The 115,343-nt window shown below is 36.3% G+C and carries 106 protein-coding genes and 1 tRNA gene; 63 read left to right on the top strand and 44 right to left on the bottom strand.

The window, feature by feature from the left end; genetic code table 11:
• Positions 1-978 precede the first annotated feature (978 nt).
• The 4 genes from ptsN to lptC all read right to left on the bottom strand — a co-directional run bounded on the left by ptsN (position 979) and on the right by lptC (position 4,289).
• Entirely contained in the window at positions 979-1,443 is a 465-nt protein-coding gene (gene ptsN / locus V5N68_RS00535) for a PTS IIA-like nitrogen regulatory protein PtsN (RefSeq protein WP_332065247.1), read from the bottom strand.
• A gap of 723 nt (positions 1,444-2,166) precedes the next feature.
• Positions 2,167-2,961, bottom strand: a complete 795-nt coding sequence (gene lptB, locus V5N68_RS00530) for an LPS export ABC transporter ATP-binding protein (RefSeq protein WP_332065246.1) — start codon at positions 2,959-2,961, stop codon at positions 2,167-2,169.
• Between the two features lie 6 nt (positions 2,962-2,967).
• Positions 2,968-3,552: an LptA/OstA family protein gene (locus V5N68_RS00525; protein ID WP_442879676.1), complete on the bottom strand. Its 585-nt coding sequence runs from the start codon at positions 3,550-3,552 to the stop codon at positions 2,968-2,970.
• 92 nt (positions 3,553-3,644) lie between these two features.
• Positions 3,645-4,289, bottom strand: a complete 645-nt coding sequence (gene lptC / locus V5N68_RS00520; RefSeq protein ID WP_332065244.1) for an LPS export ABC transporter periplasmic protein LptC — start codon at positions 4,287-4,289, stop codon at positions 3,645-3,647.
• Positions 4,290-4,481: 192 nt separating this feature from the next.
• Here lptC and ihfB point away from each other — a divergent pair, with 192 nt between their 5' ends.
• The 7 genes from ihfB (at position 4,482) to V5N68_RS00485 (ending at position 9,794) form a co-directional block, all read left to right on the top strand.
• Positions 4,482-4,760: an integration host factor subunit beta gene (ihfB, locus tag V5N68_RS00515; protein WP_332065421.1), complete on the top strand. Its 279-nt coding sequence runs from the start codon at positions 4,482-4,484 to the stop codon at positions 4,758-4,760.
• An 8-nt stretch (positions 4,761-4,768) separates the two neighbouring features.
• Positions 4,769-5,071 carry a LapA family protein gene (locus V5N68_RS00510; RefSeq protein WP_332065243.1) on the top strand — a complete coding sequence of 101 codons (303 nt, stop codon included), beginning with the start codon at positions 4,769-4,771 and terminating at the stop codon, positions 5,069-5,071.
• Between the two features lie 191 nt (positions 5,072-5,262).
• Positions 5,263-6,159: an RsmD family RNA methyltransferase gene (locus tag V5N68_RS00505; RefSeq protein WP_332065242.1), complete on the top strand. Its 897-nt coding sequence runs from the start codon at positions 5,263-5,265 to the stop codon at positions 6,157-6,159.
• Positions 6,160-7,011, top strand: coding sequence for a TrmH family RNA methyltransferase (locus V5N68_RS00500; protein WP_332065241.1), 852 nt, complete (start codon positions 6,160-6,162; stop codon positions 7,009-7,011). It abuts the gene before it with no gap.
• Entirely contained in the window at positions 7,008-7,505 is a 498-nt protein-coding gene (gene lspA, locus V5N68_RS00495; RefSeq protein WP_332065240.1) for a signal peptidase II, read from the top strand. The genes V5N68_RS00500 and lspA overlap by 4 nt, the downstream gene beginning before the upstream one ends.
• 525 nt (positions 7,506-8,030) lie before the next feature.
• Positions 8,031-8,804, top strand: a complete 774-nt coding sequence (locus tag V5N68_RS00490; RefSeq protein ID WP_332065239.1) for a Bax inhibitor-1/YccA family protein — start codon at positions 8,031-8,033, stop codon at positions 8,802-8,804.
• A gap of 114 nt (positions 8,805-8,918) precedes the next feature.
• On the top strand, positions 8,919-9,794 hold the full coding sequence (locus tag V5N68_RS00485) for an endonuclease/exonuclease/phosphatase family protein (protein WP_332065238.1): 876 nt from the start codon (positions 8,919-8,921) through the stop codon (positions 9,792-9,794).
• Here the strand turns inward: V5N68_RS00485 and polA are convergent.
• From polA to V5N68_RS00455, 6 genes are all read right to left on the bottom strand, one after another.
• A complete protein-coding gene (gene polA / locus V5N68_RS00480) occupies positions 9,791-12,697 on the bottom strand; it encodes a DNA polymerase I (RefSeq protein ID WP_332065237.1) in 2,907 nt (968 codons plus the stop codon). The two genes, V5N68_RS00485 and polA, sit on opposite strands and share 4 nt — an antisense overlap.
• Before the next feature lie 275 nt (positions 12,698-12,972).
• A complete protein-coding gene (gene dnaQ, locus V5N68_RS00475; protein WP_332065236.1) occupies positions 12,973-13,668 on the bottom strand; it encodes a DNA polymerase III subunit epsilon in 696 nt (231 codons plus the stop codon).
• On the bottom strand, positions 13,661-14,260 hold the full coding sequence (gene coaE, locus V5N68_RS00470; RefSeq protein WP_332065235.1) for a dephospho-CoA kinase: 600 nt from the start codon (positions 14,258-14,260) through the stop codon (positions 13,661-13,663). The genes dnaQ and coaE overlap by 8 nt, the downstream gene beginning before the upstream one ends.
• Positions 14,257-15,138: a shikimate dehydrogenase gene (locus V5N68_RS00465; protein WP_332065234.1), complete on the bottom strand. Its 882-nt coding sequence runs from the start codon at positions 15,136-15,138 to the stop codon at positions 14,257-14,259. Before V5N68_RS00465 ends, coaE begins: the two co-directional genes overlap by 4 nt.
• A complete protein-coding gene (locus tag V5N68_RS00460) occupies positions 15,131-15,727 on the bottom strand; it encodes a Maf family nucleotide pyrophosphatase (protein ID WP_332065233.1) in 597 nt (198 codons plus the stop codon). The genes V5N68_RS00465 and V5N68_RS00460 overlap by 8 nt, the downstream gene beginning before the upstream one ends.
• A 12-nt stretch (positions 15,728-15,739) precedes the next feature.
• Entirely contained in the window at positions 15,740-16,564 is an 825-nt protein-coding gene (locus V5N68_RS00455) for a pyruvate, water dikinase regulatory protein (RefSeq protein WP_332065232.1), read from the bottom strand.
• A gap of 482 nt (positions 16,565-17,046) precedes the next feature.
• On the opposite strand from V5N68_RS00455, the gene rho reads away from it, so the two are divergent.
• Genes rho through V5N68_RS00425 form a run of 6 tightly spaced genes read left to right on the top strand, consistent with a single transcriptional unit; the run spans position 17,047 to position 23,949 of the window.
• On the top strand, positions 17,047-18,312 hold the full coding sequence (gene rho / locus V5N68_RS00450) for a transcription termination factor Rho (RefSeq protein WP_332065231.1): 1,266 nt from the start codon (positions 17,047-17,049) through the stop codon (positions 18,310-18,312).
• A gap of 21 nt (positions 18,313-18,333) precedes the next feature.
• Entirely contained in the window at positions 18,334-19,638 is a 1,305-nt protein-coding gene (gene mnmE, locus V5N68_RS00445; RefSeq protein ID WP_332065230.1) for a tRNA uridine-5-carboxymethylaminomethyl(34) synthesis GTPase MnmE, read from the top strand.
• A 43-nt stretch (positions 19,639-19,681) separates the two neighbouring features.
• Positions 19,682-21,550 (top strand): tRNA uridine-5-carboxymethylaminomethyl(34) synthesis enzyme MnmG, encoded by a 1,869-nt coding sequence (gene mnmG, locus V5N68_RS00440; RefSeq protein ID WP_332065229.1) that lies wholly within the window; start codon positions 19,682-19,684, stop codon positions 21,548-21,550.
• Positions 21,550-22,197 (top strand): 16S rRNA (guanine(527)-N(7))-methyltransferase RsmG, encoded by a 648-nt coding sequence (gene rsmG, locus V5N68_RS00435; protein WP_332065228.1) that lies wholly within the window; start codon positions 21,550-21,552, stop codon positions 22,195-22,197. The genes mnmG and rsmG overlap by 1 nt, the downstream gene beginning before the upstream one ends.
• Before the next feature lie 6 nt (positions 22,198-22,203).
• Positions 22,204-23,001, top strand: coding sequence for a ParA family protein (locus V5N68_RS00430; RefSeq protein WP_332065227.1), 798 nt, complete (start codon positions 22,204-22,206; stop codon positions 22,999-23,001).
• A 42-nt stretch (positions 23,002-23,043) separates the two neighbouring features.
• The gene (locus tag V5N68_RS00425; protein ID WP_332065226.1) at positions 23,044-23,949 is read left to right on the top strand and encodes a ParB/RepB/Spo0J family partition protein; all 906 of its coding nucleotides are present in this window, start codon (positions 23,044-23,046) and stop codon (positions 23,947-23,949) included.
• A gap of 409 nt (positions 23,950-24,358) precedes the next feature.
• On the opposite strand, the gene gloB is transcribed toward V5N68_RS00425, so the two are convergent.
• The 5 genes from gloB to dapF form a co-directional block, all read right to left on the bottom strand.
• Positions 24,359-25,120 carry a hydroxyacylglutathione hydrolase gene (gloB, locus tag V5N68_RS00420; RefSeq protein WP_332065225.1) on the bottom strand — a complete coding sequence of 254 codons (762 nt, stop codon included), beginning with the start codon at positions 25,118-25,120 and terminating at the stop codon, positions 24,359-24,361.
• Positions 25,121-25,186: 66 nt separating this feature from the next.
• Positions 25,187-25,876, bottom strand: coding sequence for a septation protein A (locus tag V5N68_RS00415; protein ID WP_332065224.1), 690 nt, complete (start codon positions 25,874-25,876; stop codon positions 25,187-25,189).
• Positions 25,873-27,102: a signal recognition particle-docking protein FtsY gene (gene ftsY, locus V5N68_RS00410; RefSeq protein ID WP_332065223.1), complete on the bottom strand. Its 1,230-nt coding sequence runs from the start codon at positions 27,100-27,102 to the stop codon at positions 25,873-25,875. The genes V5N68_RS00415 and ftsY overlap by 4 nt, the downstream gene beginning before the upstream one ends.
• 14 nt (positions 27,103-27,116) lie before the next feature.
• The gene (mtaB, locus tag V5N68_RS00405) at positions 27,117-28,400 is read right to left on the bottom strand and encodes a tRNA (N(6)-L-threonylcarbamoyladenosine(37)-C(2))-methylthiotransferase MtaB (protein WP_332065222.1); all 1,284 of its coding nucleotides are present in this window, start codon (positions 28,398-28,400) and stop codon (positions 27,117-27,119) included.
• Positions 28,400-29,254 (bottom strand): diaminopimelate epimerase, encoded by an 855-nt coding sequence (gene dapF, locus V5N68_RS00400; RefSeq protein ID WP_332065221.1) that lies wholly within the window; start codon positions 29,252-29,254, stop codon positions 28,400-28,402. The genes mtaB and dapF overlap by 1 nt, the downstream gene beginning before the upstream one ends.
• A gap of 232 nt (positions 29,255-29,486) precedes the next feature.
• On the opposite strand from dapF, the gene V5N68_RS00395 reads away from it, so the two are divergent.
• The 8 genes from V5N68_RS00395 to lpdA all read left to right on the top strand — a co-directional run bounded on the left by V5N68_RS00395 (position 29,487) and on the right by lpdA (position 40,595).
• Positions 29,487-30,032: an AprI/Inh family metalloprotease inhibitor gene (locus V5N68_RS00395; RefSeq protein ID WP_332065220.1), complete on the top strand. Its 546-nt coding sequence runs from the start codon at positions 29,487-29,489 to the stop codon at positions 30,030-30,032.
• A gap of 86 nt (positions 30,033-30,118) precedes the next feature.
• Positions 30,119-31,300, top strand: a complete 1,182-nt coding sequence (gene zapE, locus V5N68_RS00390; RefSeq protein WP_332065219.1) for a cell division protein ZapE — start codon at positions 30,119-30,121, stop codon at positions 31,298-31,300.
• A gap of 291 nt (positions 31,301-31,591) precedes the next feature.
• A complete protein-coding gene (mdh, locus tag V5N68_RS00385; RefSeq protein ID WP_332065218.1) occupies positions 31,592-32,554 on the top strand; it encodes a malate dehydrogenase in 963 nt (320 codons plus the stop codon).
• Between the two features lie 94 nt (positions 32,555-32,648).
• Positions 32,649-33,845 carry an ADP-forming succinate--CoA ligase subunit beta gene (gene sucC / locus V5N68_RS00380; RefSeq protein WP_332065217.1) on the top strand — a complete coding sequence of 399 codons (1,197 nt, stop codon included), beginning with the start codon at positions 32,649-32,651 and terminating at the stop codon, positions 33,843-33,845.
• Between the two features lie 3 nt (positions 33,846-33,848).
• Complete coding sequence (gene sucD, locus V5N68_RS00375; protein WP_332065216.1) at positions 33,849-34,751, top strand: succinate--CoA ligase subunit alpha; 903 nt, start codon at positions 33,849-33,851, stop codon at positions 34,749-34,751.
• A gap of 158 nt (positions 34,752-34,909) precedes the next feature.
• A complete protein-coding gene (locus V5N68_RS00370) occupies positions 34,910-37,909 on the top strand; it encodes a 2-oxoglutarate dehydrogenase E1 component (RefSeq protein WP_332065215.1) in 3,000 nt (999 codons plus the stop codon).
• A 32-nt stretch (positions 37,910-37,941) separates the two neighbouring features.
• A complete protein-coding gene (odhB, locus tag V5N68_RS00365; RefSeq protein ID WP_332065214.1) occupies positions 37,942-39,156 on the top strand; it encodes a 2-oxoglutarate dehydrogenase complex dihydrolipoyllysine-residue succinyltransferase in 1,215 nt (404 codons plus the stop codon).
• Between the two features lie 32 nt (positions 39,157-39,188).
• Positions 39,189-40,595, top strand: coding sequence for a dihydrolipoyl dehydrogenase (gene lpdA, locus V5N68_RS00360; protein ID WP_332065213.1), 1,407 nt, complete (start codon positions 39,189-39,191; stop codon positions 40,593-40,595).
• 128 nt (positions 40,596-40,723) lie between these two features.
• On the opposite strand, the gene V5N68_RS00355 is transcribed toward lpdA, so the two are convergent.
• Positions 40,724-41,962, bottom strand: a complete 1,239-nt coding sequence (locus V5N68_RS00355; RefSeq protein WP_332065212.1) for a saccharopine dehydrogenase family protein — start codon at positions 41,960-41,962, stop codon at positions 40,724-40,726.
• A gap of 57 nt (positions 41,963-42,019) precedes the next feature.
• A complete protein-coding gene (locus tag V5N68_RS00350) occupies positions 42,020-43,117 on the bottom strand; it encodes a carboxynorspermidine decarboxylase (RefSeq protein ID WP_332065211.1) in 1,098 nt (365 codons plus the stop codon).
• 169 nt (positions 43,118-43,286) lie between these two features.
• On the opposite strand from V5N68_RS00350, the gene V5N68_RS00345 reads away from it, so the two are divergent.
• The 7 genes from V5N68_RS00345 to mnhG all read left to right on the top strand — a co-directional run bounded on the left by V5N68_RS00345 (position 43,287) and on the right by mnhG (position 50,021).
• On the top strand, positions 43,287-43,772 hold the full coding sequence (locus V5N68_RS00345; RefSeq protein WP_332065210.1) for a BA14K family protein: 486 nt from the start codon (positions 43,287-43,289) through the stop codon (positions 43,770-43,772).
• Between the two features lie 200 nt (positions 43,773-43,972).
• Entirely contained in the window at positions 43,973-46,894 is a 2,922-nt protein-coding gene (locus tag V5N68_RS00340) for a monovalent cation/H+ antiporter subunit A (RefSeq protein ID WP_332065209.1), read from the top strand.
• Positions 46,894-47,235, top strand: a complete 342-nt coding sequence (locus V5N68_RS00335; RefSeq protein WP_332065208.1) for a Na+/H+ antiporter subunit C — start codon at positions 46,894-46,896, stop codon at positions 47,233-47,235. Before V5N68_RS00340 ends, V5N68_RS00335 begins: the two co-directional genes overlap by 1 nt.
• Positions 47,235-48,854 carry a monovalent cation/H+ antiporter subunit D gene (locus V5N68_RS00330; protein WP_332065207.1) on the top strand — a complete coding sequence of 540 codons (1,620 nt, stop codon included), beginning with the start codon at positions 47,235-47,237 and terminating at the stop codon, positions 48,852-48,854. Before V5N68_RS00335 ends, V5N68_RS00330 begins: the two co-directional genes overlap by 1 nt.
• Positions 48,851-49,333 (top strand): Na+/H+ antiporter subunit E, encoded by a 483-nt coding sequence (locus V5N68_RS00325; protein ID WP_332065206.1) that lies wholly within the window; start codon positions 48,851-48,853, stop codon positions 49,331-49,333. Before V5N68_RS00330 ends, V5N68_RS00325 begins: the two co-directional genes overlap by 4 nt.
• Complete coding sequence (locus tag V5N68_RS00320; protein WP_332065205.1) at positions 49,333-49,614, top strand: K+/H+ antiporter subunit F; 282 nt, start codon at positions 49,333-49,335, stop codon at positions 49,612-49,614. The genes V5N68_RS00325 and V5N68_RS00320 overlap by 1 nt, the downstream gene beginning before the upstream one ends.
• Positions 49,611-50,021 carry a monovalent cation/H(+) antiporter subunit G gene (gene mnhG / locus V5N68_RS00315; protein WP_332065204.1) on the top strand — a complete coding sequence of 137 codons (411 nt, stop codon included), beginning with the start codon at positions 49,611-49,613 and terminating at the stop codon, positions 50,019-50,021. Before V5N68_RS00320 ends, mnhG begins: the two co-directional genes overlap by 4 nt.
• Before the next feature lie 13 nt (positions 50,022-50,034).
• Here mnhG and V5N68_RS00310 read toward each other — a convergent pair whose 3' ends face one another.
• The 4 genes from V5N68_RS00310 to V5N68_RS00295 form a co-directional block, all read right to left on the bottom strand.
• A complete protein-coding gene (locus tag V5N68_RS00310; RefSeq protein WP_332065203.1) occupies positions 50,035-50,433 on the bottom strand; it encodes an MliC family protein in 399 nt (132 codons plus the stop codon).
• A gap of 16 nt (positions 50,434-50,449) precedes the next feature.
• Entirely contained in the window at positions 50,450-50,845 is a 396-nt protein-coding gene (locus V5N68_RS00305) for an MliC family protein (RefSeq protein ID WP_332065202.1), read from the bottom strand.
• Between the two features lie 407 nt (positions 50,846-51,252).
• On the bottom strand, positions 51,253-52,386 hold the full coding sequence (gene aroB / locus V5N68_RS00300; protein WP_332065201.1) for a 3-dehydroquinate synthase: 1,134 nt from the start codon (positions 52,384-52,386) through the stop codon (positions 51,253-51,255).
• On the bottom strand, positions 52,376-53,002 hold the full coding sequence (locus V5N68_RS00295; protein ID WP_332065420.1) for a shikimate kinase: 627 nt from the start codon (positions 53,000-53,002) through the stop codon (positions 52,376-52,378). The genes aroB and V5N68_RS00295 overlap by 11 nt, the downstream gene beginning before the upstream one ends.
• A 95-nt stretch (positions 53,003-53,097) precedes the next feature.
• Between V5N68_RS00295 and V5N68_RS00290 the strand changes: the two genes are divergently transcribed.
• From V5N68_RS00290 to V5N68_RS00275, 4 genes are all read left to right on the top strand, one after another.
• Positions 53,098-53,259 (top strand): hypothetical protein, encoded by a 162-nt coding sequence (locus V5N68_RS00290; protein WP_332065200.1) that lies wholly within the window; start codon positions 53,098-53,100, stop codon positions 53,257-53,259.
• Positions 53,256-54,194 carry a site-specific tyrosine recombinase XerD gene (locus V5N68_RS00285; RefSeq protein ID WP_332065199.1) on the top strand — a complete coding sequence of 313 codons (939 nt, stop codon included), beginning with the start codon at positions 53,256-53,258 and terminating at the stop codon, positions 54,192-54,194. The genes V5N68_RS00290 and V5N68_RS00285 overlap by 4 nt, the downstream gene beginning before the upstream one ends.
• 78 nt (positions 54,195-54,272) lie before the next feature.
• Positions 54,273-55,229 (top strand): acetyl-CoA carboxylase carboxyltransferase subunit alpha, encoded by a 957-nt coding sequence (locus V5N68_RS00280; RefSeq protein WP_332065198.1) that lies wholly within the window; start codon positions 54,273-54,275, stop codon positions 55,227-55,229.
• Positions 55,230-55,278: 49 nt separating this feature from the next.
• Positions 55,279-56,025 carry a L,D-transpeptidase family protein gene (locus V5N68_RS00275; RefSeq protein WP_332065197.1) on the top strand — a complete coding sequence of 249 codons (747 nt, stop codon included), beginning with the start codon at positions 55,279-55,281 and terminating at the stop codon, positions 56,023-56,025.
• A gap of 115 nt (positions 56,026-56,140) precedes the next feature.
• Here the strand turns inward: V5N68_RS00275 and V5N68_RS00270 are convergent, their stop codons facing one another.
• From V5N68_RS00270 to V5N68_RS00260, 3 genes are all read right to left on the bottom strand, one after another.
• Positions 56,141-57,202, bottom strand: a complete 1,062-nt coding sequence (locus tag V5N68_RS00270; RefSeq protein ID WP_332065196.1) for a CobW family GTP-binding protein — start codon at positions 57,200-57,202, stop codon at positions 56,141-56,143.
• 49 nt (positions 57,203-57,251) lie between these two features.
• On the bottom strand, positions 57,252-58,319 hold the full coding sequence (locus V5N68_RS00265) for a D-alanyl-D-alanine carboxypeptidase family protein (RefSeq protein WP_332065195.1): 1,068 nt from the start codon (positions 58,317-58,319) through the stop codon (positions 57,252-57,254).
• A gap of 112 nt (positions 58,320-58,431) precedes the next feature.
• Positions 58,432-59,220 (bottom strand): lysophospholipid acyltransferase family protein, encoded by a 789-nt coding sequence (locus V5N68_RS00260; RefSeq protein ID WP_332065194.1) that lies wholly within the window; start codon positions 59,218-59,220, stop codon positions 58,432-58,434.
• A 115-nt stretch (positions 59,221-59,335) separates the two neighbouring features.
• On the opposite strand from V5N68_RS00260, the gene thiD reads away from it, so the two are divergent.
• On the top strand, positions 59,336-60,196 hold the full coding sequence (thiD, locus tag V5N68_RS00255; RefSeq protein ID WP_332065193.1) for a bifunctional hydroxymethylpyrimidine kinase/phosphomethylpyrimidine kinase: 861 nt from the start codon (positions 59,336-59,338) through the stop codon (positions 60,194-60,196).
• Between the two features lie 840 nt (positions 60,197-61,036).
• Here thiD and V5N68_RS00250 read toward each other — a convergent pair.
• Positions 61,037-61,111: transfer RNA gene (locus V5N68_RS00250), tRNA-Gly, on the bottom strand.
• A 386-nt stretch (positions 61,112-61,497) separates the two neighbouring features.
• On the opposite strand from V5N68_RS00250, the gene holA reads away from it, so the two are divergent.
• From holA to V5N68_RS00230, 4 genes are all read left to right on the top strand, one after another.
• Positions 61,498-62,541: a DNA polymerase III subunit delta gene (gene holA, locus V5N68_RS00245; RefSeq protein ID WP_332065192.1), complete on the top strand. Its 1,044-nt coding sequence runs from the start codon at positions 61,498-61,500 to the stop codon at positions 62,539-62,541.
• Positions 62,542-62,910: 369 nt separating this feature from the next.
• Entirely contained in the window at positions 62,911-63,843 is a 933-nt protein-coding gene (locus V5N68_RS00240) for a prephenate/arogenate dehydrogenase family protein (RefSeq protein ID WP_332065191.1), read from the top strand.
• A 364-nt stretch (positions 63,844-64,207) separates the two neighbouring features.
• On the top strand, positions 64,208-65,062 hold the full coding sequence (locus V5N68_RS00235) for a YihY/virulence factor BrkB family protein (protein WP_332065190.1): 855 nt from the start codon (positions 64,208-64,210) through the stop codon (positions 65,060-65,062).
• 215 nt (positions 65,063-65,277) lie between these two features.
• Positions 65,278-65,559: a hypothetical protein gene (locus V5N68_RS00230; RefSeq protein WP_332065189.1), complete on the top strand. Its 282-nt coding sequence runs from the start codon at positions 65,278-65,280 to the stop codon at positions 65,557-65,559.
• On the opposite strand, the gene V5N68_RS00225 is transcribed toward V5N68_RS00230, so the two are convergent.
• Positions 65,540-66,241, bottom strand: coding sequence for a redoxin family protein (locus V5N68_RS00225; protein WP_332065188.1), 702 nt, complete (start codon positions 66,239-66,241; stop codon positions 65,540-65,542). The two genes, V5N68_RS00230 and V5N68_RS00225, sit on opposite strands and share 20 nt — an antisense overlap.
• Before the next feature lie 440 nt (positions 66,242-66,681).
• On the opposite strand from V5N68_RS00225, the gene V5N68_RS00220 reads away from it, so the two are divergent.
• From V5N68_RS00220 to V5N68_RS00205, 4 genes are all read left to right on the top strand, one after another.
• Entirely contained in the window at positions 66,682-66,861 is a 180-nt protein-coding gene (locus V5N68_RS00220; RefSeq protein WP_332065187.1) for a lipoprotein, read from the top strand.
• A gap of 8 nt (positions 66,862-66,869) precedes the next feature.
• Positions 66,870-68,144, top strand: coding sequence for a diaminopimelate decarboxylase (gene lysA / locus V5N68_RS00215; protein ID WP_332065186.1), 1,275 nt, complete (start codon positions 66,870-66,872; stop codon positions 68,142-68,144).
• A 117-nt stretch (positions 68,145-68,261) separates the two neighbouring features.
• Positions 68,262-70,676 carry a TIGR02302 family protein gene (locus tag V5N68_RS00210; RefSeq protein ID WP_332065185.1) on the top strand — a complete coding sequence of 805 codons (2,415 nt, stop codon included), beginning with the start codon at positions 68,262-68,264 and terminating at the stop codon, positions 70,674-70,676.
• A 269-nt stretch (positions 70,677-70,945) separates the two neighbouring features.
• On the top strand, positions 70,946-71,695 hold the full coding sequence (locus V5N68_RS00205; protein WP_332065184.1) for a class I SAM-dependent methyltransferase: 750 nt from the start codon (positions 70,946-70,948) through the stop codon (positions 71,693-71,695).
• Positions 71,696-71,743: 48 nt separating this feature from the next.
• Here the strand turns inward: V5N68_RS00205 and V5N68_RS00200 are convergent, their stop codons facing one another.
• Positions 71,744-72,424 carry a response regulator transcription factor gene (locus tag V5N68_RS00200; RefSeq protein WP_332065183.1) on the bottom strand — a complete coding sequence of 227 codons (681 nt, stop codon included), beginning with the start codon at positions 72,422-72,424 and terminating at the stop codon, positions 71,744-71,746.
• Between the two features lie 72 nt (positions 72,425-72,496).
• Here V5N68_RS00200 and V5N68_RS00195 point away from each other — a divergent pair, with 72 nt between their 5' ends.
• Positions 72,497-73,057 carry a L,D-transpeptidase family protein gene (locus tag V5N68_RS00195; RefSeq protein ID WP_332065182.1) on the top strand — a complete coding sequence of 187 codons (561 nt, stop codon included), beginning with the start codon at positions 72,497-72,499 and terminating at the stop codon, positions 73,055-73,057.
• Here the strand turns inward: V5N68_RS00195 and V5N68_RS00190 are convergent.
• Positions 73,049-73,480 (bottom strand): EVE domain-containing protein, encoded by a 432-nt coding sequence (locus V5N68_RS00190; RefSeq protein WP_332065181.1) that lies wholly within the window; start codon positions 73,478-73,480, stop codon positions 73,049-73,051. The two genes, V5N68_RS00195 and V5N68_RS00190, sit on opposite strands and share 9 nt — an antisense overlap.
• A gap of 223 nt (positions 73,481-73,703) precedes the next feature.
• The gene (gene tsaD / locus V5N68_RS00185; protein WP_332065180.1) at positions 73,704-74,798 is read right to left on the bottom strand and encodes a tRNA (adenosine(37)-N6)-threonylcarbamoyltransferase complex transferase subunit TsaD; all 1,095 of its coding nucleotides are present in this window, start codon (positions 74,796-74,798) and stop codon (positions 73,704-73,706) included.
• 381 nt (positions 74,799-75,179) lie between these two features.
• Here tsaD and V5N68_RS00180 point away from each other — a divergent pair, with 381 nt between their 5' ends.
• The 4 genes from V5N68_RS00180 to V5N68_RS00165 all read left to right on the top strand — a co-directional run bounded on the left by V5N68_RS00180 (position 75,180) and on the right by V5N68_RS00165 (position 80,011).
• Positions 75,180-76,379, top strand: a complete 1,200-nt coding sequence (locus V5N68_RS00180; RefSeq protein WP_332065419.1) for a COG4223 family protein — start codon at positions 75,180-75,182, stop codon at positions 76,377-76,379.
• An 11-nt stretch (positions 76,380-76,390) separates the two neighbouring features.
• Positions 76,391-77,965, top strand: coding sequence for a heme biosynthesis protein HemY (locus tag V5N68_RS00175; RefSeq protein ID WP_332065179.1), 1,575 nt, complete (start codon positions 76,391-76,393; stop codon positions 77,963-77,965).
• Positions 77,966-78,042: 77 nt separating this feature from the next.
• On the top strand, positions 78,043-78,786 hold the full coding sequence (locus tag V5N68_RS00170; RefSeq protein ID WP_332065178.1) for a glutamine amidotransferase: 744 nt from the start codon (positions 78,043-78,045) through the stop codon (positions 78,784-78,786).
• A gap of 226 nt (positions 78,787-79,012) precedes the next feature.
• On the top strand, positions 79,013-80,011 hold the full coding sequence (locus V5N68_RS00165; RefSeq protein WP_332065177.1) for a DUF2125 domain-containing protein: 999 nt from the start codon (positions 79,013-79,015) through the stop codon (positions 80,009-80,011).
• 12 nt (positions 80,012-80,023) lie between these two features.
• Here the strand turns inward: V5N68_RS00165 and V5N68_RS00160 are convergent, their stop codons facing one another.
• Positions 80,024-84,727 (bottom strand): NAD-glutamate dehydrogenase, encoded by a 4,704-nt coding sequence (locus V5N68_RS00160; protein ID WP_332065176.1) that lies wholly within the window; start codon positions 84,725-84,727, stop codon positions 80,024-80,026.
• A 247-nt stretch (positions 84,728-84,974) separates the two neighbouring features.
• Between V5N68_RS00160 and V5N68_RS00155 the strand changes: the two genes are divergently transcribed.
• The 4 genes from V5N68_RS00155 to rpsP all read left to right on the top strand — a co-directional run bounded on the left by V5N68_RS00155 (position 84,975) and on the right by rpsP (position 88,168).
• Positions 84,975-85,616 carry a carbonic anhydrase gene (locus tag V5N68_RS00155; protein WP_332065175.1) on the top strand — a complete coding sequence of 214 codons (642 nt, stop codon included), beginning with the start codon at positions 84,975-84,977 and terminating at the stop codon, positions 85,614-85,616.
• 250 nt (positions 85,617-85,866) lie between these two features.
• A complete protein-coding gene (gene ffh / locus V5N68_RS00150) occupies positions 85,867-87,432 on the top strand; it encodes a signal recognition particle protein (RefSeq protein WP_332065174.1) in 1,566 nt (521 codons plus the stop codon).
• Between the two features lie 24 nt (positions 87,433-87,456).
• Positions 87,457-87,789 carry a chorismate mutase gene (locus tag V5N68_RS00145; RefSeq protein WP_332065173.1) on the top strand — a complete coding sequence of 111 codons (333 nt, stop codon included), beginning with the start codon at positions 87,457-87,459 and terminating at the stop codon, positions 87,787-87,789.
• Positions 87,790-87,805: 16 nt separating this feature from the next.
• Complete coding sequence (rpsP, locus tag V5N68_RS00140; RefSeq protein WP_332065172.1) at positions 87,806-88,168, top strand: 30S ribosomal protein S16; 363 nt, start codon at positions 87,806-87,808, stop codon at positions 88,166-88,168.
• Positions 88,169-88,256: 88 nt separating this feature from the next.
• Here rpsP and V5N68_RS00135 read toward each other — a convergent pair whose 3' ends face one another.
• Positions 88,257-88,463, bottom strand: a complete 207-nt coding sequence (locus V5N68_RS00135) for a DUF1674 domain-containing protein (RefSeq protein ID WP_332065171.1) — start codon at positions 88,461-88,463, stop codon at positions 88,257-88,259.
• Positions 88,464-88,568: 105 nt separating this feature from the next.
• Here V5N68_RS00135 and htpX point away from each other — a divergent pair, with 105 nt between their 5' ends.
• The 4 genes from htpX to purH all read left to right on the top strand — a co-directional run bounded on the left by htpX (position 88,569) and on the right by purH (position 94,581).
• On the top strand, positions 88,569-89,615 hold the full coding sequence (gene htpX, locus V5N68_RS00130) for a zinc metalloprotease HtpX (RefSeq protein WP_332065170.1): 1,047 nt from the start codon (positions 88,569-88,571) through the stop codon (positions 89,613-89,615).
• Positions 89,616-89,684: 69 nt separating this feature from the next.
• Complete coding sequence (locus tag V5N68_RS00125) at positions 89,685-91,025, top strand: RsmB/NOP family class I SAM-dependent RNA methyltransferase (protein ID WP_332065169.1); 1,341 nt, start codon at positions 89,685-89,687, stop codon at positions 91,023-91,025.
• Between the two features lie 32 nt (positions 91,026-91,057).
• Complete coding sequence (locus V5N68_RS00120; protein WP_442879675.1) at positions 91,058-92,800, top strand: heparinase II/III family protein; 1,743 nt, start codon at positions 91,058-91,060, stop codon at positions 92,798-92,800.
• A 164-nt stretch (positions 92,801-92,964) separates the two neighbouring features.
• Complete coding sequence (gene purH / locus V5N68_RS00115) at positions 92,965-94,581, top strand: bifunctional phosphoribosylaminoimidazolecarboxamide formyltransferase/IMP cyclohydrolase (RefSeq protein WP_332065167.1); 1,617 nt, start codon at positions 92,965-92,967, stop codon at positions 94,579-94,581.
• A gap of 584 nt (positions 94,582-95,165) precedes the next feature.
• Here purH and V5N68_RS00110 read toward each other — a convergent pair.
• On the bottom strand, positions 95,166-95,930 hold the full coding sequence (locus V5N68_RS00110) for an SURF1 family protein (RefSeq protein ID WP_332065166.1): 765 nt from the start codon (positions 95,928-95,930) through the stop codon (positions 95,166-95,168).
• 274 nt (positions 95,931-96,204) lie between these two features.
• Between V5N68_RS00110 and rpmB the strand changes: the two genes are divergently transcribed.
• Positions 96,205-96,498: a 50S ribosomal protein L28 gene (gene rpmB, locus V5N68_RS00105; protein WP_332065165.1), complete on the top strand. Its 294-nt coding sequence runs from the start codon at positions 96,205-96,207 to the stop codon at positions 96,496-96,498.
• 630 nt (positions 96,499-97,128) lie between these two features.
• On the opposite strand, the gene cobT is transcribed toward rpmB, so the two are convergent.
• The 3 genes from cobT to V5N68_RS00090 all read right to left on the bottom strand — a co-directional run bounded on the left by cobT (position 97,129) and on the right by V5N68_RS00090 (position 100,870).
• A complete protein-coding gene (gene cobT / locus V5N68_RS00100) occupies positions 97,129-99,045 on the bottom strand; it encodes a cobaltochelatase subunit CobT (RefSeq protein WP_332065163.1) in 1,917 nt (638 codons plus the stop codon).
• 3 nt (positions 99,046-99,048) lie between these two features.
• Positions 99,049-100,047 carry a cobaltochelatase subunit CobS gene (cobS, locus tag V5N68_RS00095; protein WP_332065161.1) on the bottom strand — a complete coding sequence of 333 codons (999 nt, stop codon included), beginning with the start codon at positions 100,045-100,047 and terminating at the stop codon, positions 99,049-99,051.
• A 202-nt stretch (positions 100,048-100,249) separates the two neighbouring features.
• Positions 100,250-100,870, bottom strand: coding sequence for a J domain-containing protein (locus V5N68_RS00090; RefSeq protein WP_332065159.1), 621 nt, complete (start codon positions 100,868-100,870; stop codon positions 100,250-100,252).
• A 122-nt stretch (positions 100,871-100,992) separates the two neighbouring features.
• On the opposite strand from V5N68_RS00090, the gene V5N68_RS00085 reads away from it, so the two are divergent.
• Complete coding sequence (locus V5N68_RS00085; RefSeq protein ID WP_332065157.1) at positions 100,993-101,271, top strand: BolA family protein; 279 nt, start codon at positions 100,993-100,995, stop codon at positions 101,269-101,271.
• A 23-nt stretch (positions 101,272-101,294) separates the two neighbouring features.
• Here the strand turns inward: V5N68_RS00085 and V5N68_RS00080 are convergent, their stop codons facing one another.
• Positions 101,295-102,263, bottom strand: a complete 969-nt coding sequence (locus tag V5N68_RS00080; RefSeq protein ID WP_332065155.1) for a tyrosine recombinase XerC — start codon at positions 102,261-102,263, stop codon at positions 101,295-101,297.
• Positions 102,264-102,265: 2 nt separating this feature from the next.
• Positions 102,266-103,087, bottom strand: a complete 822-nt coding sequence (locus tag V5N68_RS00075) for a SapC family protein (RefSeq protein WP_332065152.1) — start codon at positions 103,085-103,087, stop codon at positions 102,266-102,268.
• Positions 103,088-103,232: 145 nt separating this feature from the next.
• On the opposite strand from V5N68_RS00075, the gene rimM reads away from it, so the two are divergent.
• The 7 genes from rimM (at position 103,233) to V5N68_RS00040 (ending at position 109,066) form a co-directional block, all read left to right on the top strand.
• The gene (gene rimM, locus V5N68_RS00070) at positions 103,233-103,769 is read left to right on the top strand and encodes a ribosome maturation factor RimM (protein ID WP_332065149.1); all 537 of its coding nucleotides are present in this window, start codon (positions 103,233-103,235) and stop codon (positions 103,767-103,769) included.
• A 72-nt stretch (positions 103,770-103,841) separates the two neighbouring features.
• The gene (gene trmD, locus V5N68_RS00065) at positions 103,842-104,537 is read left to right on the top strand and encodes a tRNA (guanosine(37)-N1)-methyltransferase TrmD (protein ID WP_442879678.1); all 696 of its coding nucleotides are present in this window, start codon (positions 103,842-103,844) and stop codon (positions 104,535-104,537) included.
• 215 nt (positions 104,538-104,752) lie between these two features.
• A complete protein-coding gene (gene rplS, locus V5N68_RS00060) occupies positions 104,753-105,184 on the top strand; it encodes a 50S ribosomal protein L19 (RefSeq protein ID WP_332065145.1) in 432 nt (143 codons plus the stop codon).
• 423 nt (positions 105,185-105,607) lie between these two features.
• Positions 105,608-106,009, top strand: coding sequence for a succinate dehydrogenase, cytochrome b556 subunit (gene sdhC, locus V5N68_RS00055; RefSeq protein ID WP_332065143.1), 402 nt, complete (start codon positions 105,608-105,610; stop codon positions 106,007-106,009).
• Positions 106,010-106,032: 23 nt separating this feature from the next.
• Positions 106,033-106,422, top strand: coding sequence for a succinate dehydrogenase, hydrophobic membrane anchor protein (gene sdhD / locus V5N68_RS00050; protein ID WP_332065140.1), 390 nt, complete (start codon positions 106,033-106,035; stop codon positions 106,420-106,422).
• A gap of 5 nt (positions 106,423-106,427) precedes the next feature.
• Positions 106,428-108,272 carry a succinate dehydrogenase flavoprotein subunit gene (gene sdhA / locus V5N68_RS00045; protein WP_332065138.1) on the top strand — a complete coding sequence of 615 codons (1,845 nt, stop codon included), beginning with the start codon at positions 106,428-106,430 and terminating at the stop codon, positions 108,270-108,272.
• Positions 108,273-108,286: 14 nt separating this feature from the next.
• A complete protein-coding gene (locus tag V5N68_RS00040; RefSeq protein ID WP_332065136.1) occupies positions 108,287-109,066 on the top strand; it encodes a succinate dehydrogenase iron-sulfur subunit in 780 nt (259 codons plus the stop codon).
• Between the two features lie 575 nt (positions 109,067-109,641).
• On the opposite strand, the gene virB11 is transcribed toward V5N68_RS00040, so the two are convergent.
• From virB11 to V5N68_RS00005, 7 genes are all read right to left on the bottom strand, one after another.
• Positions 109,642-110,703 carry a P-type DNA transfer ATPase VirB11 gene (gene virB11 / locus V5N68_RS00035; protein ID WP_332065134.1) on the bottom strand — a complete coding sequence of 354 codons (1,062 nt, stop codon included), beginning with the start codon at positions 110,701-110,703 and terminating at the stop codon, positions 109,642-109,644.
• The gene (gene virB10, locus V5N68_RS00030) at positions 110,678-111,859 is read right to left on the bottom strand and encodes a type IV secretion system protein VirB10 (protein WP_332065132.1); all 1,182 of its coding nucleotides are present in this window, start codon (positions 111,857-111,859) and stop codon (positions 110,678-110,680) included. The genes virB11 and virB10 overlap by 26 nt, the downstream gene beginning before the upstream one ends.
• Entirely contained in the window at positions 111,859-112,656 is a 798-nt protein-coding gene (gene virB9 / locus V5N68_RS00025; RefSeq protein ID WP_332065131.1) for a P-type conjugative transfer protein VirB9, read from the bottom strand. The genes virB10 and virB9 overlap by 1 nt, the downstream gene beginning before the upstream one ends.
• Before the next feature lie 13 nt (positions 112,657-112,669).
• Positions 112,670-113,368: a VirB8 family type IV secretion system protein gene (locus V5N68_RS00020; protein WP_332065129.1), complete on the bottom strand. Its 699-nt coding sequence runs from the start codon at positions 113,366-113,368 to the stop codon at positions 112,670-112,672.
• 8 nt (positions 113,369-113,376) lie between these two features.
• Positions 113,377-113,511 (bottom strand): TrwH protein, encoded by a 135-nt coding sequence (locus V5N68_RS00015; RefSeq protein WP_332065127.1) that lies wholly within the window; start codon positions 113,509-113,511, stop codon positions 113,377-113,379.
• A gap of 297 nt (positions 113,512-113,808) precedes the next feature.
• Positions 113,809-114,615 (bottom strand): TrbJ/VirB5 family protein, encoded by an 807-nt coding sequence (locus V5N68_RS00010; protein ID WP_332065125.1) that lies wholly within the window; start codon positions 114,613-114,615, stop codon positions 113,809-113,811.
• A gap of 324 nt (positions 114,616-114,939) precedes the next feature.
• A partial coding sequence (locus V5N68_RS00005; protein ID WP_332065123.1) for a type IV secretion system protein occupies positions 114,940-115,343 on the bottom strand: 404 nt, incomplete at its 5' end.

Here is a 115,343-nt window from a genome sequence, read left to right as displayed (position 1 = left end):
CCTAATAAAAACTTGTTTGATGCTTATCGTAGTTGTCCCAATTTTCCAACAAACAAAATATTTTTACCTAAATTAGAACAAATCGTTATGTCCTATTGTGGTCTTTCAGTTATTACTAAAAAGTGAATCATACGAACTTTTTATTCAGCAGATAGATTTTTCAAAAAAAAATATTCAATCCCTTTTTTAAAAAGGTGTAAATATAGCATATCATCAATCAATTTAGATAATTTAATTCATTTTTTGTAATTTTAAATCGCGCAAAAAATACAATTTAATCAACAGCTTCTTATTCAATCATCAATTTATAGTATGAAGTATTAAAAAAGAATATCTTCCCACTATTTCAAAACCATAAAAGTATTACAATATTATTCAATAATGATTTCATATAATTTACCCTGTTTAATATCATGTACTATTAGCTTATTTAATAAAATTACCAATTCCTCAGTTTATCCTAATAGCATAAATAAAAACCAGATATCTGGTTTTACTAAAAATTTATAAGATGAATATTACCTTTTGTTCTAGTATATTATAAATAAAAAATTGAATGTTTTTATAACTTTCCCATGATGGTGGGTACCATCCTCTCTCCATATTTCAAACGACTTTTCTGTCAATTAATTAAAGTTTAAAGTTTCACATACAAAAAATCACTGTTTAATTTTAAATTCATCTCTTTCAATGTTTACCATTAAAACTTGTTTTTTATTATGTATAGAAACAAATCATACCTCTTTTAAAATCATTATTGTTGTTATTCTCTGCAACTTCAGCATAAACATGGTCAAAAAATCAATAATTATTCTTATTTTAAAAGTTCGGATCACAAAAAATATATTTAAAGAAATAGGCTTAAAATCTCTAAATATAAAAGCAGTGTTAATATTATACTTTATATTCTTTCAAAAAGATATTTTATCATTCCGTTCTAAATTTAATATTTAATATAATGTGCATACCAACTATTTTTTAAGCTGCATTCGATTCTGAATTTTGAATCAATAAAGTATAAAGAGTATTGGCATCATGTGTATTACGTAATTTTTGAACGACATCAGAATGACCTAAGACACGCGCAATCTGAGACAATGCCTTTAAATGATCCGCACCAGCATTCTCAGGTGCTAGAAGTAAAAAAACAATATCTATTGGCTCATCATCAAGAGCTTCAAAATCAACAGGACTTTCAAGACGAGCAAAAATACCAATGATTTGACTAATATCAGGCAATTTTCCATGAGGAATAGCAATACCACAACCTAAACCTGTTGATCCCAATTTTTCACGTTGAAAAACAATATCAAAAATTACACGCTCATTAAGACCTGTTAACTCGGCGGCTTTTTCAGCTAAAATTTGCAAAACTTGTTTTTTGGAACTCGCCCTTAGAGCTGGCATCACTGCTTCTGGTGAAATTAACTCTCTTAAATTCATATTTAACTTTCCTTTTGCATGCTCAAATGACCATCTATAAACGAATAAAGAATATCAGGACTTAAATTCATTATATAATATCTACTAATTTATAATATGTGATGTGGTAAATTCACCTCATATCACTATCAACTCAATGGTAAATAGCACTTAGCTCTTAATTAACAGCATGAAAAAAGGAAGTTGTGTTACTCATAAATAATTCTACTATATAAGCTCATAGAAACACATTATTTTACTACAGCCCTTTCTATCATTCATCTTAAAACTCATTTCATGATATCTTTTCCATGATGCAATCAAAAGAAAACCAAACTGAAAAGACAACGAGTTCCCCTTCTCCTTATGGAACATATTTTAATAGTCAGCAAAAATTTATGTGTAAATATAAAAAAGTTCTAGCAAAAATAAAGAGTCTTCCAAAAATAACACAATAAAATGAATCACCATCAAAAATTTTTTATAAAGCTTGCAGACTCCTATTTTTCTTTATTTGTCTCCCCCAAAAAATGGTTATAGTCTCTAATATTTATTTTTTAATTTAATGGAATAGTAATAACTTCAATATTTTACTAGTTCATTATTCCTGAAAATAATAAGCGTATAAATAACGATTTTCTTGAAATGAAGTCGTATTACATACCAATTAACTGATCATTACGAAAACCTAAAGAGTAAATTGGTCCTTATCTTATTTTTATAAAGAATTGTAAAAGTTAAAAATCAAAGAGAAAACTGATTTCCTAAGTAAATTTGACGTACATCTGCATTGTTGATAATATCGTTAGGACAACCGTGACCTAACACTTTTCCTGCATGAATAATATAAGCACGATCGACAAGGCCTAATGTTTCACGCACATTATGATCGGTTATCAAAATACCGATCCCACGTTGAGTTAAATGGCGAATAAGCTGTTTTATGTCAGAAATAGCAATAGGATCAATTCCTGCAAATGGTTCATCAAGTAACATGAAACTAGGACGAGAAGCTAATGCACGAGCAATCTCAAGCCGCCGACGTTCACCTCCTGATAAGGAAATTGCAGGCATTTTTCGTAAATGATCAATTTTAAACTCATATAATAACTCATCTAACTCTTCACGTCGTTTAACACGATCTTTTTCAATAACCTCCAAAACAGCTTTAATGTTACTTTCTACTGAAAGGCCACGGAAAATAGATGCTTCCTGCGGGAGATACCCAATGCCTAAACGAGCACGACGATACATCGGCAAATGAGTAATATCAAATCCATTAATTTCTATTGAGCCCCCATCAGATTTAATGAGACCCGTAACCATATAAAAACACGTCGTTTTTCCAGCACCATTAGGACCTAAAATACCAACTGCTTCTCCTGTACGAATCCTGAATGAGACACCGTTAACAGCCTGTCTTCCTCGATAAAACTTAACTAAATTGTTTGCACTTAAACCTTCTTTACAAGGATTTATTAAAACTTCATTTTCAAAGTCATACCCAGCTTCTTGCTTTTTTCTGTTGATTCCAAACATGAAGTCTCAATGGCCATTCTTTTTATTTTGTTTCAACATGATCGAGACGCGGCTTTTTTTATCAGATGTATTACAACCTTCTAAAAAAAATTTTTCAGTTTTCATATTTGCTGTCAATTTACATCCTGTTGCCACATTATCACCATCGATGAATACAACATTGCTACCTGTTAAGGTCATCATATTTAATTTTTTATCAAAAATACCCTTATCACCCGTAGCAATTTGTTTAGATATTTTTATATAAACCTTTCCAGAAGCTTCCATTTTCTTAATGCCCGTTGAGCCAAGTCTCGTAAGCAATACTGTTTTCGCATTACCCTGATCATCAATTTCCTTGTACTCCTTATCATAATAAACGGCTAATTTTGACGTCCGTAAAAGGCGTTGTCCTTGCATCACTGTAACATTTCCCTTAAAGAGCGCCATTCCTTCTTTATCATCTATTTCTAAAGAATCTGCATAAAGTTCCACAACTTCTTTGTCATTTGATAGGTTAATTCCCTGTTGAGCTACTTCAGCGTATCCATATACAACTCCAAATCCAAAAATTTTTACAATCAAAGCAAAACAAAGACTTGCCCATTTCATGTATGATGCTTTCCGCTTCATCCCATCACTCTCAATTTTGCATATAATTATTTAAAAAAACTGTCCACTACGCTAGTCGTATTGATATTCTCTTATTGCTTGTCAAGCACCAAATGCACACCACCTTCAAAGTACATACTTTGTTTTTTTTCCTTTATTTTCAAAGCATTTGCAATAAGACACAAACCTGAACGCTGAATCTTGACACGTTTATTTGTGCTTAACTGCCTTTCAGATAGATTAATATCTGCATCCATAAACTGTGCAGTCATCCCACCATCTGTTGTAATAGTGAAGGGCTTATCCAACTGTAAATGACCATTTATATTATCATATACTCCCTTTTGTGCATCAAGGAAAACCCGACCTTGTTTTCCCGCAAACACTTCAGCTGTAATATTTTGTAGTTCAATTATCCCAGAGCGTGTATAATCTTGATATGCTTTTTCCGCTTTAAACCAATAGGGTTCATACAAACTCGTATAACCCTCCAATTTTGGATTTAGCATTATCGGTTTCATTATTCCGCCCTCTTCACTGTTCAAGATAACAAGATCAGAAGCAGAAGGAACAAAGAAAAATGTAAACCAATAAAAAACAAACACTGTAGTTAATGCACAGAAGGGCAACAAAAACTTTAACACACGTACGAGACATGAATGACGGTATGTTTTTTTAGAAATGTCGTTAAAAGATGATTTTGTTAAAAAGGTTTTGTAATGATTATGTACACTCATACTCTCATAATCTCTCAAATATTCCGTATTTTTTCGATCTCTACAGACTTTGTATAAAATGTATTTTCAAATTTTACTTATTGCAATTTGTTTTTTATTGGTTTTATTTTGATTTTACTCGTTTATTATGCAGCTTGCATGAATGAAGTACGCAATTGTAAAGAGTCTTTTTTACATGAAAGAGAGGTTATTTTGGTTAAATCAGAACTTGTGCAAATTATAGCTCGTCATAATCCGCACCTTTTTCAACGTGATGTGGAAAATATTATAAATGCTATCCTTGAAGAAATTGCAGTAGCACTTGCCAACGGCAACCGTGTTGAACTTCGCGGTTTTGGAGCTTTTTCTGTAAAAAGCCGCTCAGCCCGCAACGGTCGTAATCCACGAACCGGTGAATCAGTTATTGTCGAAGAAAAATGGATCCCTTTTTTTAAAACCGGTAAAGATTTGCGTGATCGACTCAATCAGTGAGAGAATATATGATAACCAAACGTATTCTTTTAGCAATCATCTTGGTTCCCTTAGCGATTCTCTTAATTGCTTTTATAATGGCTAACCGCCAAATGGTTATCTTAACTATCAACCCTTTTAGAATAAACTCTGAAAATTTTACTTATCAAGCCCCTTTATTCATATGGCTTTTTGTTTTTTTCAGTCTAGGTGTTTTATTAAGCGGCATCATCAGCTGGTTTACATGTATGAAATGTAAAAAAGCCCTTAAAGAAAGTAAAGCTGAACTAGAAAAATTAAAAAAATCAATTTCTAATATAAAAATACTTTGATGAAGCTTTTCCTTGCTTTATATTGAGCATAACATTAGAATTGATTTCTTCATTATGTACGTTTTAATCAACTTTAGACTTTAGGCATTTACGCTATTACGGAATTACGAAAATCCGATAAACTTTAATGTAGATTTTTTTAATACTTATATCGTAATGTCTGAATAATCTTTAAATCATATCATAGCAATATGGATATTCGAGAGAAATTACCTCTTATTTTAGAAACAAGTGTTAGTGCAGATTATGCTTTAATTGACTCTGGTAATGGGCAAAAATTGGAACGCTATGGTGCACGCCGTATCATCCGTCCAGAAGGTCAAGCGCTATGGAAAAAAACTTTATCGCAAAAATATTGGTCTAATGTTGATGCTATTTTTACAGGAAACCGAGATGAAGAAGGTGTTGGTCGTTGGTACTTTCCTAAAAAACAGCTCAGCGAAACATGGCCGCTGTCTTGGAATGGGTTATCCTTTTTAGGTCGTTTTACTTCCTTTCGTCATGTAGGTGTTTTTCCTGAACAAGATGCACACTGGCGCTCAATGGAAGAACAAATTTTAAAAGCCTCACGTCCAATAAAATTATTAAATCTCTTTGGTTACACAGGCATTGCTTCTTTGATTGGTGCACGTGCTGGAGCAAATGTGACTCACGTTGATGCTTCTAAAAAAGCTATAACTTGGGCAAAAGAAAACCAAGAAAGAGCAGGACTATTAAATTACCCTATTCGTTGGATTTGCGATGACGCAATAAAATTTGTTGAACGCGAATTGCGCCGTAAAAAAACTTATGATATGATTCTTCTTGATCCTCCTGCATATGGACGTGGGCCTCATGGTGAGGTGTGGCAACTATTTGATCATTTGCCAGCGATGATCATGAAATGTCGTAAACTTTTATCCAACCAACCTCTTGCAGTTGTACTCACAGCTTATTCTATTCGTGCTTCCTTTTATATGCTTCATGCTTTGATGCGTGATGAATTCATGAATCTTGGTGGCACAATCGAATCAGGAGAGCTTATCTTGCGTGCAGAATCTGCTGGACATGCTCTTTCTACCTCTCTTTTTAGCCGATGGATTGCCTAAATGACGTATATACCTAAAACTGGTAAAGTTAAAGAAATTACCTCCCTTAGTAATCCTATCATTAAAAATCTTAAAGCACTCAGCCAAAAGAAAAATCGTAACCGCGAAAGTCTCTTTATGGCAGAAGGACTTAAACTGGTAATTGATGCTTTAAACCTCGGGTGGACGATACAAACACTCATTTTTTTAAAAAGTAAAGTCGGTCACGATATTATAGAAAACATCGCCGCACGCACTGTAGCCAATGGTGGCCTTGTCATTAAAGCATCACAAAAAGTTATGGAATCTATAACTCGTCGTGATAATCCACAAACAGTTATTGGTATTTTTAAACAACAATGGCAATCAACTGAGATGATAAGAGGACAAGCTGATGATGTTTATGTTGCTCTTGATCGGGTACGTGACCCAGGAAATCTCGGGACTATCATCCGTACAGCTGATGCAGTAGGAGCTAAAGGAGTTATTTTGATAGGAGAAACAACAGACCCTTTTTCTCCTGAAACAGTACGGGCAACTATGGGCTCAATTTTTTCTATACCCCTTTATCACTTTGATGAAAGTACTTTTTTAAACTGGTCTAAATACTTTAAAGGCATGATTATTGGCACACATCTCAAAGGAACTACGGATTATCGTACAATTGATTTCAAAAACGGACCCATTATACTTTTAATGGGAAATGAAAAACAAGGTTTATCCGATATCCTTGCAAATCATTGTAATCAACTTGCACGTATCCCACAAAGTGGGCGTGCTGACTCGCTTAACTTAGCGGTAGCAGCAGCTATCATGCTTTACGAAATCCGTCGTTCTCACTTAACACTGGAATTATACGAGACCAAAACATGACATGTAGATCAACCTTTTTTTTTCTCTTTTGTTTGCTGGTTGTAATAGGACTTGATCAAGTAGTTAAATACTGGGTTATGAATAATATACTTTTAGGAACAGCAATACCAATTCTTCCTTTTCTTTCTCTCTACCATGTACACAACTATGGTATTGCATTTTCATTTTTTTCTTCCTTTTCTCATTGGGGTCTAATTGCCCTCACACTGACCGTTATTGTTTTTCTGCTATGGATACGAAAAAACACCGATCATGATAAAATTTTATCACGATTCGGTCTAACTCTTATCATTGGAGGAGCATTTGGTAATTTCATCGACCGCATACGTTTTCATTACGTAATTGATTATATATTATTTTATATCGATGATATCTTTTACTTTGCTGTATTTAATCTTGCAGATACTTTTATTACACTCGGTGCCATTACCATTATTATTGAAGAATTGCATATATGGATTAAAAAAAAATATCATTCTCATAATACATTGTAAAAACTTTATTTTTTCCCCTTTTTGTAATCATTTTGTTTTAAATGATTAAATTTTCTTATTTTTACCTACCCTTTTTAAATATCAATAAATATTCATCCCTTTGAAAGAGAGTATTTTATTCTAAAATATGTTTCTCTATATTTTATAATCAGCTAACATAGCAATTTGTAAGTCTTTTTTCTGAATTCATTTATATCTTTCTTTATGCATTTTTTGTCATATATTTAAAGAAGAGAAATTTTCTCATTTTAGCTTTTACTTCGTATAAGATATTTAAAAGGCTTAATATTTTTAACAAAACAATAGCTTTTATTTATAATTTAAAAGCTTTACTCCTTACAAAAGTCTCTTGTAATTTTAAAATAAATCTCCATAATAGAGAGAGGTATTTTGAAATTTCGGCAACAGTTCTAGAATCGCTTGTGTTTACCAAGTGAAGTATTATACGGAAGTGTTGTTGTGAGGGTGTGAATACTCTTTTTAATTTAGATACCTGATGGAACATATGCTAAAGGACTTTATATTATGGCTGACTTCAAAAACTTACGTTCGGCGTCTGTTTCTCATGCCGATGCATCGATCGATCAAGGATTGCGCAGTTATATGCTAGGCGTCTATAATACAATGGCAATAGGTTTGCTTATTACAGCCGCTGCAGCTTATGCAATTGCGTCTTTGGCAACAACAACAGATATGAGCCAAGCAGCTGCTCAAATCAATAGAAGTGTTTACTTAACCTCATTTGGAGTAACATTTTATACATCACCATTCTCATACATTATTATGTTTGCACCGCTTGTGGCAGTATTCTTTCTTAGCTTTAAGATTAATACTTTAAGTACAAATGCAGCTCGTAACCTTTTTTTTGGTTATGCTACCCTTGTTGGTCTCTCATTATCTTCGATTATTTTACGTTACACCGCAGAAAGTATTGTACAAACATTCGTTATTACTTCTGCAACTTTTGGTGCTCTTTCACTTTATGGTTACACAACAAAGCGTGACCTTACAGCAATGGGTTCATTCCTTTTTATAGGTTTAATTGGCTTGATGCTTTCAATGATTGTTAACATCTTTCTTGGATCAAATGCTTTGCAATTTGCTATTTCAGTAATTGGTGTTCTCATATTTGCTGGTTTAACAGCTTACAACACTCAGAATATCAAATTAATGTATTACGAAGGTGATGCAGATGACACTCGGGGTCGGAAAATTATTATGGGTGCTTTGAATCTCTATCTTGATTTCATTAATATGTTTGTATTTTTGTTGCAATTTCTTGGCTCAAATCGTGATTGATTTTTGGAATTATTATTTTTTAAAACCTTGCTTCTCCATAGAAGCAAGGTTTTAAAATTTTTTGTGCGAGTACTTATTTTTCTCCTTTAGCACAATATCTTTACTTTAATTAAAATGATAAAGAAGCCTCATAAAAAAAAATATCCATGGTTTACACCATCGATTCATAAAAATTTCAAAGCCTCTCTTTTAAAGACTATCAATAAATTTCCTAATCATCAGACAAAGACAATTAGCTTAAACAGTAATTATGATCTCACCATTGCTTCTTATAATATTCATAAGTGTGTCGGTATTGATAAAGTTTTTAATCCTGCCCGTACCGTGCGTGTTATTGCTGAACTACAAGTTGATATTTTAGCGCTGCAAGAAGCAGATAAGCGTTTTGGTGAGCGTATTGGTTTAATTGATCTCAAACTTTTAAAAACTGAAACAGGTTTAATTCCAATACCCTTGAAAACCATGTCTCCTAATGGTCATGGTTGGCATGGTAACGCTCTTTTTATAAAAAAAGGATTTGTATATGATACTTTACAAATTACTTTACCTGGTTTTGAACCACGTGGAGCTATAATAGTAGAATTAAAAATGGAAACAGGTTTCATTCGTGTTATTGCTGCTCATTTTGGCTTGCTGCGCCATTCTCGCAATAAACAAACGAAAATGCTTCTTACTCTTCTAAAAAAACGCCCTTCTATGCCTACAATACTTATTGGAGATTTTAATGAATGGCGATTAGGAAAAAGATCATCTTTAAACCATTTTTTTCCCTACTTCGATGACACATTGGGAACTGTACCGAGTTTTCCTTCTCGATTTCCCTTTCTCGCTCTTGATAGAATTTTTGCTTTTCCTCATCAATTAGTAACTGGTATTGAAAGCCATCACTCTCCACTTGCACGCATTGCTTCAGACCATTTACCTATTAAAGCGTATCTTGACCTTGCTAAAGCAATAACCATCCTCAACAACACAAGTGAAAATAACTAATGTGCCTCATCCCAATTTTGAGCAGCTTTTGCTTTTACTTCAAGTGGTACTGACAAAGATAACGCTGGCATTGCAGCATTTTCCATCACTTTTGTTACAACCTCTATAGTTTTTTCCTTCTCATTTTCTGGCACTTCAAAAATCAGTTCATCATGCACTTGCAACAACATTTTTGCTGATAATTTTTCTCTTTCCAAAATATCCTCCATTTGAATCATAGCACGGCGAATAATATCAGCTGCAGACCCTTGAATTGACGCATTAATAGCAGCCCGCTCATTAAAGGCACGAATTTGAAAATTAGCCGCTTTTATATCTGGATAATGTATACGACGTCCAAAAATGGTTTCTACATAACCATTTTGACGTGCAAATATCTTAGTTTTCTCTATATAATCTTTAATTCCCGGAAATCTTTTGAAATAAAGTTGAATATAATCGCTCGCTTCTTCCCGTGAAATACCTAATTGATTAGCTAACCCAAAAGCTGAAATACCATAAATAATGCCAAAATTAATCGCTTTTGCACGTCGTCGTATATCTGAATGCACTTCCTCTATAGCAACACCAAACATTTGCGATGCAGTTATTGCATGGATATCCTGACCTTTTGAAAAAGCTTCTTTTAAAGCCTTTATATCAGCAATATGAGCAAGAATACGCAATTCAATCTGGCTATAATCAGCTGATAAGAGAAGATGTCCTTTAGGGGCAACAAAAGCCGCTCGTATTTTTCTCCCTTCTTCAGTTCGTACTGGAATATTTTGCAAATTTGGTTCTGACGATGATAATCGTCCCGTTGATGTTGTTGCCAAAGAATAATTTGTATGAACGCGCCCTGTTTTAGGAAAAATATACGAGGGTAAAGCATCTGCATAGGTAGATTTTAATTTTGCAAGCTGACGCCAATCAATAATTTTGCGTGGTAAATCATAACCTTTAGATGCCAATTCCTCTAAAATTTGCACAGAAGTCGACCATTGCCCACCCTTGGTCTTAATGCTTCCAGGCAATTTCATTTTTTCAAAAAGAATATCACATAATTGTTTTGGGGAAGAAAGATTAAACTTCTCACCAGCCAACTGATAAATTTCCTCTTCCAAAATAAAAGCAGCTTGCTTTAACTCTTCTGAAAGACCTGATAAAATCTGCTTATCAATGAGAATTCCACGTTCTTCCATTTTCGCAAGAACTTCTACTAGCGGTCTATCAAGACGTTCATAAATTTTTGTCATCCCCCGAGCAACGAGTTGCGATTTTAAAACTTTCCATAAACGTAGCGTTATATCAGCATCTTCTGCAGCATAAAGGGTTGCCTGTTTTAAATCTACTTGTGCAAAAGATATAATTTTTTTTCCATTATGTTTCAAATCCTTATAGGAAATCGTTTTATGGTCAAGCCAACGTTCAGCAAGATCATCCATATTATGATTTAAAGTTCCAGCATCTAAGGCGTAAGATAAAAGCATTGTGTCATCAAATGAATGGATCACAATGTCGTATTTTTTCATCACCAACCAGTCATATTTTATATTCTGACCAATTTTTAGGACCGCTTGATTTTCTAATATAGGCTTTAAAAGTGCTAAAGCCTTTTGCGTTTCAATTTGCCCGACAATACGTCTTTCCCCAAAAAGATTATCTCCTCCTTCAAAATGTTCAAGTGGTATATAAGCTGCTTTTTCTGGCTGTAATGCTAGTGAAAAACCAACAAGCTTTGCTTGCATAGGATTAAGTGAAGTTGTTTCAGTATCAAAAGAAAAAAATCCTTGTTCTTGTGCTTCTGATAACCACTCCTTCAACAGTTTTTCATCAAGAATGGTCGTATAAACGTCTCTTTTAATTTGTTGACTTAAAGCTTGCTCTTTATGTTCTTGTGCCAATAATTGTGGAGAATTTTCAATAAAATCATGAGAAGAGGATGCATCAACTTCCTTAATGTCGGAACCAAATTTATATACAGAATTATCCCATTCAATATTTATATCAAGTGCATCGATAGCTGCTGCATCACAATCTGTTTCCTTTGCGACACGACGCGTTAATGTTGTAAATTCCATGGCTTTAAGAAAAGAAATTAAACGCGGCCCATCTTGTGGTTCTAAAATAAAATCATCTAAATTATTATCTACAGGAACATCTATTTTAAGCCTAACTAATTCACGAGAAATTTTAACCTGCTCACTATAAGCTTGAATGTTTTCACGCCGTTTTGTTTGCTTAATTTCTACAACGCGCTGTAACAAAGCCTCAAGAGAACCAAACTGTTCCAATAATTGAGCTGCTATTTTAGGACCGATTCCTGGAATACCTGGAACGTTATCTGCTGTATCTCCAGTCAAAGCTTGCAAATCAACCATTTTTTCAGGTGTTACACCCCATTTTTCTATAACTTCAGAAACACCTATATGTTTATCTTTCATATCATCATATAAAGATACATTATCATTTACCAATTGCATAAGATCTTTATCGGAAGAGATAATAGTTGTTTTTGCTCCAACTTTTGTTGCCAATTGCGTATAGGTAGCAATTAAATCATCAGCTTCAAATCCTTTTTTTTCAATACAAGGTAAATTAAAAGCCTTTGTTGCTTCACGTATCAAAGAAAATTGAGGAATAAGATCTTCAGGCGGAGCCATCCGATTAGCTTTATATTGAGGATATATTTTTTTACGAAATGTATCGGATGAATGATCAAATATAACAGCAAAATGTGTTGGGACCACACCAGAAACTGTACTGCGAGCATCGCAGAGTAATTTCCATAACATATTACAAAAACCAGCCACAGCTCCTACAGGAAGACCATCCTTTTTACGTTTTAAAGGTGGTAAAGCATAATAAGCACGAAAAACATAACCCGATCCATCAACTAAAAAAAGATGATCTTTTGCTTTCATGACAATTTCATTTCTCCATTTTTAATAAAAACAACTTACTATTTTATATATTTTTTATCTTATTCAAAAATTTATCAAAATGCCTCTAAAAAGCCATTTTTTTGGTTTTATAAATCATAATGTCGTTACGACTTATAAGTGAGTACCTAGAGCTTTTCTTTGCTGTTACAGGATATAATAGCTTTCATTTTGCTCCTCCTATGATAGCTGAGGTACGAGTGACGACAGGGTCGTTGTGGTGTTCCCCTCCCCACAACGACCGCTTTTTTTAGGATTTACTGAGGAATATTGAAGTAATTCCAAAGAGCTTTTTTGCCTATTTTTTTTATAAAATTAGTATGCATATCTATTTGCTGTGCATTTAGTCTTGCAGATAATTCTTGAGGGCGGCGTTTTATTGTATAAGAAGCATTGTTATTGTTATCGGCATTGGTTCTATCATCAAAATTTAATATCCCCTGCTTTCCACCAATTAATTCAATATAGACATCAGCAAGTATCTTCGCATCAAGCAAAGCACCGTGAAAAGTACGATGACTGTTATCAATTCCAAAACGTTTACATAAAATATCAAGAGAATTAGGACTCATAGGAAATTTACGCCGTGCCATAGCCAATGTATCAAGAACATAGTTAGAACTGATAAGTGGCTTATTTACACGTTTTAATTCTGCATTAAGAAAGCCAATATCAAAACTCGCATTATGTGCGACCATAGTTGCACCATCAATGAACTCTAAAAAATCATCAACAATATCGCTAAAACTTTTTTCATCCTTTAAACGTTCATTGGTTAATCCATGAATTTTTACAGCTTCATCAGAAATGATAATTCCTTGTGGATTTAAATAAACATGGAATACTTCTCCTGTAAGATAACGATCAACCATTTCAACACAACCGATTTCAATTACGCGATCTTTATCTTTATCCAAGCCTGTTGTTTCTGTATCAAAAATAATTTCACGCATTATTTTCATTACTCAATAAACTCTTTATCACATGCAAAACTTGTTGATATGTGCTCTCTAAGCCTTTAGCTGTATCGATCACAAAATCAGCATATTCTCTCTTTTTTTTATCGGACATTTGTTTAGCATTAATAAATAAAAATTTATTTTCACTCATTTCTGGACGAATCATTGCACGCTCTTTTTGAATTTTTAGCGGAGCAGATACAACAACCACACTATCTACACGCTTTTCACTATTTGTTTCAAAAAGAAGTGGAATTTCAAGAACAACTAGCTTTTTTCCCTGTTTATGTGCTGTATTAATAAATTCTTCTTCTTTTTTTTGAACTAAAGGATGAATAATCTTTTCCAATGTTTTTAACTTTTCATCTTCATTAATCAACATCTTAGAAAGTTTTAAACGATTAACTTTACCATTTTCAACAACGCCAGAAAAATGATGTTCTATGAGCGATGCTATTGCTTCACTATCATAAAGTTGGTGTACTATTTCATCAGCACTGAAAACGGGAATATTTTCTTTTTTAAAAAAATCAGCAACCGTTGATTTTCCCATAGCAATAGATCCAGTTAACCCTATAACTTTCATCCTTTATTTTCACCCATATCCTTCAAAACTTCTTCTCGTAATGATTTTGTTACTTGAGGTCTTATTCCAAACCATCGTTCAAAACCAGGAACAGCCTGATGTAAAAGCATACCAAGACCATCAACTATTTTTAAACCACAGGCTTTTGCATGTTGTAAAAAAGGTGTCATTAATGGAGTGTAAACAATATCTGTAACCAAAACTGTTGTCTTTACTTTTTGAAAATCTATAAAGAAAAGGTTATTTTTTTTTTCATATGTATTTTGCATGCCCACAGAAGTTGTATTAACAATTAAATCAGCCTGGTTAATTACCTCATAAACCTTATGCCAATCATAAACCTCAATAGGTTTTCCAAAATTATTAGCTAAATCATCCGCTCGCTGTTTTGTACGATTAGTTAATAAAATACGTTCAAATCCACGCTTTTTTAAGGCATACAAAACAGCACGTGCAGCTCCACCTGCACCAAAAACAAGAGCAGTTTCGCCAGACCAACCAGGATAAAACTCATCAAGATTAGCACAAAAACCATAAGCATCACTGTTAGTAGCACAAAGTTTATTTTTTTCACACCATAGCGTATTAGCAGCTCCAATAACTGTTGCTATTTCATCTTTAAGATGAGCTAAATAGAAAGCCTCCTGCTTATAGGGTAAAGTAACATTACCTCCACAAAAACCCCTTTTTTGCATAGTTTCAATAAAGCTTTTAAATTCTTCAAAAGTCACTTCCTGTGCCAGATATTCACCTTGCAAATTATGTTGTTTAAGCCAATAATTATGGATTTTTGGTGACTTTGAATGATGAATGGGATAACCAACAACAAAAGCACGTGGATGAACTGTTTTTTTACACTCTATTGTAAAATTAATCATCAATATACCCCAAGTGGCGTAACTTAACTAATAATGGCAATAAAGGTAAACCAATAATAGTAAAAAAATCTCCATCAATTTCTTCAAAAAGGTGGATACCTTCTCCTTCTATTTGATACACTCCTACACTATTAAAAACATCTGATCCTACGCGTTCTAAATAACGCTCTATAAACTCTGATGAAAGAGGGCGTACTGACATACGAGCGCTAAAAGAATCAATCCAAATTTTTTGACCATTTTTAAATAAAGCTACTGCACTATGAAGAAAATGTATTTTCCCTGATAGGATACGTAAACGTTGATGTGCTTCCTCATTATTTGTAACTTTATGGAGAACTTGACCATCCAAATCAAGTACTTGATCACATCCAATTACCAAAGCATTAGGAAAGCGATCAGAAACATTTTTTGTTTTTGCACTTGCAAGAAAACAGCTAAGCTCTTTTGGATTTCTTGTTGTTGCGTTTTTTTCTATTTCTCTTTCATCAAGAAAGGCTCCTTCAATGGAAAAATTTAAGCCTGCTTTTCTTAATAATTTCTCACGATAAGAACTAAGCGACGCTAATATCAAAGTATCATTTGTCATAAAAATATTCTCTCATTTTCCTTCACGGAATCGTGACAAAAGTTCAAATATTGCCGCAGCAGTTTCCTCAATAGAGCGTCTTGTAACATCAATAATAGGCCAACTAAAACGTTCGCAAATGCGTTTAGCATAAATCAACTCTTCAGCTATGCTGACACGATCAGTATAGCTTTCAAGAGAAAAACTATTTCCTAAATTTCTATTTTGTCTAATATGAGAGATTCTCTCAGCTGAAGCAATTAAACCAATAATTAAAGCATTTTTTTCTTTTAGAAGAGCCTCTGGTAAATCAATTCCTGGAATAAGAGGTATGTTAGCAGTTTTAATTCCACGATTTGCTAGATAGATGCTCGTTGGTGTCTTAGAAGTTCTTGAAATTCCTAAAAGAATTACATCTGCATCAGATAAACTATTAAGAGATTGTCCATCATCATGCTCTATTGTAAAATCCAGCGCTTCAATGCGGCGAAAATAATCTGCGTTAAGACCATGCTGTGCGCTAACACGTAAATTCGTTGTAATCCCAAGATAAGATTGGAAAGCACTTAAAACGGGATAAAGTATGTCAATACAGGGAACTCCTATTTTTTTACACTTTTTTTTAAGAAGCAATTTAACTTTTTCATCAATAATTGTGTAAAGAACAATACCCGGATATTTTTGTATTTCACTAATGACTCTCTGTAAATGAGTTTCATTACGAATCATCGGATAAATATGCTCTATAGCCCTACACATTGTATATTGTGATGCCACAGCCCTCCCTACAGAGATCAATGTTTCCCCCGTTGCATCAGAAAGCATATGCAAATGAAAGGACTTTTTTTCTTTTATCACAAAAAAATTAACTCCTTGTTAATAGATGTGTACATATCTTCATAGTTTTTAATAAAATTAAATTTTATGGAGAGTTTTAAATTATTATACACAAAATTGAGTATTTTAATAAATAAACCATTTTTTTTATAAAAAACGGGGATAACATCTCTAACTTGTGCCTATATATATTTTTTTTAAAGTCCTCCTTGTGGAAAAATTGAGGATAAATAAAGTATAAATAATAATCCACATTAAACACAGACTTAAATAAGAAAAATCTTAATTCTCTAAATTTATTAGTATAATTTTTTGGGGAAAAATAATTTCTATTTAGTAATCAATTTTTCATACGATTATAAAATTATATATAAAGGTAAATAGTATGAATGATACTTGCAGTTTAAGAAAGTTAAGTGTACAATGTTTTTATCTAATAGGGATGCTTCAATCTTTTTTTCCATAAATTAAATAATTTCTTACTTAATTAAAGAACATATTTCATGCAAGAAATGAAACTACAAGAACTTAAAAGTAAAAATCCAGTTGAACTTGTTTCTTTTGCTGAAACATTAGAAGTTGAAAATGCTTCGTTAATGCGTAAACAAGAATTAATGTTTGCTATTTTAAAAAAACTTGCTTTGCAAGATGTAGAAATTATTGGAGAAGGAGTAGTTGAAGTTTTACAAGATGGATTTGGTTTTTTAAGATCTGCTGATGCTAATTATCTTCCTGGGCCTGATGATATTTATCTTTCTCCTGCACAAATCCAATCTTTTTCTTTAAAGACAGGGGATACTGTTGAAGGTCCTATACGTAGTCCAAAAGAAGGGGAGCGTTATTTTGCTCTTCTTAAAATTAATACAATAAATTACGAATGTCCTGAAAAAATTCGTTATAAAATTCACTTTGATAATCTTACTCCCCTTTATTCTAATGAACGTTTCCAAATGGAAATACAAAATTCTACAGATAAAGATATGTCGTCACGAGTTATTGATTTGATATCTCCATTAGGAAAAGGACAAAGAGGATTAATTGTAGCGCCTCCTAGAACGGGAAAAACGGTTTTATTACAGAATATTGCTCATTCTATTACTACTAATCATCCTGAATGTTATCTCATAGTTCTTTTGATAGATGAGCGGCCAGAAGAAGTTACTGATATGCAGCGTTCTGTCAAAGGAGAAGTCGTTTCTTCTACTTTTGATGAACCAGCAATACGTCATGTGCAAGTGGCTGAGATGGTTATAGAGAAAGCTAAACGTTTGGTTGAATATGGACGTGATGTTGTTATTCTCTTAGATTCTATTACACGTCTTGGACGTGCTTATAATACAGTTGTTCCTTCATCAGGAAAAGTTTTGACAGGTGGTGTTGATGCAAATGCTTTACAACGTCCAAAACGTTTTTTTGGTGCAGCACGTAATATTGAAGAAGGTGGATCTTTAACCATTATAGCAACGGCTTTAATTGATACAGGTAGCCGTATGGATGAAGTTATCTTTGAGGAATTTAAAGGAACAGGTAATTCTGAAATTGTTCTTGATCGTAAAGTTGCCGATAAGCGTATTTTCCCAGCAATGGATATTTTAAAGTCTGGAACGCGTAAAGAAGAGCTTTTAGTAGCACGACAAGATCTACATAAAATTTTTGTATTGCGTCGTATTTTGGCACCTATGAATGTAACAGATGCGATTGAATTTTTGATTGATAAATTAAAACAAACAAAAAATAATAATGATTTTTTTGATTCTATGAATACTTAGAAATATTAAGTGATTAATCCTGTGGATACAATCTTTGCTGTTTCGAGTGGATTGTTGCCTTCAGGGGTTGCAGTCATTCGACTTTCTGGTCCTCATGTTGTTGATATTGTTAAAACGCTTTGCGGTCGTTTACCTAAAGCGCGATTTATGCATTATGGGGATCTTATTGCTCGTGATGGTAGTTATTTAGATTCTGCTTTAACTGTTTTTTTTCCTGCTCCTTATAGTTTTACAGGAGAGGATTGCGCTGAATTTCATTTGCATGGAGGTAAGGCGGTTGTTAACCGTTTTTTAGATGAGTTATCTACTTTCTCTGGATGCCGTATTGCAGAAGCAGGTGAATTTTCTCGTCGTGCATTTATAGAGGGTAAATTAGATATCGTTCAAGCTGAAGGTCTTGCTGATTTAATAGAGGCAGAAACAGAGAGTCAGAGACGTTTAGCTGTTATGGGAGCAAGTGGACGCTTAACAGAGCTATATCGTGATTGGCGTCATAAACTTATAAAAGCACGCGCTTTTATTGAAGCTGAGCTTGATTTTTCTGATGAAGATGATGTGTTTAATATATCCGATAAAATTTGGAAAGAAGTAGAGGAACTTTGTCATTCCCTTCAAAAACATATTGAGGAAGGAGAACGTGCAAATATTTTACGCGATGGGTTAAAAATTGTCATTGCTGGTGCTCCAAATTCTGGAAAATCAAGCATTATGAATCGTTTAGCTGGGAGACCTATTTCTATTGTAACTGAAGAAGAAGGAACAACTCGTGATGCTTTGGAGGTTAAATTAGTTCTAAGTGGTTTACCAGTTTTTTTTGTGGATACCGCTGGTTTTAGAGAAACAGAAAATAAAATAGAACAGTTGGGGATAGAAACAGCAAAACAGCATATTATGGATGCTGATTTAGTTATTTTTGTTTATGATATGAATAATCCTAAAGAAATTGATTTACCAGAAACATCAGCTAAAATATGGCATGTAGGTAATAAACTTGATATTTATAAAGAGAAAGAAACTCGTTTTTTTATACAATTTTCTGCATTAACCGGTTTAAATTTTAATGAATTTATTAAGAAAATTGAGTTATTTTGCTTGGATCGTATTTCTGAAATTGGAAATCTTGTTCCAGCACGTAAAAGACAACTTCAGTTATTAAAAGAGGCTGTTAAAGAAATTAAAAATTCCGTAAATTATAATTCTCTTGATTTAAGTTTACGAGCAGAACATCTTCGTCGTGCGAGTGATTTTCTTGGGAAAATTACGGGAGATATAGATGTTGAAGATTTACTTGATATTATTTTTTCAGAATTTTGTATTGGTAAATAATGATTCACGTGAAACATTAGAAATTTTTTATGGAATTAATTAAATGCAGTTATATGATGTTATAGTTATTGGAGGTGGTCATGCTGGTTGTGAAGCTGCTTCAGCTTCTGCTCGTACTGGGGCGCGAACAGCACTTATTACGTATAAAATATCAGAAATAGGTACAATGTCATGCAATCCTGCTATTGGTGGTCTTGGGAAAGGGCATCTAGTTCGTGAAATAGATGCTTTGGATGGTCTTATGGGTCGGGCAGCAGATGCTGCTGGAATTCAATTTAGACTTCTTAATAGACGTAAAGGACCAGCAGTAAGAGGTCCGCGCACGCAAACAGATAGACAGCTATATAAAAAAGCAGTTCAAAAAATTTTACAAGAACAAGAAAATCTTACTCTCATTGAAGATGAAGCTGTTGATATTATCGTTAAAGATAATCATGTTTCAGGTGTAGTTTTAAAAAAACAAGGAGCTATTTTTTCTGGTGCTGTTATTTTAACAACAGGTACATTTTTAAATGGTTTCATTCATATTGGTGATAAAAAATGGTCAGCTGGGCGTATAGGGGATAACTCGAGTGTAAAACTTGCTAATTGTCTAAAAAAATATGGTATAAATTTAGGTCGATTAAAAACAGGAACACCTCCTCGCCTTAGTAAAAAAACAATTCATTGGGATATACTTGAAAAACAAAAAGCTGATGAATCTCCAGTTCCTTTTTCTCTCTTAACAGAAAAAATTGAACAACCTCAAATTGAATGTGCAATAACACGTACAAATACACAAACACATAAAATTATTTCTGAAAATATTCATTTTTCTGCTTTATACTCTGGAGCTATTGAAGGGTTAGGGCCACGTTATTGTCCTTCAGTTGAAGATAAAATTATTAAATTTAGTGAACGTGATGGACATCAAATTTTTTTAGAACCAGAAGGATTAAATGATGATACTGTTTATCCCAATGGTCTTTCTACTTCTCTTCCTGAAAATATACAAATTTCTTTATTAAAAACGATTGAAGGATTGGAAAATGCTGCAATTCTACAACCTGGCTATGCTATAGAATATGATTTTGTTAATCCTCAACAATTGACTAAAACTTTAGAATTACGTTCTTTATCGGGATTATTTTTAGCAGGTCAAATTAATGGTACAACAGGGTATGAGGAAGCTGCTGCTCAAGGTCTTTTAGCTGGATTAAATGCTGCGCATAAAGTGGGCGGTTTAAATGAAATTATTATAAGTCGTTCTGAAGCTTATATTGGCGTTATGATCGATGATTTAATTTCACGCGGAGTTTGCGAACCTTATAGAATGTTTACATCACGTGCAGAATTTCGTTTATCTTTGAGATCTGATAATGCTGATGCCCGTTTAACGCCTTTAGCTCAGAAATGGGGGATTATTAGTACGGTACGTTGGGAGTGTTATCAGAAAAAAAAGAGGAAACTTGATCAAGCACGATTAATGTGTCAAAATCTTTTCTTTACTCCTAATGAAGCATCTAATCATGGATTACAGATTAATCAGGATGGAGTTCGTCGTTCAGCTTATGATATTCTTTCTTATCCTAACATGAATTTAGAGCGTCTTTCACAATTTTGGCCACAATTAAAATTAATAGATACTAAAACAGCTGAATCTTTAGAAATTGAAGCACAATACGCGGTTTATTTAAAAAAACAAGCGCAAGATATTGCAGCTCTTCAGCGAGATGAGCGTTTAGAAATTCCTTCTTCTCTTGATGTTCATGCAATTTCAGGTCTTTCTAATGAATTAAAAACAAAAATAAAAGAAATATCTCCACGCTCAATTGCTGATGCTCAAAAAATTGATGGGATGACACCAGCAGCTTTATCTTTAATTATAACTTACATACAACGTCAACGTCGTGAAAAGGTTAAAGCAGTTTAATGGATGTTTTAACGAAAAAAAAATATCAAGAATTATTAGATATAGTTCCTGCTGTTTCACGTGAAACAGTAGAGGATTTGATGCGCTTCGAATCTCTAATAATCCAATGGAATAAACATATTAATTTGATATCTTCCACAACAATACCAATTTTATGGACACGTCATATTTTAGATTCAGCTCAAATTTATCCTTTATATAGTGATTTTTTGAATTGGTGTGATCTTGGTTCAGGAGGAGGATTTCCTGCAATTGTTATTGCTATTTTTATGAAAGATAAAAAAAAAGGTCATATTGATTTAGTTGAAAGTAATGGAAAAAAAATAGCTTTTTTACGAACCGTTATTGCTCAACTTAATCTTCCCGCTACAGTTCATCATTGTAGAATTGAGGATGTATATCAAAAAATAAAAATGCCAGATATTATAACAGCACGAGGATTAGCTTCATTAAATGATCTTTTGAGGCTCATTTTTCCTTTATTAACAGAAAAAACTATAGCTCTTTTGCAAAAAGGTAGGGATTATTCCACAGAAATAATAAATGCCTCTGCAAATTGGAACTTTAATATGCTAAAACATAGGAGTAAAATTGATAGAAATTCTGTTATTTTAGAAATTTCTCATGTTCGATCATGTAAAGGGTAAAGCAAAATGAGCGAAACACGGATTATCGCTATTGCAAACCAAAAAGGTGGGGTTGGCAAGACTACAACAGCAATTAATCTTGCTACAGCTTTAGCGGCTATCGGAGAAAATGTTCTCATAATGGATGTGGATCCACAAGGGAATGCAAGTACAGGGTTGGGTATTGATCGTAATAGCCGTCCTTTATCATCTTATGATGTTTTTGTTTCAGGGGTTTCAATTACAAAAGCAGCTTTAAAAACAGCTGTACCCAATTTACATATTGTCCCTTCTACACTTGATCTTTTAGGTGTAGAAATGGAGATTTCTTCATCGCAAGATCGTATTAAACGGTTACGAAAAGCTCTTTGTGATGATTTAGAAGTGATAAAAAAATTCAGTTATATTTTAATAGATTGTCCTCCATCACTTAATCTTTTAACACTAAATGCTATGGGTGCTGCAGATTCTGTTTTAGTGCCTATGCAATGTGAATTTTTAGCATTAGAAGGTTTAAGTCAATTACTTGAAACAGTTAAGCAGGTACAATCTATTCTTAATCCGTCTTTGGAAATTCAAGGTATTGTTTTAACTATGTATGATGGACGTAATAATCTTTCAAATCAAGTTGTTGAAGATGTACGTTCTTTTATGGGAGATAAAGTTTATCGTACTGTTATTCCAAGAAATGTGCGTGTATCTGAAGCTCCATCTTTTGGAAAACCAGTGTTACTTTATGATCTTAAATGTGCTGGAAGTCAGGCTTATTTGCGTTTAGCATCGGAAGTTATACAACGAGAAAAACAAGCACAAGTTGCTGCTTAGAGATTTTAAAAAGATTACAAAATTAATTTAAAGAGAAAAATTATGAATGATGATCAATCAAAAAAAAGATTGGGGCGTGGTCTTGCAGCATTGATTGGGGATATTAACTTAAACAACGATTTTACATCAAATGTTAAAAAAACAGCAGAGTTTAATGCAGTAGTATCTCGTTCTTCTGATAAATTTGTACCAATTGAATCTATTTCATGCAATCCTAATAATCCTAGACGCAGTTTTACCGATTTAGAACTTGATAATTTAGCTCAGTCAATACGTCAGCATGGTGTTGTTCAGCCTGTTATTGTAAGACCTTTACGTTCTCGCCCTAATCATTTTGAATTAATTGCTGGTGAACGGCGATGGCGTGCTGCACAGCGAGCTAATTTAAATCAATTGCCAATCATTATTCGTGATGTAGATGATAAAACTGCTTTGGAATTAGCAATCATTGAAAATGTGCAACGTGCTGATCTAAATCCTATAGAAGAAGGAAAAGGATATGAAGTTTTACAAAATGAGCATGGGTATACTCAAGAAGATTTAGCTCAAGTAATTGGAAAAAGTCGAAGTCATGTTGCTAATACTCTTCGTTTGTTAAAACTTCCACCAAAAGTACAAGAATTTTTAACAGATGGAAAACTTTCAGCGGGTCATGCTCGTTGTCTTATAACCGTTGATAATCCACAAAGTTTAGCTGAAAAAATTATTAGTGAAGGTCTTTCTGTGCGACAAACAGAAATACTTGTTAATGAACAAGCTAAGCCAAAAGGAAAAAAACAATTAGTTGTTGAAAAAAATGCGGAAACAAAATCTCTAGAAAAATTACTTACAGATGTAATTGGAATGAAAGTAGTCATTAAACATGGTAAAAAGGGTGGTGATTTAAAAATACATTATTCTTCATTAGAGCAATTAGATGATATTTGTAAGCGTTTGAAAAATAATTAACGATTTAAAATAAACTTTATTAATGTATTTTGATTAAATGAAATTTATGAAAGATAGTGTATTTTTTTATAATAAAAATGTTTTTATTTTTTGAGTCTTATTTTACAGGGTAATTATTTTTATAAGTTTTATAAGATTAATAAAGTTATCTTTGATTATCATTTGTTCAAAGATTATTTGATTTTATAATAAATAATAAATAATAAATAATAAATAATAGATAAGATAAATTTATCTAATGTTGTTTTTATTTAAAACTTTTTATGGCTAAACCTTCTATTTTAAAAAATTTTATATTCATAACAGACTTTACTTAAGAGATTATTCACAATATCAGTGAGACTATTTATAATGTCTAATCCCTCTTCTTTTATTATTTTATAACTAAAAAAGTATTAATTAAGACATATTAAAAGTTATCTTTTCTTTTGCGTATTTCAGTGAATACTTCTTCATTTGAATTTTTTTCCATCATTATGTTTTTTCGCAGAATATCATTATCCCAACGAAGAAAAGGATTTGTAGCCTTTTCTTGTCCCAAAGTTACGGGTAAAGTCATAGCATTTTGCGCGCGTAACAAAAAAACATCCTCTACTCTTTTATGAAGTTTTTTATTATGTGGATCAATAGTTAAGGCAAAAAGGGCATTATTTTTTGTATATTCATGGCCGCAATAAAGGAGTGTCTCATCAGGAAGTTGACGAATTTTTTTTAAAGAATTCAGCATTTGTGCAGGTGTCCCTTCAAAGAGACGTCCACAACCTAGTGAAAAGAGTGTATCTCCTGCAAAGAGGAGTCTCTCATGAGGAAAGTGATAACATAATGACCCTAATGTATGACCGGGTGTTGAAAGAGCTAAAAACGTAAATGTTTCAAAAGTAAAATTTTCATCAGGTTTTAGTGTTATATCAAGATGATTAATCTTATCTTTTTCTGCTTCTGGTCCAATAATTGTGGCATTATAATTTTTTTTTAAGTCCCCCAGCGCTTCTACATGATCATAATGATGATGAGTTACAAAAATCGCTTGAAGTGTCCAATTACGACGCGTTAGAGCATCTTGAATTGCTTGGCTTTCAGGCGCATCAATTGCAGCTGTATAACCACTTTTTTCATCATGGATAAGGACAGCAAAGTTATTATCCCGACAAATAAATTGCTCAATTAACACATATTTCCTCCATGCATATTCTACAATTATATTTATAAAAAATCTGCAATAATAAATGCTTTATAACTAAGAATCAGAATTTTTATCTTCTTTTAAAAAATCTTTTGAATGTCTTATGATCATTGGCATTTGTAATAACATGAATAAAATTGTTATAGGCATAACGCCAAATACTTTAAAACTCGCCCAAAAATCATCGCTAAAATTGCGCCAAATTACTTCATTTAAAAGTGCAAGAAAAACAAAAAAGAATGCCCAACGATAGGTAAGCTTTTTCCACCCTAAGTCATCAAGTTTTAAAGTAGAATCAAAAACGTAGCGTAAAAGCGACTTTTTGAAAAGGATACCGATAAAAAGAATGAAAGAAAATATACAGTTAATAATTGTTGGCTTCATTTTTATAAAAGTATCATTATGAAGCCAAAGAGTTAAAAATCCAAAAACTAAAACAAATATTCCCGATATAAGAGGCATCATTGGTATTTTTCGCACAAGTATCCATGATAAACTCAAAGCAATAACAATGGCTACCATGAAAATAGCTGTTGCGGGGAAAATTGGTTTATTAAAATTTTTAAAAAGTTTAATATTATTTATCAGCCATTCTCCTTTATAATTAGCAAGAAAAAAGGCAACTAACGGTCCCATTTCTAAAAAAAATTTTAATGTCGGTGAAAGTAAAGATTTTTCATCTTTACTGACATTCTTTAAAACAGGATTATTACATGAATTAGATTCAGGGGAAGGTTGTGTCATGAGTATTTTCCTATAATGGTTTCGGAGAAATCAGAAGCAGAAAAAGGTTGAAGGTCTTCAATATTTTCTCCTATACCTATAAAATGAACTGGTAATTTATATTTTGCTGCTATAGCAACAAGAATTCCTCCTCGCGCAGTACCATCGAGCTTTGTCATGATTAAACCATTAACGCCAGCAATATCGCGAAAAATGCCCACTTGGTTAAGTGCATTTTGTCCAGTAGTTGCGTCAAGTGTTTGAAGTATTGTATGTGGTGCTTTAGAGTTATGTTTACCTAAAACACGAATAATCTTCGCTAATTCATTCATCAATTCAGTTTTATTTTGCAAGCGTCCAGCTGTATCAATTATCAATACATCACTGTTTTCTTTTTTAGCTTTTTCATAAGCGTCAAATGCTAAGCTGGCAGCATCTGCACCTAATTTAGTTGAAATAACAGGAGCACCTGTGTTTTCACCCCAGATATGCAACTGCTCAATAGCTGCAGCACGAAATGTATCACCAGCAGCGAGCATAACTTTTAATCCTCCTGCAGTTAATTTAGCTGCAAGTTTTCCAATAGTAGTGGTTTTTCCTGTACCATTAACACCTAATAGTAAAATAACGTGGGGCTTATGATTAAGGTCTAGCTCTAGTGGAAGTGCTACAGGCTCTAACACCTTTTTAATTTCGTTGGCTACGATAGAGCGAATGTTATCTAAAGATAAATTTTTTTCGTAACGACTAGAAGCTAAGGTCTCTGTAATGCGCGCAGCTGTTTCTATACCAAGATCAGCTTGAATAAGGATATCTTCCAATTCCTGCAATGTTTCTTTACCAAGTTTTTCTTTGACAAAGAGATTAGTGATTGATTCGTTTAAGCGTTGTGAAGAACGAGATAATCCTTTTTTAAAGCGCAAAAACCATGCCGTATTTTCTTGTTCAGTAGAAAGTACCGGCAAGAGCTTTTCATTGTTTGCTTCACTAATTGTATCTGTAACAACTACTTTACCAGAATATCCTTCAAAAGATCGTATTTTTTCACTATATTCTTCAGATATTATATTTTGTATTTTTATTTGTTTCTTTTTTTCTAAATCTGTAAAGAGTTGATCATTTTTTGCAGTTTCAATTTTCTGTTTTTCAACCGTATTAGCATCATTATGAGAAGTAGAAGTTTGTTGTATTTCTCGCTCTTTAGCTTTTTTAGAAGAAAGAATTTTTTTGATAAAAGGTTTCATCATAAGGATTTTCCTGCTCAGGCTGCATTTAATTTTGGGGCGATAGCAATCAATTTATCACCATCGTGATCAATTATAAGAGCTTTAACGATTGTTCCAGCTTTGGCACCTTTAACCTGTACAAGAGTATAATCTTCAGTTCGTCCAATTTCATCTTTTTCGATAAGAATTGTTTGCTGACTGTTTTGTAAATGAATGAGATGTTTTTGGTAAGCTTTCTCTCCTTCTTTACGTAATCGTTCTGCACGCATTTTAACTACTTCACGATTAACTTGTGGCATTCTTGCAGCAGGTGTTCCTCCTCTAGGACTAAAAGGAAATACATGGAGATGCGTTAGATTACAGTCATTGATTAAAGAGAGACTATTTTCAAACATCTTTTCTGTTTCAGTTGGAAAGCCAGCAATCAAGTCGGCACCATAAACCATTGTAGGACGTTTTGCTTGCAAATCTTGACAGAATTGGATTGCATGTTCGCGCAAGTGTCTCCTCTTCATTCTTTTTAAGATGATATTATCGCCTGCTTGTAAGGATAAATGCAAATGCGGCATTATTCTTTCTTCATAAGCTAAAAGATTTATGAGTTCTTCATCCGCTTCTATAGAATCAATAGATGATAGGCGTAATCGAGGTAAGTTAGGAATATGGCGTAGAATGGCTGAAGTTAATTTTCCTAAAGTAGATTTTCCAGGAAGGTCATGGCCGTAACTTGTGAGATCTACACCTGTTAAAACTACTTCTTGGATACCATTATCTGTAAGTCGTTTAATTTGTTCTATTACAGAGCCCATCGGAACTGAGCGTGATGGCCCGCGACCATAAGGAATAATGCAAAATGTGCAGCGATGATCGCAACCATTTTGTACTTGTACGAAGGCACGTGTACGCTCATCCATTGCATTAACCATGTGCGGTGCAATTTTTTGTACTTCCATGATGTCATTAACACGCAATTTTTCATCGTGATTTACACCAAAATCAGGAAGTTGACGATAAGAATGAGCATGGAGTTTTTCTTCATTTCCTAAAATCAGATCTACCTCTGTCATATTAGCAAAATTCTTAGCTTCTATTTGTGCTGCACATCCTGTAACAATGATGCGTGCATGAGGATTTTCTCGTCTTTTTTTTCTGATTGCTTGTTTTGCTTGTCGTACGGCTTCAGCAGTAACAGCGCAGGTGTTAAAAATAATAGCACCATCTTTGAGCTGATTTAGTCCAGAGGAAACACTTTCTTTCCGTATGATTTCTGATTCGTAGCTATTAAGTCTGCAACCAAATGTTATAATTTCTATTGCCATTAAAAGTGATCCTTTTCATAGATACCTGTCAAAGGATTTAAAAGACCACTAAATTCATATTTGATTGGACCTGTCATGACAATATGCTTATCTTCTTTATAAAAAATATTGAGCCTTCCTCCTGGCAAATTTACATCAATGTGGCGTTCTGTTAGTCCACGTCTATAGCCAGCTACAGCACTAGCGCAAGCAGCACTACCGCATGCCTTTGTTAATCCAGCACTTCGCTCCCATGTTCGTAAATTTAGACTTTTTTTTGATATTACATTAGCAATAGAAATATTGCATCGTTCTGGAAAAAGAATATCATGTTCGAGTATTGGCCCATATTTTTCTAACGGAATATGTTGAATATCGCTTTCAACAAAGAAAATAGCATGAAGATTTCCAACAGATACAAGACAAGCATCTTCCAAAGGGCCAGCAGCAATTTTTACATGATTTGTATCGTCTATTTCACGTGAAACAGGCATATCTTTTGCATCAAAGTGCGGACGTCCCATATTAACGGAGATGAGGTTATCGGTTTGGCGTTCACCTTCAATAATTCCAGAAGGTGTTTCTAATCTAAAGCTTTTACCAATTTTTTTATCTATAAGCCATGCAATTACACAACGAGCACCGTTTCCGCATGCCTTAGCCATAGAACCATCAGAATTCCATATCTCAATACGGAAATCGGCTTTTTTTTTGTCGGTTGGTAAGTGGATAGTCATAATTTGATCAAAACATGTTTGCGAATCTGCTGCTAAGGTAGAAACTGCTTGCGGGGTGATGGTATGTGTACTTTCTCGTAGATCAGTAACAATAATTCGATTTCCAAGACCGCTCATTTTGCTGAATGGTACTTTCATACAACTTCTCTTTAATTTCTAGTAATGATCTATACAAAGACATATGACTGAAAATATGATGAATTTCCAGTATTTATTGAATATAAAACTGCTAGAAAAATTATTATTGTTTGAAATAGGAAATTTTCTTTCTGTTTTTTTTAATTTGTTAATTTATCTTTGTAATATGTCTTAGATAAATATTCACTATTTGGGGATGGATTTATTTACTGTCGTGGGAAAGAGTATAAATATGATATTTTCAAAAATTTCGCTTTTTGTTGCAATACCAACTATAACTATCTTAAGCGGTTGTTTATCAACGCATCTTAAGAATAATAATCAAAACAATACGCCAGAAGTTTTTTATCCTGTTCAGCAAACATTAACAATTGATATGCCTAATTCTGCAGTACCTTATTCATCCAAAGCTGAGATAACGGATACTCCAGGTCATAAAAAAGAATATTCTCGTAGTGATGCCGTAATGGCTAACCTTGAGTTGCCAGGCAATGCTGTTGAGTTATTTCCTGCAAGTATTGCAGGAGTATGGAATCTTTCTGTAGGTGGCCAGGTTTGTCGAATTGCTACGCCACAAACCAAATTTGGTCGAGGGTACCGCGCTGCTCCTTTACGTTGCCCTGGAGTTGTTTCTCGAGTAAAATCATGGGAGACTAAAGGAAAGAAATTATATTTCTATGATAATCTAGGTCGTATTGTTGTTTCTCTTTATTCTTCGGATTTTAGTCATTTTGAGGGATATACACTTGATAACTATCCAGTTGTTTTAAGTCGTTAAATCGTTTTTAGCCGTGTGTGAAAAAAAAGTATAATTATACCTAAAAATAAATTTCATTAAAAACGGTTTTTAAAAAGGTTGCTTGGATGATTTTAGTTTCAACACGTTATAAGGAGTTAGTCTCTAAAGGAAAAATCAGTTTTGACGCAGCTCAATTGACTTTAGCGGAACATTTTGATGATTTATTAAAAAATATTGTGGAACAAAAAGTATCTCGTAATTGGGCGTTTTGGCGTTTCTTTAAGAAAAAAAAGAAAATTCATGCTTATGCTTCAAAGCAAGATCGTATACACGGTTCCTGTCAAGGGTTATATATTTATGGTGCAGTAGGAAGAGGAAAAACCATGTTAATGGATTTGTTCTTTTCTTGCTTGTCACAAAATCATAAAAGACGTGCTCATTTTAATGATTTTATGGCCAGTGTACATGACCGCATTAATACTCATCGCCAAGCATCAAAAAATTCAAAGACTGGACAAGATAATCCTATTTTGGCTGTTGCAAAAGATTTAGCACGGGAAGCACAAATTCTTTGTTTTGATGAGTTTAGTGTAACAGATATTGCTGATGCTATGGTTCTAGGGCGCCTTGTGTCTGCTTTATTTGATCAGGGAGTTGTATTCGTTGCTACTTCAAATGTTGCTCCTGATGATCTTTACTATAATGGTTTAAATAGACAGCTTTTTTTACCTTTTATTCAAGTTTTGAAAGAACATGTTCGCGTTATTAATCTTGATGCAAAAACGGATTATCGCCTTGAAAAGTCAAATCCGCAACATGTGTATATAACACCATTGGGCTTGGAAGCAGATAAGCATATGGATCAAGCGTGGATGCTAGTGTTGCAGGGGCAAAAAGAAGTATCGGATAAAATCTTCGTAAAAGGACGTCCTATTTATATTCCTCGCTCTGGAGCAGATTGTGCACGTTTTGATTATCAAGATTTATGTGTCAAGCCTTTGGCTGCAGCTGAGTATTTAGCTTTAGGAGAGCGCTATAATACGATTTTTATTGATAACGTACCAGTGATGGATGACACGTGTCGCAATGAAATGAAAAGGTTTATTTTACTGATCGATGTTCTTTATGAACGTCATATAAGATTGTTCATGTCGGCTGCTGCTAAATTTGAGTGTTTGCACGAGGGACATGCCAAGACAACTGAAACATTCGAGTTTCAAAGAACTCAATCGCGTCTTTTTGAAATGCAAAGTCAAGATTATTTAAATATTTGGGCAGAACGATTTATTTTGGAAAAGAAAAGGTGATTGTTACCTTACCTTTACGTAAACTGCAAAAACAATAACTCTTTGAATTTAAATACAATGCAATAATTTTGTTGTATTTTTTTTTAATTCATTTTATCCCTACATTATAGCGGGCTTTTAATAGTTATTTGTATGGAAGGCTTTTATTTAAAATAAGAAGAAATATAACAGACTTCATACCTTCCTCTTTTTGATGATATTGTTAAAGGTAGGATTAAAATCAAAGAAAGTATTCAATATGCTAGCGCTAACAGTTGCGCGCTGAATTGTCTAACGTTAGGAAAAAATAAAATGGCACGAAAGAAAATAGCTCTTATTGGTTCGGGTATGATTGGTGGTACGTTAGCACATATGATTGGGCTAAAAGAACTTGGTGATGTTGTTTTATTCGATATTGCAGAAGGAATGCCACAGGGTAAAGCTCTTGATATTGCAGAATCTTCACCAATTGTAGGTTTTGATGTCAGTTTGACAGGTGTTAATTCTTATGAAGCAATTGAAGGTGCTGATGTTGTTATTGTAACAGCAGGCGTCGCTCGAAAACCTGGTATGAGCCGTGATGATCTTTTAGGAATTAATTTAAAAGTAATGGAACAAGTTGGTGCTGGTATAAAAAAATATGCGCCTTCAGCGTTCGTTATTTGTATTACCAACCCTCTTGATGCAATGGTATGGGCGTTACAAAAGTTTTCTGGTCTTCCAACGCATAAAGTGGTTGGTATGGCTGGTGTTTTGGATTCAGCACGTTTTCGCTATTTTCTATCTGAAGAGTTTAATGTCTCTGTTAAAGATGTAACGGCGTTTGTTTTAGGAGGACACGGAGATTCAATGGTGCCTTTAGTGCGCTATTCGACCGTTGGTGGTATTTCTTTGCCTGATCTTGTGAAAATGGGTTGGACGACAAAGGAGAGGATTGATCAAATTATTCAGCGTACTCGTGATGGTGGAGCGGAAATTGTTAGTTTGTTAAAAACAGGTTCTGCTTTTTATGCGCCAGCAGCTTCTGCTGTTTCGATGGCTGAAGCTTACTTGAAAGATACTAAGCGGGTTGTTCCTGTAGCGGCTTATCTTTCAGGTGAATATGGGTTTAGGGGTACGTATGTTGGCGTTCCCGTTGTTATTGGTGCGAATGGTGTTGAAAGAATATTTGAAATTGATCTTGATCAGAATGAAAAAGATGCCTTCGAGAAGTCAGTAAATGCGGTACAAAAACTTTGTGAATCTTGTATCGCAATTGTACCTGGTCTCAAATAAATTGAGCAAGGTTCTGTTCATGGAAACAGAGTATCTAAATGTTATGATAATTCGGGGATCAATTGGGTGATCCGTAAAAGAAAAGGACAAGTAAATGAATATCCATGAATATCAGGCCAAACGTCTGCTTCATGAATATGGAGCACCAGTTGCAAACGGTGTTGCTGTTTATTCTGTAGAGCAAGCGGAAGAATGGGCAAAAAAACTGCCTGGGCCACTTTATGTGGTTAAAAGTCAAATTCACGCTGGTGGTCGTGGTAAAGGAAAGTTTAAAGAGCTTGGCCCTGATTCAAAAGGTGGTGTTCGGCTTGCAAAGTCAGTTGAAGAGGTTGCTGCTAATGTAAAAGAAATGCTTGGTAAAACTTTGGTAACCAAGCAGACAGGTCCAGAAGGTAAACAAGTAAATCGTATTTATATTGAAGATGGTGCTGATATAGAACGGGAGCTTTATCTTTCGCTTCTAGTTGATAGGACAGTTGGTCAGGTTGCTTTTGTTGTTTCAACGGAAGGGGGGATGGATATTGAAGAAGTTGCTGAAAAAACTCCAGAGAAAATATTAACTCTTCCTATTAATGCTGCGCGGGGCATTACCTCTGATGATTGTAAAAAGCTTTGTGATGCATTGGATTTGCATAATAGTGCACGTGAAGATGGTGAAAAACTTTTTCCAATTCTTTATAAGGCTTTTTGTGAAAAAGATATGAGCCTTCTTGAAATAAATCCGCTTATTGTCATGAAGAATGGTCGTTTACGTGTTCTTGATGCAAAAGTTTCTTTTGATAATAATGCTTTGTTTCGTCACCCAGATATTTTAAAATTGCGTGATATCTCAGAAGAAGATCCAAAAGAGATTGAAGCATCCAAGTATGACCTTGCTTATGTTGCCCTTGAAGGTACAATTGGTTGCATGGTAAATGGTGCAGGTCTTGCCATGGCAACTATGGATATTATCAAGCTTTATGGAGCTGAGCCTGCTAATTTCCTTGATGTTGGTGGTGGCGCTTCAAAAGAAAAAGTGACTGCTGCTTTCAAGATTATCACTGCTGATCCAAATGTTAAGGGAATTTTGGTTAATATTTTTGGTGGTATTATGCGTTGTGATATTATTGCAGAAGGTGTTGTTGCTGCTGTTAAGGAGGTTGGTTTAAAAGTTCCTTTAGTTGTTCGTCTTGAGGGTACTAATGTTGAACAGGGTAAAACTATCATCCACGACAGTGGTTTAAATGTTATTTCTGCTGATGATTTAGATGATGCTGCTCAAAAAATTATTGCAGCTGTGAAAGGAGCTTAAGCCATGTCGATTCTTATTCATCAGAATACAAAAATTCTGGTTCAAGGGCTTACAGGAAAAACAGGAACTTTTCACACAGAGCAAGCATTGGCTTACCACGGTACAAAAATGGTTGGTGGTATTAATCCTAAAAAGGGAGGCGAAGTATGGACGGGATTAAAAGGTGAAACTCTTCCTATTTTTACCACTGTTGCTGAAGGTAAAGAAAAAACAGGAGCTGATGCTTCTGTTATTTATGTTCCTCCTGCAGGAGCTGCTGAAGCTATCATCGAAGCTATTGAAGCAGAGATCGGTTTAATTGTCTGTATTACAGAAGGCATACCGGTTATGGATATGATCAAGGTAAAGGTTAAATTAGAGCAGTCAAATTCACGTTTAATTGGCCCAAACTGTCCGGGTATTCTTACTCCTTGTGAGTGTAAGATTGGTATTATGCCTGGTTCTATTTTTAGAAAAGGATCTGTTGGGGTGGTGTCCCGTTCAGGAACCTTAACCTATGAGGCTGTTTTCCAAACAAGTCAAGAAGGTTTGGGGCAGACGACAGCTATTGGTATTGGTGGAGATCCTGTTAAAGGTACTGAATTTATTGATGTGTTGGAAATGTTCTTGGCTGATGATGATACCGAATCTATTGTTATGATTGGTGAAATTGGAGGATCCGCTGAAGAAGACGCGGCACAGTTTCTCAAAGATGAAGCAAAAAAAGGTCGTAAAAAGCCAGTCGTTGGTTTTATAGCTGGCCGTACCGCTCCTCCGGGACGTACAATGGGTCATGCTGGTGCAGTTATTTCTGGTGGAAAAGGTGGTGCAGAAGATAAAATCGCTGCAATGGAATCTGCAGGGATTTATGTTTCTCCTTCACCTTCAAAAATAGGTAAAACTCTGATGTCAGTTTTACGGGGATAAGAAAAAGCTTCATCTAGATAGGGATTGTTCTTATCTAGGTGAAAATTAGTAGGAAGAAGTAAAAAATTTTTGAAGTTTTTTTAACCCTCATTTGCTCTTGTAAGCAATGAAATGTCGAGAAGAAAAAAGGAGACGGAATCGCTATTCCGGAGAGTTATATGGCAAGGAAGGACGATATAAATAGTCTTTTTGCACAAACGTCATTTCTGTATGGTGGAAATGCTGATTATATAGATCAACTTTACGCAGAATATGAGAAAAATCCCAGCAATGTAGATTCACAGTGGCGTGCTTTTTTTGAAGCGCTTGAAGATAATAAAGAAGATGTGTTAAAAAACGCTGAAGGAGCTACATGGCAACGTGATAATTGGCCGTTAAAGGAAAATGGAGAGTTGGTTTCTGCTCTCGATGGTGATTGGTCTGTTCTTGAAAAACATTTTCATGATAAATTAAAGGAGAAAACAGCCTCTGCTGTTGCTCAAAAGAAAAAAAGTGCTGGCGAACAAGATATTATTCAAGCAACACGTGATTCTATTCATGCATTTATGATGATTCGCGCTTTTAGAACGCGTGGTCATCTTCGTGCACGGCTTGATCCTCTTCAATTAACTGAAAAGCGGGAAGATTACAAAGAGCTATCTCCAGAAGCTTATGGATTTACTCCTGCTGATTATGATCGGCAAATTTTTGTTGATAATGCTTTAGGGTTGGAATACGCGACTATTCCGCAAATCCTTGATATTCTTAATCGTACCTATTGTTCAACTATCGGTTTAGAATATATGCATATTTCTGATCCCGCTCAAAAGGCGTGGCTTCAAGAACGTATTGAAAGGGTAGATAACAGAGCTTCTATTACAAAAAAAGAAAAAAAAGCTATTCTGGGTAAGCTTATTGAGGCTGAAGGGTTTGAGCAGTTTTTAGATATAAAATATAAAGGAACAAAGCGTTTTGGTCTTGATGGTGGTGAAGCGCTGATCCCTGCGCTTGAACAAATTATTAAATGTGGTAGTTCTTTGGGTGTTCAGGAAATTGTTTTAGGAATGGCGCACCGCGGCCGTTTGAATGTTCTTTCACAAGTTCTTGCTAAGCCGCATCGGGCTATTTTTCATGAATTTAAAGGTGGATCGTATAAACCTGATGATGTCGAGGGATCTGGTGATGTAAAATATCATTTAGGAACTTCATCTGATCTTGAGTTTGATGGTAGAAATATCCATTTATCACTTTTAGCTAATCCATCTCATCTTGAGATCGTTGATCCCGTTGTTATTGGAAAAACACGTGCTAAGCAGGATCAACTTGTGGGGCCCACGCGTACAGATATTATTCCATTAAGTGAGCGTTCAAAGGTTTTGCCATTGCTTATTCATGGAGATGCTGCTTTTGCAGGCCAAGGGGTTATTCAGGAAACTTTTGGTCTTTCGGGTTTAAAAGGTTATCGCGTTGCTGGCTCTATTCATGTTATTATCAATAATCAGATTGGGTTTACGACAGATCCACGTTTTTCTCGCTCTTCGCCTTATCCATCAGATGTAGCAAAAATGATTGATGCGCCAATATTTCATGTAAACGGTGATAATCCAGAAGATGTTGTTTTTGTTTCAAAAATAGCTACAGAGTTTCGTCAAATTTTCCATAAGCCTGTGGTGATTGATATGTTTTGTTATCGCCGTTATGGACATAATGAGGGCGATGAACCTTCCTTTACACAGCCTCTTATGTATAAGGCAATCCGTAATCACAAAACGACCCTTGAGTTGTATGGGAAGCAGTTGATAGAAGAAGGTGTGGTGTCTTTAGAAGAGATTGAAAATCAGAAAAAGATATGGCGCGATAAGCTTGAAGTTGAGTTTGAAGCAAGTGCTTCTTATAAACCAAATAAGGCTGATTGGCTTGATGGAAGCTGGACAGGGCTTAAAGCTTCCAGTAATGTTGATGATCAATATTGTGGAACAACCGGTGTGGGGCTAAAAACTTTAAAGGAAATTGGTCAAAAACTTGTTGAGATTCCACAAAACTTTCATGTTCATAAAACTATTCAACGCTTTTTGAATAATCGTGCTAAAGTTTTTGAAACTGGAGAAGGAATTGATTGGGCAACAGCGGAGGCTTTAGCTTTTGGTTCTCTTTGTTTAGAAGGAGCGCCGGTTCGTCTTTCCGGTGAGGATGTTGAACGTGGAACTTTTTCTCAGCGTCATTCAGTTCTTTATGATCAAGAAAATGAAGCACGTTACATTCCTTTAAATAATTTAAAAAAGGGACAAGCAATTTACGAAGTTGTAAACTCTATGCTTTCAGAGGAAGCTGTTCTTGGTTTTGAATATGGGTATTCGCTTGCTGAACCACGTGGCTTGACTATTTGGGAAGCTCAATTTGGTGATTTTGCTAATGGTGCACAGGTTATTTTTGATCAGTTTATTTCTTCTGCAGAGCCCAAGTGGCTTCGCATGTCGGGGCTTGTATGCTTGTTGCCTCATGGTTTTGAAGGTCAGGGTCCAGAACATTCTTCTGCACGTTTAGAGCGTTATTTGCAATTGTGTGCAGAGGATAATATGCAGGTTGCTAATTGTACGACTCCTGCAAACTATTTCCACATTTTGCGTAGACAAATTAAACGTGATTTCCGTAAACCGTTAATTTTAATGACGCCAAAGTCGCTTTTGCGTCATAAGCGTGCTGTTTCTTCTTTAAGTGAAATGGGGCCAGAAACTAATTTTCATCGTTTGTTGCTTGATGACGCGGAGTGTCTAAAAAATTCTGTCATTAAGTTACAGAAAGATAATAAAATTCGTCGTGTTGTTCTTTGCACGGGTAAGGTTTATTATGATCTTTATGAGGAGCGTGAAAAAAGAGGAATTAATGATATTTATTTGCTGCGTATTGAGCAGCTTTACCCTTTTCCAGCAAAAGTTTTGGTGAACATATTATCACGTTTTCTACAGGCAGAAGTTGTGTGGTGTCAAGAAGAGCCAAAAAATATGGGGGCATGGTCATTTATTGAGCCTTATTTGGAATGGGTTTTGCTACATATTAATTCGCAATATCCTCGTGCACGTTATGCAGGAAGACCTGCGAGTGCATCACCGGCTACTGGGTTAATGGTGAAACATCTTGAACAACTTGCCGCGTTTCTTGAAGACGCGTTAGGTTCTTAATTTATGACTACTCTGACGTATGGAAAAATATTATGACTACTGAAATCCGTGTTCCTACTTTAGGTGAATCGGTTACTGAGGCAACAATTGGCAAGTGGTTTAAAAAAACTGGCGAATCTGTGGCTGTAGATGAACCCTTGGTTGAATTAGAAACTGATAAAGTAACAGTTGAGGTTCCTTCTCCTGTTGCAGGAAAATTGTCTGAGGTCATTGCAAAGGAAGGCGATACGGTTGAGGTGAATGCTCTTTTAGGTATGGTTGAAGCTGGAGCTGTTGGTACTTCTCAATCATTATCACCTTCTGATACATCTGCTTCAGAAACTCCATCTGGATTAGAGAAATCTTCTGATAGTAGTACAATGCCTCCTGCACCCTCAGCAGCAAAATTGATGGCTGAAAATAATATTGTAAAAAGTGATATCTCTGGTTCTGGAAAACGTGGACAAATTCTTAAGGAAGATGTGATGAGTGTTCTGGAAAAGGGAATAAAAGAATCTGCTTCCAGCTCCACACTTGCTGTAGCTTCTAAGGAAGTTCCTTCTCACGCAATGCATGAGGAGCGAGTTCGTATGACTAAGTTACGTCAAACGATTGCTCGCCGTCTTAAAGATGCACAAAATACAGCAGCAATGTTAACTACATTTAATGAAGTTGATATGTCGGCAGTGATGGAGTTGCGAAAGCGCTATAAGGATCTTTTTGAAAAGAAGCATAGTGTTAAGCTCGGATTTATGGGCTTTTTTACGAAAGCTGTTTGCCATGCATTAAAAGAATTGCCTGCTGTTAATGCAGAAATTGATGGGACAGATATTGTTTACAAGAATTATGTTAATGCTGGAATTGCTGTTGGAACCGATAAGGGGCTTGTTGTTCCAGTCATTCGTAATGCAGATAAAATGTCATTGGCAGAAATTGAAAAAGAAATTGGTCGCTTAGGTCGTCTTGCTCGAGATGGAAAGTTAGCGGTTTCTGATATGCAAGGTGGGACTTTTACCATTACAAATGGGGGAGTTTATGGGTCATTAATGTCGACACCTATTTTGAATGCACCACAGTCTGGTATTCTAGGGATGCACGCAATTAAAGAACGAGCAGTAGTTGTGGGAGGTCAAATTATAATACGTCCTATGATGTATTTGGCTCTTTCTTATGATCATCGTATTGTGGATGGGCAAGAGGCTGTGACTTTTCTTGTGCGTGTTAAAGAAAGTTTAGAAGATCCAGAACGCCTTGTTCTTGATTTGTAAAAGTACAGTTTTCAGGATGAAAGGACAAAAGGATGTCTTATGATGTGGTTGTGATTGGTGCAGGACCAGGTGGTTATGTAACAGCAATAAAAGCAGCACAATTGGGATTAAAAACAGCGATTATTGAAAAGCGTGCAACATTAGGAGGTACATGCCTTAATGTTGGTTGCATTCCTTCTAAAGCGTTATTGCATGCTTCAGAGGTTTTTGCTGAGGCGCAGCATGGATTTGAATCAATAGGTGTTTCTGTTTCAAAACCTCAACTTAACCTTGAGAAAATGATGGCGCATAAAAAAGCCGTTGTAACAGCCAATACGAGTGGTGTTTCTTTTTTAATGAAAAAGAATAAGGTTGATATCTTTTTTGGGACAGCAAAAATTATACGCGCAGGTCAAATTGATGTCATTGCTAGGGATGGTCATCAACAGACAGTTAAAACAAAAAATATCGTTGTAGCGACAGGAGCAGAGAGTTCTGGTATTCCGGGTGTAAATGTTGAGATTGATGAAAAAGTTATTGTGTCTTCTACAGGAGCGCTTGCACTTGAAAAAGTGCCGACTAATATGATTATTGTTGGTGCTGGTGTTATTGGATCAGAGCTTGGTTCAGTTTGGAGTCGTTTGGGTGCTAAAGTTACCATTATTGAATATCTTAATAAAGTTTTAGGATCAATGGATGGTGAAGTTTCTCGGCAGTTTCAAAAATTAATGGAAAAACAAGGAATTGAGTATAAGCTTGATGCAAAAGTGACCGATATTACCAGATCTGATACAACCGCAAAGGTAACTTTTGAGCCTGTTAAAGGTGGTTTATCTGAAACTTTAGAGGCTGATGTTGTGTTAGTTGCTACTGGGCGCTACCCATATACGGATGGGCTTGGTTTATTGGATGCTGGTGTTCAGTTGGATGAGCGCGGGTTTATTGAAATTGATGCGCATTGGCAGACTAATATTCCTGGAGTTTACGCAATTGGTGATGTTGTTAAAGGACCAATGTTAGCGCATAAGGCTGAGGAAGAGGGTATTGCTGTTGCTGAAATTTTAGCAGGTCAAAAAGGACATGTTAATTTCAATGTTATTCCTAGTGTTGTTTATACACAGCCAGAAATTGCCAGTGTAGGCAAAACAGAAGAAGAAATTAAAGCGGCTGGAATAGATTATAATGTTGGAAAATTTCCTTTCATGGCTAATGGTCGTGCTCGTTCGATGCAAAAAAGCGATGGATTTGTTAAGATTCTTGCTGATAAAAAAACAGACCGAGTTTTAGGTGGGCATATCCTTGGGTTTGGTGCTGGTGAAATGATTCATGAAATTGCAGTTTTGATGGAGTTTGGTGGGTCATCAGAAGATCTAGGGCGGTGTTGCCATGCTCACCCTACTTTATCAGAGGCAGTGCGGGAGGCAGCTTTGGCGACATTTGCAAAACCGATTCATATTTAAAAGGGATTTTCAAAAGATTCTTTGGTATGTCTTTGAAAAAGAAGTATAGACGTTGTTTTTATTTTTATTAATTAAATAAAAACAGCATACTAAAAGAAACCGCTTTAAAAAGCGGTTTCTTATTTGCATTAAAACAGTAACCTTTTATCTTCTTGTTGTTCTCTTATAAAGGTGGGAAGTCCCATATCATCAATATATTTGAGGAATGGACGCGGTGGTAGCTCTTCTATATTAACCATGGTCTTAACATCCCATTGATCAGTGGCAACAAGAATTGCAGCTGCAGCAGCAGGAACACCAGCTGTATACGAGATACCTTGCGCTCCGGTTTCATTAAAAGCTTTCTTGTGATCAGCTATATTATAGATGAAAATTTCTCGTGGTTTTCCATCCTTTTCACCTTTAATAATATCTCCAATACAGGTTTTTCCTGTATAGTCAGGTGCTAAGGAAGTTGGATCGGGTAAGACGGCTTTTACCACTTTTAAAGGGATGACTTCTTGTCCTTCTGCTGTTCTAATGGGTTGTTCAGATAAGAGTCCAAGATTTTTTAAAACGGTAAAAACAGTGATATAACGCTCATTAAATCCCATCCAGAAGCGGATGTTCTGAACGTCAAGATTTTTAGATAATGAATGTATCTCATCATGCCCTGTCATATAGGCTTTTTGTTTTCCGACAATGGGAAGATCCCATTCATGGCTGATTTCAAACATCTGATTAGCAGTCCATTTTTTATTTTGCCAAGACCACACCTGCCCTGTAAATTCTCTAAAATTAATTTCTGGATCAAAATTGGTGGCAAACCAACGTCCATGATTTCCAGCATTAATATCAATAATATCGATATCGGTTATTTTATCAAAATAATCAGTTTGTGCCAAAGCTGCATAGGCATTAACAACACCGGGGTCAAATCCTGCTCCTAAAATAGCGGTTATATTATTTTGTTTACATTCTTCACGTCGTGGCCATTCATAATTACCATACCAAGGAGGTGTTTCACAAATTTTTAAAGGGTCTTCATGAATTGCTGTATCGATATAAGCGCACTTTGTTTCGATACAAGCTGAAAGAACAGACATATTTAGAAAAGAAGAACCAACATTGATAACAATTTCGCATTTGTTTTTTTTGATGAGTTGTACAGTTTCCGCAACATCCATTGCGTTAAGTGCATGGCTTTTAAGAATGCCTTCCACTTTCATTGTTTTTTTCTCTTTAATTGATGCAATGATTGCTTCACATTTTTTAAGTGTTCGTGAAGCGATATGAATATCACCGAGAATATCGTTATTTTGAGCGCATTTATGCGCAACAACTTGTGCAACACCTCCAGCACCAATGATGAGAATATTTTTCTTCATTTTGAGGTCATCTCCTTATTAATTGCCGCATGATAGTTCGTTTGTATGTCACTTTGGTTAGGAAAGGCTATTTTTATAATCATTAAAGCTAAATTGACGCTGAATTGTTAAATCTCCATTACATTCTTTAATGACGATGGCTGGCATTGAAACGCCATTAAACCAATTTTTCTTAACCATTGTGTAGCCTGCAGCATCTTGAAAAGATAATTTGTCACCTACCTTAAGGGGCTCTGCGAACAAAAAAGTTCCAAAAATATCACCAGCAAGGCAAGATTTTCCACAAACCATAATTTCATAGGGGCCTTGATTAGGCTTTAATTTAGCATTTTCACGATAAATTAGAAGATCAAGCATATGAGCTTCTATTGAACTATCAACAATAGCAAGTTTTTTTTCATTATATAATGTATCAAGAACACTCACCTCAAGTGTGGTACTTTGAGTAACAGCGGCTTCTCCTGGCTCCAAAAAAATAGTGACACCATAGGTTTTTGAAAAATCTTTTAAACGCTTTGCAAAAGCTTCTAGAGGATAATTTTCAGCTGTAAAGTGAATACCACCCCCAAGGCTTATCCAGTCAACTGCGGTGAAAAGCTGTGCAAATTTTTTTTCCATATGATTAAGCATTTCATTGAAACGATTAAAATCAGCATTTTCACAATTATTATGAATCATTAGACCATTGATAAGAGGTAAAACTTCCTTAATAGCGTTTTGATTGGTTTCTCCTAAGCGACTAAAAGGGCGAGATGGATTTGCTATATCAAAATTTGATGCACTTATTCCTGGATTTAATCTTAGACCTCGTTGAATTGTTTTTGTTGCACTAGAATAACGTTGAAGTTGTTGGATTGAGTTAAAAATAATTTTATCTGCATAACCACATGCTTCATCAATTTCATCATCTGCCCAGGCGACAGAGTATGCATGGGTTTCTTTGCCAAATTTTTCTTTTCCCAGGCGCAGTTCATAAAGAGATGATGATGTGGTTCCATCCATATATTCGGACATTAAATCAAAAAGACTCCACGTTGCAAAACATTTCAAAGCGAGCAACACTTTTGCGTTTGATATTTCTCGTAAGCGGGAAATGGTTTCCATATTCCTTATGAGTTTAGATTTATCAATAAGATAATAGGGAGTCCTAATCATTGTTTATCCATTTTTTTGAAGGATCTTATTCTTAAAATTTACGTTTAGTACATGAAGTAACAGAATGTCTCACGCAAATAAAGAGTCGTAAACGAGAATCTGTATTCGTTGAGTAGTGGAGAGATTTTCTATAGTTCAATTTTTGTTCATTTTTTGTGAGATTTGTATTATGTTTATAATAAAGAGTTTATGTTATGCTCTCGTTGTTTTATTTATTGGAAGTATTTTAATAATAATAACTCATATTACTCACTTCACGGAAAAAAGTAATGCTGAGATTAAAGAACTCTATCAATCTTCAATTCAGGAGAAGTGGATGCCTTTGATTGTTACGGGGCGTAGAGAACTTAATGGTTTTAAAGGTTATCGTAATTATCGGGTTGGTTATCACAGGTATAGCGATAATTGGTGGTATCCTAAAATTGCATTTACTAAACTTCCTAATTTAGACGAGAACCACAGGTCATTAAAAGAAGAATCAGCTTCCAAAAAAGTATTTTTAGCTCCCCCTCTAGAAGAGAAAGAGCCATGGATGTTCAAACAACATATTGATTCTTGCATGTTGCGTTATCGTTCTTACAATAAAAATGATAATAGTTATCAGCCTTTTCATGGGCCTCGCAAGCAATGTTTTTCTCGCGTTTTTAAGGGCTAAAAAAGATGAAAGGTAAAAAACATTAAGTATTTTTATGTGTTATACAGTTTTCTTTCATAAACTGGTTGTGATATGAAAGTTTTATACTTTTAAGTTTTATTAAGTCTTATTGTAGTAAATATGCAGTGGGGGGATGATGGTGTAAGGCCTTCATTTTATTAATGAAAAAAACTTTTAGAGAAAATGGTGGAGTTTAAAGAATGGCAACATGGGAAGCAATGTTGATATTGCTGGTTTTGCTTCCCTTCAGTGGAAGTGTTGTTGTTGGCTTTTTTCGTTCGACGGGGGAAAATCATGAAGCATGGTTTTCTGGAGTTATTGCGCTTGTTTGTCTTATTTTTACAATAATGCTTTATCCGGCGGTTCGCGAGAATCATTTGGTACGTTTAGATATTCTCTGGCTTCCAGAATGGGGAAGTAATTTAATTCTTCGTATAGATGGCTTGTCGTGGCTTTTTTGTCTTTTAATTACAGGTATTGGGTTACTTGTTGTTGTCTATGCACGTTATTATATGGATCCAGCAGATTCTGTACCGCGATTTTTTTCTTTTTTTCTGGCTTTTATGGGATCAATGACAGGAATCGTCTTGTCGGGAAATCTTATCTTTTTGGTTGTTTTCTGGGAGTTAACCAGTATTTTTTCTTTTTTACTGATTGGCTATTGGTATCACAATGCGAGTGCGCGTGAGGGTGCGCGCATGGCTTTAACAATTACAGGTTTTGGTGGTTTCGCTCTCTTTATTGGGATTTTATTGATTGGCCATATCGTTGGCAGTTTTGATTTGGATAAGGTATTGCAGTCGGGCGATATGATACGATCAAGCCCTTTTTACATTCCTGTTCTTGTTTGTATTTTATTGGGGGGGTTAACAAAAAGCGCACAATTTCCATTTCATTTTTGGTTACCTAATGCGATGGCTGCTCCAACACCTGTATCATCTTACTTGCATTCGGCAACAATGGTGAAAGCGGGACTGTTTTTGTTGGTTCGTTTATGGCCAGTTTTATCCGGAACAGATTATTGGTTTTGGTTAGTCGGTTTCTCAGGACTTGCAACACTACTTCTTGGTGCTTACTTTTCTATGTTTCAGCAAGATTTGAAAGGGCTTCTTGCCTATTCAACCATTAGTCATCTTGGATTGGTTACTACGCTTTTAAGTCTTGGTAGTCCATTGGCTTGTGTTGCAGCGATTTTTCATATGGCTAATCATGCAACTTTTAAAGCGTCTTTGTTTATGGCAGCTGGTATCATTGATCATGAAACAGGGACGCGTGATATGCGTAAACTGACAGGGCTTTTTCGCTTTATGCCGGTTACAGGAACTTTGGCTTTAGTAGCAAGTGCAGCAATGGCTGGTGTACCTTTACTAAATGGTTTTTTATCGAAAGAGATGTTTTTCGCTGAAGCGGTTGAAAAGCATATGGAATCATGGCTAGATTGGATTTCACCTTATGTAGCAACGCTAGCTAGTCTTTTTAGTGTGACTTATTCTGTGCGTTTTATTCATGGTGTTTTTTTAGGACCAGAGCCTGTCGGTTTGCCCAAAGTCCCCCATGAACCACCACATTTTATGCGTTTTCCAATGGAACTTTTAGTATTTATTTGTTTAGCAGTCGGTATTTTCCCCAACTTTACAATATGGCCAATTTTGGATAACGCTGTTATGTCTGTTCTAGGGCCAATGACTCCTTCTTATAGTTTAGCGGTTTGGCATGGTTTTAATACACCATTAATGATGAGTTTTATTGCTTTATTAGGGGGAGTATCTCTCTATATCATTGCGCATCGCTACTTTTTATCCTGTGATGACGGTGCACCCTTTTTTCGTCATTTGAAAGGAACACGTATTTTTGAGCAAATTCTTGTGGTTATTTCTTGGAAATGGGCACGTGCAGTGGAATCTTTTTTGTCGACGCGCCGTTTACAGATGCAGCTACACTGGCTTTTAGGGGTATGTTTTGCATTTGTTGGTCTTTTGCTTTGGTATGATGGTTTAATTTCAGCTGGTTTGTTACCGCTTTTTCCTCTTGATATTCCTTTTCTTGCTGTGTGGTTGGTGGGTGGGCTTTGTGCACTTTTGGTTTCTTGGCAAGCAAAGTTCCATCGTTTTGCATCATTAATGTTCTTGGCAGGAGCTGGTTTGATGGCTTGTACAACCTTTTTGTGGCTTTCTGCTCCTGATTTGGCTATTACGCAATTGGTTGTTGAAGTTGTAACAGCAGTTTTATTGCTGCTTGGTTTAAGATGGTTGCCCAAACGTTTACATAATTCCCATTCGATGGCTGTTAGTTTTTTAGTACGATTGCGTCGTGTTCGTGATTTTTTTATCGCGATTGTGGGAGGAGCAGGTATAGCATGGTTATCCTTTGCAGTCATGACACGTCCTCAAGGTAAAACAATTTCTGACTTCTTTCTAACACATGCCTATTCTGATGCGGGTGGTCGCAATGTTGTAAATGTTTTGTTGGTTGATTTCCGTGGTTTTGATACATTGGGAGAAATCGTGGTCTTGGGCGTTGTTTCATTGACTGTTTTTGCTCTTTTACGACGATTCCGCCCTGCTCCTGAAAGTATTGATGCTCCCTCTCAAAAACGTATTCAGAAAGGTTTTTATATAGAGCAATCTGATCAAAATATGGGGGATACAGTGTTGGATTATTTAGCTGTTCCTTCTCTTATTATGTGCTGGCTTTTCCCGCTGATTATCGCTTTTGCTGTTTACTTATTCATGCGGGGGCATGATCTTCCAGGAGGTGGGTTTGCCGGTGGTGTGACGTTAGCAATAGGATTTATTTTGCAATATCTTGCACGTGATATTCGGTGGGTGGAAAGCCATTTGAAGGTTTTGCCGCTGCGATGGATAGGCTGTGGTTTACTGTTGTCATTACTAACGGGGGTGGGGTCTTTGTTTTGGGGATATCCTTTTTTAACATCCTTTTTTCAATACAGTTATTTACCATTGATTGGAAATATTCCTATGGCATCTGCTTTTTTATTTGATTTTGGCGTTTTTTCTTTGGTTTTGGGAGCGACTGTTCTTATTTTAATTGCACTTGCACATCAATCAATTCGTAGTTATCGGATTGGTAAAAAACCTAATGCAAAAGAGAAGGAAAATTAATGGAAATTATTCTTTCTTTGGCTATCGGTGTTCTTGTTGGATCTGGCATTTGGTTGCTTTTGCGTCCACGAACCTTTCAGGTTATTCTTGGTTTGTCTTTGATTTCCTATGGTGTTAATCTCTTTATGCTGTCAATGGGTAGACCGCGCAGTAATACTGCACCAATTATTGATCCTACTACTGTCATAAATCCCGCTAGTTATGTCGATCCTCTCCCTCAAGCTTTGGTTTTGACAGCGATTGTGATTAATTTTGCTACAACAGCTTTATTTTTAGTCATTCTTTTGGTTTCTCGTGGTTTAACAGGTTCAGATCACGTGGATGGACGTGAGGTGCAGTGATGGATGTTGGGGTGCATCATCTCCTTATTTTGCCTATTATTTTACCGTTAAGTACAGGAGCGATTCTTCTTTTTTGTGATGAACGTCGTTCGAAGATTAAGTCATTGATTAGTATTGCTTCCGCAGGACTCTCGGTTATTATTGCTGTTTTATTGATTATGCATGTCCTTAAAATAGCTCCGGCTTCAGATGTTTATCGGCTTGGCAATTGGCCTTCTCCCTTCGGTATTGTTTTAGTTCTTGATCGTTTAAGTGCTATGATGCTTTTACTTTCAAGTGTATTGATAACTGCTACATTGGTTTTTTCTCAGGCTTATTGGTGCAAAGCTGGTTCTCATTTTCAGTCATTGATGCAATTTTTTATGGTAGGAATAAATGGGGCTGTTTTAACGGGTGATTTATTTAACTTGTTTGTATTTTTTGAAATTATGTTAACAGCTTCTTACGGGCTTGCTTTGCATGGTTCTGGTCAGCTGCGTGTGCGTGCAGGGTTGCATTATGTTGTTGTTAATCTTGTTGCCTCGTTGCTTTTTTTAATTGGTACTGCACTTATTTATGGCATCGTTGGCACTCTTAATATGGCAGATTTAGCTGTTAAAATAAAAAATATTTCTCCCCAAGATATTGTTTTATTTGAAGTAGGGGCTGCACTTTTGGGTGTTGTTTTCTTACTTAAAGCGGGTATGTGGCCGCTTAACTTTTGGTTAATGCCAACTTACAGTGCAGCAGCAGCACCTGTTGGAGCTTCTTTTGCGCTTTTGAGCAAGGTTGGTATTTATATTATTTTACGTTTAACATTGCTATGGTTTGGTTCTGAAAGCGGACATTTCAGCTATTTTGGTCATACAATTTTATTTTATGGTGGACTTGTCACTATAGTTTTTGGTTTTGTTGGTGTATTGGCTAGCCAAATTCTAGTGCGTTTAGTGGCTTATAGTGTTCTTGTATCTTCTGGTACATTATTGGCAGCGATAGGGATAAGCAATGCTGCATTAACAGCAGGTGCACTTTTTTATATCGTTTCTTCTACTTTAGCGCTTGGGGCTTTTTTCCTTTTAGTGGAGTTGGTTGAACGTAGTCAGGATGTAGGTGCAAATGTTCTAGCTGTTACAATGGAAGTATACGGTGATGATGAAGAGGAGGAAGAAGACGAAGTCGGTATTTATTTACCAGGAACTTTGGCAATCTTGGGGGCGTGTTTTGGCATGTGTGCTATTTTGATCATTGGTCTTCCTCCTTTTTCTGGTTTTGTTGCTAAATTTATGATGTTCATGGCAATTTTAAACTACAATAAAGAAAATATTCTTTCTTCTCCAGTTTTACATGATTGGCTTTTTGTGTTTCTTGTTACTATGTCTGGTTTTGCTGCTTTAATTGCTATGACACGAACTGGTATTCGAACTTTTTGGGTTTCTCTTGAAGGTAAAGTTCCGCGTGTGCAAGTGATAGAATTTGCACCGATCGCTATTCTTCTTGCTTTGTGCTTTCTCATAACGATTATAGCTTCTCCTATTGGTCGTTATATGTCTGAAACTGCTAAAACTTTACATGATCCTCAAAATTATATTGGAAGCGTTTTAATCGACTCTTCTTTTAAAGTTATGGAGATGAATGAATGAATTATTGTTTTCCTTCTCCTTTTTTCAGTGGTACAATCGTTATTATGTGGTTGATCTTAAATGGTTTTAGTTTAGGCCAATTGCTTTTGGGGGTTATTATTGCTTGGTTTTGTGGTTGGGTGATGCGGCTTCTTGAGCCGGAAAAGGTCACTATCAAAAATTGGCGTGCTGTTTTTCAGTTAGTTTTTCGAGTGTTGATAGATTCTATAACCTCAAATATTTCTGTTGCTCGGTTCATTTTAACAGCAAAATCTCGAAGAGAGCACTCTGGCTTTATTATCGTGCCGCTTCTGCTTGAAAATCGCACTGCTTTGGCTATTTTAGCGTGTATTCTTTCAGCAACGCCAGGAACTGTTTGGGTTGCTTACAATAGAAAAAATGGGGAACTTTTGCTACATATATTAAATTTAAAAAATGGATTTGATTATCAAAAATTGATCAAACAACGGTATGAGAAATTGCTTTTGGAGATTTTTTAATGGGTATGGTGATCCTTTATTGGGGCCTTTTTCTTTCACAAAGCTTTTTAAGTTTAGCAATGATGTTCGCGTTGTTTCGATTGATGCGTGGTCCACGGGCACAAGATCGGGTTGTTGGGTTGGATGCTCTTTATGTAATTACTATTCTTTTGTTTCTTACATTTGATATTCGGTCGGGAACGACTATCTATTTTGTCGCAGCTCTGATCATTGGACTTTTGGGTCCTGTCTCAAGTATAGCTTTGGCAAAATTTTTAATGCGTGGGGAAATTATTGAATGAACAATGATATATCGCTTGCAGCTGCTATTATTATCACTGTTTTTTTAATATTAGGATCTGGTCTTACACTGATTGGAGCAATAGGATTAGTGCGTTTTTCGAATTTTTACGAGCGCTTGCACGTGCCTTCAGTCGGGATGACTTGGGGAGCTGGCAGTATTCTTATTTCTTCATTTCTTTATTCAATGTTCATAGATCATCGATTTATTTTTCATGAGATATTGCTAATGATATTTGTGCTTGTGACAGCACCAGTAACTTCCATGTTGCTATCACAAGCAGCAGCTTATCGGCATTATGTAGAGAATCAATTAAAAAAACCATTAGCCCTTTTATCGCACCGGGTGGAAGACAAGCTGCCCATACCAGAACAAACTTCACACGATGAGAGCCAGTGTGGTTTTTAATAAGCAATATGGTTTATTTTACTGCGTTATCTTTTTCTTCTACACAGAGAATAGGTTTTTCTTCATTTGGGTCATTAATGAGATCATAAAGTGTGGCTTCATTTTTACTTATCCACCAAATATATGCATCTCCTACATATTTGCTTCCAGAGGCCGAGAGTACATTCGAACCGACGATACGTCTGCCATTCCACATGAAGTCAACCAGTGAAATATCACCAGCATTGAGATAAGTTACTTCAACGCGCTCTTTAACTTTTCCAAGATCGCATTGATAGGCAATCGTCTCTGTTGTTGGTTCTGGATCGTCTGGAACTTCAATGATGAGAGAACCTGAAAAAGCACCAATTGAACTAGATAAAAGCAAACTTAAAGCAACAAAAAATTGCATAATAAAAGAAGTTTTTTTCATAATATTTCCTCAATCTTTAAAATAATAACGTTGACTCTTCCTTACAAAGGAGAGGATTTTGTTCTTTTGGGTCATGAAGAAGGTCATAGAGTATAATTTCGTTGCTGGTCTTCCATAAAGTATAATGAGAACCTACGTATTTTGTTCCTCTTGGAGTTGTTATATTGGCAGCAATAGTACGATGATTCTTCCATTTAAAATCAACTAATGAGACATTGTGGGCATCAAGATAAGTTGCTTCAATACGTTCTTTCTCTGTTCCGCTATCGCATTGATAAGCAAGAGTTTCGGTTTTTGGTTTTGGGCTATCTGGTACCTCGAGGATAAAAGAAGCGGCAAAGGAGGGAGTGAGGTTTAGGGGTGATAGATTTAAAGCGGCGAAAAATCCTAGAATGAGCGAAGTTTTTTTCATAATGCTTTCCTTATTACGCAGACGAATAATTAGGTTAATATGATGGTGTCTACGGCAGGATTCGAACCTGCGACCCCAGGATTCATACCACTTCGATTTTCATCGCCAGCTTTATGGCTGTTTGTGGCCTGGACTGTCTCTTCACCTTGAAGCTCATACTTTTTAGGTGCTGCCCGTTCAGTCTCTACACCTTCCTCTCATTTTACAAGAGAGGTTTGGCTCGGGATTGGCATATAGTTATCCTATGAAGCTTTCCCCGAATTTGAGCAGATTCACTTTGAGAATTTCTTCTTAAGGTGCCCAATTTTTAGGAATCCTGTGCTCTATCCTACTGAGCTACGCAGACATTATCAACATCCATCATTTAGCGGAAGTATAAAAACGAAATCAATTATATTCAATATGAATTAACCGATTTTCGCTAATTTTTGCTTTAAAAAAAGCAAAACTGAATTTGGTGGAATATTTTTTGCAATAAATGATTGACCAAGTCCACGCGTTAATATGAAAGTCAAATTATTTTGCGAATTTTTTTTATCCTGGGCTATAAAAGTCATCAGCGTTTCAGCATTTGGTAATTCTCCTGGGATATCTCTTAGTTGCGTAGGTAATCCCACGTCTTTAAGATGCGCTTTGATACGTTGTATGATATTTGTATCTATTAAATTTAATTGGGCTGAAAATTGGTGAGCGAGAATCATTCCAATTGCTACAGCTTCACCGTGAATTAAACGATTGGGGTCATAGGAAACTGCTGTTTCAAGCATGTGCCCGAATGTATGGCCAAGATTTAATAATGCGCGTTCTCCTGCTTCATATTCGTCTTGTGCGATAATATCAGCTTTGAATTGGCATGAACGGACAATGATTTTTGTTCGTGTTGGATTATTAGAAAAAATTTGTTTTCCATTTTTTTCAAGCCATTCAAAAAAAGTGGGTTGGTTAATAAGACCATATTTCACTATTTCTGCATATCCAGCACGCAATTCGCGCAGTGGTAGTGTATCAAGGAAACAAGTGTCTGCAATAACACATCGGGGTTGATAAAAAGTACCAATAAGATTTTTTCCATATTGGCTATTGATCCCAGTTTTTCCACCAACAGAAGAATCAATTTGTGCAAGCAGTGTTGTCGGTATCTGAATGAAGTTCATACCCCGGCGTATGATGCTTGCAGCAAATCCTCCTAGATCACCAACAACTCCACCACCAAAAGCAATAATGCTATCACCTCTTTCTAGGCGCGCTGCAAGAATTTTATCAATTACAGTTTGCAAGGTTGAAAATGATTTTGATTGTTCTCCTGCTTCTACAACAATTGGGACAATATCAATTTTGTTTGTTGTTAATTCTTTCTGTAATTTATTTAAATGGAGAGATGCAACATTTGTATCTGTAACGATGGCTAGACGGGTTTTGTAAGTATCTGGTTGATTAAGAGAGCGTTTAATTTGTGAAGCAGCTTGCGCAATCAAACCTGGACCAATGATGATATCATAGGGATACTTGTCCAGTTTAACAGTGATTGTTTCAGCTTGCATATTCGTTATTCCTATCGTTGATTTCTTTATGTAAGTAGTGCTGTACAGATCGTATGATATGTTTAGCTATGATATGAATGTTTGCTTGATGATTATTATCAATTGCTAAGTTTGCTTGTGCGTAGATAGGATAGCGTTGTTCCATGAGTTTTTGCATAGTTTCTGTAGGATCTTTTGTTTGAAGTAATGGCCGCGTTGGGAGTTTCTTCAAAACGCGTTGCATGAGAGTATTAATATCTGCTTTAAGCCATATGGATATACCATTTTCATGAATCGCTTTTCTGATATTGACGTTTATGTAGGCACCACCACCTGTTGCTAAAACAAGAGGACTTTTTGTTATAAGGTTTAGAATGATATCCTGTTCAAGAGAGCGAAATTTTGTTTCACCATAAATTTTAAAAAATTCAGGGATTGTCATTTGTACAGTTTTTTCAATTTCTTGATCAGAATCGTAAAAAGGCAAATCGAGTATGGCCGAAATACGTTTTCCAATCACTGATTTTCCTGCTCCCATAAGGCCTATTAGTACAAGTGCTCGTTTATCGATAAGTGGTAGAAGTTGATTCTTTAATGGTATCATTGAGAAATGCTTAGATTGACTACTCTTTGTGATTTTATTTCTATATTTATCTTTTTTAAAGTCAATTCCTGTTAATCTTTATAAGGCATGATAAGAGATAAAATATTTTTAGGGTAATTTATTGCTTTATGCCAACATTGATTAGATTTTTTATGATTCTTTTTATTTCTCTTGCTGTTCTTTTCGGTGTAATGGTGTCTCTTGTTGTTTTGGTTGAGCCCATAACGGTAGATATGTATATTGATGTTCCTTTGGATTCATTGAACTTTTCTTCGAAGGTAAAGCAATGAAAAGTGATGTTGTTATAGATCGTTTCCTTGAAATGATGAGTGCTGAGCGGGGAGTCTCTAGTCATACACTTGCTGCTTATGAAAATGATTTGCAGTGGGCACAAGACAATTTATCTTCACACTCTGTTTCGCTTTTTTCTGCACAAAAAGAAGATTTGATTGGTCTTTTGTCTCTCATGTACACGCTTGGTTTTGCAGCATCTTCTCAAGCACGTCGTTTATCGACATTGCGGCAGTTTTATCAATTTCTGTATACTGAGGGGTTAAGAAAAGATGATCCCTCCAGTGATATTGATTCACTTCGTCAAGGACGGCCTTTACCAAAAGTCATAAGTGAGGATGTGATGAAAAAATTGCTTGATTTAGCGCAGTTGGAAGTTGATCAAGCAGATCATGGATCTAAGGATCATTTCCTCGCATTGCGTCGTCAGGTATTCATCGAAATGTTTTATGCAACAGGGTTACGCATTAGTGAATTAGTGAGTCTTCCAGTACAAGCTGTTCGGGGAAAGGAGTATTGTATTTTAGTTTGTGGTAAGGGGCAAAAAGAGCGAATGGTTCTTTTATCAAATAAGGCGCGACAGGTTCTTTCTCAGTGGTTAATATTACGTGATCAGAGAAAAGATGCGACAAGCCTTTATCTTTTCCCTGCTCGATCAAAGACAGGGTATATTGCTCGCCAGATTGTTGCACAAGAGTTAAAAAATCTTGCTGGAAGGGCAGGAATAAAAGGTGATAATTTTTCTCCTCATATATTGCGCCATGCTTTTGCTAGCCATCTTTTACAAAATGGTGCTGATTTGCGTACAGTTCAGCATTTATTAGGTCATTCTGATATTTCTACTACTCAAATTTATACACACGTATTAGAAGCAGGGCTTTATCGTTTGGTTAATGAGCATCATCCACTTGTCGATGAGAAAAAGGCTGGTTAAGAAAGGTCGTGTTTTGAAAATACTTCATCAAGCAATCGTCGAAAAATATATAGGTCATACCAGATAAGTTGGAATACAATGTATAATTACCTTGATTTTGAAAAACCAGTTGCTGATCTTGACGGTCAGATTCTTGAATTAAAAAAAATTTCTCAGGAAGAAAATAGTCTTAATATGAGTGATGAGATTAAGCGCCTTGAAGTGCGTTCTAAAAAGGCCTTGCGCGATATTTATAAAAAATTATCACCATGGCAAAAGACGCAAGTGGCTCGTCATCCAGATCGTCCCCATTTTATGGATTATTCTACACAGTTATTAAGCGATGTTACACCTTTAGCAGGTGATCGTAAATTTGCTGAAGATGAAGCTATTCAAGCAGGTTTTGCACGCTTTAAAGGAGAAGCGATTGCATATATAGGCCAAGAAAAAGGTCATGATATGCAAACACGTTTACGCTACAATTTTGGTTCTGCACGTCCAGAAGGATATCGAAAAGCTGTGCGTATTATGGAAATGGCGGATCGTTTTGGTTTGCCGTTACTAACTTTTGTTGATACTGCGGGTGCTTATCCTGGTGTAAGTGCTGAGGAACGTGGGCAAGCAGAGGCAATAGCCCAATCAACAGCAGCAACTTTGCGTTTAAAAGTTCCCGTTGTTTCAATCATTATCGGGGAAGGAGGTTCTGGTGGAGCAATAGCAATTGCTGCAGCAAATAAAGTTTATATGTTAGAGCATTCGATTTATTCTGTCATTTCTCCAGAAGGGGCAGCTTCTATTTTATGGCGTGATCCTACTCGAGCGAAAGATGCAGCAATGAATATGCATATTACCGCTCAAGATTTGTTGCGGTTAAAAATTATTGATGGAATTATTCCGGAGCCTTTGGGAGGAGCGCATCGAGGAAAAAACGATGTTATTGATGAAGCTGGTAACGTTATTTCAGATGCTTTACAGTCTATGGTTGGAAAAAGTGGTGAAACTATTAAACAAGAACGATGGGAAAAATATCTGCAAATTGGTAGGTCTTTGGCATAATTCGTTTTTTGTAGGAGGGTGATAGAGTAAAAAGCTGGAGCTTTATTTAATGTTAAACAGATTTTTTGTAGCATGTGTGTTGTTATCTATTGGAATATTGACTGCGTGTGGGATAAAACTGCCTGACTCTGTGAAGGCTAAAGCTGAACAGCCACTACCGCAAGAAATTCAAAACAGAATGGCTTCCTATAATATTGATCAATACGCACCAATTATGATGCGTTTCTTTAAAGAAGAAAATGTTGCAGAAATTTGGAAGAAAAACCGTACAGGAACTTTTATGCTTGTGGCTCGTTATGGAATTTGTAAATGGTCAGGGGATCTTGGGCCGAAATATAAAGAAGGTGATTTTCAAACACCAGAAGGATTTTATACTATTAGCGCAAGCCAAATGAATCCTTTTTCAAAATATTATCTTTCCTTTAATATTGGTTTCCCTAACCTTTATGATCAGGTGCATGGTCGTACAGGAAGTTATTTGATGGTTCATGGTTCTTGCTTTTCCGCAGGCTGTTATTCCATGAGTGATAAAAATATGGCACAAATTTATGCTTTTGCACGAGATGCTTTTAAAGGTGGGCAAAGAGAGTTTCAGCTGCAGTCTTTTCCTTTTCGTATGACTGCTAGCAATATGGCTCGTCATCGCTCTAATCCACATTATAAATTTTGGGTCATGCTTAAAGAAGGACATGATTTTTTTGAAGAAAATCGCACGCCTCCAAAAGTTGAAGTTTATGAAAAACGTTATATCTTCAGCCGTGGTGATGACCAAATTTCAGCTTCTATAATGCCTTGATTCCGATTTATCATGAAATATAAGGAAGGTGTGCTATTATGCTCGCGCTGGAGAAGCATAAAGTATACTACAATATGTTCATTAAAAACTTTCATTTATTTTAGGATTGAAAAAATCAAAATTTCATTCCTGGAATAAGCAGGGGATTATTCAAGATGGCTGCTTTATCTGCAGTATCTATTGCTATTTTATTAAAAAAAGCATTGAAGAGTTTTTCTATTGTTTCTTTTTCAATTCCATCTGCAATGATGACAAAATGAGTTTGAACAATTCCTTTTGGCCATGCTGCAAGTCTTATTGGTGGATGAAAGAAGGCCTGGATACCATGTAATACAAGTGGGTGATGCGGATTATCACGTAGCGCAACAAGCGCTTTAATACGTAATAATTTTTCACCATAAGTATCTTGTAGGATATTTAAAAAACATTGTAAATTATCATGATCAATTGGTTCATCACAGTTTAGTGAAAAAGCCTGGATATCGCTGTGGTGATCATGGTTGTACGGGGTGATAGTAAGCCATTGTTTAAGTTCCGTATTTTCTTCTTTTTCACTCCATAAAGTTTTGTTTATTAGCATATTTGAGCAAAAGTTATCAGAATAAACATCAATGATTTGTGCTGTAGGATTAATTACTTTAAGTGCGCTAATAAGCGTATTTATAGCTGCTTTTTGATAAGAAATATCTGTTTTTGTAAGGATAATTTTATCAGCGAATATTAATTGTTTTTTTATGTCAGGGTAGTTTTCTAATAGGGAAAAATTATTTAATGTATCAAATGTTGCAATAATCGCATCAATGGATAATGATTGAAGTAAAATAGGATGACTCAAAATAGCCTGTAAAATAGGGGCTGGATTGGCTAAGCCTGTGGTTTCAATAATGATACGATTTATTTTTTTTAAATGTCCTTTATGAATACGATTAATTAAGTCTATTAATGTATCTATAAGGTCACTGCGCAAATTGCAGCATAGGCACCCATTTGCAAGCTCTATGATACCCTCTGTTGTTTTTTCAACAAGACAGTGGTCGATGCTTATTTCACCGAATTCATTGATGATAACAGCACTATCGATTAAAAGAGGATCTCGTAATATCTGGTTGAGTAAAGTTGTCTTCCCAGAGCCTAAAAATCCAGTGATAATGGTAACAGGCGTGCGCGTTTTCTTCATATCAATTGTTGGGCTGTGGTTTATTACCTTTGTTATAAAACAGGGGAATTTATTTGTTATATATATGGAATATAGGTTTTTTTCTTGGTTTTACTTTAAGCCTATATTTGGGAGGGGTGCTAATGAGTCTTACTGGTAAAGGATGGGCTGCAATGGGTGATGAACTGATTAAAGGTGATTTAATAATCATATTTCCTTTCTCATCATAAGATTCTATATATATCCTTGTGGATTCAGGGGTGCATGTTTGTTGTCGCATATCGGTCACTTGCGTCATTTTTGTACCATAAGGTTCTAATGTCGCCAACGTTAATTGTGGTGATCCTTGGTTAGAAAATCCTGCTTCGAGAAGTTGTGCAGCTTTTTTTTCTCTTTTACTGATGTTGGTAGATCCTAAAACGACAGCAATAATTGTGCGTTTATTGCGGGTTGCTGAAGCAACGAGATTGAAACCTGAAGCGCAAATAAAGCCCGTTTTCATACCATCTATTCCATTGAAACGACCAATCAGGTTATTTGAGTTAGGTTCGATATTTTTTCCATGACCAAAGTCAATTGCTGGAATAGAAAAATAATGAGCGTATTGAGGAAATTCTCGACGAATCTGAACAGCTAAAAGTGCTATATCACGTGCTGTAGAATAATTATTTGAGTTTTGTAGTCCACTTGCATTAGCAAAGTGAGTTCCCAACATACCTAAGCGCTGAGCTTCTGCATTCATTCGTCTTACAAAAGCTTCTTGTGAACCGGCGACTGCTTCACTCATAGCAATAGCTAAATCATTAGTAGATTTAACCAGAGTGATACTTAAAGCTGTATCAAGTGTAAGAATAGAGCCAGCTTTATAACCTGAACGATATGCAGGAGCTTTTGCTGCATGTTCACTGATCACGACGTGTTTGTTCGGTGAAATTTCTCCTCTACTCATAGCGCGAAAAATGACATAAGTGGTCATTAGTTTTGTTAATGAGGCAGGGTACCAGCGTTCAAAGGCTTGATTGTGTTCTAAAATGCGCCCAGTTTCAACATCAACAGAGATAAAAGGATGCGCTAGAGATAAGGTACTCGTCAAACTTAAAATGAAAGACAAGAACAGATTACAAAACAGCCGTTGCATTAGGAGAACCCAAATTCCTTCTCACAAATTATCGAGTGTAATGTAACACACAATGATTTTGAGTCCATATGGGTATAAAATATGTGGTTAATATGGTTAATGACATGTCCATTTATTTTAAATGATGACCAAGCTTTTGTAATCTTTTAATGGCAGAAGGAGGCATGGGAGGGGGAGTAGGGTCTTGAGCTGCTAGTAAAAGCAATTCATCACAGGCTTTTTCTGTTGTTTGTATGAGCTTATCTAAAAAATCACGTTTTTTTAAACCTGGTTCTATGGGAGGGAGAATGCGAACGCGAATGGTTCCTGGGTAACGGCGAAAATTATGAAGTGGCCAATATAATCCGGCATTGTGGGCGATAGGAACAACAGGTAATTTTAATTCACTGTAGAGAGCCATAACTCCTGGTTTATAATCTTCTTCTTGACCAGGAAGCCGACGTGTTCCTTCAGGAAAAATTAAAATTTGGCGCCCTTGTTTTACTTTTTGCTTGGCATTTTGTATTATGCTTTTTAGAGCTTGAATAGGGGTGGTGCGATTAATTGGAATAACTTGTGTTTTAGCCATATACCAACCAAAAAAAGGAAGCCACATTAATTCGTGTTTTAAAATGAGAACCGGATCATCAAGGTAGGGAAGAAGGCTAAATGTTTCCCATGCAGATTGGTGTTTGGGAGCAATGATGTAAGCTCCTTGTGGCAGATTTTCTATTCCTTCGATTTCATATTTGGTACCAGCGATGTATTTTTGCAAAAATAATGTAACACGCGCCCACATTTTAGGGACGATCCATGCCTTTTTACGTGGCATTAAAAAATAGAAGGGCGCATAAAGAATCATTTGCACAAAGGTCGTTATATAAAAAGTGAATGTGAAAAGAAGAGAACGAAAAACAAGCACTGTATTTTCCCATTTTATATTTGTGAAAGAGTTATTGTATAATGCAATTTACGTGTAAAACATACTTTGATTTACATTTTTTCAGATATTTTAATGATACCAAGAGATGGGGTTGATGGCATCAGAGATTAGTCAAAGCAAGTTTTTTATTCCTCGGGTCTTGTCTATTTCTGGAACTGATCCTTCTGGTGGAGCTGGAATGCAAGCAGATTTGAAGGTTTTTTCTGCAATGAAAGCCTATGGTATGAGTGTTGTTACAGCTGTAGTGGTACAGAATACACAAGGCGTGCGTTCTTTTCATGCTTTGGATGCATCTTTTGTTGCTGACCAAATTGATTCGGTTTTTGAAGATATTTGTGTTGATGCAATTAAAATTGGTATGGTAGCAAATGCTCAAATTGCTCAGGTTATTGCAGAGCGTTTAGCTTATCATAAAGCTCGTTTTATTGTTTTTGATCCGGTGATGGTGGCGAAAAGTGGCGATGTTCTCTTAAAGCCTGATGCGATTGAAGTTATTCGTGATGTTCTTGTTCCTATGTCAACTTTAATTACGCCAAATTTACCAGAAGCTGCTATATTACTGGGAAGTGAAGTGCAATGGTCATTAAATGCTATGTATCAATATGGCCCACAACTTTTAACACTTGGTTGCGGTGCAGCTTTACTGAAGGGAGGACATTTAAAAGTCCTTGCTCACATGAATGAAATTAATGACAATTGTTTTAGTCCAGATATTTATTGTGATCATAAGAGGATTGTTACGCTTGAATCTCCTCGTTTCTCGACCATCAATGATCATGGTACAGGTTGTACTATTGCAGCTGCAATCGCAGCACTTTTATCAACAAAACCTTTAATTTTTGCGGTAAGAAGAGCAAAAGATTATCTCAATAATGCTTTAGTGGCTTCAAGTGTTTTACAAGTTGGGAAAGGACGCGGTCCTGTTCACCATTTTTGTGAACTATGGAATGAATGAGAGATAAATAGATGTCTCTCGGAAAACATTGTTTTAAAAGCAAGGCTGTAGTTTGATGTGAAAAGGTTTGGTGAGATAAGAGTCAATGATAATTCATAATTTTATTAATTTAGATTTTGACAATCTAAAAACTGTAAAAATAATAATCGGGCAATAAAAAGGGATAGAGGCTTTAAAAGGAAGAGAGCGCACTTCTATTTCTTTATCTATTCAAGTGATTAATCATCATTTATCAGGTACTGTTTTTGCCAAATTTTATCCACAAATAGGCAAAGCGTGTGGAAGCTTCATTTTTATAAAAAATCTGAAAAATAATAAAATAGAATGTTACAGTTTCAAGAAGTTAATTTTTATCTTATTTTATGCCTTAATCATATTTTTTTGTCGATGATGACTATACTAAGAAAACCTCTTAGTCTTATGACACAATATGGATTGATGAAGCCCATCCTATACAGGATGCACCCCCCAATGTGAAAGGGAGAAGGAATTATGTCTTTATTGCGGGAACACACCACTCACGCGTTGCTAAGCTTTTAGGTTACAGCCCTAACAATGCCATTATTGTGTAGGCTGATAGAAGGTGTATTGTGCAGTTAAAAGATTATATAGATTTACAAATTTTAATAAGCGATAGCTAGGAAAGAGCAGCTTATAATTGTTAGGTTTTTTGAATGATCAACTAAATTGTTGGATAAACTTTAAAAAGCGAATTAATAAAATTGCGTAGTCAAGTGCGCTACCAAACAGCAACAGTATAAGGCGGATTGATGAATTTCACCGTCACGTGTCATGTTCTATTGAAAAAAGAAGAGTAGATAAAAAACTATGTCAACATTATGGAGCGGGCGATGGGATTCGAACCCACGACCCCAACCTTGGCAAGGTTGTGCTCTACCCCTGAGCTACACCCGCTCATATATTTGAAATATATCTACTTCGAACACTGACTGTATGGCGTACGCTTATTAAAATTGCAACAAAAAAATACTATTTAGTATGAATTAATTTTTTCAATATTAAAAAAATGAAAATTATCCTTTCATTTAGAAAATTTAGCGGCATTAATTTTTCAATATAATTGATTCCAAAATACTAAAGATAAGGAATTAGTTGCGATGATGGTGGTTCTTTTTGACTTTTTATGATGAGGATGCATTGTGTATTGATATTGAAGAAAAAGTAACTTTTGAGCTATATTATCAAAATTCAAAGGTTGGGTTTGCATGATATAATAGATGTGGTTACAAGATTTGTGAGGAAAATTCTTTACAGTGGTGAATTCTTAACGGATTAATGTTTTGGCTCAGAAAAAAGCGCATGAGGTTGATGGTTTTTTAACACGCTTTTCGCGTTCTTTTCCTATTGTTCTTATTTATGGACCTGATCGCGGTCTTGTTTGTGAGCGTGTACAGCGTTTTATTAAGCTTACACAGGTTGATGTGAAAGATCCTTTTTCAACTGTTCGTTTAGATGCAGCTGAAATTGATAAATATCCTGCACGATTGGAAGATGAGGCTCGTACTATATCGCTTTTTGGTGGTGATCGTTTAATATGGGTGTCTAATGGTGCTAATCAAAAAAATTTTATTGCTGCACTTAAATCTTTAATTAAAGAACCATTAGAAACGAGTTTTATCGTCATTGAGGCGGGAGATCTGAAAAAAGGAACAGGATTGCGTAATGTTATTGAAATGGCACCTACAGCGATGGCTTTGCCTTGTTTTGCCGATGATATTCGTTCTCTTGATATGTTAATTAATGAAGTTTTAGGCGCTTTTAATACTACTGTTTCTTCAGATGCACGTAAGTGGCTTCTTCATAATTTAGGAGGGGATCGTCTTGTTTCACGCGGTGAGTTGGAAAAGCTTTGTCTTTATGTTTCGGGGAAAACGCATATTTCGCTTGAAGATGTGAAGGCTATAGTTAGTGATGTTAGCGCATTCTCTTATGATGAAATAATAGATGCTGTTTTACAAGGAAATATAGCAAATTTTGAAATGTATTTCAGTCGACATGCAGCTACACAAAGCTCGCATTTTTTGATTTTGAATACTGCTCAAAGGCATTTTCATCAATTACAGCTTTTGCGTTATCAAGTAGATGTTGAAGGTAAAAGCGTTTTTACAGCTATTTCTCAAGTTCAACCAACTATTTTTTTTCAACGAAAAAAAATAGTTGAATATGCTTTGAGATATTGGAAAATGGAACAAATTTCTTACGCAATGGAACGAATTCAATGTGCTGTTTTAGAAAGTCGTAAAAATCCGCTTTTGGGAGAAGCTGTTATTCGGCAAACACTGCTGGGATTGACAATTGCAGCTCGACGTAGAATAGATTCTTAGGGCTTTTTATTGTATTGATTGTCTATGACTTTAGTTTAGAATATTGAAACTTCCATTCTCATAGAATATTTTTTGTTGAGAGGAAGAAATGGTTCTAGAATAATTGATATATATATCTTTGTATAGACGTTGAGTTCAATTTTCAATATTAGGAAAAGTTATCCCTATGACTTTAAGCACAGAATGCTGGGGGGATAAAGTCATCTGATTTTCAAAATATTTAAGTAGGATAAAAGGTCATTAAATCTTAAGGTTAAGGTTATGTTTAAGGTGGGAGGGGACAATGTTGGATATGGGCATTTAATTTTATCAAAAATATGTAAAAAGGAATGCTTTTATTGTCGTTTTTAGGTGTTATAAAGGTAAAAAATGCATCCTATTCGGTTTGAAAAAATAGCACTGATTGGAATCGGGTTGATTGGTTCTTCTTTAGCGAGAGTTATTAAGGAAAAGAATCTTGCGGATCAGGTTAGTATCGCTACTCGTAGTCAGGAGACGTTAAAAAGAGCGCGTGAATTGGAGCTCGGAGATTTTTATACAACCGATAATGCAAAGGCTGTTCGGAAAGCAGATTTGGTTATTATTTCTGTTCCTGTTGGAGCGAGTGCACAGGTAGCGAGAGATATTTGTGATCACTTAAAGCCAGGGGCGATTGTGAGCGATGTTGGTTCAACAAAAGCATTGGTTATTGCAGAAATGGCACCCTTATTGCCAAAGTCGATTCATTTTATTCCTGGTCATCCAATTGCTGGAACTGAGTATTCCGGTCCAGATGCTGGGTTTCCTGATTTATTTATGAAGCGTTGGTGTATTTTAACTCCTTTTGCCGATAGCGATGTTAACGCCATAGAAAAATTAACTTCTTTTTGGGAAGCATGTGGTGCACGTGTTAAAAAAATGGATCCTAAGCGTCATGATCTCGTTTTAGCTATTGTATCGCATTTACCGCATTTGATAGCATATAATATCGTAGGCACAGCTAGTAATTTAGAGAAGGTAACGAATTCAGAAGTAATTGCTTATTCAGCTTCAGGTTTTCGTGATTTTACTCGTTTGGCATCTTCAGATCCTGTTATGTGGAGGGATATTTGTTTGCACAATAAGGATGCTATCTTGGAAATGCTGGGTCGCTTTAATGAAGATCTTTCCTGTTTAGAGCAAGCAATACATAGCGGTGATGGGGATTTCTTATTTGATTTTTTTACACGTACGAGGGCGGTGAGGCGCAGTATTATTGCTGCAGGACAAGAAATTAATACACATGACTTTGGACGTCAGGCAGTTCTTAAGGAAAATGTATAAAATAGTAGGATGTTCATTAATTTGAAAGTTAGGTTTATTTGTGAATAAATTGGTTAATTTTTTTATTAAACTTGTTTAATATAGAAGAGAGAAATTGTATAAAAATAAAAAGTCAGTGCATTGATGATTACAATGATGTAGATGATTATTTTATATAAATAGTTATGTTATCATTTTAGTTTCTTCTATACTTTATGTTATTGATAATATTTTATAATTCATCTTTTGTGACTTGATTATATTTATCCTTGCTTTTACAATGCTTTCCTTTTTGTGTAAAAAAGATTTTATTGATAATGAATGATCTTTTTCCTTTTTTAAATATGGTATTTTGAAAAACAATATTGTTAGAGGGTATTAAACTTTGATAAGAAATATATTTGGATATAGTTATCGTATTCTTGTCAATGCTGTGAGCCATTATTTGCGTGATAATGGAAGTGCTTTTGCAAGTCATGTAGCTCTTTCAGTTCTTTTGTCATTTTTCCCTTTTTTTATTTTTGGAACTTCTTTTGCTAGTTTTCTGGGAGCTGTTACTTTTACACCACAAAAAGTTGAAGCGCTTGTACGATTATTACCAGATGCAATTGCAGAGCCTTTATCTAAAGAAGTTGTTAATGTTTTAACTACTCATCGAGGAGATTTATTAACAGTTTCTGCTATTGGAGCAGCATATTTTACTTCTAATGGGGTAGAGGCTTTACGGACTGCTTTGAATAAAGCTTATCGCGTTATTGATCGCCGTAGTTTGTTTTTTTGCCGTTTACAGAGTTTATTTTTTGTAATTATTGGAGCAATTGGTCTTGTAATGCTGAGTATGTCGTTAATTGTGGTACCTTTGCTCATTAAAATTATGCGAAATCATTCTTTTTTCATTAATGAGTATATTGGTATAATTAGTTTATGGCGCTATCCAATAGTTTTTGTTGTTCTTTTTATAAGTCTTTTTATTATTCATAAATGGTTGCCTGCTGGACGACGAAAATTTGTAGATATTTTGCCTGGAATTTTAGTAACAATGTTTCTTTGGTTTGTGGCTTCCATTGCTTTTACTCAATATGTCACAATGTTTGGTTATATTTCTACTTATGCAGGGTTAGCATCTATCATGGCGGCCATTATTCTTCTTTATATGTTAAGCGCAATTTTTATTTTTGGAGGAGAGATAAACGCAGCGATTATATTTTTTCGTAATAATTTACAACAGTCAGATGAATGAAAGAGTTTTTGTCTGAGTGAAAACTATAATTCCAATATACATTGAAAATTTCATGTTATTTTGTAAATGATGCCAATACTTATATTTGATTTTTAAAACTTATCCTTTTGTTTGTCAGTTTAGAGCATTTATGGCGGTAAATTGTTTTGGTTCTTTTAAATTGAGTGCTTTGCAGTGAGGAAGGTTGTGCAAGAGCGTAATTTTGTGGTTTGTTTTTGGCTGTAGGGCATTTATACAATAAAAAAGACCAACATCACTTGACTAAAAGTGATATGTCTCAAGCTTTTGTATTTAATTTATTGCTAGGAAGAGAAGCGTTTATTTTTTGTAGGGCTATAAGTTTAACTCATAAAACTTTTAAAAATTTTTTGAAAATAGAGAGTAATGTAGATATCTCCTTTTCATGGAAAAATCATCCTGTGTTTTATTTATTCAGCATTGCTATACAATGGTTCAAAAAACATGGCGATCAGGGATTTATTGTGTTTCTTGAATAACAGCCTTAATAAATGCTTTAGCATCGTCATTTCCCCATGGGGCTATACCATTGAATGAAGCGATGAGGTGACTATTTTTATCGACGATAAATGTGATGGGTAACCCTGAAGCTAAGAGCTGTCTTCTAACATTTTTAAAAATATTCATTGTTGTATCATAATAGTAAACTAAATTATCTGCCTGAGTATCATGTAAAAATTTTTGAGTCTTTTCAGAATATCCATGTTTATCAACATTGATAGCTATGACATCAAAGCTTTTCCCACCCATTTCACGTTTTAATTTTGCTAATTCTGGCATTTCTGTACGACATGGTAGACACCAATTGGCCCATAGATTGACGAGAATCGGTTTTCCATTAAATTCAGCAAGTGTATGATCTTCTCCTTTAACATCCTTAAAAGAAAGTTGGCCCATATCATGAGAAGTATTGGCAAATCGCATATGTGTAAAAAAGCCCCTAGCTGCTTTTTTTATTTTTTGTATTTTTTCTTCTTGTGTTTTGTTAGTATTTTTTTCTTTTGCTATTGCTGGTGAAATAAAGCTTGGAATAAAATATGATATTCTATTTGTTTGTTGATTTATGGCTGTGTAAAAGCTCAAGGCAATAATGAACAATGTGATAAAAGACTGCATTTTTCTCTCCTTTTTCTTTGAGAAAGTAAAAATTTGAGAAATCATAATTCTGTCCTTTTATTTAATGGTTATTTCACAAGTGTAATAGACAACAAATTCAATACAAGATTGATCGATTGTAGCAGGGATTATCATCATAGAGACAATAAATACTTCAGCTAATTTTTGCAACAGTTGATTTACAACGTTTTCTATATCTAGTTTCTCATGTAATAAGTTTAACTCAAGTGAAAGTCATTTTACAATGGAGTGAAAATTTATTTTACAGCATGAGAATGGGCATATATTTGTTTTTTTGAAAACTTCAAACGTTTATATGAAATTGGGATATGATTAAATAAATTGATTAATTTTCTGGTAGAGTTAGTGTATTCAGAATTTTTATGTCCAATTGTTAATTGGAAGAGATGTCTTGTTATCACTTGAGTGATCTTATTTTTAATGCACAAAATAAAGAAAGAAATTGATATGGATAAAGAGGACACATGGAAATTATTTTAAAGAGCTTAATGATTGTCCTTTTTTGTGGTATCATTTGTGTGGGGTGTGGGCGTAAAGGTACATTAGAACTTCCTTCTTCAGTTGTTGTACAAAAGACACCAGAGACGTTTCCTTCTAAAAGTCAAGGAGATAAATTTTTTATTCTTGATCGACTGATACAATAGGATTTTTAATGCGCTTCTTTTCTTATCGTCAAGGTGAGCTTTACGCTGAAGATCTTTCTCTTTCTGTATTGGCGCAGGAAGTGGGAACACCTTTTTATTGTTATTCGGCTAGTACAGTGGTTGCACATTTTAAAGCTTATCAAAATGCATTTCAAGATATGCCCAATTTAATTGCTTATGCAGTTAAGGCTAATTCCAATCAGGCAATTTTACGACTTTTAGCAATAAACGGATCTGGAGCGGATGTTGTTTCAGAAGGGGAATTACGGCGTGCATTTTCTGCTGGAATTCCTGCTGATCGTATTGTTTATTCTGGTGTTGGTAAAACAGTGAAAGAGATAGACTTTGCCCTTGCAAACAATATTCGTTGCTTTAATGTCGAATCAGAGCCAGAGCTTGAGCAACTTTCAGCACGTGCTGTTGCGTTGTCGAAGACGGCACGGGTTGCTTTGCGCATTAATCCCAATGTAGATGCAAAAACCCATAAAAAAATTACAACTGGAAAATCTGAAAATAAATTTGGTATTCCGTTGCTGTTTGCATTGGATGCATACAAAAAAGCAGCGCAATTGCCAGGTTTGGATGTATGTGGCGTGGATATTCATATTGGTAGCCAAATTTGTGATTTAAAGCCATTTGAAGATGCATTTACTATCGTTGCAGATTTTGTACGGCAATTGTGGAGCAATGGATATAAAATCACTCATGTTGATATTGGAGGAGGGCTTGGTATTGCATACGGCAATGAAAAAGAATTAGTGCCATCTCTTGCTGAGTATGCGGCTCTTGTAAAAAAGTATATTGTTCCTTTGGGGATTAATATTATCATGGAGCCTGGGCGCAGTATTGTTGGGGATGCTGGGGTGTTGGTAACGTCTGTTACATATTTAAAAAAGGGGGAAGGGCGAAATTTTGTTATTGTTGATGCGGCAATGAATGATCTTGTGCGTCCAACGCTTTATGATGCGTGGCAAAATGTAGTTCCTGTGAAACAAGTACCAACAAATGCAAGATTTATGAGGGCGGATATTGTTGGTTCAGTTTGTGAGACGGGTGATTATTTAGGATTAGATCGTTATATGCCAGTTTTGGAGAAAGGTGATTTGCTCGCTGTCACTGAAGTTGGTGCTTATGGTGCTGTGATGGCAAGTAGCTATAATAGTAGGCTTTTGGTGCCAGAAGTTCTTGTTCAGGATACGCGTTATGCGATTATTCGTCCGCGTCCTGATTATGAACAATTGATAGGCTGCGATCATATTCCAGGTTGGATTGAGAATTGTTAAAGATGAGACCGTCTTACTTTTATTACACTTTAATGGAATAATTTATTTTTTAAAATTTTTTTCGTATGGTTTTTATGATTATAAATTACCACTATAAAAAAGGACAGATGTTTGTCTATGAAAAATGAGAACATCAAAAGTTTTATGATCATCAAGCTTTTGTGTGTACGAATGGTGGTGTGGTGTATCCTTTTTTATGAGCGGATATGGCCACGATTATTACCGCTTTTTATGATTTTAAGTTTGCTTTGTTCACTTAGCTGGTTTGGTATTTTTGGCATTTTAGGTTATTGGCCACATTTATTGTTACTTTGCCTTGTGCTTCTTTTTGCTATGGGAAGCTTGCTTTTTCTTTTTGGTTTTCGGGTTCCAACAATTCGGGATGTAAATCGTCGGATTGAACAAGTAAATGATCTAAAAAATCAGCCTTTAAGTGTTCAAAAAGATCATTTATGCATAGAAAATGAGGGAAGCTTTAGTGCAATTGTTTGGCGTGAACATCAATACCGCATGGCAAAACAATTGCATCATTTGAAAATTGGATTTGCTTACCCTAATAGCGCATCTTGTGACCCTTTCGCTCTTAGGACTGTATGTGCTTTACTTTTTGTTTGTGCTTTTAGTTTTTCTTTTGGTTCTTGGGGAGGGCGTTTAGCAGATGCGTTCGATTTACGTCCTGTGATTAGTGAACAGTCAATGCGGATTGATGCGTGGGTAACACCACCTGTTTATACAGGTGATGCGCCTATTTATTTAACAAAAAGTGATGGAATACAGTTTTCTATTCCTGAAGGCAGTGATGTGGTTGTACGTGTTGCTAACGCTGCTGGTGTTACAGTAAAAGCAACCTCTACAGAGAATAAACAAAAAATTTTATTCACTAAAAAAAGTGAAAAAACAGCTTTTAATGATCAAATTATTAATTTTCAGACACATGTAAAACAGTCAATTCATTTGTTTGTATCATCACGTTATAAGAAACAGCAATGGTATTTACACGTGATTAAGGATAAATTACCAACAATTCGTTGGCTAGAAAAACCAGGACGGGTTTTAGCTGGTTCGTTGGAACTACAGTATGAAATGAATGATGATTATGGAGTCACAAAGGCTTTTGCTGAAATAGAGCCTTTCCTTGACCAGAAAGATAGCGCTTCTTCCCTTTATAAGGCGCCTGAAGTAAAGCTTCTTTTAGCGCGGGGTGGAAAGGGTAAAATGCGCATGATACAAGATGTATCAAGTCATCCATGGGCCGGATCGGAAGTAAAAATCACTTTGGTTGCAGAAGATGGTGCTGGTCAGAAAGGTCGTAGCAAAACTTTTGCTATGATATTGCCCCAGCGTATTTTTTCTAATCCTATTGCTCGTGGAGTGAGTGAATTGCGTCGTTTATTAGCTCTGAATGCTTCTGAAAAAAATCGTGTACTTGATATGCTTTCTGCTTTGCTTGTGCGTCCGGAAGATGGACTTCAAAATACAACATATGTTCTTGCTTTACAGAGTGCGTGGACAAGGCTTTCTATGGCAAAAACACAGGATCAATTGCGCGATGTGGTTGATTATTTATGGCAGATAGCCTTAGGTATTGAGGGCAATCAACATGAATCCGTTCAACAAAATTTAAAACAAGCTCAAGCGGCTTTGCGTGATGCGCTTCGCTATGGTGCTCCGATTACAGAAATTGAACGTCTTATAAAAAATTTACGTCAAGCTATGGACGATTATATTTATGCTTTAGCTGAAAAGGCCTCTGATAACAATAGTGCTAAAAAGCCCAATATTTCCGAAGATACATTACAAAACAAGTTAAATTTAATTGAAGAAATGGCTAAGATGGGCTCTTCTCTTGCAGCTGAACAATTATTGGCTGAAGTTGAACAGACTTTAGATCATTTGCAGGTTCAAAAAAGTGGTCAAAGTGAGGAAAAGGCTGATAGCCAAACTTCGCAGATGAAAGAAAAGATTGATAAACTTGGTGATTTGATGCGTCGTCAACAGGAAATACTTAATGAGACACATCAGCTAAAAATGGAACAACAACGTGGAGAGAATGTGCCGGAAACACAAAGAGAATCTTTGAAAAAACGTCAGGCTGATTTACAGCTTGAATTATCCACATTAGAAAAAGATCTATCTGCACAGGGACTTGGTCAGAGTGATGCATTGCAAAAAGCTGAAGAGAAAATGAATTCTGCTGAGATTGCTCTTGATAATGGAAATCATGAAATATCTATACAAAATCAGTCAGATGTTATGGAATCCCTACGGGAAGGGGCTCAAAATATTTTGAAAAAAATGCAGGAAGTGCTAGAAAAAACAGAACACCGTCAAAATTCTGTTCGTGGTCCGAAAGATCCATTAGGGCGTCCGCTTTCTTCAGATAATCAAGGTAAAGGCGATGGTACCGCACCGCAGGAAAGTGATCAAATGCGTGCTCGGCAAATCTTGGAAGAAATTCGCAAACGTCTTGGAAAGGAATATATTCCGGAAGCAGAAAAAAACTATCTTGAAAGATTGATGCATTTTAATTGATCATGTGGTTTCTTCTTTGAATAGAAATCAAAAAAGTACGCTGAAGATATTTTGTGGACGCAAAATCCAAATACTGAGCTGTGTTACAGCGTTTTTATTATGTAAAGCCATTATATAAAAACATTTCGTACAACTTTGAGGCAATGATTTGACGGGGGTAAAATATGAAATGTTAGATTTTTCTATTGCAGGGAAAAGATAGAAGTTCATATAAGTACGATATATGATATTTGCCGTTATTGAAAGTTCTTTCTACGTGGTATATTGAGTTGGATATAGTCACACTAAGAAATTTTTATGATTCTGCACTTGGTATGCGCGTACAAGAGACGCTGTGTAGCCAATTAAATGCGTGTTGGCCAGATCTTACTGGTAAACGAGTTATGGGTTTTGGTTATGCAGTTCCTTATCTTTCTGCGTTGTGTACACGTGCACAGCAGTGTTTTGCTTTTATGCCTGCTGCTCAAGGTGCTTCTCCTTGGCCTTGTGCAAGTAATGTTGCGACAGCACTTGTTTTTGAGGAGGATTTACCGCTTCCTGATGCTTCGATTGATTGTATTTTACTGGTACATGCTCTTGAATATACAGAAAATTCATCTGAAACGTTGAATGAAATATGGAGGGTTTTAGTTCCCAGTGGTCATTTAATTGTTGTTGTTCCTAATCGTTCTGGGTTTTGGGCACGTAACGGTTGCACGCCCTTTGGGTATGGTGAGCCTTATAGCCGACAACAAATTGCTCGTTTATTTGCAAAAACAAATTTTGTTTCTGGACCAGTACAGGAAATTATACATTATACGCCTTCCTCAAGTTATATTTCGCGGTTATTTTCAATTTTTTATGAGCCATTGGCGCGTTATCTTTTACCTTATTTTGGTGGACTCTTAATATGTCAGGCACAAAAACGGGTTTATCAAGGTTTGCCTGTGCAGCGCCGTCAATCGCGTCGGGTTTTTATTCCTGCATTATCGCCACAAGCATGTAAAAACTCCTCCCATCTTATGTTTTCTAACACATAAAATAACAGTATTAAAGTCAATTCTAAAAACAATAATTATCAATGATATTTAAAGATTAAGGCGGTATCCATTTTGATCAGTAATAAGAATTTGTGCATTAGAGGGATCCTTTTCGATTTTTTGTCGCAAACGATAAATGTGAGTCTCTAATGTGTGAGTAACAACATTGCCATTATAGCCCCAAATTTGTTCTAATAGTGTTTCACGGTTTACAATTTTGTCGCTTTTACAGAGGTATTTAAGAATTGCTGTCTCTTTTTCTGTAAGGCGAATTTTGTTGTTATGTTTATCAATAAGGAGCTTTTGTTCAGGTCTAAAACTATAAGGGCCAATGTTAAAAACTGCATCTTCTTTTTGCTTATACTGGTGCAATTGGGAGCGGATTCGCTTTAAAAGTGTAGAAAAGCGAAAAGGCTTTTTCACATAATCATTGACTCCTGTTTCAATATTTAAATTGGTATCACAATTTGTGTCATCCTTCGTGATCATGATAATAGGAGCGCGAAATCCTTGAGTGCGTAATTTTTTAACAGCTTCGTAGCCATCAATATCTGGGAGTTCAGTATCCAAAATTGCTAAATCAATATTTTCTTTTTGAGCGATTGCAATCCCCGATTCGGCTGTTTGGGCTTGAAAAATTTTAAACTCCTTATGAATTTGTAATTGTTCGATAAAAATAGGAAGAAGATCGTTATTTTGTTCAACGATTAAGAGAGTATAGCAATTCATTTTTTTCCTTATAAGGTGTGGTATGTTGATGCTATAATTGGTGAAAAGTGGTTTCATGAAAAATGATATGTTATGCACGGAAAATTAAAAAAGAAATCCTATAAAAAACAAAGTTTTGTTTTTTCTATGGCTGTTCGTCGGCAAGCAGGCAAACGTATGCGCGGTATTTTACGCGTTGGCCAAAATCATTTTTTTTGTGCCTTAGGGTGGGGAGGAATTTCTGCTTTAAAGCGTGAGGGCGATGGTACAACCCCTTTGGGATGTATGCGCTGTTTAAAAGGGTTTTTTAGTAATTCTCGCTTCTTTTTACGTTCTAATTTATCTTTTCGACGCATTCGAAAACAGGATGGTTGGTGTAATGCGAGCGGAAATGCTAATTATAATCGCTTGGTGCATCTTCCGTATTGTAGCAAGGCTGAAAGAATGCATCGTGAAGATGATCTTTATAAAATTGTTATCGTTTTGGATTGGAATTATACAGAGCGAAAAATGAAAAGGGGAAGCGCTATTTTTATGCATTTAGCACGAAAAGATTATATGCCGACAGAAGGATGTATTGCGCTTTCTCGCCGTGATATGGAGCGTCTCTTGCCGCATATTAGCATGCGTACAAAAATTATTGTTTTAGGTTGATATTTCCATCTTAAGATTTCCCATCAAGCAGATTTCTTTCCATTCATCTTTTGTTACAGGCTGTACAGATAAACGACTGAAATTGACCAGTGTCATATTTTTTAGTTTTGGATTAGCCTTGATTTGTTTTAATGAAACAGGGGTTGGCATATCACAGATAGCTCGGATATCAACACATTCCCAGCGGGGATCAAGAGTTGTAGAATCGGGGTGTGCTTCAGAACATATTTCTACAATACCTACGATTTCTAATCCTTTATTTGAGTGGTAGAAAAATCCTTTATCGCCATATTTCATATTGCGCATATTGTTACGAGCTTGATAATTGCGCACTCCATCCCATTGTTCGCCATCAGTTCCTTTTTTTTTCTGCATATCCCATGACCATTTATCGGGTTCAGATTTAAAAAGCCAATAAGCCATGAGCTCTCCTTTTCGTATGAATTATGCTGTTGTCATCAGTTATGGTGTATGTTTATAGGCGTTTTTACGGAGCCTCATCAGCATGATTTTAGATTTGTATTATAAAATAATTTTAAAATGCTTATATCGATTGTTTATTTTTTAAAAGATAAGACAGGTTCAGAAGAAGTTAGTTATGTTTATGATGTGCTATCATATGTCGTATAAATGCTGGAAGTTTATTTTATACTTTTGTTCCGCGGCGTCCCGTTCCAATTAGAGGAGTAGCGTTTTCATCCAGTGGCCAGCGTGAGCGGGGAGCAATATCAAGAGAGCTTGTTTCTCCCCGTGCGAATCGTTCTGCACCAGCAAAAGCTATCATTGCCGCATTGTCAGTACATAAAGAAGGAGGAGGAGCTATAAATTCAAAACCATGCTGATGAGCAAGTTTTTGCAAGGTTAATCTAATGGCTTGGTTGGCAGCTACTCCGCCTGCAACAACTAAAGCAGGAGGACGGTGCCCTTTATAATGAGAGAGGGGATACTGATGGGTAAAGTATTGCAAAGCTAAATAAACGCGATCTTGAACTGTGTCAGTTACTGCTGCTTGAAAACTTGCTGCGATGTCAGCAATATCTCTTTCTGTAAGGGGAGCCATAGCTGTTGCAGCTTGTCGAACAGCAGTTTTTAATCCAGAAAAAGAAAAGTCTAATCGCTTCTCACCTTTTAAAGGTCGTGGAAGAGGAATACGATTTTCATCACCTAATAAAGCTATTTTCTCGAGTTCTGGACCTCCAGGATAAGGAAGCCCTAAAAGTTTTGCAGTTTTATCAAAAGCTTCTCCCAATGCATCATCAATGGTGGTTCCTAAGCGTTGGTAATGGCCCACTGCATGAACAAGGATTATTTGTGTGTGGCCACCTGAAACCAACAGTAATAAATAGGGAAAATTGACATTATGGGTTAAGACCGCTGTTAAAGCATGTCCTTCTAGATGGTTGACAGCAATAAAAGGTTTTCCTGTGGCAAGAGACAATGCCTTTGCACTCATAACTCCGACTAAAAGTCCTCCTATCAAGCCAGGACCACTTGTGGCTGCAATGGCATCAATATCTTCCAATTTTGTATTTGCTTTTGTCAGAGCCTGTAAGATTAAAGTGTCAAGAATTTCAACATGGGCACGAGCGGCAATTTCAGGAACAACACCCCCATAAGGTGCATGATCATCAATTTGACTCCAAACAATATTAGAAAGAATTCGATGATTTCCCTTACTGCAGTGTTCAATGACAGCAGCAGCAGTTTCGTCGCAACTTGTTTCTATTCCCAACAGACGCATTTTAGATAAAACCTTATATTAAAATTTTTCATGTGTGGGTAGCATGGATCAGTAAAGATGCAAAGAATTTCTCTTAGAAATTAACTTTCATAGGGAAGATATTCATTTTATTTTCTCAATAATTGCTTTATTGATTAATAATGAAGGCGCGTTTTTTAGTCTGATGAATATAAATCGATCATATAATTTATAAAAGCTTGTTTATAAAAGTGTATGATTGTAGGTATAGCCAATAAAGATGTAGTGTTAAAAATTTGGTGAGTATAATTTTAAAAAAAGCGTGTAGGGCAAGGGAGGTTGTTCGAAAAATGCTTACTTTTTAAAGCTTTTTTCATTTTATTATTTTATCGTTAAAAAGAAGTGCGAGAAAAAATGACTAAGATGGAAGATTCTTCAAAACCAAAAGCTAAATCACATCATTATACTGATGTTCGCCGCAAAAAGCCTTTGATTGAACAGAAGGCTTTAAGTCATGATTTGGAGAAAGAAACGCAAAGTTCTGTAGAAATGATTGCAGATCAAGAACAGGGAAAACAACAAGGTACGCAGAGTCAATATCCATCTGGTATGATTTGGTTGTTTTTGCCGATTTCGGGGATTTTAGGTGGTCTTATTGCTTTGGGGCTTTGGATAGGAATACAATGGGCCGGTTTTTTACCATTTTCTTTTATGGGAAATAGTATTGGAGAGGAGAAGGCTTTACAACTTGCTGAAGAAGCAAAAATTCAAGTAGAAGAAAAAATAGAACAATTAAATCGTGCTCTTCAAGATATTGATTCTTTGAAGGAACAGTTTTCTTCTCTTTCATCACAAAATATTAAAGCTACTCAAGGTGATGAAGCATCGCAAGAAGAAAACAAAAAAGCCTTTTCAGACTTAGAGAAAAAAGTGAGTGGTATTGAAGAGTCTGTGCAAACTTTAACGGAAGTATTATCAAAAGATATAAAAACGGTTTTATCGATTGCACAAAAAAATACAGACGGTTTTACTTCTTTAAAGCAGCAGTTAGAGACCGTGAAGGAAGAAATTGCAATTGGTAAAAATGATAAGAAAGAAGAAACAAATACTGCGTTGCTTATAGCAATAAATTCATTGCAAAGTGCTATAGAACGTGGAGGATCTTATGCTAAGGAATTGAAAATATTACAACAATTTTCTCCTTCAGTGGATGGGATTGATTTATTACAAGAAACAGCAGCTATAGGTCTTCCAAACCAAGCTCAACTTTCAGCTGATTTTGCTAATGTTGCAGATGCAATTGTTGGTACGCAAAATATTGTTGCGTCGGATGCTCACTTTTTTGAACGGGTTTTTGCTTGGATGAAAGGTTTGATTATCTCTCGGCCAGTTGGAAATGTAAAAGGCATGACATTAGGAGCGATTGCAGCACGAATGGAAGTTGCTATTCAAAAAGGTGATTACGAAAAAGCTTTAGCCGAATGGCAAACATTGCCTGAAAGCGCAAAAGATGTTTCTATAGATTTTATTCATCAACTTGAGAGGTCTATTGCTGTTCATAATTTTCTTCAAAAGTTGTTGATATTTGCACAACAAAGATCTTTTGAAGCAACAAAGATGTAAATAGGATCAAGATGATACGTATTTTTATTTATAGTTTTGTTGTATGTGTGATTGGGTTAGCTTTTGGATGGGTTGCTAATCACAATAGTGTTTTTGTTATAACATTTTTACATTTTCGTTTTTCTGTTTCATTATTGACAGTTTTAAGCGCAGTTATTTTGTTTTTTGGAGTGTTGGCACTACTATTTTGGGTTTTACGTGTTATTTTTTTTGCTCCTATCACTTTATTCAATTATTTTCACAAATGTCGTCAAAAGCGCGGTGAGGAAGCACTTATAGAGGGGATTCTTGCGGTTTTTTCTGGTGATAGTGTTTTGGCGCAAAAAATGGAGGGGCGCGCTGTAAGATATCTTGCAAACAATCATGCATTAGTAAAGCTTTTACAAGCACAAACTGCATCTTTGCAAAATAATTCTGTTCGCGCTGTTCATTTTTATGAGGAGATGAGAAAAGAAACTCCAACAAAATTAGCTGGGCTCTATGGTTTATTTCGTGAAGCAATGAACAACAAAGCTTATGAAGCAGCACAGCAATATGCACAGGAGGCGTTGACTGTATCACCGACACTTGCATGGGCTAGCCAAGCTGTTTTTGATCGGTTGTGTCTTGAAGGAAAGTGGGATAGAGCACTTGATATTTTTGAGCGAGAGCAAAAATTTTTACCGCGTTCTGTTCGTTCAACGATAAAGCGTTCTCATATACAAGCTCTGTTGTTAAGTGGCCAGGCTCTTCATCTGTTTAAGTCGCATCCGATGGAAGCTCGTACAGCTATTCTAAAAGCACATAAATTGGTGCCTGATTTTGTGCCTATAACAGTCGTCGCTGCTGATATTCTTTATAAGTTAAATGAAACACGTAAAGCTGATAAAATGATCGTGTCCGCCTGGCAGAAAAGTCCTCATCCTGATTTAGGAGCGCTTTATCTGGAAAATGAAGAGGGAGCTGTGGGGCGGTTAAAAAAGGCAAAAACACTTTCTTCTTATAATAAAGACACATTTGAATCAGCTTTCTTAATTGCTAAGGCTGCTTTGGATGCTGGTGAGATAACATTAGCGAGAGAATATGCTCAAAAAGCTCTTCAGTATCATCCACGGGAAAGTGTTTATTTATTATTGGCAGATATTGAAGAAGCGCAGGAAAATAACCAAGGAGCAGTACGTCAGTGGCTTTCTTTAGCATTACGTGCTGAACGTGATCCAGTCTGGATGTGTGATGGTGCTATTTTTTCTTCTTGGTCAGCAGTGTCTCCCATAAGTGGACGTTTGGGCTGTTTCGAATGGAAGGTACCTCCCTGCAGGCCTCTTTTAACATTAGAGTCTGATAGTAGCATTGTACTAGAAAAAGAAGATAAAGAGGATGCTGAAAGCAAAAGGAGCGTTATTAATGATAAATTGCTTGACGAAATGTCATCTACAAAGGATGATCTCTTGCATAAGACATCGATAAAAAAGAAAGAGACATCGGAGATACTGATAAAAAAGCAAGATGAAAAGATATTCAGCCAAACTCATTTAAACGTTGATGATCCAGGAATCCAAACAGAAGAGGATGCAGCTTTTTCAAAAGAAAAATTCCGATTATTTTAAAAAGGGGAAACAGTGTGAATACTATTTCTCGAAGTTATTTTCTTATTATTAAAAATAAGCATTGATTTGGTTAGAAAATGTTTTTGGTACAAAGTTGTTGTGGTGAGCAAAAAAGAAAAAAACAAAGAATTGCAGTAGTGATTCATCGTAAATCTATATACACTGGTCGCTTGGAAAAATTTTTAAAAAAAAGTGGTTTTATTCTTGATATCTATCGCCCTATTTTAGGACAAAAACTTCCAGATACATTACAGAATTATGCAGGCGTTGTCATCTTGGGAGGCAAGATGAGTGTAAATGATAGGGATGCTTATATTGGAAAAGAAATCGATTGGATTTCTCTGTTGCTTAAAGAGAATAAGCCTTTTTTAGGTATTTGTCTTGGAGCGCAAATGCTAGCACGTAATTTAGGGGGGCGTGTTGGTACAAGAAGTGATGGAACTGTTGAAATTGGTTGGTACCCATTGGAAGCTACCCCCCAAGGTAAAGAGCTCATGCAATGGCCAGAAATGGTATATCATTTTCATAATGAAGGTATTTATGATTTACCTAAAGAGGCAGTGCTTTTAGCAACGGGTCAGACATATCCTGTACAAGCTTTTCGTTATGGAAAAAATGCATGGGGTTTTCAATTTCATGCTGAATTTACGCTTGCCATGATGCGACGTTTAATAGTGCATTCAGCACAAGAGTTAACTGAAAAAGGTGCTCAACCTGCCTCTGCACATTTTAAAGGTCGTTTAATATATGATAAAGCTTTAAGCCAGTGGTTTGAAAATACATTGCAATATATTTTTGGTGCATCTAGTGCACTTGTGTGAATATTTTAAAAGATATGGTGACCTTATCATTAAGGAGGGAGAGGGCTTTAGTTTTGTTTACATTTCTAAAATTAAAATTACTGCAGACAAGATGGTCTTTACGCTATTTTCTTTGTGCCATATTTTGTTTTATTTTAATATTTACTTATAGTTCTTTTTGGTTTTTTTTTCACGTAAAATAGAAGATCACACTTCCGATATATTTGAAAATGCATCCTTTCAAGGGATGACAGTCGTATGCGAGGATACACGTAAAAATGGTTATCCGTTACGTATTGGTATTGTTTGTGATAAGTTGTGGTTTTCTTGGCCTTCACGTGATTTATCTTTATTAACTGAGAGCTTTACAGTTAGTGCACCGATTTATGCACCTCATTTATTAGAAGTTGGTGTACATTCTCCAGCTTTAATTGTTTTATCTAGAAGAGCTCCTTTGGTATCACATTGGCGCAATTTTATGATAAAAAGAGAGCCGTATTGGAAAACAGGTCAATCCTTTACGCTTATGGTTGAGGGGCTTGAAGTTTCTACTATTTTTCCGTTCGATAAGAATCAAAAATTTAAGGGAGAATTACGATCACAGGTTACAGATAATAAAAATATATTATTAGAAACCGTAAAAAATCAAGAAACTCTCAAAGATATTAATGATATCATTGCACGTCCGTTAGATCAAAAACATGAGACTAAGAAAATAACAGCAGAGTTTGTGCAGCTTGATCTTAAGCATGAAAAAAGTAATTTATTGGGACATATTAATTTTAATAGTTTTGATTTTTCAGCTTTGGTATCATCTCATTTTGTTGATTTTCCCAAAATTGATGGAAGTTTGAAATGGATTCTTAGAGATGTTCCTCACTCATTTGATATAAAAAATAAGAGTGTGAGAAGTTTGAAGCGGAATTTATATGGGAAAAGTGGTATTTTAAAATTTGGGAAAATAGCTTTTCATACAGGTGGTGTTTTACACATAAGTGGGCCTTTTTCTTTTGATGATAAAGGATATTTGACAGCAAAACTGAAGCTTACTTTTTCTCAAACGGCAGAGCTTCTTTCTAATCTGCAACGTTTGTTTCCAGAGCAAGCGAATAATCTTCAAGCCTTATTTTTTATTTTAGGGGCTGTACCTAAAAATGCAGACGGCCAACCATCTCTCTCTTTAAAGATTACCCATGGATGGGTAAAGTTGGAATTTTTTACGCTTGGCCGCCTTGCGCCACTTTAAGTTTTAAAAAGTTTAAAAAACGGTATTTTGAAGTTGAGAAATCATATTTGCCACAAAGGTAAAGCGAGAAATGTTAAGATCATTATCAATGAGAGCATTAATTCGATTTGTTACATGATGGATGTGCTCTTCTTCTGCTTTTCTCCAAGCGGAAAACGGATCATTTTCTCTTCCGTAATTCTTCAGGATTCTCGTAACGGTTTGTCGTAAGCTTTTAGCAATATTTTCTTTGGCTTGGCTTAAAGCCATATTGTCGTAATAATCAAGCACAGGAATCGTTTGACACGCCTCATTAATGCGGTTGATACGAATAATTTGAGCAAGTGCAAAATAAATTTCTGCAGCCTTTATAAGGGTGCTATTATTTTGTTTTGCAATCAAGGAAATATCACAAATTATCGGAGCAGCTTCTAAGAGAGCCAATTGTTCTGCTAAATCTTTCGGAGCTCCTTCTTCGCTATAATGTACTGCTTTTTCTTTAATTTTTTTACTGATATCTTTATCATTGGCGTGCATAAGCTGTTCTTCAATAACAGCACGTGCCTGTTTAATTGTTTTAACAATTTCTTCTAATGGAGAAGAGATATCCATATTGCGTAAACCCCAATTGGTTGTTTCAAAAAGCATTGAGGTAATTTGGGCGTAAAATTTATTTTGAACAAGACCAGGCACTTTATTATCAAGATTATCAATTTTATTAGATAACTGAGGCACCTCAAAACCATCACGAAGTGCGATGAAAACACGAATAATATTTTCAGTCTTTTGTTCTGTTGCATCTTGTAGCCGACTAACAAAAGTGGCTCCTCCGCGATTTACAATATCGTTTGCAATGAGGGTTGCAATAATATTACGGCGCAATTGATGATTAATAATTTCTTTTTCGAACTTTTGCTGAATTTGAGTTGGAAAATAGTGCAATAAAGTTGTATTGAAATAACTATCATCAACAATGGGTTTATGAGAGATTTCCTCTTTTAAAGTTAATTTAGCATAAGCTAAAATAACAGCAAGCTCTGGACGCACAAGGCCTTGGCTTTGAGTTATTCTTTGGTGCAAAGTTTGTTCATCAGGAAGAATTTCTACTCTGCGATCCAGAAGTTTTTTCTGTTCTAGATCATGTATGAAGCGTACTTGATAAGGAAAGTCGACAATATTTCGGCTTTCGGCCAAGGAAAGTGCTAATGGTTGCAAATAATTATTACGCAGAACTAATTTCTCAACCTGTGGGGTCATTTCTTTCAAGAGTTTATCGCGATCTTTTCGAGCAAGTGTTTTTGCATGCAGTGCTGATGCAAGAACGATTTTGATATTGACCTCAACATCAGAGCAATTAACCCCTGCGGAATTATCAATAGCATCAGTATTACATCGTCCTCCATTTAAGACATATTCAATTCGACCACGCTGTGTCATGCCGAGATTTGCTCCTTCACCAATAACTTTTGCACGGACTTTTTCACCAGTAATACGCAGCGCGTCATTGGCACGGTCACCAACTTGGGAATCTGTTTCTGTTGTTGCACGTATGTAAGTACCAATTCCACCAAACCATAAAAGATCAACAGGGGCTTGGAGGATAGCGGAAATAATCTCGAAAGGCGTGCCTACCTGTTTTTCAAAGCCGATAGCTTTTGCTGCTTCAGGTGAAAGAGTAACAGTTTTTGCTGTACGCGAGAAAATGCCTCCACCTTTTGATAATTTTGTCTGGTCGTAATCTTGCCAGCTTGAGCGAGGGAGTTTGAATAGGCGCAGACGCTCTGCATAACTTTCATCTATGTTTGGATCCGGGTCAATAAAAATATCACGATGATCAAAGGCGGCAATAAGCTTTGTTTTTGTAGAAAGCAACATTCCATTTCCAAAGACGTCTCCGGACATATCGCCAACTCCGACACAGGTAAAGGGAGTTTTTTGAATGTCATGATTAAATAATTCTCTAAAATGTCTTTTAACAGCTTCCCATGCACCCTTTGCTGTAATACCGATGGCTTTATGGTCGTAGCCCGCGGATCCTCCAGAAGCAAAAGCATCATCAAGCCAAAAGTGATTTGCTTGGCTGATAGTGTTGGCAGTATCAGAGAATGTTGCAGTGCCTTTATCTGCAGCGACAACAAAATAGGGGTCATCACCATCATAGCAGAGGACATTTGGGGGTGTATTTACTTTACCGTTAACAAGATTATCTGTAATAGAAAGTAACGCTGTGATAAAATCAGTATAAGCTTGTTGTGCAGCTTCTATTACGAGAGCGCGGTCATTGGTTTGAGGAAGACGGTGAGGATAAAATCCACCTTTTGCACCTACGGGAACAATGACTGCATTTTTGACCTGTTGAGCTTTGACTAAATCGAGTACTTCAGTACGATAATCTAATGCACGGTTAGACCAACGAATTCCGCCACGGGCAATTGGACCAAAGCGTAAATGAACGCCTTCAACTTCTGGTCCATAAACGAAAATTTCTCGATAAGGACGTGGCTCAGGAAGACCCTCAATTTGGCGTGGATCTAATTTAGTTGCTAAAATACGTCGTGGGCTACCATCTGGAAGGGGAGAAAAGGCGTTGGTGCGCAAAGTTGCATCAATGAGATTACGGTAACGGCGTAAGATGAGATCATCGTCTAAACCGAGCACGTTCCGCAGTTTTTCTTCAATACGTTGCTGAATGATTTCTTGACTTTTTTGTCGATCTTGTTCTGTATAGTTTTGATGAAATTTTACATGAAATAAAGCATAAATATCCTTCGTAATATCAGGATAATCGTTTAAAGTTTGAGCAACTCTCTTCTGTGAATAAGGGATTCCAGTTTGTTGAAGATAACGTCCATAAAGGCGTAAAATAACAATTTCGCGCCAATTTAGTTGAGCTGTTTGGGTTAAGGCATTAAAGGTATCATTATCGGCATTTTTAGCCCAGATGGCTTCGAATGTTTCGGCATGGTTCTGACTGTTTTTTTCAAGATCGATACAAAGTTGGAAGGCACTTTCTAGTTGCATATCATGAAGATAGACAGAGTTTCCGCTGCCATCAGGTAACGCGAGTGTTTGCTCGGCAATAACCCGAAACCCCATATTTTCAAGCAGTGGTACACGTTTAGAGAGAGCAAGTGCTTCATAGCGGTGAAAGAGCCTGAGAGAAATTGTACTTTTTTCTTTGTTATGTGCATGGTAAAAAATAACAAAAATCGGCTTTTCATCACTAAGGCTTAAAATATGTTCTGCATCTTCAATTGCATTTTCAGCTGAAAATAAATCACGATAGCTATTAGGAAACTGGCAGGCTAGACGTGTTTGCTGATCTTTTGCTTTACGTGTAAGCGCTATGGCTTGAATACTATCTTCCCAACTTTGGGCTATGGAACGTACATTTTGTTCAAGTACAGTACGCTCTATAATAGGAGTACTTTCATTTCCTTTGCGACGGATGATATAGTGAACACGTATGAGTGTGCTTTCTAAGAAAAGAGGATAGGATTCAGAAAAATCACCTTTGTAGAGATCAACAAAATATTCACCAATTTTTTCACGAAGATTGCTGTTATATTGATCACGGGGGACATAGACAAGTATAGAGACAAAACGCCCAAATGAATCTGTATGGGCAAGTACACGCAGGCGTGGGCGTTCATCTAATTGTAGGATAAGCTTAGCATTTTCTGTCAATGTATCAATATCAGAGCGAAACATTTCATCTCTTGGGTAAGTTTCTAGAACACTGACAAGTGCTTTTCCAGAATAATCAGCACTATCATATCCAAGGCGCTGAATAATGGTTTTCGCCTTTTCTTTTAAGAAGGGAATTTGCAAAATTGAACGCGTATAAGCTGAGGAAGTAAATAAACCTACAATACGCAATTCTCCACACAAAACACCTTCTTTATCAAAGATTTTAAGTCCAATATAATCAAGCCAAACAGGACGATGAATTTTTGAACGGCTATTAGCCTTTGTTACAATGAGTAAGTTATCACTTTTCATAAAGGATAAAATTTCTTGGGGAGGCTCTTCTACGCTTGCATCCCCAATAATACGAATAGAAGCATCAGTGAGAATACCTAGTTCAACATCGCTAGCTGTAAAAGCTTTTGTAGGTTCTTGGTCTTTTAAAAAGTTATAGGTGCGCATACCAAGAAAGATGAAATTATTATCCATTAGCCAATTGAGAAACTCGATAGCTTTTTCACCTTCTTGTTTGTAGATGGAGGGGAGATAGGTTTGGTAGGCATGGATATGCTTCTCAACTTCTTTAAGCATAGGCTTCCAGTCCTGGACAGCAGCACTGACTTGCTCAAGAACCAAAGCAAGCTCATCTTTTAGCTTTCTTATTTGCGGTTCACTTAATGATTCGATGTGTATTTGCATCAGGCTGATGCGTTGCCCAGAAGCACAATCAATAATAGGGTGTGCAATCAAATAAATATGATTTGCATGTTGATTGAAGATATTTAAAATAGAGTCAAGAAGGAATGGCTTATTATCGTTGATAAGCGTGATAACGGTTATAGGTTTACCATTGCGAGTCAGACTTTGATCGAAGCAAATGGTATTTTTTCCTGTTTGATGCAGACTGAAAGCATCAACAGCGATAGTGGTGGCTTTTTGAAGCTCCTTGTCTTTGTAACAGATAATATCTTCTTTATCGGTATGAGAAAATAAAACTTCCTTTATTTTATCTTGATTGCTTTTTGCCTCTGATGCTGTTTTTATGAACATAATAACCTTCCCTTTTAAAACCTTGTTATGAAAACAGGCTTTTATATCATTCCCTTGCAGCGTATCATTTTCTTTGTACCGGTAATAGCAATAATAAAATATTTTTTCTATTATTATATACTCACTATATTATAGTGATAATTTGACATTCTTAAGAAAATAGTTTGCGATGGTGAAATGGCGTTTTCAGTGTTGTATATGTTAACAGCTTATTTTTTAAAATAAATAAAATGAAAGTAAATATAAAATGATGCGTTTGCCAGATAAGCTTTTAAGCGGATACCGATCCTTTATAGAAAATCATTTTTCATATAAAACAGAACATTATAAACAATTGGCTATTGAAGGACAAAAACCAGAAATTTTGATAATTTCTTGTTGTGATTCGCGTGCTATTCCAGAAATGATTTTTGATGCAAATCCAGGGGAAATTTTTATATTGCGCAATGTGGCAAATTTAGTTCCTCCTTTTTCTCCTGATAGCAAACATCATGCAACATCAGCGGCAATTGAATATGCTGTGCTGTTCCTAGAAGTAAAGCATATTGTTGTTTTAGGTCATGCTCATTGTGGGGGAGTTAGCACTGCCCTTGACGGAACATGTAGTGCGTTTTTGTCAAGCGATTTTATTTCTCAATGGATAAGTCTTTTGAAACCAGCTGCGGAAATAGTAGCTGGTGATAAATCTTTAACTATATCAGAAAAACAGACAGTATTAGAAAAATTGTCTATTCGTCATTCATTAAAAAATTTGGAGACATTTCCATGGGTAAAAGAACGTAAAGATCAGGGCATGTTGGCGTTACACGGGGCTTGGTTTGATATTTCAAGCGGTGAATTATGGAATATGGGATCAGAAACTGGTGATTTTGTGCGTGTCGAAATTTGAAATTTTGGGTAAGTATAAAGCTTTCCTTATATTTTTTTTCTTCATCTTAAAGAGATACCGTATGATAAATCTTGACAAAGTAGGGGTTTTATTGTTTGAAAGAGCGAGCTTTCAGTGACAAAATTAGCTTGGAGCCACCGACTGAGACGCCGTTTACGGGTATAAGGAGATCTCAGAGGTCAACATCCGATGACGCGGTGCATTGTCGGATGCTGTTTTGGTTTGTTGTTATGTAGCAATGAGGTAAGTAATGTTTGATTCCCTGCAAGAACGGCTTGGTTTCATTCTATCTAGTCTGACGGGGCGTGGTGCTTTGTCAGATGAGGATGTCGTGGCGGCGCTACGAGAAATTCGTCGCGCTTTATTGGAAGCTGATGTTGCACTGGATGTTGCTCGTTCTTTTACTGATAGAGTTCGTGAAAAGGCTGTTGGATCTGAAATTATTAAATCAATTAAGCCTGGACAAATGGTCGTTAAGATTGTCCATGACGAATTGGTGAATATTCTTGGACGTGAAGGCGTTTTAAGTGATTTAAATGCTCCGGCCCCTGTTGTTGTCATGATGGTTGGTTTGCAGGGATCTGGAAAAACAACAACAACAGCAAAGCTTGCAAAGCGTTTCACTAGTAAACAGAATAAAAAAGTTTTAATGGCGTCATTAGATACACGCCGTCCTGCAGCGCAGGAACAATTACGTCAACTAGGTGAACAGGCTCAAATTGCGAGTTTGCCTATTATTGCTGGGCAATCCCCTGTCGATATTGCCGCGCGTGCAGTACAAGCTGCTAAATTGGGAGGTTATGATGTTCTCCTTCTTGATACGGCAGGTCGTAACCATGTGGATGAAGCTTTGATGATTGAATTGACTGAAATCAAAGCTCTTTCCATTCCTCACGAAATTATGTTGGTTGCCGATAGTCTTACCGGTCAAGATGCTGTGCATCTTGCGCGTTCTTTTGATGAGCGAGTAGGAGTTACAGGAATTATTTTAACACGTATGGATAGTGATGGCCGTGGTGGTGCTGCTCTTTCAATGCGTGCTGTTACAGGTAAGCCGATTAAAGCAATCGGGACCGGTGAGAAAATAGAAGACTTGGAAGAATTTCACCCCAGTCGTGTTGCAGATCGTATTCTGGGGATGGGTGATATTGTTTCTTTAGTTGAAAAAGCTGCAGAAACAATGGATCATGAGAAAGCGGCAGCTTTTGCAAAAAAAATGCAAAGTGGGAAGTTTGACCTTAATGATCTTGCAGAACAATTACAGAAAATGAAAAAACTTGGAGGCATGGGTGGTCTTATGGGAATGTTGCCAGGTTTAGGGAAGATAAAAAGTCAAATTGCAGCCGCAGGTCTTGATGATCATTTGTTTAACCGTCAATTAGCTATTATTTCATCAATGACGCCTGCAGAACGTGCTAATCCAGAGATTTTAAAACACAGTCGTAAGCAGAGAATCGCAAAAGGATCTGGAACGAGTGCTGCTGATATTAATAAGCTTTTGAAAATGCATCGCCAAATGGCTGATATGGTAAAAGCTATGGGAGGAAAAGGTAAAAGCGGTTTGATGGGAAAAATGTTGGGGGGGTTTGGTTCCAAAATGGGGCTTGGTGGTATGGGGGATTTTGTAAAAAATTCTAGTTCTGTTCCTGATTTATCAGGGTTTGATCCAAAGCAATTATCAACATTACAAAAACAGATTGAAGGTGGAAGTAAAACATTACCTGGTCTTCCAGGGGGAAGTTCTAAATTCCCTGGTCTTTTTAATAGCACTACCGATAACAGGGGAAAACTTCCTCAGCACCCCAAAAAAAAGTGAGATGCAAAAAAGGAAGGAAGTATAATGCAAGAAAAAGTATTGGACGAAATAATGAATTTACGCGCGTCCATTGATAATTTTGATACAGCGTTGATTCATATTTTATCAGAGCGTTTTCGTTGTACAAAGGCGGTTGGACTTTTAAAAGCTTCCCATAGTCTTCCTATTAGAGATTTTTTGCGTGAAGAAAACCAAATAGAACGCTTTCGTCAATTAGCTGTACACTGTCGCCTTGATCCTGATTTTGCTGAAGAATTTATAAAGTTTCTTATTAAAGAAGTTGTACAAGATCATGAAGAGATATTTGAAAAGAAAAAACTAGAGCAAGTAAATTTATTAAATGAAAGCCAGAGCTGACAATAGGAGATAAAATATGGCATTGAAAATTCGTTTGTCCCGTGGAGGTTCAAAAAAGCGTCCTTACTATCATATTATCGTGGCGGATGCACGTAGTCCGCGTGATGGACGGTTTCTTGAACGTGTCGGTGCGTGGAATCCGATGTTACCTAAAGATGTGGTGCGTGTGAAGCTTAATGAAGAGCGTATACAATATTGGCTTTGCCAAGGTGCGCAACCAACAGATCGCGTTTTGCGATTTTTAGATGCTGCTGGTCTTAAAAAGCGTCCAGCTCGTCATAATCCACGTAAAGGTGAACCTGGTGTAAAGGCGCAAGAGCGTATGGCTGCAGCAAAGCAAGCTGCTGAGGAAGCAGCTGCTGCAGCAAAGGGAGCATAATAATTCAAGACATACTTTGAGTATGTTTAAAGGGTTTTTATAGAAAAGCACACTTACGCGTTTTTATTCGTACAGAGAGGTTGGTCTTTTAAAAGTCGATGGCGCGACCTTTAATTTCCCAATCTCCATAGCGCGAAGGATTTTTGCCGCCACGACCACCATTTTCTAAAGGTTCGTCTTTATTTGTTGCATTTTTACGCCTTTCCTCAGCTTCATTTAAGGCTCGTTGTGCTTCAGGGGGAAGGGCATGGCGCTTAGCGACAATTGTGTTCTGTTTGTCTGTTTTTTTGTTCATTGAGCACCTTTATTTTATTGAAGAAGAAAATAAAAAATCCCATTATATATAATGATTTTATAATGTTAAGAATGATTATATTTTTTATTATGGAGTTTTTAGGTCATGAATATAATGCGTACAGCAATGCTCTTGGCTTGTATGACTGCTCTTTTTATGGCGGTTGGTTATCTTGTTGGGGGAAGCAATGGTATGGTTGTGGCATTTTTAATGGCGGGAGGGTTAAACCTTTTTTCTTACTGGAATTCAGATAAAATCGTTTTACGTATGTATGCTGCTCGTGAAGTTGATCAGCATTCATCGCCAGTTTATTACAAAATTGTAAGTGATTTGGCGCAAAAAGCAGCTCTTCCTCAACCAAAAATTTATATTATTGAGAGTGAACAGCCAAATGCTTTTGCTACAGGACGCAATCCTTACAATGCAGCTGTTGCTGCAAGCACTGGGTTATTGCGGCAGTTGAGTGTAGAAGAAATTGCTGGGGTTATGGCTCATGAATTGGCACATATTGAGCATCGCGATACTTTAATTATGACACTGACTGCAACAATTTCAGGGGCAATTTCAATGTTGGGTAATTTTGCTTTCTTTATGAGGGGAACACGTAATTCTTCAGAACATTCTCACGGTGCTGGGGTGCTGGGGAATCTTATTGCTATGCTTGTAGCTCCTTTTGCAGCTATGCTGGTTCAAATGGCTATTAGCCGTACGCGTGAATATGCTGCTGATCGAAGAGGGGCTGAAATATGCGGGAATCCTTTATGGTTAGCTTCTGCTTTGAGTAAAATTTCTGGTGGTGGATATACCATATATAATGAAAAAGCTGAGTATAATCCGTCAACAGCACATATGTTTATTATTAATCCCTTGAGTGGAGGAGGAGCTGATAGCTTATTTTCTACTCATCCAGCAACGGAAAGTCGTATCGCGGCTCTTTGTCGACAAGCGGAGGAGATGAAGGGATCGTCGGCTAAGAATATGGGATGGAATGAAAAAGGGAATGTGTGTGACAAAAATAAGAACTTAGATTATGGAAATTTGAGTTACAATGACAAAGTTGGTGAATCAGATAATTCAGGAACAAATGTCTCTCAGCGCATAACAAAGCGTCCTTCTTGGCTTCGTTATGGCGGTTCAAAAAGGTCTCCTTGAGGATAGATATTTTATAAGAAAAAAGACATAAAGGTATTCTTGAGAAACATAAAAAAGTGGGGTGTGTGTTTGAAGAGCGATGTTCCAGGGTTAGAGGTTAGGCAGGTATGTGTTCGTCTTTTGGGGGCAGTGCTTGATAAATGTGTTCCTCTTTCTGGATTAATTGATAATGAGCATGGACACCCACAGTATTTAAAGTTATCGTATCGAGATCGTTTATTATGTCGGGCTATTTTGGGAGTGACGTTACGTTATCGGGGGCTGATTATAGCTGCTTTGTCGCGTTTTTTAACACGAAATTTACCTCCACAAGCTTTTTCTTTGCAGCATCTTCTGCATATCAGTATAGCTCAAATTCTCTATCTTGATATTCCTGATCATGCTGCGATTGATTTAGCTGTACGTGTTGCTAAAAATGATCCTCGTACCCGGCGTTTTTCAGGACTTGTAAATGCTGTTTTACGTAATATTGCACGTGAAGCAGTATTTTTACGTCAGCAAGTTCCGACTATTGAAGGACTTCCAAAGTGGTTTGGAAAACTTTTAGTGTCAGCCTATGGAAAAGAAAAGGCTGATCAGATTTCAGCAATTCAGTCTATTGAGCCGCCTCTCGATTTAACTGTAAAATCTGATAGTGTTGGATGGGCAGAACGACTTGGGGGTATTGTGTTGCCCAACGGTTCAGTTCGCTTAAATCATTTAGATTGCTCTGTTGTTGATTTGCCAGGATACGAAGAAGGGGCTTGGTGGATTCAAGATTTTGCAGCATCTTTACCTGCTTTTTTACTTGGAGATATTCGCGGAAAACAGGTTGCTGATCTTTGTGCAAGCCCTGGTGGAAAAACAGCACAATTAGCTTTGCAAGGTGCTGATGTAACAGCAATTGAGATATCTGATAGCCGAGTAAAGCGCTTGAAGAAAAATATGGAACGACTTCGTTTTTCAGTCCGTTACTTTGAAGGAGATGTAAGGGATTTTCATTCTAACCAACTTTTTGATGCTGTTTTGCTTGATGCCCCATGTTCTTCTACAGGGACGATACGTCGTCATCCAGATATTTTATGGATTAAGTCTATGAGCGATGTTCTTAAACTCGCAGCATTGCAATATGATTTGCTTTTGGCTGCGGTTGCTTTGGTGAAAAAAGGTGGACGTATTGTTTTTTCTAATTGTTCATTAGCGCAAGAAGAAGGTGAAGAGCTCATTGAGAAAGTTTTATCGGAATGTAATGATATCGTTTTAGAGCCTATTTGCGCAGAGGAAATGGGTGCTATGGCACATTTGCTTTCGGTTAAAGGAACTTTGCGTACAACACCTGCTGATATTTGTCATAAAAATTTATATGCTGAGAAAAAAACATTTTTAGGAATGGATGGTTTTTTTGCAGCACGCTTCCGTAAAATAATTTAATTAACGGTTCATTTACTAAAATGGCTGAAATTATGCTCAATAAAAGCGTATACGGAGACAATATTGTGGCGGTTTCAGTAAAAAGTTCTCAGGTAAAAATATCTGATTTTATATATATGACGCATCAAGTGATGCGGCGTTTATCGATAGGGCCGTTATTTCGTTGGAGATTTTCAGGATTTAGTCCTCATAAAATTTTAGCGCATCCTATTGATTTGTATTTAGCTGATCCGATGATGGCACATGAATTTTATCATGGCCGTTTTGCTTTTTCAGGTCGTGTCGTTCATTCTGGTGCTGTTTCTCCTTTTTCATTAGTGCCACCAACGGCAGAATGGGAAGCAGAACTCCATAATTTTCATTGGTTAAGGCATATGACAGCAGCAGATAGTGATTTAGCTGCAGCGCATGCGCGTTCGTTAGTGGAAGATTGGATTAATTATAGTGGCAAAAAGGTAAAAGGGGTTCCTTGGAGTGGATCAGTCGTGGCACGGCGTTTGATTTCATGGATTTGTCATTCACAAACATTGTTGGAAGGAGCAAGCGAACGATTTAAAAAATGTTTTTTGCGTTCACTTGGTTTTCATTTTCGTTATTTGCGTATTATGATTTGCGGTATGGAGCGTAATGATCAACGTTTACAAGCCGCAATATCTTTGACATTTGCGTCTCTTGCTCTGCCTGTTTCGGCAGCAATAAAGAAAAAGGTACAGATTTATCTCATAGAGGAACTTTCAAATCAAATTCTTCTTGACGGTGGACATATTTCTCGTAGCCCTGTGATTTTGCTTAATTTATTATCAGATTTATTATCTTTGCGTCATCTTTTCGCACATAGCAACGAAACAGCACCGCGTATCTTAATTGATTCTGTTGAACGTATGTTACCAGCTTTACGATTCTTTATTCACGAAGATCAAACGTTGGCGCATTTTAATGGAGTTGGAGCTATTATACCAGAACGCTTATCGACAGTTTTAGAGCTTGATGAAACGGTAGGGCATCCTTTTAGTTATGCACGTTATTCAGGATTTCAACGTTTACGGGCTAATCAAACAACTGTGTTGGCAGATACAGGAAAATTTGCGCCACGTGCTGCTGCAGAGCATGCTTGTTCAGGATGCTTGTCTTTTGAAATGTCTTCACAGGGGAGCCGCTTTATTATCAATACGGGTGTTAGTTCTTATGGGAGTGAGAAGTATCGACAGTTTGGGCGCGTTACTGCAGCACATTCAACGGCAACAGTTAATGATTGTTCTGTGGGGGTTTTTCATAAAAAAAGGGGTGGTAATGTTTCCTTTTTACTTGAAGGATTGATGGATGTTGAGGTACGGCGCATAGAAGATTCAAAGAAGATTGGTTTTGTTGCAAGTCATACTGGGTATGTGAAACCTTTTAATCTTATTCATGAGCGTGGGCTTATCTTAACAAAAAATGGTGCGATGATTGAGGGATTTGATCGTTTTTTTGTACCACAAAATGGACGGTTAAATAAATCTAAGGGGGGGCAAAATAAACAGAATAATGTTGCTGTTCGGTTTCATCTTCATCCACAAGTTGAAGTGAATTATGATGGGAACTCTGTACGTTTGGCTGTAGAAGATGGACAAATATGGTATTTTATGTCGCCTGATGCTGATATTTGTCTTGAAGATTCGATTGATTTTACTGGCTTAATAGGTCCGCAACGAACACAGCAGATTGTTTTGTATTTTCGTCCTGCATTTCAAGAAAAAGTTCGTTGGCGTTTTATGCGACATCAATTAAAGCAGTGATTTTCTTTATTTGCTGTGTAGATCAAAATGAAATTATTCTTTGTGTTTTAAAGGAGAGACATTTTATCCTTTAATGCATTTTGATAAAGACCTGTGCTATGTATGAATCTCATAAGCTCATTTTTCTTTGAGTCTTAACTATTTTTTATTTTGAGGTCTTTTATATGGGTGTTGTTGTAAAAAAATTTCCTACTCCTGATTTCCACCGGGTTCGTCGTGCTCTTCTTTCTGTGTTTGATAAAACGGGTTTGGTTGCGTTTGCGCAGGTGCTTCATAATTACGGTATTGAATTGATTTCAACAGGAGGGACAGCCAAAACATTAATGGCTGCTGGTTTACCCGTAAAAGATGTGTCTGAAGTTACTGGATTTCCAGAGATAATGGATGGACGTGTTAAAACACTCCATCCCTTGATTCATGGTGCTTTATTGGGAGTAAGGCAGGATCCAAATCACACGGCCTCTATGGAACAATATGGAATTAATGGAATTGACCTTTTAGTTGTGAATCTCTATCCTTTTGAAGAAGTGTCTCGATCTGATATTGATGAACAAACCATTATTGAAAATATTGATATCGGTGGTCCTGCAATGATTCGTGCTGCAGCGAAAAATCATGCTTACACTGGTGTTGTAACCGCGGTGAGTGATTATGACTCGATTCTAGATGAATTAAAGCGGCATGATGGGGCTTTGAGCTTGTTTATGCGGCGTAAGTTGGCAATGCGTGCTTATGAGCTTACAGCTGCTTATGATGCAGCGATAGCAGCGTGGTTTGCTCAGGATTTGAAAATTGAAAATCCGTCTTGGAAGAGTTTTTCTGGTCAGCTTGAAAGTGTTATGCGTTATGGGGAAAATCCTCATCAAAAAGCAGCATTTTATCGTGATAATAGTAAACGATTTGGTGTTGCAACAGCAAAGTTATTACAAGGAAAAGCGCTTTCTTATAACAATCTGAATGATACAGATGCGGCATTTGAACTTGTGGCAGAATTTGACTCTAAAAAGAGTGCTGCTGTTGCACTTATTAAACATGCTAATCCTTGTGGTGTTGCAGAAGGGAAAAGTTTAAAAGAAGCGTATTTGAAAGCTCTTATGTGTGATAATGTATCGGCATTTGGAGGAATTATCGCTTTAAATCAAATTCTTGATGCAGAATGTGCTACAGAAATTATTAAAACTTTCACGGAAGTAATTATTGCTCCTGATGCGGATATGGCTGCACGCGAGATCATTGCACAGAAAAAAAATCTTCGTTTGCTGATAACAGGTGGTTTACCAGATCCACGTTGTGCAGGGAGGACTGCTAAAACGCTTGCAGGAGGAATATTAGTACAGACACGTGATAATGTGGTTGTTGATGATTTAAAATTGAAAGTGGTAACAAAACGGGCGCCAAGCCAGGATGAAATGCGTGATCTTTTATTTGCCTTTCGTGTGGTAAAACACGTAAAATCAAACGCTATTGTTTATGCAAAAAATAGTGCGACGGTTGGGATTGGTGCTGGTCAGATGAGTCGTGTAGATTCAGCTAAAATTGCTGTACGTAAGGCTGAAGAAAGTGCACAAAGAGCAGATTTAATAGAATCTCCTATTAAAGGATCAGTTGTTGCGTCGGATGCATTCTTTCCTTTTGCAGATGGTTTATTAGCTTCTGCTGAAGCTGGTGCAACAGCAGTTATTCAACCTGGAGGATCAATGCGTGATGAAGAAGTGATTGCTGCAGCTGATGAAAATGGTTTGGCGATGATTTTTACAGGTGTACGGCATTTTCGTCATTAACAGTTTTATTTTTTATGGTTGGTATTGGGGGGGGGAGGCAAGTTTTAGATAAGACTTGTGGTGTATGGGGGCTTATCAGTTTGCAATTATAGTGCGTTTGGATGATTTAGTCTTTTATATCGATGAAGGTATAAACGTATATCGATAAAGGTATAAACGGACGATCGGTAAAAGATATATGAATATTCTACGTTAATAGAGTAATTTTGTGGTGCGATCATTGCTCAAATAAGGAGTTAAATTTCCTTTTCAATTTTTATGCACTCAATGATTTTAATTATTGTCATACTGATTCGGCTACGTAGAGTCCTTAATAATATGATTCATTATGGGGATTGTTTGGTATTCGTTTTTAGGGAATAGATTTTATTTTTAGATGAAAATATAAGGATTGGGAGGGATATGTTCTTCATATGTCATTGAGAAGATCGTTCTCTTGCTATTCTTAGAAGAAAAAGCAGTTAGATAAAACATGTTTTTAGTGTGATTAGGTGCTTGGTTTTCAGCGTAGAGGATAAATTTTTTAAATTAAGATACGCAATTATTTTTTAGTGATGAAGAGCATTGGTGTGTGTTTTGTATATTTAGCTTTTTTGCTGCAATAGGAAAAGAGAAGCGCATAGGATACCGGCTGCTAAGATAAACCATGTGATAGCATAGACAAGATGGTTATTGGGAAAGTGTACGACGGTTAAACCAGCAATAGGGAGGTTTTCCTGTGTAGCAATTTTTTTTCCAGCATCGATGAAATAGGGAGCAACAGGAGAGATACCAAGTTTTTGTGCCATAGTTGGGAGATCACGTGTATACCATAAATCATGAGTGGGATTGTTTTTTCGTGGAAAAAAACCGTTTTTTTCGCTCATACGTAACAAGCCTATAATTGTGGTTAGTTTTGTGTTCGTGATAGGATATTGGCTCGCAGTGTTATTCGTATGTGATTGCTCTGAATTTTGAAAGTGATTGCGTTTGTCCATAGGAATGAAACCACGATTTATAAAAGTTAGTGCATTATCCGATGTTTGCAAGGGAGTTAAAACCCAGTAACCACTGGTGTTTTGAGCAACAGCGGTAACAAGAATATTTTTATTTTCTAGAAGCTTTCCAGTAATGATAACAGGTCGATATTCATCTTTTTCAAATGTAACATGTTTCCATTGGTTTTTTGGGGGTGCTGGGACGGGAGCCAAATGAATACGCTCATTAGCACTGGTGATAAGATTTGTTTTCCAATTTAATCGTTGTATTTGCCATACACCTAGTGCACTAAAGATAAGAAAAAAACACGCGCATAAAATACTAAATAAAACAGAAGATAATTTGATATGTTTATATTGAATCTCTGTCATGGCTCAGTTTATTTTATTTATAGTTAATAATTCATTTTAGCATGGTGAGCATTAAAAAAAAATATTTTGTACGTTTTTAATAAGAAAAAATAGATAATGAGGGGTATAAAAGCTTTTAACAAAAGACTTGACCTTTTGTTGCCAACATTTTATTAAAAACAGAAATTCCTCGATGGTGTTCGTGTGAAGCAGATTGACTTTTCTGTGTGTTGTGTTCACTCTGGTTTGCGGGGATTGGGATTTTAGAGTTTCTTAGAGTTTAAAGGTGAAGTTTATGTCTCGTGCATGCGAATTGACAGGAAAAACAGTTCAATATGGCAATAATGTTAGCCACGCGAATAATAAAACCCGTCGTCGTTTCTTACCAAATCTTTGTAATGTAACGTTGATGTCAGAGGTGTTACAGCAGAGTTATCGTTTGCGCGTTGCAGCGAGTGCTTTACGTTCTGTTGAACATCGTGGTGGTCTTGATAGCTTTTTGACCAAAGCTGATGATAGAGAGTTATCACAACGGGCGCGTTTGTTAAAACGTCAAATTGTAAAGAAAAAGGCTGAACAAGTAGCGTAATTTCTTCTTTTTGCTTTAGTATAGATTACTTTTTGGTTTCCTATTGCTTAATCATTCATTTACAGAGTGAGGAGCTGTTAGTGTTTTCAAGGGGTGGTTTTACGAGGAAAAAAGAGGAAACGGATTATTTTTTTATCCTTAGTGATAGTCTGGTGTACTGTGATTGCTATTAACAGTTTCAGTAGTGTGTCTTTTCTCTGTAAAAGTGAATTTCTAGCTCATTGGTGCTTTGATATGTCTAATAACTTTTCTGATATTTAATTTGGTGGGTTATTGATTAGATTACAGTACAATATGTTTAAGGTATTTTGCTATTTTGTTTTTTAGATATTGGTTACTTTGCGGTTTTGTAAAATTTTCTTAAAGGCATAACGTATAGTGAAAGTTATCTTTAGCAGTAGAGTTAGTTAGCTTTCCTTTTGTGCTTAATTTTAAATGATTTTTCAGTAAAAATTGTTTGATGGTAATTGATAATAGCTTGTTTCTTATAAAATAATTTTTAGTTTTTTATTTATCAAAATAGTTCAAAAAATACGACATCTGTTTGTTTGACGATTATGGTAGAAAAAGTCTCATGGTGTTTTTGAAAGGATTTTATTTTAAATGAAGCATATATGCTATACTGAATATTTAGACAGAGCCTATCGATGTTAACTTTTTAAGAGGCATTTTAATGCTAAAGAGCTCTGCTAATTGTTCCGTTATAGCGTCAGCCAATTCTTCGGCACTCATAATTGTGACAGCGCGATTATAGTAGCGTGTGACGTCGTGACCAATTCCAATAGCAATGAGTTCTATGGGCGAATGGGTTTGAATTTTCTGAATAACAGCACGTAAGTGTTTTTCAAGATAATTACTAAGGTTGACGGATAATGTTGAATCATCAACAGGTGCTCCATCAGAAATGACTATGAGAATACGACGCTGTTCACGCCGTAATAAAAGACGTTGATGAGCCCATATAAGCGCTTCACCGTCAATATTTTCTTTCAGCAATCCTTCTTGCATCATTAAACCTAAATTGCGCCTTGCTCGACGCCAGGGTGTATCAGCACTTTTATAGACGATATGACATAAATCATTAAGACGACCAGGATTATTTGGCTTTTGTTGATTGAGCCATTGCTCGCGTGATTTCCCTCCTTTCCAAGCTTTGGTGGTAAATCCTAAAATTTCAACTTTAACACTGCAGCGTTCTAGCGTTTGCATTAAAATATCCGCACAACTTGCGGCAACAGTAATGGGTCGCCCTCGCATTGAGCCTGAATTATCAACAAGCAAGGAAACAACAGTATCTCGAAATTGAATATTGCTTTCCATTTTAAAAGAAAGTGGTTGTGTTGGGTCAATAATAAGACGTGAAAGCCGTGCTGTATCAAGGTACCCTTCTTCAAGATCAAAATTCCAACCGCGATTTTGTTGTGCCATAAGGCGGCGTTGTAAGCGGTTTGCCAAGCGTCCCACAATGCTTTGAAGAGGATTTATTTGCTTATCAAGACTACGACGTAAGTTTTCCAGTTCACTTTCAGAACAAAAATCTTTCGCTTCTAGTACTTCATCAAATTGACGGGTAAAAATTTTATAATCAGAAAGCTCTTTCATATGCTCTGAAACAGCAAGGACACGTTTGTATTTGTTCAATTTTTCTTGTCTATAATTATCTTGCTCTTCTTTAGCTTGATCATTACCGTTTGATTGAGTTGTTGGCGTTTTTCCTTCTTCTTGTAAATCGTTTTCTTGTTTAGTTATTGTCTGCTCTTTACTTTGAGTCTGTTTTTCGTTTTTGTTTTCTTCTTCATCTTGTGCTTGTTTTTGATGTTTATACTCGTTTTTAAATTTTTTATCATGCACATTATCTGATGTTTCTTCTGACTGAGTTATCATTTCTAGTGAAACAAGCATTTGACGAGCAATTTGTGCAAAAGCATGTTGATTATAAATATGCAGTGTAAGTTCATTCAGCTCTGCAGAAGCCTTTTGTTCAATGGTGTTGCGCCACAATTCCAATACAGACCCAGCCTCTTTAGGAGGAGAACGCTTTGTTATTTTTTCGCGCAATAAAAGAGAAATTGCTTCTTTTATAGGAGCTTCACTTTGCTTTCTTATTTTCTGATAATCTGCTTTTTGATATTTATCGGCAAGCATGGTATCAATATTTTGTGCAATTCCTTCCATTTCTAAAGTGCCAATTGCTTCGACACGTGTTTGCTCTAAAGCATCGAAGATAGCACGTGCTTCTGATTCTATGGGAGCAAACTGTGTATGAATGTGATTATTATGCCATGCTTTGTATAAAGCCATAGAATCGCCTAATCCACGGATAATGACTATATCTTTATTTGTTGCATGATGTGGTAGTTCTGGTAAGTGTGCATGATTTTCGCTGAGTGACGGTTTGTTATGGCTGAAGGAAACTTCAAGATTGCGCGTACCTGCAATGGCGCGGACACAGGTAGAAATGGATTTTTTAAAAGTTTCAGCATCAAGGGTGCTGGGAGAGGAGTCATTTGTCAGATTTTGGCTGTTATTGCCAGCTTCTGCAGCCATGATTTATATATCTCCCTTAACTAAGACACTATGAATAAGTGATTCCGGAAGCTCCTTTCCAAAGGCACGTTGATAAAATTCTGCGACAGTAGTGCGCTCTATCTCATCACATTTATTAAGAAAGGTTAATCGGAAAGCAAATCCAACATCTTGAAAAATAGTGGTATTTTCTGCCCAAGTAATAACAGTACGCGGGCTCATGACTGTTGAAAGGTCCCCGTTGATAAAAGATTGACGTACCATATTAGCAACATGTACCATTTGTGAGATTGTATTTTTGCCTTCAGTTGTTTGAAAAGATTTAACTTTTGAATAAACGATATCGACTTCTTTATCATGGGATAAATAATTTAATATCGTTACAATGGACCAGCGATCCATTTGGGCTTGATTGATTTGTTGTGTGCCATGGTAAAGTCCTGTCGTGTCACCAAGACCAATGGTATTAGCAGTTGCAAAAAGACGAAATGCTGGATGAGGGGCGATAACACGGCTTTGATCAAGTAAGCTCAGTCGTCCAGAAGCTTCAAGGACGCGTTGGATGACAAACATAACATCAGGTCTACCTGCGTCATATTCATCGAAAACAAGAGCAACATTATTCTGATACGCCCATGGTAAAATTCCTTCTTTAAATTCAGTAACTTGCAGACCATCTTTTAGAACGATAGCATCTTTTCCTACTAAATCAATACGGCTAACATGACTATCAAGATTAATACGAATACAAGGCCAGTTAAGATGCGCAGCAACCTGTTCAATATGTGTTGACTTTCCTGTACCGTGATAACCAGAAATCATAACGCGACGGTTAAAAGCGAATCCTGCTAAAATCGCTAAAGTTGTTTGTTGATCAAAACGATAATTGGGATCTAAATCAGGCACGTGAGAGCTCTTCGTGCTGAAAGCAGGCACTTTCATATCGGTATCAATGTTAAACAGATCGCGAGCACTGAGCGTGATATCGGGTATATTTTTAACTGTGGGGTTTTCTTTTGACATTATTTTTCTGTAAAAAAGAACGATAATTTTTTTTATTCATTGGAAAACGATACAAGAGTTAGAATGCTTATGCAATGCTCTATAAAGGAAGTCTTTGGCATGGAAAGCAATTTTATCAGGCATATTTCTGTCTTTCGAAGGAAATGACAGATCTGAATCAAATATGATTTTAATTAGTATGAACTTTTCTTAAGTCGTTAAGTTAGCACAAACCAGATTTTTTTAGCAAATTATAGGCGTTCAATACATCGCGAAAGCGTTCTTCTGAAGATCGATTACCACCGTTGGTATCTGGATGGTGTCTTTTGACTAATTCTTTGTATTTTGTTTTGATATCTTCAGCTGAGGCATTTGCTTTTAGCCCTAATGTATCAAAAGCTTTCGCTTCTAATGGTTTCAATTTTCTTGAAAAATTATTGGATGAATGACGTTCGGTAAATAAGGTGAATGGATCACGCATGCGATTTTGATAGGCAGCTGTTCCAGAACGAATTTTTGCATAGTTAGCAGCTGTTTTTTTCGATACGCCATTGCTAAGATCAGTAGGCCATGTAGGACGATGTCCAGTAAGCGCATCCTTTTGAAATTTTGCGATATCCTTATCGCTACTGTTAGAGAAGTAATCAAAGTTTTTATTATAAGCGCGCACGTGATCAAGACAAAAATACAGATATTGTCCTTCGTAATTTCTGCCTGCTGGTGCTTTGTAAAGGCCAGCCTTTTCACAACCCTCCCATTGGCACTGTTTTTTTTGTGCTTCAATAGGTTTCTTCTTATTAGAGCTGATTCGGATTGAATCGAATAATTTAGATGTTATTGCCATATACCCGATTTATGCAAAATTGATTGATTTGACAAGAATTGACTTTTGAAAAATTTATTTTCACATTGATTCAGTAATGGGAAAGACTCAATTTCTTCTGTTTATTTGATAAAGGACCAAAAATGTCTACTGCAATTCAAACGACAATTATAATGAAGCTCCAGGATGCTTTTTGTCCGCAGAAACTTGAAGTGATTAATGAAAGTCATCTTCATTCTGGACATGTTCATGGAGAATATGCCTTTGATGGTAAAGGGGAAACACATTTTCGAATCAAAATTTTATCTTCTTCTTTTTCAGGTATGACACGGGTGGAGATACATCGGGCTATTTATAAAGTTTTACAGAAAGAGCTAGAAACACGTGTTCATGCTTTAGCAATCGAAGTTGAGTCTGTTTAACGTATTCTAGTTTAAAGAATTCATCAAGCACGGGGATGTGCTTTTTTATAAACTTCTAGCAAGCGTTCTGTGTCAATATGGGTATAAACCTGTGTGGTAGATAAACAAGCGTGGCCAAGGAGTTCCTGAATAGTGCGCAAATCTCCTCCACGTGTTAAAAGATGTGTAGCAAAAGAATGACGTAGTGTGTGAGGTGTGGCGGTTGCCGGCAAATCGAGTTTTGCACGCAAGTTTCGAACGGTTCGTTGAATAATTTCTGGTTGTAAAACACCACCTCGAACACCACGAAACATTGGTTGATTATCCATTAAAGGGTATGGACAGCATTTGAGGTAATTGTGTACTGCTTCGCAAACGACTTTTATGAGGGGAATAATGCGTGTTTTTCCACCTTTCCCAGTTACAAATAAACTTATACTGTTCGGGTCAGAAAATTGTTTTGGCGTGAGTGCTAGAGCTTCTGATATTCGCATTCCACAACCATACAGAAGCATTAAGACAGCAGTATTGCGAGCAATGACCCATGGCTCATTTTCCTGCTGACTATCTTTTTTGACTACATGCAGTGCCGATTTAATAGTCAGAGGTTTTGGTAAAGATTTTGGGTGTTTGGGAGCTCGAATAAGTTTAGAGGCAGGGATGCTGATAACACCTTCACGTGATAAGTAGTTAAAGAAAGAGCGCAAGCCTGCCATGTTTCTGCTTAAAGAGCGAGAGCTTATATTGTGTGTACGGCGATAAGCCAGATAAGCACGTAAGTCAATAACCCGCAAATTAGCAAGGTCATTAAATGTTGGTTTGTGCCCAAAATGTTGGCAGAGAAAAAACAAAAATTGCCTCGTATCCCGCTCATAAGCTTGCGCTGTTTGTACAGATAAACGACGTGTTTGTACAAGATTGTCCAACCAGCTTTTCCTCATGGATAAAACAGCGTGATCTGCTGGGATCAAAGAAGTATTTTTGTTCTTTCTACTATCATTTTGTGTGGACATTTTTAGTTAAGAGTTTCTTTCTTTTTAGATGTCTCATTATCAACATTATCGCTCTTTTTTTGAGACTGTTCCTCTTGCTTTTGAATGCGATTTTCATTTTTTAGAGAGAGTATTTTTAAAAGATTGTTCATTGACATGAGGTGTGCAAAAATTTTTCCTAAAAAGCCATTCTTATGGAGTTTTGAAAGCTGATGAGAAGATAATTTATTAAGTTTTTCTTCATCAACAATCCAAAAATCTTCTAACTGTGCTGAAAGACCTTTATCATTTTTGACATTAATTGATTTTTGGCTCAACAAATCCATTTCCACAAGAGTATTGAGAAATTCAGAGGTTTTATCCATAGCGACTTTAAAGCTTTCAAGAAAATGAATACGCTCTTCCATAAAGGGAGAGATAGAGCCATCTGAATTAAAAAGCTCTGTGCCTGTAACTTCATTAAACATGCCTGATTTTTGATCAAAGCAAACAGAAAGTTCTTTTTCATTTGGAATTTGTGCAAGAACGAAAGGATAGCGACGTACAAAAGCCGGGACATAAGTATTTTGTTTCCAATTTTCATTGGAGACAATATAGTCATTTTCATCATTAGAAAGGCCCACAAGAGCGGCAGATGTATAATGCCGTTTCTCATTTTCATCCGTTGCCGACATAAATAAGATTGGATAATCTAAAGCAGCTTGAAAATATTCACTAATTGCTAAAGGAATCCAGTGAGTATCTTTTGCAAAAGACATGTTATCAGGGGGAGAAAATCTTAGATTTTTATGGGTAATCTTGTTTATTGGGGTTACATCTTTGTAAAAAAGCATAATATTTGCCATAATGTTTCTCCTTTTTATTAATTTGTTTTGTTACCAAAATAAGGTCTTTGAGGAAGGTTGTTGATATGGCAACAAGATCTAATAAACAGTTACAATTTAATAAACAGTTACAAGATTTAAATCCATTTTAAAAGATAGTTCTCACATGGAAGATAATAGAAAAAAGCTTAAAAATAAAGTCTATCTTGCTGTTATTGGTCCAGCACATGGTATAAAGGGGCACGTTTTGGTTAAAACGCTAGGTGATGAACCGTGTCGCTTGAAAAATTATGGAACCCTTTATGATGATACAGGACATTTTTATGAGATTGCAAGTCTTCGGGTGCAGCAAAATAAAAATGGAGCGATTGTGCGCTTTCAAGGAATTGAAGACCGTGGTGCTGCTGAGGCCTTAAGAGGAGTCCGTCTCTATATTGAGCGTGATCAATTGGTTGATGATTTAGCTGAGGATGAATTTTATCAAATAGATTTAATTGGGCTTCGTGTTCAAGATTGTAAAGGCCAAACTTTGGGTGAGGTAAGCGGTTTTTTAAATTTCGGGGCTGGTGATTTGCTTGAAGTGCGCTTAAACACGCGTAAAACAGTGCTCATTCCATTTAGTAAGGCAGCGGTGCCGGAGATTTGTACTGCTTCTGGTTTTCTTGTTGTTGATTCTTTGGCAGCTGGTTTAAGTGATGGATAATAGAGTGATGGTAGGAAATGAGCCGATTCTCAAAATTAAGGTGCTTCCTAAATTATGAAAGATATAAAAGTAATGTTTCAAGCACGTGTGTTAACACTTTATCCCGAAATGTTTCCTGGATTTTTAGGGTATTCTTTAGCAAAGCAAGCTTTAGAGCGTAGAATATGGTCTCTGGAGACAGTACAGATTCGAGATTTTGCTTTAGATAAACACCGTAGTGTTGATGGTACACCAGCTGGTGGTGGTGCAGGTATGGTGATGCGTGCAGATATATTAGCTGCTGCACTTGATAGTTGTCCACATGATTCGCCAAGATTACTAATGAGTCCGCGTGGGCGTCCTTTTAATCAAACATATGCACGTTCTTTGGCCCGTGGTTCAGGAGTGACGTTAATTTGTGGGCGTTTTGAAGGGGTCGATGAGCGAATAATAGAAGCAAGGGAATTGGAAGAAGTGTCTATTGGTGATTATGTTCTTTCAGGTGGAGAAACAGCCGCATTGGTTCTTTTGGATGTTATTGTGCGTCTTTTGCCTGGAGTTATGGGCAATGAGGCTTCTGGAGCATGCGAAAGTTTTGAAAATGGGTTACTTGAGTATCCTCAATATACGCGCCCGGCCGTTTTTGAAGGGCGTGCTATTCCACCCGTGTTAATTTCGGGTCATCATAAAGATATTGCGGAGTGGCGTCAAAAACAGGCAGAATTGTTAACATATCAACGTCGACCTGATCTTTATGCTCTTTACGATAAAAATCGTCGGAAAACTTGATTTATTTTGCAAGATGTTGTATTGCACGGCTCAATTCCTGGAGAATTTTCTTGTAAAGGGCTTTTGTAAATCCAAATTAAAATTAATGGATGGTGTATTCGCTCCTGTATAACATAGTCTAAAGAGCTTTTTCTATTGATAGAAATTTATAGAAATGCTTTTGTGGCAAGAGTTGAGCGCTCTGACTGTTCGAGAAGAACATGAAGGATAAAAAAATGAATGTTATTGCCCAGCTTGAAGCTGAACAATGTGCAAAAATTGAAGAAAAGCGTCAGTTACCAGCGTTTCAGGCAGGAGATACAGTGCGTGTTATGGTGCGTGTAACTGAAGGTACACGAACACGTGTGCAAGCTTATGAAGGTGTTTGTATTGCACGTTCAGGAGGTGGTTTAAATGAGACTTTTACAGTACGCAAAATTTCTTATGGTGAAGGTGTAGAACGTGTGTTTCCATTTTATTCTCCTCTGATTGAAGGGGTTGAACTTGTACGTCGTGGTAAAGTTCGTAGGGCAAAGCTTTATTATCTTCGTGCTTTAAGAGGTAAGGCTGCACGTATCACTGAAAAAAGAGATTATAGAAAAAAAGGTGCAAAGATTGTGGAAAAAACATCTGCTGTATCAGATGGAACACATCAAACTGCTGAATAAGAATCATTATTGCTAATTTTTACGAGAAAGCGACTTTTATGTCGCTTTTTTGTGTTGTAAATTTAGTATATGTTGTATGGCTAAGGAGTGATTTTGGTGTTTATATTCCAGAGGCTACAAGTCATCGATATTGACAAGCAAGGTTGAGTGCAATGGAAAGATGCTGGTTTATATTTAATAAATGGTGTTAGATCTTTGACGTGAAGAGAAAATTATATTAAGTAAAGTTAGTTTTATGATTTTTTTTGTAAAACAATCGGTTTTTTTCTGCGCGACCTTTAATCCGTTATTTGAGACAACCGACCTGTAGCTATTGGTCATTTAGGTGCCAAATAAGTAAAAACGATAATGCATTTGATCGTTTTGTGCGAATCTTCTCGTTCATGACGAAGTTGCAGTAAAAGTTCAGGTCAGGATATTTTTATGACAAAGACAGCTAGGATAAAAGAGCGCCCTCGTGCCCCCCATTTGACTATTTACCGTTGGTCTATCACTATGGCGATGTCAATTGCGCACCGTATCACAGGGGTAGCTCTTTATTTTGGAATAATACTCCTTGCTATTTGGTTAACATCAGTGGCTTGTGGCGATGAGGCATTTAAAATGATTAATGGAATTTATGGTTCTATGCCTGGACTTTGTATTTTGTTTTTCTATACGCTTGTTGGAGTTCATCATATGGTTGGCAGTATTCGTCACATTGTTTGGGATATAAAGCCTTGTCTTTTGATGAAGGAAAAGGCGACATTAACAGCTTGGGCGACAGTTTTTATTTCTTTTATCGTTACTATTATAATTTGGATTATTGGATATAGCGTTGTTTAAGTGTGGGGGGGGTATAGAGAGGTATGAAAGAAGATTTTAGGACAGAGCTTGCAAAAGCACGTGGGCTTGGGAGCGCGCATGGCGGAACAGAGCATTTTTGGTTAGAGCGCTTGATAAGTTTTATTAATTTGCCATTTTTGATATTTTTTATCGTTCTTATTCTCTCCCTCGTTGGAAAAGATTATAGTGTTGTGCATGCGCGGCTTTCGCATCCTGCTGTTGCTGTTGTTATGATGTTAATGACCGTGTCCTTGCTCTATTATATGAAACTTGGAATGCAGGTTGTTATTGAAGATTATATTCCGCATGAAACTCTACGAATGTTATTTTTTGCGTTGAATATTTTATTTTGTTTTCTTTTGGGTGGTATAATTATTTTTGCTCTTTTGAAGATTGCGTTATTAGGGGGTTAAAGACTATGATGGGCACAGGATCATCTCTGAGTGCGAGAGCAGGTAACGCTTCTTATCAATATGTTGATCATAGGTTTGATGTTGTTGTTGTGGGCGCTGGTGGTGCGGGTTTGCGTGCAACGCTTGGTATGGCTGAACAGGGGCTAAAAACAGCGTGTATCACAAAGGTTTTTCCAACAAGGTCACACACAGTTGCTGCTCAGGGTGGTATTGCAGCATCGTTATCTAATATGGGGCCGGATAATTGGCAATGGCACCTGTATGATACAGTAAAAGGGTCTGATTGGTTAGGTGATACTGATGCGATGGAATATTTGGTGCGTAATGCGCCTGCTGCTGTATATGAGCTGGAGCATTATGGGGTTCCTTTTTCGCGTACACAGGACGGAAAAATTTATCAAAGACCTTTTGGAGGGCATACAACAGAGTTTGGAGAAGGACCTCCAGTTCAACGTACTTGTGCTGCGGCGGATCGTACTGGGCATGCAATTTTACATACGCTTTATGGGCAGAGCTTAAAACATAATGCACAGTTTTTTGTTGAGTATTTTGCACTTGATTTAATTATGACTGATGGTGTGTGCACGGGCGTTGTGGCATGGAATCTTGATGATGGAACAATTCATCGTTTTTCTGCTAAAATGGTTGTTCTTGCAACGGGTGGATATGGACGTGCGTATTTTTCTGCAACATCAGCTCATACGTGTACAGGTGATGGCGGTGGAATGATTGCTCGTGCTAAATTACCACTTCAAGATATGGAGTTTGTTCAATTCCATCCTACAGGTATTTACGGTTCTGGCTGCTTAATTACAGAAGGAGCGCGAGGTGAAGGTGGATATTTGATTAACTCTGAGGGAGAGAGATTTATGGAGCGTTATGCTCCTTCTTTTAAGGATTTAGCGTCGCGTGATTTGGTTTCTCGTTGTATTACGCTTGAAATTCGCGAAGGGCGCGGGGTTGGTCCAAGAAAAGATCATATTCATTTAGTGCTTAACCATATTGATCCTGCTATATTGCATGAACGTTTGCCAGGGATATCTGAATCGGCGCGGATTTTTGCAGGTGTTGATGTGACAAAAGAGCCTATTCCTGTTCTTCCAACTGTCCATTACAATATGGGTGGTATTCCTACTAATTATTATGGGGAGGTTTTAAACCCAACTGCTGATTCACCTGATTCTATTCAACCAGGCTTGATGGCCGTAGGGGAGGCGGGATGTGCTTCTGTTCATGGTGCTAATCGCTTAGGATCAAATTCATTGATTGATCTTGTCGTTTTTGGGCGTGCAGCTGCGATTCGTGCAGGTGAAGTGATTAACCGCGATGCAGAAATTCCGCCTATTAACGAAGAAGCTGTTGATGAGATTATAGCACGTTTTGATCGTTTACGTTTTGCTCAAGGAGGAACGCCAACAGCCGTATTGCGTGAAAAAATGCAACGTACTATGCAGGAGGATGCAGCTGTATTCCGCACAGAAGATTCTTTACAACAAGGATGTCAGAGGATAAGTAAAATCTGGGATGAGTTGTCTGATCTCAAAGTAACAGACCGTTCATTGATATGGAATTCTGATTTGGTTGAAACATTAGAGCTTGAGAATCTGATGGTTAATGCAATTATGACCGTTTATTCAGCAGAAGCTCGTTTAGAGAGCCGGGGAGCTCATGCGCGTGAGGATTATCCAGAGCGGGATGATAAAAATTGGCGTCATCATACGGTTTCACGTTTGTCAAAAGACGGCAAAGTAACATTATCATATCGGCCAGTTCATATTGATCCTTTAACATCTGAAGCCGATGGTGGTATAGATTTAAAGCGCATTGCTCCTAAAAAACGCGTTTATTAAGGGGAGAATAAATTATGGTACAAATTAGACTTCCCAAAAATTCTCAAGTAAAAGTTGGGAAAGTTTGGCCTAAGCCTGAAGGTGCTACGCAGTTAACAGAATTTCATGTTTATCGTTGGTCGCCTGATGATGAAGAAAACCCTCATCTTGATACGTATTATGTAGATCGTTCAGCTTGTGGCCCTATGATCCTTGATGGACTTTTGTTTATAAAAAATCATATTGATCCGACATTGACACTTCGGAGGTCATGTCGTGAAGGGATTTGTGGTTCGTGTGCCATGAATATTGATGGGACTAATACGCTAGCTTGCACAAAAGGGATGGATGATGTGCAGCATCCCATTAAGGTTTATCCTCTTCCTTCTATGCCCGTTGTTAAGGATTTAGTTCCTGATTTAAAGCATTTTTATGCACAGCATCGTATCATTGAGCCTTGGTTACAGACTGTTTCACCTGAGCCTGCAAAAGAATGGTTACAAAGTTATTCCGATCGTCAGAAAATTGATGGGCTTTATGAATGTATTTTATGTGCGTGCTGCCAGACATCATGTCCGAGCTATTGGTGGAATGGTGATCGTTATTTAGGGCCAGCCATCTTGCTCCAAGCTTATCGCTGGATCGCTGATTCACGTGATGAGATGTGCGGTGAACGTCTTGATAATCTAGAAGATCCTTTTAGACTTTATCGATGTCATACCATTATGAATTGTGCACAAACTTGTCCAAAAGGTTTAAATCCGGCTAAAGCTATTGCTGAAATTAAAAAGCTTATGGTTGAGCGTCGTTTATAAAATAAGGTTAAAGAAGAGAAAAGCTGTAAATCATTTATTTTATTATGCATGCTTTTTATTTCTTAGAGCCTTATTCAGAGTTCGATTTATAAAGCTTATTGGTTGTTTATAAAGCGTTGATAAGATAATTTTTAGCTTCAATATTCAATAGATGAGTGGGATGAAAACTTTAATCTTTATTGGGGGAAAGAAGTTGTCGTGGTGGGAAAGTAGTCTCAATTATCATAAAAAAATTACACTATTTGTTAGCATAGTTGAGTAGATTTTGATTTTTTATTTTTTACTTGTACGGCACTACTCATACTATAAAGTAAGAAATTTCTGTTGTGCTCAGGCTGCCGTTTTTATTTGTTTTTCTTAAAAATAATTCTGTAAGGGGTTTATTAGAGAGTGAAGCGCGAAAGAAATGAAAATTTCTGTATGTTATTTGATCTCTTTGTCGCGATGAATTATTTAGTTCATCTTTCTGGGAGAGGTGGAATAAGAAATTATGTTTCAAAATCAACAAAATAAAAAAAGCCGTATAAAATTATCACGGCTTTCTATAATCTCATTTATTATTGGAGGATTTTAGCTTAAGCTATTTTAGATTTAGAAAAAATCGGATCGTAAAAAACTTCAGAAAGTTTCCGATCTTTAAAGAACAACACTACATCAACTGTTGTATAGAGAACTAGCTTTATCATGTCTATATCGAGTTGACGCCCAATTTCCGATCTTTTAATGAGCGTTGCACACCGCTCAAATGTTTGTAGAGCATTATTGGCATGGGTTGTTGTAATTGATCCAGGATGTCCAGTATTAAGTGAATTAAGATATTCCCAAGCTTCATTACCACGCAACTCGGCGAGAAAGATACGGTCAGGTGATTGACGCATACATGCATCCAAACATTCATCAACTGTAGCACGGTCCGTACTATTACCGTAAAGCATATGCACATGGTTAGGGTGATTTGGTAAAAAAAGCTCATGAACATCTTCGATTGTAATAATACGCTCATCTACAGGAACCTTTTCTATTAAAGAGCGGGCAAAAGTTGTTTTCCCTGATCCTGTTTTTCCTGCAATAATGATGTTGCGCTTATAAAGTACACATTTTTCTAAAAAATCAATAATTTTGCGGTCTCGTTTGAATTTCAATAATTGAACTTCAAAGGGTTCTAATCGTGTAAAATCCTGTTTTAATAAATAGTTATTTGCCTCTTTTTCTGAAGGTTTGTTAAAACTCATATCTAAAAAATTATCAAAAGTACCCTCATTTTCAAGCTCTTCGAGTGTTTTAACTGTGAGAGAGTGCTTACGAATCATAAATGATAATGTACCATCGATAACGGCTGGAGCTTGTACAATTGTACCGCGCTGTCCTCCAGGTAACAGTACATAATTTATACTTTTTGGAATCATACCATTATAGACAATTATAGCGGTAATAAGGGTTTGCAAAAAAGAGGTTGTTAACTCTGGGGCATTATGTACTTGCCAACCCTCAAAACTCTTTGTCCATACTTCGCAGGGACGGCAAATGGATAACTCAGTAATTCGGGGATCTTCTAAGAAACGATCAAGTGGTTGTAAAAGTTGTGCAACCGCTTGATCTTTCTGTACTTGATTAGCGTGTAACGAGACTGTAGACATCGCTAAAATCCAAATCCCGAGCAATCAAAATATTTATTCTTTCTCCTTGGTTTTTATATAGTGTTGGTACAATATTGATTGAATTTTGAATGACATCCATGACCACAGCTTCAGCTCCTTGTGAATTTTGTTGAGATTGCTGTTTTTCTTTTTCTTTTTCTTTTCGGCTGACTTTATCTCTCAACCATTCTCCGAAATTACTAATTATGCTAATCATGATTGCACCATTAAATCGTTCCCAAAAATGTTGATCAATCCAACCTCCTAGACCAGCTTCTCCAAGTGGACCAGTGCCAGGCGAGTCAAGATCTACAACAACACCAGAGGGTGTTTCAATACGTGACCACTGTACGAAAACCCGTGCTTGTCCTTGTTGTAATCCGCTTTGATAGAAACCAACAACTTTTGAACCACGATCTAGTAAAACAACTCGACCACTTGTAGAGTAAACATCACGAGTTAAATAACATGTTGTCATACCTGGCTGTGTTGTGATGATTTTAGTTTCCAATACACAATCTACTTGTGTTCCCTGTGTAATTAATAGGTCACGATTATGGAGTCGCCCTGCATATGATTGACTTAATCTTACGGGTTGTAATTTTTCTAATAACTCACCACCACTGCTGTCACGAGAAGGGCTGTTATTGTTTGAATAGCTTTCAGAACTTTCACTTCCTCCACCGTTGTTAAGGCCTGAATTTAACATACGTTCGCGAGCTAGTGCCTCGGAATCTTTAATTAATTGCTGTGGCATGGTTGTTTGAAGAAGTTGAGCTAAAGACGATGGAAGATTCCGTATTTGCTCTTCTAATTGAGCTTGTTTATCTGATTCTTCTACAGCATTAGTCTCTGTCACTTTTGGTTCCACTATGACTGGAGGAGTATAACTTGGTATAATTTGCTCAACTGTTTGTTGTTCTTCAACATTTTCTGAAGTATTACGCATTTTCAAAGCTTTCCAAGACAGTGCAGCTGGTACTGCTACTATGACAATAAGCCCTACTATTAACAATATGCGTGCACCGGGAATCGTTGGACGACGTTCGGAATCTAAATCGGACTGGCCATACGCCCCTTCAATATGATCTTGTCCAGTATGGTTTAAGTTTTCGCCTGTATTATTTAATCCATCCCCTTTCTTATCGCAGAACATTATTTATCTCCTTTATTAATACGACGAACCACTGATGATATTGTTCCGGTTGTATTGGGTATACCATTGGGATCATAAGATTCATTAAAGATAGCAAGAGCGCGTCTCCCCAATCGTACGATCCATTTGGGATTAACCTTATGAACAGCTATAATATTATTAGAATTTCCCACAACAGTGCGCGGTATTAGATTTTCGTTGCCTTCCGCATCCACTAAGTAAATCGAAGGCATATCCACATTAGCTGAAAACTTAAAGTATGTAATACGTCCGTTGTCCCAAGCATTTATAGGGGCAATATCTTTATGACCACTCATAGTGTAGTTAAGATTATAACCATTCATGTTTTTACGAAAACTGTGCTCAATGGCAGCTTGTTGATTCTCATCCTTTGATTTTTGAATATTTGAATCGGGATAAAGAAAAGCTAATTCATAGGTAGAACCAGCGCGATCATTGCGAAACTGTAGTCGAAATTTATAGCTGCGTTTATCAGTCACAACGATAAGATTAGTATTGGCAAGCTCAGCTTTAGGTTTAATAAAAATATGTCGTCCCTTATGAGCAAAAGCATAAGCGTCAGAATCACCAAAGGCATGCGTAATATAGCGTTCACCTTCTTCAAGAATGATATGCGTTGCTACGCCGAGAACTGTTTCAATTTGAACCACATCAGCGACGTTATAATTCACATAACGAATGCGATGATCATATTGTGAATTTGATGGAGTTTTAAGCGCCTGCACAGGCATCGTATAAAGCGAAGCCAGTAAGACAACAAACGCAAGTTTCTTCATAACAGTTAATTCCTCAATTATTCAAAACTATTTCTGGATCAGCGCGGTAACTTGTAACTTGGAAACCAAGGGGGTTAAGCAATCGATCAGATGATTTCATTGGCGCACCAACATAGGTGTATCCAATCGTTGCTATTTGGTCTTCTTTTTTTCCAGTTGAGCCATTACTGTCTTGTTGTTGCGTCGTAAAACGCACGGTTGCTTGCCCACGGCCATTTGGCTGAATTGAGCGAACCTTCACTGTAATGCGTGATCTGTTGGAAAGTACTTTATCGCGCGCATTTTCACCATCGTAAATTTTATAAAACTCTTGTTGAACTTTTGGTGCACTTAAAAGCGCCGTAGTATCGTAATTTAACTGGATAGTATCGTAGTCATAAGTTTCACGGTTGAGTACATATTGATTAAGCCAATATTTATCCACAACTTCACCATAACTGGTTTCATGATCGCGCATGATAGTAACAACATCAATTGCACCAGTACTATTATCAACGCGTAATACGAGAGGAGTGGGTGCTGGTTGATAAAAACCAATTACTCCGCATATCATACCTAGAAACCCCAAAATGCTAAAAGCACCTACTACTCTCCATGCTGTTCTGCGGGATTTCATAAATTCATTAATTAATTCACGTTCCAAACCTCGACTTTCTTCATAATAACTATTGAGTCTCTCGGCTTTTACTGGTTTAGCTTCTTTTTTCCTCATATCGCTCCTCACTGAATTTCCGCAGGTATTTCTTTATTAATAGGCACTCGATTCCAATTACTGGGTTGTTTTAACTTTGGAGCCGATGTGCAAGCCGACAAAAAAAGACTCACAATCAAAATTGTAAAAATGATATACTTCATTTTAACATTCCTCACTTAAAATATTTTTTATAATCTATATTTTTTTTATCATTATTTCAATTTTGATTTAAAATATATAAATATAATTTCCATTTTATTAAAACTCATTAATCAATCTCCCGCAGTAATGCCATCGAATACGCTAATGAATTCTGATTTTTTTTGCTTGTAATATGTTTTATATTTTTCTTATATTTATGCAATTTGATGCAAATATTTTTTTAAAATGTATCGGTTTATTCTTTTTACATATGAAAACCAATGACGCCGGTAGGACAGTTTTAGAAATGCTCACTGTCAATACCGTATCTTTGGCATTTCCATATTTTTACTATCAAGAATTTTCATGTTACGTTTGTATTTTTGCTGATTAATAAATGCTTGCTCTACATTGCGTAGATGTGCCGCCATTTGCAATTGTGTCGTCTCATTTTGACTCATCGCTAATTGAATTTTAAGACGGGTCTGCAACTCAGAAATACCTTTTAAATCGCTCGTTCCATCAATCTTTTTTAATAACCCTAAGATTTTTCCTGAACGATCCTCTATGTTTTCAGAAATTTTCAATCCTATAAATTTGTCGATAGCCGCTGCGTATTGGCTGCGATTATTGATAGATTGCCGTGTGGTTTCAAAATTTGATTTATTCTCAAACTCTTTAAATTTATTTTCAAACTCTCCAATTTTGGAAAGATCTTGGTTTGTTGAGTTTGCTGTTAGGAAATCATCTCTTTCGTAGGATAAATGTAATTTTTTAAGAAAAATATCTTCTGCATCCTGAATATCCTGAAGATTTTGAGGATTGCTAGCTATAGCACCATATATTTTTTCTAAGTGCTCGGATTGTTTTTTTATTTCTTCAGACTGTTTCTTTAACATTTCTACAAAAAATCTACTATTACTATTACTATTACTATCCCGTCCTCTTGGTGAGGTTTGCGCAACTCTTATAGGGGATTGTGGTAAACCTTGATGATTTTGGCGTGATTGTTCGTACGTGACGGTAATTTTGCTACCACCAGAGTTGCTAAATGGGATCGCATTTGCAAAACTTGGTGTCGTCAAAATTACATTTATTATCGCTGTAATAACTAACTTTTTCATGTTTCACTCTTTCCAGAATTTACATATTACAGGAGGATGAATTACATTTTCTCACTGATTTTTCGCATATCTGTTTTATTAATAGATGTCCGATTCCAATTGTTTGTGTGGTTTGGCTTTAGAATCGATGTGTAGGCTGACAATAAAATATTATTAATCAAAAATACAAAAATGATACACTTCGATTCTCAGTTTCAAATTGTTTATTCATCTAGCAATTTTTTATCATTGTTTCAATTTTGATTTTCAAAATGTATAATATTATTTTTTAATTATGATTGAATCTGCAGCAGACAGATCATTGATTACATCGCTGTATTTCAATTATTTAACTGTGCGGCTACTGCTGGAAACAGTGCTGCCTACAGCACTTAATCTCCATAGATATTCAAGTGTAATACCATTTGCTAAAGTATTTGCAATGCTTGATAATTTTAGCAACAGCACGATAGAAATAATAGATAAGGTGAAAGCTCCTCCAAGTGCATAGCTTATATTTTGTTGACCGTCAAAGCGGAGGTCATCCATGTAGTTTGTAAAAATAGTTAACATTACTTTAAATATAGTTGATAAGAGTACAATGAGAGTGATGTAACTCAATAATTGTGTTGCCCATCGTTCAAAAAAGCGGTGTGTTGTTTGCCAAAGCAAAGCAACAATAAAGAAAGGTCCAAGTGCAAATAGAAATGCAAGGGAAATTTTTGCCAACAGAATAAATGCACCACCAA

It is taken from the genome of Bartonella eidoli, assembly GCF_036576145.1.
In the GTDB taxonomy this organism is placed as follows: Bacteria; Pseudomonadota; Alphaproteobacteria; order Rhizobiales; family Rhizobiaceae; genus Bartonella.
This window is presented reverse-complemented; position numbering and strand designations above follow the sequence as displayed.

What these genes read in the sequence shown, in the direction of transcription:
- rimM (WP_332065149.1), top strand. Translation starts at nt 103,233, where the DNA reads ATGGAAGATAATAGAAAAAAGCTTAAAAATAAAGTCTATCTTGCTGTT.
- lspA (WP_332065240.1), top strand. Translation starts at nt 7,008, where the DNA reads ATGACATGTAGATCAACCTTTTTTTTTCTCTTTTGTTTGCTGGTTGTA.
- thiD (WP_332065193.1), top strand. Translation starts at nt 59,336, where the DNA reads ATGGCATCAGAGATTAGTCAAAGCAAGTTTTTTATTCCTCGGGTCTTG.
- V5N68_RS00320 (WP_332065205.1), top strand. Translation starts at nt 49,333, where the DNA reads ATGGGTATGGTGATCCTTTATTGGGGCCTTTTTCTTTCACAAAGCTTT.
- rpsP (WP_332065172.1), top strand. Translation starts at nt 87,806, where the DNA reads ATGGCATTGAAAATTCGTTTGTCCCGTGGAGGTTCAAAAAAGCGTCCT.
- purH (WP_332065167.1), top strand. Translation starts at nt 92,965, where the DNA reads ATGGGTGTTGTTGTAAAAAAATTTCCTACTCCTGATTTCCACCGGGTT.
- V5N68_RS00080 (WP_332065155.1), bottom strand. Translation starts at nt 102,263, where the DNA reads ATGTCCACACAAAATGATAGTAGAAAGAACAAAAATACTTCTTTGATC.
- mnmG (WP_332065229.1), top strand. Translation starts at nt 19,682, where the DNA reads ATGCAGTTATATGATGTTATAGTTATTGGAGGTGGTCATGCTGGTTGT.
- trmD (WP_442879678.1), top strand. Translation starts at nt 103,842, where the DNA reads ATGTTTCAAGCACGTGTGTTAACACTTTATCCCGAAATGTTTCCTGGA.
- V5N68_RS00510 (WP_332065243.1), top strand. Translation starts at nt 4,769, where the DNA reads ATGATAACCAAACGTATTCTTTTAGCAATCATCTTGGTTCCCTTAGCG.
- V5N68_RS00200 (WP_332065183.1), bottom strand. Translation starts at nt 72,424, where the DNA reads ATGAATTGCTATACTCTCTTAATCGTTGAACAAAATAACGATCTTCTT.
- lptB (WP_332065246.1), bottom strand. Translation starts at nt 2,961, where the DNA reads ATGTTTGGAATCAACAGAAAAAAGCAAGAAGCTGGGTATGACTTTGAA.
- V5N68_RS00020 (WP_332065129.1), bottom strand. Translation starts at nt 113,368, where the DNA reads ATGAGGAAAAAAGAAGCTAAACCAGTAAAAGCCGAGAGACTCAATAGT.
- htpX (WP_332065170.1), top strand. Translation starts at nt 88,569, where the DNA reads ATGAATATAATGCGTACAGCAATGCTCTTGGCTTGTATGACTGCTCTT.
- cobS (WP_332065161.1), bottom strand. Translation starts at nt 100,047, where the DNA reads ATGTCAAAAGAAAACCCCACAGTTAAAAATATACCCGATATCACGCTC.
- virB11 (WP_332065134.1), bottom strand. Translation starts at nt 110,703, where the DNA reads ATGTCTACAGTCTCGTTACACGCTAATCAAGTACAGAAAGATCAAGCG.
- V5N68_RS00225 (WP_332065188.1), bottom strand. Translation starts at nt 66,241, where the DNA reads ATGATTTCTCAAATTTTTACTTTCTCAAAGAAAAAGGAGAGAAAAATG.
- rpmB (WP_332065165.1), top strand. Translation starts at nt 96,205, where the DNA reads ATGTCTCGTGCATGCGAATTGACAGGAAAAACAGTTCAATATGGCAAT.
- V5N68_RS00415 (WP_332065224.1), bottom strand. Translation starts at nt 25,876, where the DNA reads ATGACACAACCTTCCCCTGAATCTAATTCATGTAATAATCCTGTTTTA.
- aroB (WP_332065201.1), bottom strand. Translation starts at nt 52,386, where the DNA reads ATGCAAGCTGAAACAATCACTGTTAAACTGGACAAGTATCCCTATGAT.
- V5N68_RS00500 (WP_332065241.1), top strand. Translation starts at nt 6,160, where the DNA reads ATGACGTATATACCTAAAACTGGTAAAGTTAAAGAAATTACCTCCCTT.
- tsaD (WP_332065180.1), bottom strand. Translation starts at nt 74,798, where the DNA reads ATGCGTCTGTTGGGAATAGAAACAAGTTGCGACGAAACTGCTGCTGCT.
- V5N68_RS00290 (WP_332065200.1), top strand. Translation starts at nt 53,098, where the DNA reads ATGCCAACATTGATTAGATTTTTTATGATTCTTTTTATTTCTCTTGCT.
- odhB (WP_332065214.1), top strand. Translation starts at nt 37,942, where the DNA reads ATGACTACTGAAATCCGTGTTCCTACTTTAGGTGAATCGGTTACTGAG.
- V5N68_RS00190 (WP_332065181.1), bottom strand. Translation starts at nt 73,480, where the DNA reads ATGGCTTATTGGCTTTTTAAATCTGAACCCGATAAATGGTCATGGGAT.
- V5N68_RS00135 (WP_332065171.1), bottom strand. Translation starts at nt 88,463, where the DNA reads ATGAACAAAAAAACAGACAAACAGAACACAATTGTCGCTAAGCGCCAT.
- V5N68_RS00350 (WP_332065211.1), bottom strand. Translation starts at nt 43,117, where the DNA reads ATGATTAGGACTCCCTATTATCTTATTGATAAATCTAAACTCATAAGG.
- V5N68_RS00270 (WP_332065196.1), bottom strand. Translation starts at nt 57,202, where the DNA reads ATGAAGAAAACGCGCACGCCTGTTACCATTATCACTGGATTTTTAGGC.
- cobT (WP_332065163.1), bottom strand. Translation starts at nt 99,045, where the DNA reads ATGGCTGCAGAAGCTGGCAATAACAGCCAAAATCTGACAAATGACTCC.
- V5N68_RS00265 (WP_332065195.1), bottom strand. Translation starts at nt 58,319, where the DNA reads ATGCAACGGCTGTTTTGTAATCTGTTCTTGTCTTTCATTTTAAGTTTG.
- V5N68_RS00305 (WP_332065202.1), bottom strand. Translation starts at nt 50,845, where the DNA reads ATGAAAAAAACTTCGCTCATTCTAGGATTTTTCGCCGCTTTAAATCTA.
- V5N68_RS00240 (WP_332065191.1), top strand. Translation starts at nt 62,911, where the DNA reads ATGCATCCTATTCGGTTTGAAAAAATAGCACTGATTGGAATCGGGTTG.
- V5N68_RS00090 (WP_332065159.1), bottom strand. Translation starts at nt 100,870, where the DNA reads ATGGCAATAACATCTAAATTATTCGATTCAATCCGAATCAGCTCTAAT.
- virB9 (WP_332065131.1), bottom strand. Translation starts at nt 112,656, where the DNA reads ATGAAGAAACTTGCGTTTGTTGTCTTACTGGCTTCGCTTTATACGATG.
- V5N68_RS00220 (WP_332065187.1), top strand. Translation starts at nt 66,682, where the DNA reads ATGGAAATTATTTTAAAGAGCTTAATGATTGTCCTTTTTTGTGGTATC.
- V5N68_RS00460 (WP_332065233.1), bottom strand. Translation starts at nt 15,727, where the DNA reads ATGACAAATGATACTTTGATATTAGCGTCGCTTAGTTCTTATCGTGAG.
- ptsN (WP_332065247.1), bottom strand. Translation starts at nt 1,443, where the DNA reads ATGAATTTAAGAGAGTTAATTTCACCAGAAGCAGTGATGCCAGCTCTA.
- V5N68_RS00015 (WP_332065127.1), bottom strand. Translation starts at nt 113,511, where the DNA reads ATGAAGTATATCATTTTTACAATTTTGATTGTGAGTCTTTTTTTGTCG.
- V5N68_RS00145 (WP_332065173.1), top strand. Translation starts at nt 87,457, where the DNA reads ATGCAAGAAAAAGTATTGGACGAAATAATGAATTTACGCGCGTCCATT.
- V5N68_RS00395 (WP_332065220.1), top strand. Translation starts at nt 29,487, where the DNA reads ATGATATTTTCAAAAATTTCGCTTTTTGTTGCAATACCAACTATAACT.
- mnhG (WP_332065204.1), top strand. Translation starts at nt 49,611, where the DNA reads ATGAACAATGATATATCGCTTGCAGCTGCTATTATTATCACTGTTTTT.
- V5N68_RS00340 (WP_332065209.1), top strand. Translation starts at nt 43,973, where the DNA reads ATGGCAACATGGGAAGCAATGTTGATATTGCTGGTTTTGCTTCCCTTC.
- sucD (WP_332065216.1), top strand. Translation starts at nt 33,849, where the DNA reads ATGTCGATTCTTATTCATCAGAATACAAAAATTCTGGTTCAAGGGCTT.
- rho (WP_332065231.1), top strand. Translation starts at nt 17,047, where the DNA reads ATGCAAGAAATGAAACTACAAGAACTTAAAAGTAAAAATCCAGTTGAA.
- ffh (WP_332065174.1), top strand. Translation starts at nt 85,867, where the DNA reads ATGTTTGATTCCCTGCAAGAACGGCTTGGTTTCATTCTATCTAGTCTG.
- sdhD (WP_332065140.1), top strand. Translation starts at nt 106,033, where the DNA reads ATGAAAGAAGATTTTAGGACAGAGCTTGCAAAAGCACGTGGGCTTGGG.
- V5N68_RS00325 (WP_332065206.1), top strand. Translation starts at nt 48,851, where the DNA reads ATGAATTATTGTTTTCCTTCTCCTTTTTTCAGTGGTACAATCGTTATT.
- V5N68_RS00280 (WP_332065198.1), top strand. Translation starts at nt 54,273, where the DNA reads ATGTATAATTACCTTGATTTTGAAAAACCAGTTGCTGATCTTGACGGT.
- mtaB (WP_332065222.1), bottom strand. Translation starts at nt 28,400, where the DNA reads ATGGCAATAGAAATTATAACATTTGGTTGCAGACTTAATAGCTACGAA.
- V5N68_RS00170 (WP_332065178.1), top strand. Translation starts at nt 78,043, where the DNA reads ATGTTTTTGGTACAAAGTTGTTGTGGTGAGCAAAAAAGAAAAAAACAA.
- rplS (WP_332065145.1), top strand. Translation starts at nt 104,753, where the DNA reads ATGAATGTTATTGCCCAGCTTGAAGCTGAACAATGTGCAAAAATTGAA.
- zapE (WP_332065219.1), top strand. Translation starts at nt 30,119, where the DNA reads ATGATTTTAGTTTCAACACGTTATAAGGAGTTAGTCTCTAAAGGAAAA.
- V5N68_RS00165 (WP_332065177.1), top strand. Translation starts at nt 79,013, where the DNA reads ATGACAGTCGTATGCGAGGATACACGTAAAAATGGTTATCCGTTACGT.
- polA (WP_332065237.1), bottom strand. Translation starts at nt 12,697, where the DNA reads ATGAAAGCAAAAGATCATCTTTTTTTAGTTGATGGATCGGGTTATGTT.
- V5N68_RS00040 (WP_332065136.1), top strand. Translation starts at nt 108,287, where the DNA reads ATGGTACAAATTAGACTTCCCAAAAATTCTCAAGTAAAAGTTGGGAAA.
- rsmG (WP_332065228.1), top strand. Translation starts at nt 21,550, where the DNA reads ATGGATGTTTTAACGAAAAAAAAATATCAAGAATTATTAGATATAGTT.
- sucC (WP_332065217.1), top strand. Translation starts at nt 32,649, where the DNA reads ATGAATATCCATGAATATCAGGCCAAACGTCTGCTTCATGAATATGGA.
- sdhA (WP_332065138.1), top strand. Translation starts at nt 106,428, where the DNA reads ATGATGGGCACAGGATCATCTCTGAGTGCGAGAGCAGGTAACGCTTCT.
- V5N68_RS00110 (WP_332065166.1), bottom strand. Translation starts at nt 95,930, where the DNA reads ATGACAGAGATTCAATATAAACATATCAAATTATCTTCTGTTTTATTT.
- ftsY (WP_332065223.1), bottom strand. Translation starts at nt 27,102, where the DNA reads ATGATGAAACCTTTTATCAAAAAAATTCTTTCTTCTAAAAAAGCTAAA.
- V5N68_RS00355 (WP_332065212.1), bottom strand. Translation starts at nt 41,962, where the DNA reads ATGAAGAAAAATATTCTCATCATTGGTGCTGGAGGTGTTGCACAAGTT.
- V5N68_RS00310 (WP_332065203.1), bottom strand. Translation starts at nt 50,433, where the DNA reads ATGAAAAAAACTTCTTTTATTATGCAATTTTTTGTTGCTTTAAGTTTG.
- V5N68_RS00085 (WP_332065157.1), top strand. Translation starts at nt 100,993, where the DNA reads ATGTCTACTGCAATTCAAACGACAATTATAATGAAGCTCCAGGATGCT.
- V5N68_RS00180 (WP_332065419.1), top strand. Translation starts at nt 75,180, where the DNA reads ATGGAAGATTCTTCAAAACCAAAAGCTAAATCACATCATTATACTGAT.
- lptC (WP_332065244.1), bottom strand. Translation starts at nt 4,289, where the DNA reads ATGAGTGTACATAATCATTACAAAACCTTTTTAACAAAATCATCTTTT.
- V5N68_RS00465 (WP_332065234.1), bottom strand. Translation starts at nt 15,138, where the DNA reads ATGATTAATTTTACAATAGAGTGTAAAAAAACAGTTCATCCACGTGCT.
- V5N68_RS00285 (WP_332065199.1), top strand. Translation starts at nt 53,256, where the DNA reads ATGAAAAGTGATGTTGTTATAGATCGTTTCCTTGAAATGATGAGTGCT.
- V5N68_RS00175 (WP_332065179.1), top strand. Translation starts at nt 76,391, where the DNA reads ATGATACGTATTTTTATTTATAGTTTTGTTGTATGTGTGATTGGGTTA.
- dnaQ (WP_332065236.1), bottom strand. Translation starts at nt 13,668, where the DNA reads ATGCGTGAAATTATTTTTGATACAGAAACAACAGGCTTGGATAAAGAT.
- V5N68_RS00345 (WP_332065210.1), top strand. Translation starts at nt 43,287, where the DNA reads ATGTTTATAATAAAGAGTTTATGTTATGCTCTCGTTGTTTTATTTATT.
- V5N68_RS00490 (WP_332065239.1), top strand. Translation starts at nt 8,031, where the DNA reads ATGGCTGACTTCAAAAACTTACGTTCGGCGTCTGTTTCTCATGCCGAT.
- V5N68_RS00485 (WP_332065238.1), top strand. Translation starts at nt 8,919, where the DNA reads ATGATAAAGAAGCCTCATAAAAAAAAATATCCATGGTTTACACCATCG.
- V5N68_RS00075 (WP_332065152.1), bottom strand. Translation starts at nt 103,087, where the DNA reads ATGGCAAATATTATGCTTTTTTACAAAGATGTAACCCCAATAAACAAG.
- V5N68_RS00525 (WP_442879676.1), bottom strand. Translation starts at nt 3,552, where the DNA reads ATGAAATGGGCAAGTCTTTGTTTTGCTTTGATTGTAAAAATTTTTGGA.
- V5N68_RS00425 (WP_332065226.1), top strand. Translation starts at nt 23,044, where the DNA reads ATGAATGATGATCAATCAAAAAAAAGATTGGGGCGTGGTCTTGCAGCA.
- V5N68_RS00430 (WP_332065227.1), top strand. Translation starts at nt 22,204, where the DNA reads ATGAGCGAAACACGGATTATCGCTATTGCAAACCAAAAAGGTGGGGTT.
- sdhC (WP_332065143.1), top strand. Translation starts at nt 105,608, where the DNA reads ATGACAAAGACAGCTAGGATAAAAGAGCGCCCTCGTGCCCCCCATTTG.
- dapF (WP_332065221.1), bottom strand. Translation starts at nt 29,254, where the DNA reads ATGAAAGTACCATTCAGCAAAATGAGCGGTCTTGGAAATCGAATTATT.
- V5N68_RS00120 (WP_442879675.1), top strand. Translation starts at nt 91,058, where the DNA reads ATGCTCAATAAAAGCGTATACGGAGACAATATTGTGGCGGTTTCAGTA.
- V5N68_RS00370 (WP_332065215.1), top strand. Translation starts at nt 34,910, where the DNA reads ATGGCAAGGAAGGACGATATAAATAGTCTTTTTGCACAAACGTCATTT.
- lpdA (WP_332065213.1), top strand. Translation starts at nt 39,189, where the DNA reads ATGTCTTATGATGTGGTTGTGATTGGTGCAGGACCAGGTGGTTATGTA.
- V5N68_RS00505 (WP_332065242.1), top strand. Translation starts at nt 5,263, where the DNA reads ATGGATATTCGAGAGAAATTACCTCTTATTTTAGAAACAAGTGTTAGT.
- V5N68_RS00275 (WP_332065197.1), top strand. Translation starts at nt 55,279, where the DNA reads ATGTTAAACAGATTTTTTGTAGCATGTGTGTTGTTATCTATTGGAATA.
- V5N68_RS00160 (WP_332065176.1), bottom strand. Translation starts at nt 84,727, where the DNA reads ATGTTCATAAAAACAGCATCAGAGGCAAAAAGCAATCAAGATAAAATA.
- V5N68_RS00330 (WP_332065207.1), top strand. Translation starts at nt 47,235, where the DNA reads ATGGATGTTGGGGTGCATCATCTCCTTATTTTGCCTATTATTTTACCG.
- lysA (WP_332065186.1), top strand. Translation starts at nt 66,870, where the DNA reads ATGCGCTTCTTTTCTTATCGTCAAGGTGAGCTTTACGCTGAAGATCTT.
- V5N68_RS00210 (WP_332065185.1), top strand. Translation starts at nt 68,262, where the DNA reads ATGAAAAATGAGAACATCAAAAGTTTTATGATCATCAAGCTTTTGTGT.
- V5N68_RS00010 (WP_332065125.1), bottom strand. Translation starts at nt 114,615, where the DNA reads ATGAAAAAGTTAGTTATTACAGCGATAATAAATGTAATTTTGACGACA.
- V5N68_RS00335 (WP_332065208.1), top strand. Translation starts at nt 46,894, where the DNA reads ATGGAAATTATTCTTTCTTTGGCTATCGGTGTTCTTGTTGGATCTGGC.
- V5N68_RS00195 (WP_332065182.1), top strand. Translation starts at nt 72,497, where the DNA reads ATGCACGGAAAATTAAAAAAGAAATCCTATAAAAAACAAAGTTTTGTT.
- V5N68_RS00155 (WP_332065175.1), top strand. Translation starts at nt 84,975, where the DNA reads ATGATGCGTTTGCCAGATAAGCTTTTAAGCGGATACCGATCCTTTATA.
- mdh (WP_332065218.1), top strand. Translation starts at nt 31,592, where the DNA reads ATGGCACGAAAGAAAATAGCTCTTATTGGTTCGGGTATGATTGGTGGT.
- coaE (WP_332065235.1), bottom strand. Translation starts at nt 14,260, where the DNA reads ATGAAAGTTATAGGGTTAACTGGATCTATTGCTATGGGAAAATCAACG.
- virB10 (WP_332065132.1), bottom strand. Translation starts at nt 111,859, where the DNA reads ATGTTCTGCGATAAGAAAGGGGATGGATTAAATAATACAGGCGAAAAC.